General features: G+C 66.0%; 119 protein-coding genes (1 of these 119 running past the window's edge). 63 read left to right on the plus strand and 56 right to left on the minus strand.

The genetic code is table 11. The features are described from left to right. Positions 1-223, minus strand: partial view of an FAD binding domain-containing protein gene (locus SLQ30_RS09100; protein WP_319445926.1) — the 5' portion only. 602 nt of this gene lie to the left of the window's left edge; only the first 223 of its 825 coding nucleotides appear in the window; it begins with the start codon at positions 221-223; its stop codon lies beyond the left edge, outside the window. A 135-nt stretch (positions 224-358) separates the two neighbouring features. Between SLQ30_RS09100 and SLQ30_RS09105 the strand changes: the two genes are divergently transcribed. Next, positions 359-793 (plus strand): SRPBCC domain-containing protein, encoded by a 435-nt coding sequence (locus SLQ30_RS09105; protein WP_319445927.1) that lies wholly within the window; start codon positions 359-361, stop codon positions 791-793. After that, a complete protein-coding gene (locus SLQ30_RS09110) occupies positions 790-1,116 on the plus strand; it encodes a metalloregulator ArsR/SmtB family transcription factor (RefSeq protein WP_319445928.1) in 327 nt (108 codons plus the stop codon). The genes SLQ30_RS09105 and SLQ30_RS09110 overlap by 4 nt, the downstream gene beginning before the upstream one ends. 85 nt (positions 1,117-1,201) lie before the next feature. Here the strand turns inward: SLQ30_RS09110 and SLQ30_RS09115 are convergent, their stop codons facing one another. Continuing rightward, positions 1,202-1,444 (minus strand): CsbD family protein, encoded by a 243-nt coding sequence (locus SLQ30_RS09115; protein ID WP_319445929.1) that lies wholly within the window; start codon positions 1,442-1,444, stop codon positions 1,202-1,204. Positions 1,445-1,874: 430 nt separating this feature from the next. On the opposite strand from SLQ30_RS09115, the gene SLQ30_RS09120 reads away from it, so the two are divergent. Together SLQ30_RS09120 and SLQ30_RS09125 are read left to right on the plus strand one after the other, a co-directional pair. Then, positions 1,875-2,270 (plus strand): ATP-binding protein, encoded by a 396-nt coding sequence (locus SLQ30_RS09120; protein ID WP_319445930.1) that lies wholly within the window; start codon positions 1,875-1,877, stop codon positions 2,268-2,270. Between the two features lie 62 nt (positions 2,271-2,332). Beyond that, positions 2,333-3,055 (plus strand): RNA polymerase sigma factor SigF, encoded by a 723-nt coding sequence (locus SLQ30_RS09125; RefSeq protein ID WP_413467979.1) that lies wholly within the window; start codon positions 2,333-2,335, stop codon positions 3,053-3,055. Here SLQ30_RS09125 and SLQ30_RS09130 read toward each other — a convergent pair. The 5 genes from SLQ30_RS09130 to SLQ30_RS09150 all read right to left on the minus strand — a co-directional run bounded on the left by SLQ30_RS09130 (position 3,026) and on the right by SLQ30_RS09150 (position 7,296). After that, positions 3,026-3,469, minus strand: coding sequence for an STAS domain-containing protein (locus SLQ30_RS09130; RefSeq protein WP_319445932.1), 444 nt, complete (start codon positions 3,467-3,469; stop codon positions 3,026-3,028). The two genes, SLQ30_RS09125 and SLQ30_RS09130, sit on opposite strands and share 30 nt — an antisense overlap. Positions 3,470-3,644: 175 nt before the next feature. Further along, positions 3,645-4,544 (minus strand): factor-independent urate hydroxylase, encoded by a 900-nt coding sequence (gene pucL, locus SLQ30_RS09135; RefSeq protein WP_319445933.1) that lies wholly within the window; start codon positions 4,542-4,544, stop codon positions 3,645-3,647. Positions 4,545-4,547: 3 nt separating this feature from the next. Further along, positions 4,548-4,868 (minus strand): hydroxyisourate hydrolase, encoded by a 321-nt coding sequence (gene uraH / locus SLQ30_RS09140; RefSeq protein WP_319445934.1) that lies wholly within the window; start codon positions 4,866-4,868, stop codon positions 4,548-4,550. A 4-nt stretch (positions 4,869-4,872) separates the two neighbouring features. After that, a complete protein-coding gene (gene uraD, locus SLQ30_RS09145) occupies positions 4,873-5,388 on the minus strand; it encodes a 2-oxo-4-hydroxy-4-carboxy-5-ureidoimidazoline decarboxylase (RefSeq protein WP_319445935.1) in 516 nt (171 codons plus the stop codon). Further along, positions 5,389-7,296, minus strand: coding sequence for a solute carrier family 23 protein (locus tag SLQ30_RS09150; RefSeq protein WP_319445936.1), 1,908 nt, complete (start codon positions 7,294-7,296; stop codon positions 5,389-5,391). A 33-nt stretch (positions 7,297-7,329) separates the two neighbouring features. Here SLQ30_RS09150 and SLQ30_RS09155 point away from each other — a divergent pair, with 33 nt between their 5' ends. After that, positions 7,330-7,875 carry an NTP transferase domain-containing protein gene (locus SLQ30_RS09155; protein ID WP_319445937.1) on the plus strand — a complete coding sequence of 182 codons (546 nt, stop codon included), beginning with the start codon at positions 7,330-7,332 and terminating at the stop codon, positions 7,873-7,875. Here the strand turns inward: SLQ30_RS09155 and SLQ30_RS09160 are convergent. Together SLQ30_RS09160 and SLQ30_RS09165 are read right to left on the minus strand one after the other, a co-directional pair. Then, on the minus strand, positions 7,872-8,858 hold the full coding sequence (locus SLQ30_RS09160; protein ID WP_319445938.1) for a malate dehydrogenase: 987 nt from the start codon (positions 8,856-8,858) through the stop codon (positions 7,872-7,874). The genes SLQ30_RS09155 and SLQ30_RS09160 overlap by 4 nt on opposite strands. Further along, the gene (locus tag SLQ30_RS09165; RefSeq protein WP_319445939.1) at positions 8,855-9,187 is read right to left on the minus strand and encodes a hypothetical protein; all 333 of its coding nucleotides are present in this window, start codon (positions 9,185-9,187) and stop codon (positions 8,855-8,857) included. Before SLQ30_RS09165 ends, SLQ30_RS09160 begins: the two co-directional genes overlap by 4 nt. Before the next feature lie 29 nt (positions 9,188-9,216). Between SLQ30_RS09165 and SLQ30_RS09170 the strand changes: the two genes are divergently transcribed. Then, positions 9,217-9,900, plus strand: a complete 684-nt coding sequence (locus SLQ30_RS09170; protein ID WP_319445940.1) for an SDR family oxidoreductase — start codon at positions 9,217-9,219, stop codon at positions 9,898-9,900. A gap of 79 nt (positions 9,901-9,979) precedes the next feature. On the opposite strand, the gene SLQ30_RS09175 is transcribed toward SLQ30_RS09170, so the two are convergent. From SLQ30_RS09175 to SLQ30_RS09200, 6 genes are all read right to left on the minus strand, one after another. Continuing rightward, positions 9,980-11,776 (minus strand): acetyl/propionyl/methylcrotonyl-CoA carboxylase subunit alpha, encoded by a 1,797-nt coding sequence (locus tag SLQ30_RS09175; protein WP_319445941.1) that lies wholly within the window; start codon positions 11,774-11,776, stop codon positions 9,980-9,982. 159 nt (positions 11,777-11,935) lie between these two features. Then, on the minus strand, positions 11,936-12,352 hold the full coding sequence (locus tag SLQ30_RS09180) for a SufE family protein (protein WP_319445942.1): 417 nt from the start codon (positions 12,350-12,352) through the stop codon (positions 11,936-11,938). Then, a complete protein-coding gene (locus SLQ30_RS09185) occupies positions 12,349-13,236 on the minus strand; it encodes a sulfurtransferase (RefSeq protein ID WP_319445943.1) in 888 nt (295 codons plus the stop codon). The genes SLQ30_RS09180 and SLQ30_RS09185 overlap by 4 nt, the downstream gene beginning before the upstream one ends. A gap of 112 nt (positions 13,237-13,348) precedes the next feature. Then, positions 13,349-13,990 carry a nucleoside triphosphate pyrophosphatase gene (locus SLQ30_RS09190; RefSeq protein ID WP_319445944.1) on the minus strand — a complete coding sequence of 214 codons (642 nt, stop codon included), beginning with the start codon at positions 13,988-13,990 and terminating at the stop codon, positions 13,349-13,351. A 1-nt stretch (position 13,991) separates the two neighbouring features. Next, complete coding sequence (locus tag SLQ30_RS09195; protein ID WP_319445945.1) at positions 13,992-14,270, minus strand: acyl-CoA carboxylase subunit epsilon; 279 nt, start codon at positions 14,268-14,270, stop codon at positions 13,992-13,994. Between the two features lie 39 nt (positions 14,271-14,309). Continuing rightward, a complete protein-coding gene (locus tag SLQ30_RS09200) occupies positions 14,310-15,938 on the minus strand; it encodes an acyl-CoA carboxylase subunit beta (protein ID WP_319445946.1) in 1,629 nt (542 codons plus the stop codon). A 534-nt stretch (positions 15,939-16,472) separates the two neighbouring features. On the opposite strand from SLQ30_RS09200, the gene SLQ30_RS09205 reads away from it, so the two are divergent. From SLQ30_RS09205 to SLQ30_RS09225, 5 genes are read left to right on the plus strand one after another with little or no spacing between them, the layout of a single operon-like run. Beyond that, on the plus strand, positions 16,473-17,975 hold the full coding sequence (locus SLQ30_RS09205) for a sugar transferase (protein WP_413467967.1): 1,503 nt from the start codon (positions 16,473-16,475) through the stop codon (positions 17,973-17,975). A gap of 1 nt (position 17,976) precedes the next feature. Beyond that, positions 17,977-19,236, plus strand: a complete 1,260-nt coding sequence (locus SLQ30_RS09210) for a class I SAM-dependent methyltransferase (protein WP_319446090.1) — start codon at positions 17,977-17,979, stop codon at positions 19,234-19,236. Next, positions 19,233-20,048: a glucose-1-phosphate cytidylyltransferase gene (locus SLQ30_RS09215; protein ID WP_319445948.1), complete on the plus strand. Its 816-nt coding sequence runs from the start codon at positions 19,233-19,235 to the stop codon at positions 20,046-20,048. The genes SLQ30_RS09210 and SLQ30_RS09215 overlap by 4 nt, the downstream gene beginning before the upstream one ends. Beyond that, positions 20,045-20,695, plus strand: coding sequence for a PIG-L deacetylase family protein (locus SLQ30_RS09220; RefSeq protein WP_319445949.1), 651 nt, complete (start codon positions 20,045-20,047; stop codon positions 20,693-20,695). The genes SLQ30_RS09215 and SLQ30_RS09220 overlap by 4 nt, the downstream gene beginning before the upstream one ends. A 1-nt stretch (position 20,696) precedes the next feature. Continuing rightward, complete coding sequence (locus tag SLQ30_RS09225; protein WP_319445950.1) at positions 20,697-21,725, plus strand: SDR family oxidoreductase; 1,029 nt, start codon at positions 20,697-20,699, stop codon at positions 21,723-21,725. Here SLQ30_RS09225 and rfbC read toward each other — a convergent pair. Beyond that, positions 21,709-22,263 (minus strand): dTDP-4-dehydrorhamnose 3,5-epimerase, encoded by a 555-nt coding sequence (rfbC, locus tag SLQ30_RS09230; RefSeq protein ID WP_319445951.1) that lies wholly within the window; start codon positions 22,261-22,263, stop codon positions 21,709-21,711. The genes SLQ30_RS09225 and rfbC overlap by 17 nt on opposite strands. Before the next feature lie 14 nt (positions 22,264-22,277). Here rfbC and SLQ30_RS09235 point away from each other — a divergent pair, with 14 nt between their 5' ends. From SLQ30_RS09235 to SLQ30_RS09250, 4 genes are read left to right on the plus strand one after another with little or no spacing between them, the layout of a single operon-like run. Then, the gene (locus SLQ30_RS09235) at positions 22,278-23,447 is read left to right on the plus strand and encodes a methyltransferase domain-containing protein (protein WP_319445952.1); all 1,170 of its coding nucleotides are present in this window, start codon (positions 22,278-22,280) and stop codon (positions 23,445-23,447) included. Then, positions 23,444-24,871, plus strand: a complete 1,428-nt coding sequence (locus SLQ30_RS09240; protein WP_319445953.1) for a glutamate-1-semialdehyde 2,1-aminomutase — start codon at positions 23,444-23,446, stop codon at positions 24,869-24,871. The genes SLQ30_RS09235 and SLQ30_RS09240 overlap by 4 nt, the downstream gene beginning before the upstream one ends. Next, positions 24,868-25,986 carry a Gfo/Idh/MocA family oxidoreductase gene (locus SLQ30_RS09245; RefSeq protein ID WP_319445954.1) on the plus strand — a complete coding sequence of 373 codons (1,119 nt, stop codon included), beginning with the start codon at positions 24,868-24,870 and terminating at the stop codon, positions 25,984-25,986. The genes SLQ30_RS09240 and SLQ30_RS09245 overlap by 4 nt, the downstream gene beginning before the upstream one ends. Next, positions 25,986-26,876, plus strand: a complete 891-nt coding sequence (locus SLQ30_RS09250) for a hypothetical protein (protein ID WP_319445955.1) — start codon at positions 25,986-25,988, stop codon at positions 26,874-26,876. The genes SLQ30_RS09245 and SLQ30_RS09250 overlap by 1 nt, the downstream gene beginning before the upstream one ends. On the opposite strand, the gene SLQ30_RS09255 is transcribed toward SLQ30_RS09250, so the two are convergent. From SLQ30_RS09255 to SLQ30_RS09290, 8 genes are all read right to left on the minus strand, one after another. After that, on the minus strand, positions 26,873-27,370 hold the full coding sequence (locus SLQ30_RS09255) for a glycosyltransferase (protein WP_319445956.1): 498 nt from the start codon (positions 27,368-27,370) through the stop codon (positions 26,873-26,875). The two genes, SLQ30_RS09250 and SLQ30_RS09255, sit on opposite strands and share 4 nt — an antisense overlap. Then, positions 27,367-27,774 (minus strand): UDP-N-acetylglucosamine--LPS N-acetylglucosamine transferase, encoded by a 408-nt coding sequence (locus tag SLQ30_RS09260; RefSeq protein ID WP_319446091.1) that lies wholly within the window; start codon positions 27,772-27,774, stop codon positions 27,367-27,369. The genes SLQ30_RS09255 and SLQ30_RS09260 overlap by 4 nt, the downstream gene beginning before the upstream one ends. A 109-nt stretch (positions 27,775-27,883) precedes the next feature. Next, positions 27,884-29,500 carry a hypothetical protein gene (locus SLQ30_RS09265; protein ID WP_319445957.1) on the minus strand — a complete coding sequence of 539 codons (1,617 nt, stop codon included), beginning with the start codon at positions 29,498-29,500 and terminating at the stop codon, positions 27,884-27,886. Continuing rightward, entirely contained in the window at positions 29,470-30,858 is a 1,389-nt protein-coding gene (locus SLQ30_RS09270; RefSeq protein ID WP_319446092.1) for an O-antigen ligase family protein, read from the minus strand. Before SLQ30_RS09270 ends, SLQ30_RS09265 begins: the two co-directional genes overlap by 31 nt. Positions 30,859-30,863: 5 nt before the next feature. Next, a complete protein-coding gene (locus tag SLQ30_RS09275; RefSeq protein ID WP_319445958.1) occupies positions 30,864-31,625 on the minus strand; it encodes a hypothetical protein in 762 nt (253 codons plus the stop codon). A 124-nt stretch (positions 31,626-31,749) separates the two neighbouring features. After that, positions 31,750-32,793: a glycosyltransferase gene (locus SLQ30_RS09280; RefSeq protein WP_319446093.1), complete on the minus strand. Its 1,044-nt coding sequence runs from the start codon at positions 32,791-32,793 to the stop codon at positions 31,750-31,752. Between the two features lie 26 nt (positions 32,794-32,819). Then, positions 32,820-34,805, minus strand: coding sequence for a glycosyltransferase (locus SLQ30_RS09285; RefSeq protein ID WP_319445959.1), 1,986 nt, complete (start codon positions 34,803-34,805; stop codon positions 32,820-32,822). Next, positions 34,802-36,265, minus strand: coding sequence for a flippase (locus SLQ30_RS09290; RefSeq protein ID WP_319445960.1), 1,464 nt, complete (start codon positions 36,263-36,265; stop codon positions 34,802-34,804). The genes SLQ30_RS09285 and SLQ30_RS09290 overlap by 4 nt, the downstream gene beginning before the upstream one ends. Before the next feature lie 221 nt (positions 36,266-36,486). Here SLQ30_RS09290 and SLQ30_RS09295 point away from each other — a divergent pair, with 221 nt between their 5' ends. Further along, positions 36,487-37,422: a glycosyltransferase family 4 protein gene (locus tag SLQ30_RS09295; RefSeq protein WP_319445961.1), complete on the plus strand. Its 936-nt coding sequence runs from the start codon at positions 36,487-36,489 to the stop codon at positions 37,420-37,422. Positions 37,423-37,642: 220 nt separating this feature from the next. On the opposite strand, the gene SLQ30_RS09300 is transcribed toward SLQ30_RS09295, so the two are convergent. Both SLQ30_RS09300 and SLQ30_RS09305 read right to left on the minus strand, forming a co-directional pair. Beyond that, positions 37,643-39,310 (minus strand): DUF4832 domain-containing protein, encoded by a 1,668-nt coding sequence (locus tag SLQ30_RS09300; RefSeq protein ID WP_319445962.1) that lies wholly within the window; start codon positions 39,308-39,310, stop codon positions 37,643-37,645. Between the two features lie 122 nt (positions 39,311-39,432). Further along, positions 39,433-39,879 (minus strand): hypothetical protein, encoded by a 447-nt coding sequence (locus SLQ30_RS09305; protein WP_319445963.1) that lies wholly within the window; start codon positions 39,877-39,879, stop codon positions 39,433-39,435. A gap of 406 nt (positions 39,880-40,285) precedes the next feature. On the opposite strand from SLQ30_RS09305, the gene SLQ30_RS09310 reads away from it, so the two are divergent. After that, entirely contained in the window at positions 40,286-41,416 is a 1,131-nt protein-coding gene (locus tag SLQ30_RS09310) for a glycosyltransferase family 4 protein (protein ID WP_319445964.1), read from the plus strand. A 1-nt stretch (position 41,417) separates the two neighbouring features. On the opposite strand, the gene SLQ30_RS09315 is transcribed toward SLQ30_RS09310, so the two are convergent. After that, positions 41,418-42,038, minus strand: coding sequence for a GNAT family protein (locus tag SLQ30_RS09315; RefSeq protein ID WP_319445965.1), 621 nt, complete (start codon positions 42,036-42,038; stop codon positions 41,418-41,420). Between the two features lie 126 nt (positions 42,039-42,164). Between SLQ30_RS09315 and SLQ30_RS09320 the strand changes: the two genes are divergently transcribed. Then, entirely contained in the window at positions 42,165-42,686 is a 522-nt protein-coding gene (locus tag SLQ30_RS09320; protein WP_319445966.1) for a PH domain-containing protein, read from the plus strand. Here the strand turns inward: SLQ30_RS09320 and SLQ30_RS09325 are convergent. Beyond that, entirely contained in the window at positions 42,641-43,300 is a 660-nt protein-coding gene (locus SLQ30_RS09325; protein WP_319445967.1) for a GtrA family protein, read from the minus strand. The two genes, SLQ30_RS09320 and SLQ30_RS09325, sit on opposite strands and share 46 nt — an antisense overlap. A gap of 81 nt (positions 43,301-43,381) precedes the next feature. Here SLQ30_RS09325 and SLQ30_RS09330 point away from each other — a divergent pair, with 81 nt between their 5' ends. The 3 genes from SLQ30_RS09330 to SLQ30_RS09340 are packed head-to-tail and all read left to right on the plus strand — an operon-like array spanning position 43,382 to position 46,302. Next, positions 43,382-44,590, plus strand: coding sequence for a 5-(carboxyamino)imidazole ribonucleotide synthase (locus tag SLQ30_RS09330; protein WP_319445968.1), 1,209 nt, complete (start codon positions 43,382-43,384; stop codon positions 44,588-44,590). Continuing rightward, the gene (gene purE / locus SLQ30_RS09335) at positions 44,587-45,096 is read left to right on the plus strand and encodes a 5-(carboxyamino)imidazole ribonucleotide mutase (protein WP_319445969.1); all 510 of its coding nucleotides are present in this window, start codon (positions 44,587-44,589) and stop codon (positions 45,094-45,096) included. The genes SLQ30_RS09330 and purE overlap by 4 nt, the downstream gene beginning before the upstream one ends. Positions 45,097-45,138: 42 nt before the next feature. Continuing rightward, positions 45,139-46,302, plus strand: a complete 1,164-nt coding sequence (locus SLQ30_RS09340; protein WP_319445970.1) for an acyl-CoA dehydrogenase — start codon at positions 45,139-45,141, stop codon at positions 46,300-46,302. 12 nt (positions 46,303-46,314) lie between these two features. Here the strand turns inward: SLQ30_RS09340 and SLQ30_RS09345 are convergent, their stop codons facing one another. After that, complete coding sequence (locus SLQ30_RS09345; RefSeq protein WP_319445971.1) at positions 46,315-47,133, minus strand: biotin--[acetyl-CoA-carboxylase] ligase; 819 nt, start codon at positions 47,131-47,133, stop codon at positions 46,315-46,317. A 3-nt stretch (positions 47,134-47,136) separates the two neighbouring features. Then, a complete protein-coding gene (locus tag SLQ30_RS09350) occupies positions 47,137-48,600 on the minus strand; it encodes an LCP family protein (protein ID WP_319445972.1) in 1,464 nt (487 codons plus the stop codon). A 67-nt stretch (positions 48,601-48,667) separates the two neighbouring features. Here SLQ30_RS09350 and rfbD point away from each other — a divergent pair, with 67 nt between their 5' ends. From rfbD to SLQ30_RS09365, 3 genes are read left to right on the plus strand one after another with little or no spacing between them, the layout of a single operon-like run. Next, positions 48,668-49,534: a dTDP-4-dehydrorhamnose reductase gene (gene rfbD / locus SLQ30_RS09355; RefSeq protein ID WP_319445973.1), complete on the plus strand. Its 867-nt coding sequence runs from the start codon at positions 48,668-48,670 to the stop codon at positions 49,532-49,534. Beyond that, positions 49,531-50,415 (plus strand): glycosyltransferase family 2 protein, encoded by an 885-nt coding sequence (locus tag SLQ30_RS09360; RefSeq protein WP_319445974.1) that lies wholly within the window; start codon positions 49,531-49,533, stop codon positions 50,413-50,415. The genes rfbD and SLQ30_RS09360 overlap by 4 nt, the downstream gene beginning before the upstream one ends. 25 nt (positions 50,416-50,440) lie before the next feature. Then, a complete protein-coding gene (locus SLQ30_RS09365; protein ID WP_319446094.1) occupies positions 50,441-51,517 on the plus strand; it encodes an NDP-sugar synthase in 1,077 nt (358 codons plus the stop codon). Here the strand turns inward: SLQ30_RS09365 and SLQ30_RS09370 are convergent. Continuing rightward, entirely contained in the window at positions 51,499-52,038 is a 540-nt protein-coding gene (locus tag SLQ30_RS09370) for an NUDIX domain-containing protein (RefSeq protein ID WP_319445975.1), read from the minus strand. The two genes, SLQ30_RS09365 and SLQ30_RS09370, sit on opposite strands and share 19 nt — an antisense overlap. A 350-nt stretch (positions 52,039-52,388) precedes the next feature. Continuing rightward, on the minus strand, positions 52,389-53,162 hold the full coding sequence (modA, locus tag SLQ30_RS09375; RefSeq protein WP_319445976.1) for a molybdate ABC transporter substrate-binding protein: 774 nt from the start codon (positions 53,160-53,162) through the stop codon (positions 52,389-52,391). Positions 53,163-53,301: 139 nt separating this feature from the next. Here modA and SLQ30_RS09380 point away from each other — a divergent pair, with 139 nt between their 5' ends. Then, entirely contained in the window at positions 53,302-53,871 is a 570-nt protein-coding gene (locus tag SLQ30_RS09380) for a hypothetical protein (RefSeq protein ID WP_319445977.1), read from the plus strand. A 10-nt stretch (positions 53,872-53,881) separates the two neighbouring features. Here the strand turns inward: SLQ30_RS09380 and SLQ30_RS09385 are convergent, their stop codons facing one another. Further along, a complete protein-coding gene (locus tag SLQ30_RS09385) occupies positions 53,882-55,225 on the minus strand; it encodes a coenzyme F420-0:L-glutamate ligase (protein WP_319445978.1) in 1,344 nt (447 codons plus the stop codon). Beyond that, complete coding sequence (gene cofD, locus SLQ30_RS09390; RefSeq protein WP_319445979.1) at positions 55,222-56,229, minus strand: 2-phospho-L-lactate transferase; 1,008 nt, start codon at positions 56,227-56,229, stop codon at positions 55,222-55,224. The genes SLQ30_RS09385 and cofD overlap by 4 nt, the downstream gene beginning before the upstream one ends. A gap of 415 nt (positions 56,230-56,644) precedes the next feature. Between cofD and SLQ30_RS09395 the strand changes: the two genes are divergently transcribed. Further along, positions 56,645-56,911, plus strand: a complete 267-nt coding sequence (locus tag SLQ30_RS09395; RefSeq protein ID WP_319446095.1) for a WhiB family transcriptional regulator — start codon at positions 56,645-56,647, stop codon at positions 56,909-56,911. Positions 56,912-56,920: 9 nt separating this feature from the next. Here SLQ30_RS09395 and SLQ30_RS09400 read toward each other — a convergent pair whose 3' ends face one another. Next, positions 56,921-57,343: a metallopeptidase family protein gene (locus SLQ30_RS09400; protein WP_319446096.1), complete on the minus strand. Its 423-nt coding sequence runs from the start codon at positions 57,341-57,343 to the stop codon at positions 56,921-56,923. Positions 57,344-57,466: 123 nt separating this feature from the next. Here SLQ30_RS09400 and SLQ30_RS09405 point away from each other — a divergent pair, with 123 nt between their 5' ends. From SLQ30_RS09405 to SLQ30_RS09425, 5 genes are all read left to right on the plus strand, one after another. Continuing rightward, on the plus strand, positions 57,467-57,874 hold the full coding sequence (locus SLQ30_RS09405; protein WP_319445980.1) for a DUF3499 domain-containing protein: 408 nt from the start codon (positions 57,467-57,469) through the stop codon (positions 57,872-57,874). Between the two features lie 94 nt (positions 57,875-57,968). Continuing rightward, a complete protein-coding gene (locus tag SLQ30_RS09410) occupies positions 57,969-59,396 on the plus strand; it encodes a phosphomannomutase/phosphoglucomutase (RefSeq protein ID WP_319445981.1) in 1,428 nt (475 codons plus the stop codon). Next, positions 59,393-60,466, plus strand: a complete 1,074-nt coding sequence (locus SLQ30_RS09415) for a TobH protein (protein ID WP_319445982.1) — start codon at positions 59,393-59,395, stop codon at positions 60,464-60,466. The genes SLQ30_RS09410 and SLQ30_RS09415 overlap by 4 nt, the downstream gene beginning before the upstream one ends. Before the next feature lie 4 nt (positions 60,467-60,470). Then, entirely contained in the window at positions 60,471-61,697 is a 1,227-nt protein-coding gene (gene manA / locus SLQ30_RS09420; protein WP_319445983.1) for a mannose-6-phosphate isomerase, class I, read from the plus strand. Between the two features lie 12 nt (positions 61,698-61,709). Further along, the gene (locus SLQ30_RS09425; protein ID WP_319445984.1) at positions 61,710-62,636 is read left to right on the plus strand and encodes a cation diffusion facilitator family transporter; all 927 of its coding nucleotides are present in this window, start codon (positions 61,710-61,712) and stop codon (positions 62,634-62,636) included. Here the strand turns inward: SLQ30_RS09425 and SLQ30_RS09430 are convergent. Further along, the gene (locus tag SLQ30_RS09430; protein WP_319445985.1) at positions 62,587-63,969 is read right to left on the minus strand and encodes an FAD-dependent oxidoreductase; all 1,383 of its coding nucleotides are present in this window, start codon (positions 63,967-63,969) and stop codon (positions 62,587-62,589) included. The genes SLQ30_RS09425 and SLQ30_RS09430 overlap by 50 nt on opposite strands. 270 nt (positions 63,970-64,239) lie before the next feature. On the opposite strand from SLQ30_RS09430, the gene SLQ30_RS09435 reads away from it, so the two are divergent. From SLQ30_RS09435 to SLQ30_RS09475, 9 genes are all read left to right on the plus strand, one after another. Further along, a complete protein-coding gene (locus tag SLQ30_RS09435) occupies positions 64,240-65,448 on the plus strand; it encodes an alkane 1-monooxygenase (protein ID WP_319446097.1) in 1,209 nt (402 codons plus the stop codon). Positions 65,449-65,450: 2 nt separating this feature from the next. Continuing rightward, positions 65,451-65,624 carry a rubredoxin gene (locus tag SLQ30_RS09440; protein WP_319445986.1) on the plus strand — a complete coding sequence of 58 codons (174 nt, stop codon included), beginning with the start codon at positions 65,451-65,453 and terminating at the stop codon, positions 65,622-65,624. Beyond that, on the plus strand, positions 65,621-65,800 hold the full coding sequence (locus SLQ30_RS09445; protein ID WP_319445987.1) for a rubredoxin: 180 nt from the start codon (positions 65,621-65,623) through the stop codon (positions 65,798-65,800). The genes SLQ30_RS09440 and SLQ30_RS09445 overlap by 4 nt, the downstream gene beginning before the upstream one ends. A gap of 17 nt (positions 65,801-65,817) precedes the next feature. After that, complete coding sequence (locus SLQ30_RS09450; RefSeq protein ID WP_319446098.1) at positions 65,818-66,450, plus strand: TetR family transcriptional regulator; 633 nt, start codon at positions 65,818-65,820, stop codon at positions 66,448-66,450. 105 nt (positions 66,451-66,555) lie between these two features. Next, positions 66,556-68,022, plus strand: coding sequence for an adenosylhomocysteinase (gene ahcY / locus SLQ30_RS09455; RefSeq protein ID WP_319445988.1), 1,467 nt, complete (start codon positions 66,556-66,558; stop codon positions 68,020-68,022). A 160-nt stretch (positions 68,023-68,182) separates the two neighbouring features. Further along, positions 68,183-68,407 (plus strand): hypothetical protein, encoded by a 225-nt coding sequence (locus SLQ30_RS09460; protein WP_319445989.1) that lies wholly within the window; start codon positions 68,183-68,185, stop codon positions 68,405-68,407. A gap of 8 nt (positions 68,408-68,415) precedes the next feature. Further along, entirely contained in the window at positions 68,416-69,279 is an 864-nt protein-coding gene (locus SLQ30_RS09465; RefSeq protein WP_319445990.1) for an oxygenase MpaB family protein, read from the plus strand. Beyond that, positions 69,276-69,524, plus strand: a complete 249-nt coding sequence (locus SLQ30_RS09470; RefSeq protein ID WP_319445991.1) for a hypothetical protein — start codon at positions 69,276-69,278, stop codon at positions 69,522-69,524. Before SLQ30_RS09465 ends, SLQ30_RS09470 begins: the two co-directional genes overlap by 4 nt. A 63-nt stretch (positions 69,525-69,587) precedes the next feature. Then, positions 69,588-70,907, plus strand: a complete 1,320-nt coding sequence (locus SLQ30_RS09475; protein ID WP_319445992.1) for a lipase family protein — start codon at positions 69,588-69,590, stop codon at positions 70,905-70,907. An 88-nt stretch (positions 70,908-70,995) separates the two neighbouring features. Here SLQ30_RS09475 and SLQ30_RS09480 read toward each other — a convergent pair whose 3' ends face one another. Then, on the minus strand, positions 70,996-71,196 hold the full coding sequence (locus SLQ30_RS09480; RefSeq protein ID WP_319445993.1) for a hypothetical protein: 201 nt from the start codon (positions 71,194-71,196) through the stop codon (positions 70,996-70,998). 20 nt (positions 71,197-71,216) lie between these two features. Here SLQ30_RS09480 and SLQ30_RS09485 point away from each other — a divergent pair, with 20 nt between their 5' ends. Beyond that, complete coding sequence (locus tag SLQ30_RS09485) at positions 71,217-71,816, plus strand: hypothetical protein (protein ID WP_319445994.1); 600 nt, start codon at positions 71,217-71,219, stop codon at positions 71,814-71,816. A gap of 474 nt (positions 71,817-72,290) precedes the next feature. Here the strand turns inward: SLQ30_RS09485 and SLQ30_RS09490 are convergent, their stop codons facing one another. Together SLQ30_RS09490 and SLQ30_RS09495 are read right to left on the minus strand one after the other, a co-directional pair. Next, entirely contained in the window at positions 72,291-72,734 is a 444-nt protein-coding gene (locus SLQ30_RS09490) for a hypothetical protein (protein ID WP_319445995.1), read from the minus strand. Positions 72,735-72,796: 62 nt separating this feature from the next. Then, positions 72,797-73,246, minus strand: coding sequence for a WXG100 family type VII secretion target (locus tag SLQ30_RS09495; protein ID WP_319445996.1), 450 nt, complete (start codon positions 73,244-73,246; stop codon positions 72,797-72,799). Positions 73,247-73,328: 82 nt separating this feature from the next. On the opposite strand from SLQ30_RS09495, the gene SLQ30_RS09500 reads away from it, so the two are divergent. The 4 genes from SLQ30_RS09500 to lpqB are packed head-to-tail and all read left to right on the plus strand — an operon-like array spanning position 73,329 to position 78,110. Further along, positions 73,329-73,958 carry a dTMP kinase gene (locus tag SLQ30_RS09500; protein WP_319445997.1) on the plus strand — a complete coding sequence of 210 codons (630 nt, stop codon included), beginning with the start codon at positions 73,329-73,331 and terminating at the stop codon, positions 73,956-73,958. 56 nt (positions 73,959-74,014) lie between these two features. Continuing rightward, positions 74,015-74,701, plus strand: coding sequence for an MtrAB system response regulator MtrA (gene mtrA / locus SLQ30_RS09505; protein ID WP_319445998.1), 687 nt, complete (start codon positions 74,015-74,017; stop codon positions 74,699-74,701). Beyond that, positions 74,698-76,347: an MtrAB system histidine kinase MtrB gene (gene mtrB / locus SLQ30_RS09510; RefSeq protein WP_319445999.1), complete on the plus strand. Its 1,650-nt coding sequence runs from the start codon at positions 74,698-74,700 to the stop codon at positions 76,345-76,347. The genes mtrA and mtrB overlap by 4 nt, the downstream gene beginning before the upstream one ends. A gap of 8 nt (positions 76,348-76,355) precedes the next feature. Further along, entirely contained in the window at positions 76,356-78,110 is a 1,755-nt protein-coding gene (lpqB, locus tag SLQ30_RS09515) for an MtrAB system accessory lipoprotein LpqB (protein WP_319446099.1), read from the plus strand. Positions 78,111-78,124: 14 nt separating this feature from the next. Here lpqB and SLQ30_RS09520 read toward each other — a convergent pair whose 3' ends face one another. Continuing rightward, positions 78,125-78,982, minus strand: coding sequence for an SDR family oxidoreductase (locus SLQ30_RS09520; RefSeq protein ID WP_319446000.1), 858 nt, complete (start codon positions 78,980-78,982; stop codon positions 78,125-78,127). Further along, positions 78,979-79,749: an SDR family oxidoreductase gene (locus tag SLQ30_RS09525; protein WP_319446001.1), complete on the minus strand. Its 771-nt coding sequence runs from the start codon at positions 79,747-79,749 to the stop codon at positions 78,979-78,981. The genes SLQ30_RS09520 and SLQ30_RS09525 overlap by 4 nt, the downstream gene beginning before the upstream one ends. Before the next feature lie 146 nt (positions 79,750-79,895). Between SLQ30_RS09525 and SLQ30_RS09530 the strand changes: the two genes are divergently transcribed. The 3 genes from SLQ30_RS09530 to secA all read left to right on the plus strand — a co-directional run bounded on the left by SLQ30_RS09530 (position 79,896) and on the right by secA (position 84,516). Further along, the gene (locus SLQ30_RS09530) at positions 79,896-80,522 is read left to right on the plus strand and encodes a ComF family protein (RefSeq protein ID WP_319446002.1); all 627 of its coding nucleotides are present in this window, start codon (positions 79,896-79,898) and stop codon (positions 80,520-80,522) included. 339 nt (positions 80,523-80,861) lie between these two features. Beyond that, positions 80,862-81,494: a ribosome hibernation-promoting factor, HPF/YfiA family gene (gene hpf / locus SLQ30_RS09535; RefSeq protein ID WP_319446100.1), complete on the plus strand. Its 633-nt coding sequence runs from the start codon at positions 80,862-80,864 to the stop codon at positions 81,492-81,494. A gap of 175 nt (positions 81,495-81,669) precedes the next feature. Continuing rightward, entirely contained in the window at positions 81,670-84,516 is a 2,847-nt protein-coding gene (secA, locus tag SLQ30_RS09540) for a preprotein translocase subunit SecA (RefSeq protein WP_319446003.1), read from the plus strand. Between the two features lies 1 nt (position 84,517). Here the strand turns inward: secA and SLQ30_RS09545 are convergent, their stop codons facing one another. Beyond that, a complete protein-coding gene (locus SLQ30_RS09545; protein WP_319446004.1) occupies positions 84,518-85,012 on the minus strand; it encodes an Rv3235 family protein in 495 nt (164 codons plus the stop codon). Between the two features lie 178 nt (positions 85,013-85,190). Between SLQ30_RS09545 and SLQ30_RS09550 the strand changes: the two genes are divergently transcribed. The 5 genes from SLQ30_RS09550 (at position 85,191) to SLQ30_RS09570 (ending at position 90,562) form a co-directional block, all read left to right on the plus strand. Continuing rightward, on the plus strand, positions 85,191-86,600 hold the full coding sequence (locus SLQ30_RS09550) for a wax ester/triacylglycerol synthase family O-acyltransferase (RefSeq protein WP_319446005.1): 1,410 nt from the start codon (positions 85,191-85,193) through the stop codon (positions 86,598-86,600). A 24-nt stretch (positions 86,601-86,624) separates the two neighbouring features. Further along, entirely contained in the window at positions 86,625-87,470 is an 846-nt protein-coding gene (gene ppk2, locus SLQ30_RS09555; RefSeq protein WP_319446006.1) for a polyphosphate kinase 2, read from the plus strand. Then, complete coding sequence (locus tag SLQ30_RS09560; RefSeq protein ID WP_319446007.1) at positions 87,460-87,990, plus strand: DUF6912 family protein; 531 nt, start codon at positions 87,460-87,462, stop codon at positions 87,988-87,990. Before ppk2 ends, SLQ30_RS09560 begins: the two co-directional genes overlap by 11 nt. A 101-nt stretch (positions 87,991-88,091) precedes the next feature. Continuing rightward, entirely contained in the window at positions 88,092-89,228 is a 1,137-nt protein-coding gene (locus SLQ30_RS09565; protein ID WP_319446008.1) for a ferredoxin reductase, read from the plus strand. Between the two features lie 68 nt (positions 89,229-89,296). After that, the gene (locus SLQ30_RS09570) at positions 89,297-90,562 is read left to right on the plus strand and encodes a fatty acid desaturase (RefSeq protein ID WP_319446009.1); all 1,266 of its coding nucleotides are present in this window, start codon (positions 89,297-89,299) and stop codon (positions 90,560-90,562) included. A gap of 18 nt (positions 90,563-90,580) precedes the next feature. Here SLQ30_RS09570 and SLQ30_RS09575 read toward each other — a convergent pair whose 3' ends face one another. Genes SLQ30_RS09575 through aroA form a run of 4 tightly spaced genes read right to left on the minus strand, consistent with a single transcriptional unit; the run spans position 90,581 to position 94,394 of the window. Then, entirely contained in the window at positions 90,581-91,429 is an 849-nt protein-coding gene (locus SLQ30_RS09575; protein WP_319446010.1) for an aldo/keto reductase, read from the minus strand. After that, entirely contained in the window at positions 91,426-92,109 is a 684-nt protein-coding gene (locus tag SLQ30_RS09580) for a class I SAM-dependent methyltransferase (protein ID WP_319446011.1), read from the minus strand. Before SLQ30_RS09580 ends, SLQ30_RS09575 begins: the two co-directional genes overlap by 4 nt. 3 nt (positions 92,110-92,112) lie before the next feature. After that, positions 92,113-93,102, minus strand: a complete 990-nt coding sequence (gene rsgA / locus SLQ30_RS09585; protein ID WP_319446012.1) for a ribosome small subunit-dependent GTPase A — start codon at positions 93,100-93,102, stop codon at positions 92,113-92,115. Beyond that, positions 93,099-94,394 (minus strand): 3-phosphoshikimate 1-carboxyvinyltransferase, encoded by a 1,296-nt coding sequence (gene aroA / locus SLQ30_RS09590; protein ID WP_319446013.1) that lies wholly within the window; start codon positions 94,392-94,394, stop codon positions 93,099-93,101. Before aroA ends, rsgA begins: the two co-directional genes overlap by 4 nt. Before the next feature lie 36 nt (positions 94,395-94,430). On the opposite strand from aroA, the gene SLQ30_RS09595 reads away from it, so the two are divergent. From SLQ30_RS09595 to SLQ30_RS09605, 3 genes are all read left to right on the plus strand, one after another. Continuing rightward, on the plus strand, positions 94,431-95,186 hold the full coding sequence (locus tag SLQ30_RS09595) for an SOS response-associated peptidase (protein WP_319446014.1): 756 nt from the start codon (positions 94,431-94,433) through the stop codon (positions 95,184-95,186). A gap of 81 nt (positions 95,187-95,267) precedes the next feature. After that, positions 95,268-96,815: an aldehyde dehydrogenase family protein gene (locus SLQ30_RS09600; protein WP_319446015.1), complete on the plus strand. Its 1,548-nt coding sequence runs from the start codon at positions 95,268-95,270 to the stop codon at positions 96,813-96,815. Beyond that, on the plus strand, positions 96,812-97,984 hold the full coding sequence (locus SLQ30_RS09605; RefSeq protein ID WP_319446016.1) for an NDMA-dependent alcohol dehydrogenase: 1,173 nt from the start codon (positions 96,812-96,814) through the stop codon (positions 97,982-97,984). Before SLQ30_RS09600 ends, SLQ30_RS09605 begins: the two co-directional genes overlap by 4 nt. On the opposite strand, the gene SLQ30_RS09610 is transcribed toward SLQ30_RS09605, so the two are convergent. Continuing rightward, positions 97,981-98,829 carry an NAD(P)-dependent oxidoreductase gene (locus SLQ30_RS09610; RefSeq protein WP_319446017.1) on the minus strand — a complete coding sequence of 283 codons (849 nt, stop codon included), beginning with the start codon at positions 98,827-98,829 and terminating at the stop codon, positions 97,981-97,983. The two genes, SLQ30_RS09605 and SLQ30_RS09610, sit on opposite strands and share 4 nt — an antisense overlap. A gap of 18 nt (positions 98,830-98,847) precedes the next feature. Further along, positions 98,848-99,339 carry an aminoacyl-tRNA deacylase gene (locus SLQ30_RS09615; RefSeq protein WP_319446018.1) on the minus strand — a complete coding sequence of 164 codons (492 nt, stop codon included), beginning with the start codon at positions 99,337-99,339 and terminating at the stop codon, positions 98,848-98,850. 125 nt (positions 99,340-99,464) lie between these two features. On the opposite strand from SLQ30_RS09615, the gene SLQ30_RS09620 reads away from it, so the two are divergent. The 3 genes from SLQ30_RS09620 to rsrA all read left to right on the plus strand — a co-directional run bounded on the left by SLQ30_RS09620 (position 99,465) and on the right by rsrA (position 101,830). Beyond that, complete coding sequence (locus SLQ30_RS09620) at positions 99,465-100,676, plus strand: PE-PPE domain-containing protein (protein ID WP_319446019.1); 1,212 nt, start codon at positions 99,465-99,467, stop codon at positions 100,674-100,676. Between the two features lie 219 nt (positions 100,677-100,895). After that, positions 100,896-101,540, plus strand: coding sequence for a sigma-70 family RNA polymerase sigma factor (locus tag SLQ30_RS09625; RefSeq protein ID WP_319446101.1), 645 nt, complete (start codon positions 100,896-100,898; stop codon positions 101,538-101,540). Further along, positions 101,537-101,830 carry a mycothiol system anti-sigma-R factor gene (rsrA, locus tag SLQ30_RS09630; RefSeq protein WP_319446020.1) on the plus strand — a complete coding sequence of 98 codons (294 nt, stop codon included), beginning with the start codon at positions 101,537-101,539 and terminating at the stop codon, positions 101,828-101,830. Before SLQ30_RS09625 ends, rsrA begins: the two co-directional genes overlap by 4 nt. Before the next feature lie 10 nt (positions 101,831-101,840). Here rsrA and SLQ30_RS33105 read toward each other — a convergent pair whose 3' ends face one another. After that, complete coding sequence (locus tag SLQ30_RS33105) at positions 101,841-101,933, minus strand: 50S ribosomal protein bL37 (protein WP_140691305.1); 93 nt, start codon at positions 101,931-101,933, stop codon at positions 101,841-101,843. 172 nt (positions 101,934-102,105) lie between these two features. On the opposite strand from SLQ30_RS33105, the gene SLQ30_RS09640 reads away from it, so the two are divergent. Together SLQ30_RS09640 and SLQ30_RS09645 are read left to right on the plus strand one after the other, a co-directional pair. After that, positions 102,106-102,321, plus strand: a complete 216-nt coding sequence (locus SLQ30_RS09640; protein ID WP_319446021.1) for a biotin/lipoyl-binding carrier protein — start codon at positions 102,106-102,108, stop codon at positions 102,319-102,321. 38 nt (positions 102,322-102,359) lie between these two features. Continuing rightward, complete coding sequence (locus SLQ30_RS09645) at positions 102,360-103,859, plus strand: sensor histidine kinase (protein ID WP_319446022.1); 1,500 nt, start codon at positions 102,360-102,362, stop codon at positions 103,857-103,859. A gap of 82 nt (positions 103,860-103,941) precedes the next feature. On the opposite strand, the gene whiB1 is transcribed toward SLQ30_RS09645, so the two are convergent. After that, positions 103,942-104,196 carry a transcriptional regulator WhiB1 gene (gene whiB1, locus SLQ30_RS09650; protein ID WP_319446023.1) on the minus strand — a complete coding sequence of 85 codons (255 nt, stop codon included), beginning with the start codon at positions 104,194-104,196 and terminating at the stop codon, positions 103,942-103,944. Between the two features lie 249 nt (positions 104,197-104,445). Then, positions 104,446-105,414: a diacylglycerol kinase family lipid kinase gene (locus tag SLQ30_RS09655; protein WP_319446024.1), complete on the minus strand. Its 969-nt coding sequence runs from the start codon at positions 105,412-105,414 to the stop codon at positions 104,446-104,448. 50 nt (positions 105,415-105,464) lie between these two features. Here SLQ30_RS09655 and SLQ30_RS09660 point away from each other — a divergent pair, with 50 nt between their 5' ends. Continuing rightward, positions 105,465-105,896: a hypothetical protein gene (locus SLQ30_RS09660; RefSeq protein WP_319446025.1), complete on the plus strand. Its 432-nt coding sequence runs from the start codon at positions 105,465-105,467 to the stop codon at positions 105,894-105,896. Here the strand turns inward: SLQ30_RS09660 and SLQ30_RS09665 are convergent. Genes SLQ30_RS09665 through SLQ30_RS09675 form a run of 3 tightly spaced genes read right to left on the minus strand, consistent with a single transcriptional unit; the run spans position 105,842 to position 108,029 of the window. Next, entirely contained in the window at positions 105,842-106,330 is a 489-nt protein-coding gene (locus SLQ30_RS09665) for a GNAT family N-acetyltransferase (protein ID WP_319446026.1), read from the minus strand. The two genes, SLQ30_RS09660 and SLQ30_RS09665, sit on opposite strands and share 55 nt — an antisense overlap. After that, the gene (locus SLQ30_RS09670) at positions 106,327-107,421 is read right to left on the minus strand and encodes an isochorismate synthase (protein ID WP_319446027.1); all 1,095 of its coding nucleotides are present in this window, start codon (positions 107,419-107,421) and stop codon (positions 106,327-106,329) included. The genes SLQ30_RS09665 and SLQ30_RS09670 overlap by 4 nt, the downstream gene beginning before the upstream one ends. After that, positions 107,418-108,029 (minus strand): acid phosphatase, encoded by a 612-nt coding sequence (locus SLQ30_RS09675; protein ID WP_319446028.1) that lies wholly within the window; start codon positions 108,027-108,029, stop codon positions 107,418-107,420. The genes SLQ30_RS09670 and SLQ30_RS09675 overlap by 4 nt, the downstream gene beginning before the upstream one ends. Before the next feature lie 54 nt (positions 108,030-108,083). Here SLQ30_RS09675 and SLQ30_RS09680 point away from each other — a divergent pair, with 54 nt between their 5' ends. After that, positions 108,084-108,884: a ParA family protein gene (locus tag SLQ30_RS09680; protein ID WP_319446029.1), complete on the plus strand. Its 801-nt coding sequence runs from the start codon at positions 108,084-108,086 to the stop codon at positions 108,882-108,884. Here the strand turns inward: SLQ30_RS09680 and SLQ30_RS09685 are convergent. Together SLQ30_RS09685 and SLQ30_RS09690 are read right to left on the minus strand one after the other, a co-directional pair. Beyond that, the gene (locus SLQ30_RS09685; protein WP_319446030.1) at positions 108,881-110,137 is read right to left on the minus strand and encodes a PQQ-binding-like beta-propeller repeat protein; all 1,257 of its coding nucleotides are present in this window, start codon (positions 110,135-110,137) and stop codon (positions 108,881-108,883) included. The two genes, SLQ30_RS09680 and SLQ30_RS09685, sit on opposite strands and share 4 nt — an antisense overlap. An 18-nt stretch (positions 110,138-110,155) precedes the next feature. Beyond that, on the minus strand, positions 110,156-111,709 hold the full coding sequence (locus SLQ30_RS09690; RefSeq protein WP_319446031.1) for a DEAD/DEAH box helicase: 1,554 nt from the start codon (positions 111,707-111,709) through the stop codon (positions 110,156-110,158). Positions 111,710-111,835: the final 126 nt, after the last annotated feature.

Genomic DNA, 111,835 nt, shown 5'->3' on the forward strand with positions numbered 1-111,835 from the left:
AGACCGTGGCGAGCGTGCACGTTGCGGCGAGCTCAATGCCGGTGTCGCTCAGTGTGATCGGTGGCCAGTCCAGAGCGGACAGGTCGACAAGGCGACGCAGGTGAGGTTGCGGCTCGGAGAACAACCACGTACCGCCGGCCAGTACCGCATCGGTTGGCGCCAACGGCCACAGTTCGGCGCGGCTGCGAGGCGTGACGACCGCTTGCACCGTGTTGAGGTCCACCGATCGACGGTAGTCAAGCGCGGCGCTGCGCGCATGCCCGGTCAACCCAAGTGCAACTCAGGGGTTGCATTAGCGGGCGGTTATGTGCAATTGTCGAGTTGCACATAGACCCCCGACAGCACGCAAGGAGCCGACATGGCAACGCTCGACATCACCCGCACCATCGACATCAAGGCAGCTCCCGAGAAGGTATGGGCCGCCCTCACCGAATCCGACCTCATCGCCCAATGGTTCGGCGACGCTTGCGAGTTCGACGCGACACCGGGTGGCAAGGGATACTTCGGCTGGCCGCACCACGGTCGGCACCGCGTGGTCGTCGAACACGTCGAGGCGCCCAAGACCCTCGTCTACCGCTGGGCGCGCGAGGCGGACGTCGACCCGGTGTCGGGCAACTCGACCGTCGTAAGGTTCGACCTCGCCGAATTCGAGGGTGGCACCAGGCTGACGCTGCTCGAGACCGGGTTCGACGAGTTGCCCGAGCCGCAAGCGGCACATGACGACAACACCGGCGGTTGGGTGGCCGAGTTGGGCGAGCTCGTCGACTACCTGGAGAGCGCTACCGTGCTGTGACGGCCGATGAGTTGGACGTTCCGGCAGTGTGCGCCGTGCTGGCCGACGAGTCCCGCTGGCGCATCTTGTCCGAGCTAGGCCGCTCCGACCTGTCCGCCAGCGCGCTCGCCGGCCGGCTACCGATCAGCAGGCAGGCGATCGCGAAACATCTGGCCGTGCTGGCCGACGCGGGCCTCGTCGAATCGGTCCGAGCGGGCCGCGAGCTGCGCTACCGCGCGCTGGGTGCGCGACTGAGCGCGTTGGCCGACGCGCTCGATGCGATCGGGCGGCGCTGGGACCACCGACTCGAGGCCATCAAGCGGATCGCCGAACGACCCGATTGACCGTGAGCGCTCATGACGAAGGCCCGACCGGATGAAAATCCAGTCGGGCCTTCGGCTCTGGGCGTTGCGCTAGCGCGCCGCGACGCTAGGCGCGTCGAGCGGCCTCTTCACGCGTCTCCGCTGCGGCGGCTGCGGCGCGGGAGGCTTCGGCCTCCGCTTCCTTCTTGGCGACGTCGCGCTGCGCGTCGGCCTTGTCCTGCTGAGCCTGGCCCTCGTGCTTGAGGTCCTTGCGGTCGAAAACGGTGCCCGCGACTTCCTTCGCCTTGCCGGCGACATCCTCAACGATGCCCTTGACGGCTGCTTCCGGACCAGTGTCTTTGTCGGCCATTATTAACCCTTCGGTCGTTGATCTGTCGTACTTGAGCCCAGTGCTAGAGCTCGGACTCCCTTTCGGGTCGCGTACGGGTAATTCGCACGCAATCAGAGCCTTCCCGACGCGCGTGGGCACCAAACGTCGACGGCGCTGTGGCAGCCGTCACCTACTGCAAGTCGGGTCGGCACGGCGCTGGGCGTTTGAGCGCTTGCTGGATGGGCATCCTGTCGATGAATTTCCACGTGAGGAGGGCGTTTGTGCCGGTCTGGGTCTGCGTTGAGTGCTTCGTCGGTAGACGGTGCGGCCCGCTGGGGCCAGCAGAGCGATCGGGCCTGGTAACTGCACGTGGTTTCCGAGCACTTCGATTCGCTGGTAGATCGGAATGTCCGTGAACGACTCGAAAACGGCCGAGGGTAGCCTCGCGTGGACATCACCAGGAGGACGCATGGACAACGAGGTCGAGTTCCGTGTCGCAGCGAAGCTAGAGAATCTGGCCGTGTTGCGCACATTGGTCTCCGCCGTGGCCACCTTCGAGGATCTCGACATGGACACCGTCGCCGATCTCCGCCTCGCAGTCGACGAGGCTTGCACTCGACTGATCCGGTCGGCAGTGTCCGGTTCGACGCTCGTCGTCGTGGTGCATCCATCCGACGACGAAGTCAAGATCGACGTGTCGGCCACGTGCACGTCGCCAGACGTCATGGCGCCGGGGAGCTTCAGTTGGCACGTGCTGAGCTCGTTGACCGACGACCTGACCACGTTTCAGGACGGACAGGGCCCTGGTGACAGCGGCGTGTTCGGCATCTCCATGACGACGAGAAGAGTGAGCTCACTGCGGTGACGCCGTCGTCTTCCAAGGGTTCGTCGGCGCGTTCGAACTCTGAATACGCCGATGTCCTCGACATGTTTCGGCTGCTGCGCGAAATTCCCGAGGGCACACCGAAGTTCCAGCGCCAGCGGGACTCCATCGTGGAACGATGCCTGCCGCTTGCCGACCACATCGCCCGCCGGTTCGACGGCCGCGGCGAGGCTCGTGACGATCTCGTCCAGGTGGCCCGGGTTGGCCTGGTGAATGCCGTGATCCGGTTCGACGTCGACGCTGGCTCGGACTTCGTGTCGTTCGCCGTGCCGACCATCATGGGCGAAGTCCGTCGCCACTTCCGGGATAACAGCTGGTCGGTGAAGGTGCCGCGGCGGCTCAAGGAGTTGCACCTTCGGTTGGGCGCGGCCACCGCCGAGCTGTCGCAGCGGCTGGGTCGTGCGCCCACCCCATCGGAGTTGGCCGCCGATCTGGAGATGGACCGCGACGAGGTGGTCGAGGGTCTGATAGCGGGTAGCTCGTACAACACGCTGTCCATCGACGGAGGCGGAGGCGGCACCGAGGAGGCGCCGGCCATCGCCGACACCCTCGGCGACGTCGACCTCAGCCTCGAGCGAATCGAGAATCGAGAGGCGTTGCGCCCGTTACTCGCCAGCCTTCCCGAGCGAGAACGGACCGTGCTCGTGCTGAGGTTCTTCGAGTCGATGACTCAAACGCAGATCGCCGAGCGTGTGGGCATATCGCAGATGCACGTGTCCCGGCTGCTGGCGAAATCGCTAGCGCGACTCCGGGACCAGCTGGAGTAGCGGCGGCGAGTCACCGGACAGCGCGGACAGCGCGGCTTCGACGGTCGGCTTCACCGCAAGTACCGAATCCGCATCGCAGATGTCGAGCACTCGGCTGACGGCCCTACTGGGCACCATTACCCACTCGACTCCCTCGGCCGCGCAGTGCTCGTTGAACGCGAGTAAGGCGGAATGCCCTGCGGTACCGAAGAATTCGACGCCCGTGAGGTCGAGCAGCAGGCGGGTGACCCGTCCGGCGCGCCACGCATACTGCGCGAACTCCGTCGCGTTGGCGGCATCGAGTTCGCCGACCGCGGCGATGATCGCCGTCGAGGGAGGCATCCAGAAGGTCGTGAAATCGGCTGCGCCACAAGTGAAGGTGGTTTTGGGCGCGGCCGAACCGGAGCTCTTGGAGAAGGAAATATCAATGGACATTTGTGACTCCATCAGTCGAAACGGACTCGTACTGTGGTTCACGTCAAATTTAGATGGGCCCTGCGTCTCAAAGCCGTGATGACGCTTCCAGCGGCTGCAGACTCAACCTTTTCGAACCCTACGCTGCTTCGTGCGCAACGGCGAAGTCAAACCCTACGAATTGTATAAGGCCAGGTCATGGCAGCCAGCCTTGGTATGCGTCCCAGGCCGCACCTGCCGGCGGCGCGTCGTCGCGTGTCACCGTCGCCTGAATGAAGCCGTAGGGCCGGTCGTCGGCATTGAAGACTTCGTTGTCGTTCTCCAGGCCGAACGGCGACAAGTCGTAGACGAAGTGGTGCTTGTTGGGCGCGGCCAGTCGTACCTCGGTGATCAACGGGTACGCCTCGAGCACCGCCTTGCCCATTTCGTAGAGGGTCTGCTGCAGGGCCAAGGACTGCACCAGCGCAAACTGCCTCACCATGTGGGCCTTCACGCTCGCGTACGTCTGCTCCCAGTCGACGTCGGTGGTGGTGAATCGCCACTGCGCCGTCAACGACGTCGCCATCACCCGATCGTGGGTGGGCTCGAGCACGGTGTAGGGGTCGACAAGAAAGCCCGCGAACTCCGACCCCGTCGACTTCAGGATCACCAGTTCCTTGAACCCGCCGATCACCCACTCGCCGTCACCGTCCACGGTCACCGCCGCCGTTCGTACCTCCTGGCCCTTGCGAATCCACGTGTGGTTGTGCTCGGCTCCGTCGACAACCGCACGCTCCCAGGCATATTCGTCAATCTCGATGCGAGCTCCCGTCACCGGCTCGACGTCGTGTACGAAGTGCCGCGCCAGCGCCAGGCCGTAATCCTCGATCGAGGTCAGGCCCTTCTCCTTGGCATAGGCGTACGCGGTCTGCTTCTGAGTGTCGGTGGGCAACACCTCGGATTGGTCGCCCGCCAGGTGGGCTGCGCTGAAGTCGCCACGTAGGCAAGTGGATACATTGACGTCGTGGATCTCGTGGCGTGGGGTGTCGCGGTAGATCCGGACGACCCGATTCTCGGCCTTGCCGTACTGGTTCTTGCCCAGAATGATCTTCGACACCGCTCAACTCCCTCGGTAGGTGGAATAGGCATAGGGCGAAAGCAGCACGGGGACATGGTATTTCCCTGCGGGGTCGGTGATTTCGAACGCGATGACGATCTCGGGATAGAAGCCGGGGGTGTCCGTCGCAGCGAAGTAGGAGCCGGTGTCGAAGTGCAGGCGATACAGCCCGGCGGGCAGGTCGCCGCTAAGTTGCGCGACGCGGCCGTCGTCGTCGGTGAAAGCGGTGGTCAGCGTTGTCCCGGCCGCATCGCTCAACGTGACGACGATGCCCGTCGCCGGTCGACCGGAGACCGCATCGAGGACGTGTGTGGAAAGGCTCATGACGTCATCCTGCCTCGACCGGCTCGCTCAACAGCCGTTCCAGCCTCAGCCGGTTGATCTTGGCCAACTCGCTGCGCATCACGCGACGTTCGGTATCGGGATCGTTATCCAGCCGCTCGGTGAGGATCGCCAGTAGTTCCTCGGCGGACCGGCCACTGGCGCAGACCAGGTAGACGTAGCCGAACTCGTCGTCGTACTCGCGATTCCTTTCGGCCAGTTCAGCTTTGACGGAGTCGGCGGCCGTGGACACGGAGGCTTGTTCGCGTGCCGACGAGGCGTTGTCGACCTTCGCGCCGATCCGCGGGTGCCCGTCCAGTGCAGTGTCGAGCTCGCCGTCGGGCAGTTCGGCTAATACTCGGTCCGCGCGGTCGAGCAGCGCGTCCACATCGCGAAACGGTGCTCCTGCGAGTACCCGTCGCGCCCAGATCGGCGACGAGCAGACGCCGTACAACAGGTTCATCCGCTGCCGGTCGGTCAGCCCGTTGAACCCGTCCAGGCCAAGTGCTCCCTGGGTGGGCATCTACTGCATTTCGGTGAGCCGGCTGAACCGTGCCGCGGCAATGGGATTCGCGTCGGCCACCAGGTCGTCGAAGCGGTAGTTGGCGATCTTGGCGATCTCGATGAGCGCGAACGCCTTCTCCGCGGGAGTCGAATTGTCCATGCGTGACCAGCCGTTCTTGAGCACCCGGTCGAAGTGCTCGGTCTCACGGGCACAGATCACCAGCGGGAACCCGAAGTGTTCGCGATACGCGCTGGCCAGCTCGACGACGTCGTTGTGGTCTTCCTCGGGGAGGTTGGACAGCGCGACGTGGTCGACGGCCAGCGCGTGGCCGGTCTCGTCTTCGGCGCCCAAGTCGTGGAACGCGTCGATGAGCTCGAATTGCTGCTCGGAGGACCCGGTGAGCACCGCGTCCTGGAAGGCTTCGCGCAGTGCCCGCGTGTCGGCGTACGGACGCTGTTCGAAAGCCCGCTCGACCGCCCACGGCACGTCCTGCACTACGTGGCCGAAGACCTCCGTGAAGCGCTCCTTGGTCATCGAGTTCACCTCGGCGAGCGTAATGGTGCCGCCGCCTGCCACCCGCGGCCCCTTACTGATGCCGAGGTGAAAGAACACGATGTTGAGCAGTATCGCGGCGATGGCGCCGATGCTGATGCCGCTACCGAACAGCAGGTCGATGCCGGGGGGTAGCGCCTTCGCGACGTCGGGGTACGTGGTGACCCACAAGGCAAGCGCCAGGCTGGTCGTGACGATGATCAGGTTGCGGTGATCGGTGAAGTCGACCTTGCCCAGCGTCTGGATGCCGACGACGGCGACCGTGGCGAACAGCGTCAGGGCCGCGCCCCCGAGCACCGGGTTCGGGATCGACGACACGATGGCGGCGACCTTGGGTAGGAACCCGAGCACGATCATGATCACGCCTGCCGCGGCCACCACCCACCTGCTCTTCACACCGGTCAGGCGAACCAGGCCGACGTTCTCCGAGAACGCCGTGTAGGGGAACGAGTTGAAGATGCCGCCGATGACGGTGGCCAGGCCGTCCGCCCGCAGCACGTTGCCGATGTCGGACGCCTTGATCCGCTTGCCGACGATCTCGCCGGTGGCCATCGTGCTGCCGGTGGACTCGACCGCGGTGATCAACAGCACGATGATCATCGTGATGCAGGCGACGACGTCGAACTTGGGCAACCCGAACACGAACGGCTGGGTGAACCCGATCGCCGAGGCGGCGCCGACCTTGTCGAAGTTCATGTCACCAAACGCGAAGGCCACCGCGCAACCGATGACCAGCCCGAGCAACACCGCGATGGTGGCGAGGAAGCCGCGGAACACCCGCTGGATCCCGACGATGATCGCGATGGTGCCCAGCGCGTAGAGCAACCACTTGATGTTCGTCGGATCATGTTCTCCGGTATGGGGATTGGTGACGGCGTCACCCGCGCCGACGGGCACCAGACACAGTCCGATGATGGTGATGAGGGTGCCGGTCACCACCGGTGGAAAGAACCGCAGCAGCTTGATGAAGATGGGCGCGATGAGGAACGTGAAGATGCCCGCGACGATCACCGCGCCGTAGACGTAGAGCAGGCTCGAGGCGCCGCCGCCGTGCGCCAGCCCGATCGCGATGATCGGCGAGACGCCCGCAAAGGTCACACCCTGCAGCAACGGCAGCCGGACCCCGATCTTCCAGATTCCCACCGCCTGGATGATCGATGCGATGCCGCAGGTGAACAGATCCGCCGTGATCAGCCTGACCAGGTCTTCCTGAGGCAGCTTGATGGCGCCCGCGATGATGATGGGCACCAGCACCGCGCCCGCGTAGAAGGCGACTACGTGCTGGAAGCCGTAGAGCGCAAGCTTCGGGACCGGGAGCACCTCGTCGACAGGGTGCACACGCTTCTTCGGGGCTTTGATGACCGGGGCGGACATGGGTCAAGAATTGACCAGGTTGACAATGTTCGCATGTCGAAAACCCCGGCCGCCGTGGGTGTCTTGCTGGCGGCTGGTGCCGGAAATCGCTATGGAATGCCCAAAGTGCTAGCGCAGCAAGGAGAATGGTTGCAGTCGGCAGTATCTGCCCTGGCCGCCGGCGGATGTGACGACGTCGTCGTCGTGCTCGGCGCCGCGGTCGTCGAGGTGCCCCCGCCCGCCCGGGCTGTGGTGGCCAAGGACTGGGCGCGCGGCCTGAGCGCGTCGCTGCGCGTTGGGTTGGGTGCCGTCGGCGAGCCGGACCTGGTGGTGCTGCACCTCGTCGACACTCCCGATGTCGGCGCCGACGTCGTCGCCCGCGTGCTCGGCGCGGCCGCATCGTCTGCGTCGGGCCTGGCGCGTGCGGTCTACGACGGCAGGCCCGGGCATCCCGTCGTCATTGCGCGCGAACACGTGCCCGCGCTGGCGGCGACGTTGCACGGTGACGAGGGTGGCCGCGCGTTCCTGTCGGGACGCGACGACGTGCTCGCCGTCGAATGCGGTGACCTGGCCACCGGGGCCGACATCGACCGGGCTTAAAGCAGTCCCAGCGCGGCGACGGCGGCCCGCTCGGCTTCGAGTTCGGCCACGGATGCGTCGATCCGGGCCCGCGAGAATTCGTTGACCTCGAGGCCCTCGACGACTTGCCACGTCCCGTCGACCGCGCGCACCGGCAGTGACGTGAAGATCCCCGCTGGGATGCCGTAGGCGCCGGGGGAGCAGAGCGCGACCGACGTCCAGTCGTCGGAATCGGTTCCGTCCACCCAGTCACGCACGTGGTCGATCGCGGCGTTGGCCGCCGAGGCCGCCGACGACGTGCCGCGCGCTTCGATGATCGCCGTCCCGCGCTTGGCCACCGTCGGAATGAAATCCGTTGTCAGCCAGGCTTGGTCGGCCGCATACTCGGAGCCTGCTCGACCGGCGACGTCCGCGTGGAAGATGTCGGGATACATGGTTGGGGAGTGGTTGCCCCACACCGTCACCCGCGAGACCTCGCTGACGTGGACGGCTGCGTGAGCGGCGAGTGCGGCGACGGCCCGGTTGTGGTCGAGTCGGGTCAGGGCGGTGAACCGTTCCGGCGGGATGTCGGGCGCGTGCGCCGAGGCGACGAGCGCGTTCGTGTTGGCCGGGTTGCCGACGACGACGACCCTGACGTCGGCCGAGGCGCCCGCGTTCAGCGCGCGGCCCGCTTCGGCGAAGATCGCCGCGTTGGCGGCCAGCAGGTCGGCGCGCTCCATGCCCTTGCTCCGCGGCTTTGCGCCGACGAGCAGGGCGACGTCGACCCCGTCGAAGGCCCGCACGGGATCATCGTGAATCTCGACGTCGCACAGCAGGTCGAATGCGCTGTCGACCAGTTCCATCACCACGCCCTCGGCGGCCCGCACCGCCGATGGCAACTCCAGCAGCCGCAACGTCACCGGAACCCCTCGGCCGAGCAGGGCGCCCGCACCGATGCGGAACAGCGCCGCGTAGCCGATCTGTCCGGCCGCACCGGTGACGGTGACTATCTTCGGGCCCGTCACGTCTCCACCCGCAGCCCAAGCACTTCGGAGGCGTAGCGGCGCACGGTGTCCTCAGACATGGCCGCAGCGTCCTCATGGCCGGGCCGGGACCTGCTGGCCATGAACGACGACTTCGGGTCGAGCGTGATCTCGGCGAGCAGTTCACCGGTGGACGGCTCGCACACGGCCCACGTGTACAGCGTGTCGTCGGCCCAACCGTCCTCGGCGTCGTGGACGTAGTCGAGGTCCGTCTCGCCGAGGTCGGCGAGCGCAGGTCGGTCGTCGACGCGGTCGTCGCACCGCAGCCCGCGTAGGTACCAGGTGCCGTTATTGATCTCTACGGGTTGCACGGGTTCAGCGTTCCATAAGCTTGTGAGCCATGAAACTCACGATCATGGGAGCCAGCGGGCTCATCGGAAGCAAGGCCGTCGACCTGCTGACCGCAGCGGGCCATCAGGTGGTGGCGGCGTCGCGGGCGACGGGCGTCGACGTGCTCACGGGGGACGGCCTCGCCGACGCGCTGGATGGCGCCGAGGTGTTGGTCGACGTCACCAACTCACCGTCCTTCGAAGACGACCCGGTGCTGCAGTTCTTCACCACCTCGGCCACCAACCTGACCGCCGCGGCGAAGACCGCCGGGGTGGGCCACTACGTCGCACTGTCGATCGTCGGCGTCGACGAGCTGCCCGACAGCGGCTACATGCGGGCCAAGGTGGCGCAGGAGCAGCTGATCAGCGCTTCGGGGCTGCCCTACTCGATCGTGCGGGCCACGCAGTTCGAGGAATTCACCGGCGCCATCGTCTCAGGACTGACGGACGGGGATACCGTCTGGGTGCCCGATGCCCTCATCCAGCCGATCGCCGCGAATGACGTTGCGGCGGAGGTGGTTCGGGTGGCGCTCGGTAAGCCGCTCAACCGGTTCGAGGACATCGGTGGCCCTGAGCAACTGTCGTTCGCGGAGCTTGCGCGGCGCAAGGCGCCCGACAAGAGCGTCATCGTCGACCCGGCCGCAACCTACTTCGGCACGGCGTTGGCCGAGACCAGCCTGGTGGTCACCGACTGAACCACTTCGTTGAGGTAGCGCTGGCGGCGGAGAAATGCGAGTGGCCGCCGCCCGTAGCGCTATCTCAACGCCGAGAAACTTAGTCCTTGATCTCGGCGAGCACGGTGCCCTGAGTGACGGCGGCACCGGCCTCGACCGACAGCCCCGTGATGGTCCCGTCCTTGTGGGCCGTCACCGGGTTCTCCATCTTCATGGCTTCCAGCACCACGATCAGGTCGCCGGTGGCCACTTGCTGACCTTCTTCGACGGCCACCTTGACGACCGTGCCCTGCATGGGAGCGGTGACGGAATCGCCGGAGGCGGCAGCTCCGCCGCTGCCCCCGCGCTTGCGTGGCTTGGGCTTCTTGCGGATCACGCCCGGGCCGGCCGCAGCACCGCCGCCGATGGCGAGATCGCCTGGCAAGGACACCTCGACGCGGCGGCCACCGATCTCGACGACGACCTTCTGCCGCGGCGCGGCGGCGTCCTCGTCGAGCGGCTCACCACCGGTGAAGGGTTCGACGGTGTTGTCCCACTCGGTCTCGATCCAGCGCGTGTGGACGGTGAAGCCGTCGCCGTCGCCGATGAACGCCGGGTCGGACACCACGGCACGGTGGAACGGGATGACGGTGGCCAGGCCCTCGACGTTGAACTCGGCGAGCGCGCGGCGCGAGCGGGCCAGTGCCTCGTCACGGGTGGCGCCGGAGACGATCAGCTTCGCCAGCATCGAGTCGAACTGCCCACCGATGACCGAGCCCGACTCGACGCCGGAGTCGAGGCGCACGCCAGGACCGGTCGGCGGCTCGAACTTGGTGACCGGACCGGGAGCGGGCAGGAAGCCGCGGCCCGCGTCCTCGCCGTTGATGCGGAATTCGAAGGAATGGCCGCGCGGGGTCGGGTCTTCGGTGATGTCCAGCGCTTCGCCGTTGGCGATCTTGAACTGCTGCAACACCAGGTCGATGCCCGCGGTCTCCTCGGTCACCGGATGTTCGACCTGCAGCCGCGTGTTGACCTCGAGGAACGAGATCAGTCCGTCCTGGCCGACCAGGTACTCGACGGTGCCCGCGCCGTAGTAGCCGGCCTCCTTGCAGATGCGCTTGGCGGACTCGTGGATCTCCTTGCGCTGGGCGTCGGTCAGAAAAGGTGCAGGCGCTTCTTCGACCAGCTTCTGGAAACGGCGTTGCAGCGAGCAGTCGCGCGTACCCGCGACGACGACGTTGCCGTGGGTGTCGGCGATGACCTGAGCCTCGACGTGGCGCGGCTTGTCCAGGTAGCGCTCGACGAAGCACTCGCCGCGGCCGAAGGCCGACACTGCTTCGCGGGTGGCCGAGTCGAAGAGTTCGGGGATCTCCTCGATGGTGCGGGCGACCTTCATGCCACGGCCGCCGCCGCCGAACGCCGCCTTGATCGCGATCGGCACGCCGTATTCCTTGGCGAATGCGACGATCTCGTCGGCGTCCTTGACGGGCTCCGCCGTGCCTGGGACCAACGGGGCCTTCGCCTTTGCGGCGATGTGGCGCGCGGTGACCTTGTCGCCGAGGTCGCGGATCGACTGCGGGCTCGGGCCGATCCAGATCAGCCCGGCGTCGAGGACGGCTTGCGCGAAGTCTGCGTTCTCGGACAGGAAGCCGTAGCCGGGGTGGATCGCGTTGGCGCCCGACTTCTGCGCGGCGTCGAGAATCTTGTCGAAGACCAGGTAGGACTCGGCCGAAGTCTGGCCGCCAAGGGCGAAGGCCTCGTCGGCGAGCCGGACGTGGGGGGCGTCGGCGTCGGGATCGGCGTACACGGCCACACTGGCTAGCCCGGCGTCCTTGGCTGCCCGAATCACCCGGACCGCGATCTCCCCGCGGTTGGCGACGAGCACCTTGGAGATCTTCGAGCTGGCGTGACTGGGCACTGCGCCTCCTGGGTGGCATGTCTAAGAAACGTCTTTAAGAATGTATCCCGGGCAGTTTATGCGGCGCGACATCAGCCCCGGCGAGCCGGTGCGGGTTACCGGCGGGTAGGGCAAGCTGATCCTGCCCGCCGCGCCAGGCAACCGAGTGCCGCAGCGCGATTAAGCCCGCAGTCGACGCTTGATGCGCGTCAGCATCGCCGACATGCCGCGTAGCCGCAGCGGGCTGATCAACGCCGCCAACCCGAGTTCTGAATAGAAGTCGTCCGGCACGGCCAGGATCTCCTCGGCGGGGTGATCGTCGAGCCCAGCGGCCAGAATCGCGGCGAACCCACGGGTGGTGGGCGCTTCGGGAGGCGCGCTGAAGTACAACCGAACGTGCTCGGCATCGGAGGCGTCGACATGTAGGAACAGCGGCGACTGACACTCCGGGACCGGCTCCATCGCGGCCTCTTCGAGATCGGCTGGGAGCGGCGGTAATTCGTTCGCGAACTCAAGCAACAGTTGCAGCTTGTCCTGGCCTTGCATGTCGGCGAAGTCCGACACGACCTCGGCCAGCGCGGCCGGCATGGAACTCATGGCGCTTCGCCGGGCTCTTCCCCGACCGCGACGGGCACCCGTACCGCATTGCCCCACTCGGTCCACGAGCCGTCGTAGTTGCGCACGCCCGGCAGCCCGAGCAGGTGGGTGAGCACGAACCAGGTGTGGCTGGACCGCTCGCCGATACGGCAATAGACAACGGTCTTGTCGTCAGCGGTTAGGAAGCCGTACAAGTCGTCTAGCTCGGCGCGGCTGCGGAACTTGCCACTGTCCTCGGCCGCCTTGGCCCACGGAATCGACTTGGCGGTGGGGATGTGGCCGCCCCGCAAGGCGCCCTCTTCCGGGTAGTCGGGCATGTGAGTGCGCTCGCCCGTGTACTCCAACGGAGAACGCACGTCGATCAGCGGCTGCTTGCCGAGGATTCCGAGCACGTCGTCCTTGTAGGCCCGGATCTCGGCGTCGTTGCGCTCGACGACCGGGTAGCCGGTGGTCTGCTTGGACGGCACCTCGAGCGTGGTGTCTCGACTGTTGGAGACCCACAGGTCGCGACCGCCGTCGAGCAGTCGGACGTCGGGGTGGCCGAACAACGTGAACACCCACAGCGCGTAGGCAGCCCACCAGTTGCTCTTGTCGCCGTAGATGACGACGGTGTCGTCGCGGGAGATGCCCTTGCGGTTCATCAGGGCGGCGAACTGGGCGCCGTCGATGTAGTCGCGCACGTGCGGGTCGTTGAGGTCGATGTGCCAGTCGATCTTCACCGCGCCCGGGACGTGCCCGGTGTCGTACAGCAGCACGTCCTCGTCGGACTCGACGATGGACAGGCCCTTGCGGCCGATGTTGCCCGCCAGCCAGTCGGCGGTCACCAGCCGTTCCGGATGGGCGTAAGCGGCTAGGGAGGGATGCGGATCTGCAGGAAGCGCCACACCGGCCAGCCTACTGGCAAGCGAATCGAGCGCTAGCGCCGTAGTGAGCACAGGTTGGACCGGACCAGGACGCCGTCTCGACGATGCCGCCAGCGAGCGGCTGGGCTAGTGCTCAGGGCAGTGGGTTGGTGACCCACAGATCGGCGATCGACAAGCCGGCCCGTTCGAGCAGCGACCGGGTCAGCGGAAGGCCGATGCCGATGACCGCCGAAGGGTCACCGGTCACGCCGTCGACGAACCATCCGCCCAGTCCGTCGAGCGTGAACCCGCCAGCCACGGTGGTCGGCTCACCGCTACGGGCATATGCGGCGAGCTCGACGGGCGGTGGGTTGCCGAAATGCACTGTGGTACAGGAGGCCGCCGCCAGTTCACTTTCAATTGCGTTGTCGCGCAACCGGATCACGCAGTGTCCGGTATGAAGCTCGGCCGAGGTGCCCGCCATCGCCCGCCAACCCGCGATGGCAGCCGCTTCCGACTCCGGCTTGCCCCTCAAGCGTCCGTCGCGCAGGAGCATGGAATCGCAGCCGATCACCACGCAGTCGACGGCGACGTCGCTTGGCAGGGTGGCTACCACCGCTCTGGCCTTCGCCGTGGCCAATGCGGTGGTGACGTCATCGGGAGAAGAGCCGTCGGGCAATTCGGCGACGATCGCATCCTCGTCGACGCCCGACACGATGACCAACGGGTCGATGCCAGCCTGACGCAACACTCGTCGCCGGCCAGGGGAGGCCGAGGCGAGCACGACTCGCGTCACATCAACGCCGCATGTGGGTTCTCTCCACCAACGTCACGTGCTGCCAGCTGTGGACCGAGTAGCGAAGCTTGTCGATCGGCAGGCCCCACATGTTGAGTTCCTGCGGACCGGGCGCGGGAGTGCCGCCACCGCTTGCGAGCAATACCACCAGCGCAGCCACGTCTTGATCGGACGGATTGCCCTTGAGGATCCTGATTTCCGGCACGGTCGAGTCGACGGGTGCGTCGATGGTCAGATCTTGCGGGTCGGAGATCTCAGTGATGGCGACGTCTTGCGACACGGCTAGTCCGTTCGTCGGGGCGGGCGGGTGAGAGCGGGATTACAGCGGGATGTTGCCGTGCTTCTTTGGCGGGAGCTGCACGACCTTGCGTTCCAGCAGGCGTAGCGCCGACGAGATGTAACCGCGCGTGTGCGACGGCGGGATGACGGCGTCGACGTAGCCCCGCTCGGCGGCGACGTACGGATTGACCAACGTGTCCTCGTAGTCCTGCTGGAGCTCCAGGCGAAGCGCATCGACGTCGGCGCCATCCTTGGCCGCTTCCTTGAGCTGGCTGCGGTAGACGAAGCCGACGGCACCGGAGGCACCCATCACGGCGATCTGCGCGGTCGGCCAGGCGACGTTGACGTCGCAGCCCATGTCCTTGGACCCCATCACGCAGTACGCGCCGCCGTAGGCCTTGCGAGTGATGACCGTGATCTTGGCGACGGTCGCCTCGCCGTACGCGTACAGCAGCTTGGCGCCGCGCCGGATGATGCCGTTGTACTCCTGATCGGTGCCGGGCAGGAAGCCCGGCACGTCCACCAGCATGATGATCGGGATGTTGAAGCAGTCGCAGGTTCGCACGAACCGGGCGGCCTTCTCCGAGGCGTTGATGTCCAGGCAGCCCGCGAACTGGGTGGGCTGATTGGCGACGATGCCAACGGTGCGTCCGTCGACGCGGCCGAACCCGATGACGATGTTGCCTGCGTAGCCGGACTGCACCTCGAGGAACTCGTCGTCGTCGAGGATGCGGGTGATGACCTCGTGCATGTCGTACGGCTGGTTCGGCGAGTCTGGGATCAGGGTGTCGAGCTCGAGGTCCTCCTCGGTGAGGTTGTCCTCGATGGCGCCCGGATGCGGCGGCGCCGGGTAGCGCGGCGGCTCGGCTGCGCTGTTGGGCGGCAGGTAGCTCAGCAGGTCGCGGACGTATTCGAAGGCGTCCTGCTCGCCCGAGGCGACGTAGTGCGCGGTGCCCGACTTGGCCATGTGGGTGTGCGCGCCACCCAGTTCCTCCATGGTCACCTCTTCGCCGGTGACCGTCTTGATGACGTCCGGTCCGGTGATGAACATCTGACTGGTCTGGTCGACCATGATGACGAAGTCGGTGAGCGCGGGGGAGTAGACGTGTCCGCCCGCGGCGGCGCCCATGATCAGCGAGATCTGCGGGATGACGCCGGAGGCCAGGATGTTGTTGCGGAAGATCTTGCTGTACAGCCCGAGCGAGACCACACCCTCTTGGATGCGTGCGCCCGCTCCGTCGTTGATGCCGATCAACGGCCGACCGGTCTTGAGCGCCAGCTCCTGGACCTTGACGATCTTCTCGCCGTAAACCTCGCCGAGGCTGCCGCCGAAAACAGTGGCGTCCTGGCTGAAGATGCAGACGTCGCGACCGTCGATGGTGCCGTAGCCGGTCACGACGCCGTCGCCGACCGGGCGATTGGCCTCGAGGCCGAAGTTCGTGCTGCGGTGCTTGGCCAACGCGTCGAGCTCGACGAACGAGCCCTCGTCCAGCAGCGCGTAGATGCGCTCGCGGGCCGTCAGTTTGCCCTTGGCGTGGACCTTCTCGACGGCGGCCTCACCGACGGGATGCACCGTTTCTTCGGCGCGCTTGCGGAGGTCGGCCAGCTTTCCCGCGGTGGTGTGGATGTCGATCTCGTGCTCCGCCGCGGGTTCGGTAACGCTCGTCATGGGTGTCGATGCTAGCTAGGTGCCGCGGAATGCTCGCCACGGCCTAGTGCGACCGTGCCGTCGACGTGTCGTTGCGGCGTCTCGCGGAAAATCTTGCAACGTTGCTGACGACACTGCTGGAAGCGGCGGTCGGCGTGAGCGCCACCTGAGCCTTTGCGCCGAGATTCGTCGATGAGCCGGCGAGCCGTCGGAGATGCGGCGAGTTTGTGCAGGTAACTTCCAATATCTTTGCCAAAATTGCATGTCCGGGAGATTTAGGCCACTCGCAAGTCTGTGCCGGCGATGGCGAGCGAGTAAAAGTTTCCCCCTCGGTGCGGGAGCCGCAATGACGAGGGATCGAGAAAAAAAGCACGCTGCCTGGTAGTTTCCCGTGAACCATCGATCATCGGTAGCGCTGAGTGTCGACCCCGGCATTGCTGCTCGACATAAGAATGGTGATCTGTATCACACATCCTCGTTTCGAGATGGCTTAATCAGACCAAAGGTGTCATATTAGCTATCACAACATCTGGCGAAGAAAGTTGACTCTCGACGATGGTGACAGCTCAACCCTCCTGGGGAACGGTCGCCGCGCTGCCTGGAACCGGAGCCGCCAACGCCTCGGACTCCAAGTACTGGCGGAGTAGCTACGTTCAGCGGTTGCGCGTTTCGGACACGCTTGTCGTCATCTTGGTCATCGCGCTTGCGCAGATGCTGCGGTTCGGTGGGTTGACCAGCGTCAACCTCGCCGGACCCGCCGGGCCGGCATCCGTCGACTACCTCGTCGTGTCGGTATCCATCTCAGCCGTCTGGGTGGCCGCGCTTTCCGTCTATCGCACGCGGGCCCCGCAGGTCATCGGGACCGGGCTGGAGGAATACCGCAGGGTCTGGACGGCCACCCTGTCGCTCTTCGGCGTGATCGCCGTCGTCTCGACTATCTTCCGGCTCGATATCGCGCGAGGCTATCTCGCCATCGCGCTTCCGCTCGGCCTGATGGTGCTCACACTGAACCGCTGGCTGTGGCGCAGGTTCGTTGTCCGTCAGCGCAACAGCGGTGCCTACATGCACTCGGTGCTCGCGGTGGGCCGGATCGATTCGATCCGGGCGCTCGCACAATCACTGGTCCGCTCTCCCGATGACGGATACCAACTCGTCGGAGTCTGCGCGCCAGGGCCTCCGCGAGATCGGATGCTCATCCCCGTGATCGGCGACGTCGCGGCGTATCCCTACGACGGTGATATCGCATCGGCGGTCATGGCGTCGGGTGCCGACACTGTCGTGCTCACTTCGGGTCATCTCGACCCTGACGAGATACGTGCGCTCTCTTGGCAGTTGGAGACGATGGACGTCGAACTGGTGGTGTCACCGGGGATGGTCGACGTCGCGGGTCCGCGGCTCACCATGCGTCAGGTCGGCGGGCTGCCCCTGCTGCACGTCGACAAGCCGCAGTACGACGGTGCCAAACGCTTTCAGAAGCGCGCCTTCGATGTCTGCTTCGCACTGTTGGTGCTCCTGGTGACGTCGCCATTGCTACTCGCCGCCGCGGTCGCCGTGAAGGCAAGCAGTCGCGGTCCAGTCTTCTACCTGTCGGAACGAATTGGCCTGGACGGCAAGCCGTTTCAGATGATCAAGTTCCGCAGCATGGTCGTCGATGCAGACCAACGGTTGGCCGATGTCGAACACCTCAATGAGGGTGGCGGCGTGCTGTTCAAGATCAGGGTGGACCCGAGGGTCACCGCTGCCGGCCGAATACTGCGCCGCTACAGCATCGACGAACTGCCGCAGTTCATCAACGTGCTGCTCAAGGACATGAGCGTCGTCGGCCCTCGACCGCCGCTGGCGACCGAGGTAGAGGCCTATGACGACCTGGTCCGTCGTCGGCTTCTGGTGCGTCCGGGAATTACGGGCCTGTGGCAGGTCAGTGGCCGGTCCGACTTGTCGTGGGAGGACTCCGTTCGGCTCGATCTGTCGTACGTGGAGAACTGGTCAATGGTTGGTGATCTGGTCATCGCTGCCAAGACGGCCGGTGCGGTATTGCGAGGTTCCGGTGCCTACTGAGTTGCACTGCCGCCTTTGCGATTCGAACAGAATGCTGAGTGTTCTGGACCTGGGCGCCACCCCACCGTGCGAAAAGTTCCTCACCACAGAGGAACTCGACCTTCCCGAGCCGACGTACCCACTGCACCTCAGAGTGTGTGAAGACTGTTTGCTGTTGCAAATACCTGCGCTCATCACGCCGGAGGAGACCTTCACCGAGTACGCGTACTTCTCGTCGTTCTCCGACAGTTGGGTGCAGCACGCCAAGAACTTCGTCGAAGATGCCATCGAGCACCTTGCGCTCGACGCCGAGTCATTCGTGGTGGAAGTCGCTAGCAACGACGGCTACCTGTTGCAGCACGCCGTGGCCGCGGGGATCCCATGTCTTGGCATCGAGCCTTCGGTGAACGTTGGCGCGGCCGCGCGTGAACGCGGCGTGCCGACCGAAACTGCCTTCTTGGACGTAGATCTCGCACAGTCGGTGCGCGCCCAGCATGGGCCGGCGAACCTGATCGTCGCCAACAACGTGTATGCGCACATCCCCGATCTGATCGGATTCACGCGGTCGCTGCGGGCACTGCTCGCCGACGACGGTTGGCTGAGCATCGAAGTGCACCACGCGCTGAACCTCGTCAGTCTCGGACAGTTCGACACGATCTACCATGAGCATTTCCAGTACTACACCCTGCTCTCGGCGCAGCGCGCTCTCGCCACAGCAGGTTTGGTGGTTGTCGATGCCGAACTCATTCCGACGCATGGTGGTTCGATCAGGGTGTGGGCGCGCCCCGCCGAGGCCGGGGCGACACCAACTTGCCGGGTCCATGAGATCCTTCGCATCGAGGAGGAAGCCGGACTGCACCACGTCGACGGCTACCTACAACTCCGCCCCCGGACCGAGGCCATTCGCCATGACCTGTTGCGGTTTCTGCTCGATTGCCGCGCCGAGGGCAAGCGAGTGGTTGGCTACGGTGCCCCCGGCAAGGGAAATACGTTGCTCAACTACTGCGGCATCCGCAGCGATCTCATCGAGTACACGGTCGACCGAAACCCCTACAAACACGGCCGATTCACGCCAGGTACCCGCATACCGATTCACGATCCCGAGCTCATTGCAAAGGACCGACCAGACGTAGTCGTCGCACTGCCCTGGAATCTCGAAGCTGAGCTGACCAAGCAACTCGAGTACATCACCGGCTGGGGCGGCCAACTCGTCTTCCCTCTGCCGACACTGCACGCGGTGGCCATCGCGAATCCCAAAACCGTCGAGACGGAGAAATCATGAAGGTCGTGCTCTTCTGCGGCGGTTACGGCATGCGCATGCGCAACACCGACAACGACGTCATACCCAAGCCGATGCAGATGGTCGGCCCGCGCCCACTGATATGGCACGTAATGCGCTACTACGCGCACTTCGGTCACACCGAGTTCATCCTGTGCCTGGGATACGGTGCGGCCCATATCAAGAATTACTTCCTGAGCTACGACGAGACGACTTCCAACGACTTCGTGATGCGTGACGGCAGTGTCGAAATGCTCAATACGGATATAAGCGACTGGACGATCACGTTCGCCGACACTGGGCTGGAATCTCCGATCGGTGAGCGGCTGCGCCGGGTGCGCGACCACATTGGTAGCGACGAGTACTTCCTGGCCAACTACGCCGACGTGCTCACTGACGCGCCGCTGAACGCCATGATCGATAAGGTCCGCGCATCGGGTGCGGCCGCGTCGATGATGCTCGTTCCGCCGCAGCAGTCCTTTCACTGCGTCGACGTCAGCGAGGCCGGCCAGATCAAGGACATCATCCCGGTGTCGCAACTCCCCATTTGGGAGAATGGCGGCTACTTCGTGCTTTCCCAGGAAGTCTTCGACCACCTGCCCCCCGGCGGTGATCTAGTCGCGGACGCATGCGGGGCGCTCGCCGGACACGGTCGGCTCTACGGGTACAAGCACCACGGATTCTGGAAGCCCGCCGACACCTTCAAGGAGCGGGCCGAACTCGAGGCTGGATACCAGTTGGGTGAGCGTCCGTGGATGGTGTGGGACCAGGCTGGCGCCGGCAGTTCGCCGGCCCTGATCTCGGCCTCGCGGTGAGGCGGTTATTCACCGGCGTACAGGGCGAGATCGCGGTGCTCGGTGCGCATTGCGACGACATCGCGATCGGACTGGGCGGAACGCTCCTGACGCTGGCCTCGGCCGAGCCTGGGTTGCGCGTGCACGCCCTGGTGCTATCCGGCGGCGGCACGGAGCGGGAGACCGAGGAATCTGCCGCGCTGCGCGCATTCTGCCCCGGTGCGGATCTCGCGCTCACAGTGTGTGACATTCCCGACGGTTATGGTCCCGCGCGGTGGGAGCGCATCAAGGGCGTGCTGGGCGACTTTCGCCGATCCTGCGATCCCGCAATGGTTTTCGGTCCACAACGCGACGACGCCCACCAGGATCACCGGCTGCTCGGCGAACTCATACCGACCGAGTTCCGGGATCACCTGATCTTGGGGTACGAAATCCTCAAGTGGGAAGCGGATACGCCGCGGCCCAATGTATTCCACCCGCTGACGACCGAAGTGGCCGAGGACAAGGCGCGGCTCCTGTGCAAGAGCTACCCGTCTCAGGCCGCCCACGACTGGTTCGATGAGACCTCGTTTCTGGCCCTGTCCCGGTTGCGCGGCGTGCATTGCCGTAGCGCCCACGCCGAGGCATTCGTGCTCGAAAAAGCCACCTTGACGATTGGAGACCACTGAAATGCGTGTGCTGGTGACGGGCCATCAAGGCTACCTCGGGACGGTCATGGTTCCGGTGCTACAAAGCGCCGGACACGATGTCGCAGGCCTGGATTCGGGGCTTTTCGCGGACTGCGTGCTCGGGGAAGCGCCCACCGACCCGCCCGACGCACCGCTGGATCTGCGCGACGTGACCGCGCGGCACCTCGAGGGCTTCGATGCCGTCATTCATCTGGCCGCACTGTCCAACGATCCGCTCGGCGCCCTGGCGCCCGATGTCACGTTCGACATCAACTACCACGCATCGGTGCGCCTCGCGAGGCTCGCCAAGGAGGCCGGCGTTGCGCGCTTCCTGTACGCGTCGACGTGCTCGGTATATGGGGCGGCCGGCGCCGGCCTGGTCGATGAGGACGCCCCGCTGTGCCCACTGACGCCCTATGCGGAAAGCAAGGTCCGGGTCGAGTACGACGTCTCCGAACTGGCCGACTCCGGCTTCTCGCCGGTGTTCTTGCGCAACGCAACGGCTTTCGGCTTCTCGCCGCGACTGCGCGCCGATATCGTGCTCAACAATCTGGTCGGCCACGCGGTGCTCACCGGTGAGGTGCGGGTGCTCTCCGACGGCACACCATGGCGACCCCTGGTGCACGCCGAGGACATTGCCCGGGCCTTCGCGCTCTGCCTCTCGGTGCCGACCGCGGCCATCCACGGCATGTCCTACAACGTGGGCTCGGAGGCCAACAACCTGACGGTCGCCGACATCGCCCGTGCGGTAGCCGACGTGGTGCCGGACTCGCGGCTGGTCATCACGGGCGAAAGCGGGCCCGACCCCCGGTCGTACCGGGTGGATTTCTCCCGCGCCCGCAACCGGTTGGGTTATGAGGCGACCTGGTCGGTCGCCGAAGGTGCCGCCGAGTTGTACCGCGCCTACACTTCGGCCGGACTGCAGGCCGAGGACTTCGCGGGTCGGTTCACCCGGTTGGCACGCTTGAAAACACTTATGCAACAGGGCGTTCTGGACGCATCGATGTACCGGGTTAGGGCAAATGTCTGAGCAGGTCGCGCCAGCTGCCCGCCGCCGCGTCGCGCTCCGACACCATGGTGACCGGATTGGGCCACCGGATCGCAAGCTCCGGATCGTCGTGGGCCACCGCGAGGTCGGCAGCGGGATCGTGCGGCCGGTCGATGCGGTAGCAGACATCCGCCGTCGGGGTCAGGGCCTGGAAGCCGTGCAGGAATCCGGCAGGGATGTAGAGGTGGCGAAAGTCGTTGTCGTCCAGCAGAAACGACAGCTGCCTGCCGAAGGTCGGCGATTCTCTGCGGATGTCGACGATGACGTCGTGCACCGCGCCGTTCGCGCAGCGGACCAGTTTGGCCTCACCGGGCGCGGACCTGCCGTGCATGCCTCTGACGACGCCTTGGCGCGACCTGGACTGCGAATCCTGAACGAACCGGGCCGAAAAGCCGGGAACGCCCAGGTACGCGTCGAAGAGTTCACTGTCGAACGTCCTGGTGAACAGCCCGCGGTCATCGTGTGCAGGCTGCGGAGTCAGCAGTACGACACCTTCCAGTCCGGTCTGTTCAATCCGCACCGGGCCATGGTGTCATGACGGGTTGTCGTGCCTGCGGCCGCACCGAGCTGCGGCGGGTGCTCGACCTCGGCAGGGTGCCGGTGGCCGACCACTTCCCACTGCTGAGCCAGCCCGTCACTTCCGCCGAATCGGCGCATGCCCTCGCGATGGAGATGTGCGCGTTCTGTGGGCTGGCGCAGCTCGCCGACGACGACACGGTGGCTGACGAGCCGCGCGGCGTCGAGCCGCAGGCGTTGCGCGATCAGGCCGCTGACGCGGTGCGCCGCGTCGGCGAGGCTGGTTGGTTGCACGGCGCCACCGCACATGAGTTCCCCAGCCCGCATGGCGGATCGTGGTTGCCGTTGCTCGCCGAGCGCGGTTTCGTCACGGCCCAACCCGCGGATGTGGTGATCGACTGCTTCGGAATCATGCATGAGCCCGACCAGCGAACGGCTTTTCGGCAGCGCGCCGCCGCCGTGGCCGACGGGGGCGTGCTATTGATTCAGTACCATTCGCTGGCAGCCATCCTCGCTCAAGGGCAATGGAATGCGTTGCGACACGGGCATTTCGCGTATTACTCGACGACTTCGATGCTGCGGTTGCTCGATGCCGCGGGCCTGGGTGCGGTTGGCGCGTGGGAGTTCGACCTGTACGGCGGCACCGTTCTGCTGGCCGTTACGGCAGGCCGGCACTGGCCCGGGGCAACGCAATCCGAAGACATCCTCAGAATTCTCGATGGAGAGCTGGGGATCACCGCGGCAGACAACGTCGGACGGCTCCAGGAGGCGGCCGACCGGCACGCCGCCGCGTTGCGGGCGTGGTTGCTCGCCGAACGCGCTGCGGGTAGGCGGGTGTATGCCTACGGTGCGGCGTCGCGGGCGGTCGCGTTGTTCGGTCGCGCCGGGATCACCCGTGACTTGATCACTGCGGTCGCCGATGCCGCCGCGGCTAAACAGGGCCGCCGCATGCCGGGCACCGACGTGCCGATCGTCGCGCCTGACGAACTCGTGGCGGCTGACGCCGACCGGGTGCTCCTCTTGCTGACCGACCTGCTGCCGGAGGTGTCCCGGCGCTATCCGGCGCTGGCCGGGCGCTGGGTGCTAGCCGACGCGTTCGCCGACGCCGCCGGGAACGACGTCGCCGCGCAGATGACGTGCGCATCTGGCCGCGGATCCGATGGCCGGACCTTGAGGGAGAGCTCATGACGTCTTCACCCGCCGCGCGGTACCCGTCTGGAGGAGCGCTGCCAACTGTCGAGCCGGGCCGGGTATTCGAACGCTCCAACGCGCTGCAACAAAGACTGCACGAGGTGGTTCCCGGTGGGGCGCACACCTATGCGCGTGGGCCAGATCAGTACCCAGAATTCATGGCACCGGTACTCACCCGAGGCGCGGGTTGCCGGGTGTGGGACGCCGACGGCAATGAATATGTCGAGTACGGCATGGGGTTGCGCTCGGTGACGCTTGGACACGGGTTCGCGCCTGTCGTGGAGGCGGTCTCCGAAACGATCGCACGTGGCGTCAACTTCAGCCGACCGACCGAGCTCGAACTGGCTGCAGCCGAGGACTTCTTGGGCCTGGTGCCTGGCGCAGACATGGTCAAATTCGCCAAGAACGGTTCCGATGTCACGACGGCCGCAGTTCGGCTGGCGCGTGCCGTGACCGGCCGACGCAAGGTTGCCGCCTGCGAACAACCGTTCTTTTCGACCGACGATTGGTTCATTGGAACCAGCCCGATGGACGCGGGCATCCCGACCGACAGCGTGGCCACCACGGTCCGCTTCGCCTACAACGACCTGGACTCGCTGTCCGCCCTGCTGGCCGGGAGCGACATCGCCTGTGTGATCCTCGAGGCGGCCACCGCGACTGCGGAACCGCACCAGGGTTATCTCGAGGGCGTGCGCGAGTTATGCGACCGCCACGGCACCGTGCTGATCTTCGACGAGATGATCACCGGATTCCGATGGTCAGCACACGGTGCGCAGGGCCACTACGGAGTGCGTCCCGATCTGTCCTGCTGGGGCAAGGGCATGGCGAACGGCTTCCCGCTGTCCGCGTTGGCAGGCAAGCGTGAGTTCATGGAGCGCGGTGGTTTACGCACCAACGCGAAGCGAGTTTTCCTGCTTTCCACGACGTTTGGGGCGGAAACGGCGTCACTTGCGGCGTACCGCGCGGTGGCCAAGGTGTATCGCGAAGAGGATCCGATCGGACAGATGGAGCACGCTGGCCGGTTGCTGGCCGAAGGCGTCGGGGCCGCGGTGGCCGAGGCGGGCCTATCGGACTACGTGCAGGTGATCGGTCGGCCGTCGTGCCTCGTCTTCGTCACCCGTGATGCCGACGGCGACTCGTCGCAGTCCTATCGCACGCTGTTCATGCAGGAGTTGTTGCGCCGCGGCGTGCTTGGTCAATCGTTCGTGACGTCGGCGGCGCACACCGACGTCGATATCGCACACACCGTAGCCGCCGTGCACGGTGCGCTGCCCAGCTACCGGCGGGCCATCGATCAGCGCACGGTCGACGGGTTGCTACAGGGCCGCCCGGTGGCGCCGGCGATCCGTGCGTTCGCCGAACCTCGTCGGACGGATGCTCCGACGCCCGATACGACTACCTGCTGGAGAAGGAACCGATGATCCGAACTGCCATAGTCGGCCTGGGCAAAATGGGCTTGTCTCACCTCGCGACCCTCCGGGCGCACCCGGATGTCGAGGTTGTCGGCGGCTGCGATTCCGTCGCTTACTTCCGGGACGTTCTGACGAAGTACACCGGCCTGGTGTGTTACCAGGATTTCGATCGCATGCTGGCGGAGACAAAGCCGGATGCGCTCCTTGTCGCGACTCCGTCGAGGCTGCATGCGTCAATGGTTGAACAGGCGCTCACCCGTGGGATCCACGTCTTCTGCGAGAAGCCGTTCGTCCTCGACATCGGCGACGGTGAGCGATTGGTGGCGCTGGCCGAAGAGAGGGGGCTGGTCACTCAGGTCGGCTACCACTGCCGGTTCGTCGGCGCATACAAGGAAGCGGCGCGGATCGTCGAGTCCGGTGCGCTCGGTCGCGTACATCACGTGCGAGCTGAGGCGTACGGCCCGGTCGTGCTTCGTGAGAAGGGAAGCACCTGGCGTGGGATGAAGTCCGAAGGCGGTGGCGCCCTTTACGACTATGCCTGCCACGCTGTCGATTTGGTGAACTTCGTAGTGGGAGTGCCCGAGTCGGTCGACGGTGTGGTCCGCAATGGTGTGTTCTCCCGCGACGTCGACGACGAGATCTATTGCACGCTGCGTTACGCCAACGGCGCGGCCGGTCAGCTCAGCGTCAACTGGAGCGACGAGAGTTTGCGGAAGATGTCCACCAAGATTTCGGTGTGGGGCACGAACGGCCGGATCACCGCCGATCGCCAAGAGTGCCAGATCTATCTCAGGGAAACCCATCCCGGAGTTGACGCCGACAAGGGCTGGGCCATTCGCTACACCACCGACCTCACCGAGGAAGTCTGGTACAACTTGCGCGGCGAGGAGTACTCGGCTCAGCTCGACTACTTCGTCCGGAGCGTGGAGCAGAACCGAACCAACGGTGAGAACAACTTTCGTTCCGCGCTCGAGGCCGACCGCGTGGTCGAGATGATTGCCAACCCGACGGAGCGAACGCCTTCGACGCAACTGCCTGCATCAGCGGGTGCAGTTCCCAAGCGCGGGCCCCGGCGTCGCCGGATGCTCGCGCTGCTCAAGCCATCCGAAGGAGTGAGGACATAGTGACCATGGATCGGGTGCTGTTCGGGGACAACCAATTCTTTGGGGTCAACCACATGTCCGAGGAGAAGGCGCGGGCCCAGGCAATCCGCTTTCAACATCTCCCCGCGGTGCTCGAGACGCTCGATGACGCCTACCAGGAGGGTGTCCGAACGTTCATGTGTACGACGCATGATCGTGTCGCGGACATCTGTGCTCATTTCCGGGAGCACAAAGCCGAATATCCGGACTTCAAGTTCTATCCGTGCATGCCTTACGCCCACAAATATGCCAACGCAGTAACGGAATACGGGATGATGGACGCGCTTAGACGGTTCCTTCCTGACAACGGGCGAGTGATGTCCGTGTTCAAGGGCGGAAAAGCCGTCGCCAACAAGGACATCGAACCAATCATTCAGATGCTTGTCGACGCCGAGATGAAAATGTTCAACGGGCTGCCGACGCCGGTCATATTCGTCCAGAATGTCATTACTGACCTGTTGCTGGGGCTTGGCATGAACGAGGCCTTCAGCATATTCTCCGACCACGTGAAGCTGAAATACGATGCGGAGCCCGGCTTCATTACGATGAACGTTCCACTCCTGCTCGATGTGCTTGACGGGCAGGGCATAGAGAACCCGATAGTGTGCGCCAACATAAACAAGATCGGGTTCCGTATGTCTGGGGGGATCGAGCGCTACGAGGAGACCATCCGGGAGCGTCGATTCCGGCCTATCGCAATGTCGATTTTCGCCTCGGGTGCCATTCCGCCACGTGAGGCAGTCGACTACGTGTGCAGACAGCCGCAGATCGAGTCAGTGGTGTTCGGAGCTTCCAGTCGTGCTCACATTCGACAGACGATGTCGCTGATCCATGAGATGTCGGAGGCTCCGGCCCTGACGCTGACCAGCTAGGTCGCCGGCGGGGCCAGCCCGTTCCAGAATCCTTCGAGCCACTCTGTGAGCTCCGTTGGACTGCCGAGCGCAGTAACTTGAGCCGTCCGCCCCTGAACCGACCGAATGGTGGTCTCGAGTTCGCTCATATTCTGCACGGCAGCGGCATGTCCGATGCTGCGCATCTGCTCTGTGAACGGAAATTGGTGATCATCAATGTGTTCGTGGTCCTTGGCCCGTCGCGGCACCATTATGGGGAACTTTCCCTGCTGGATGCACGTCAACGTGGAGCCGGCACCGGCGTGGGTGATGACGGCGCTTGCCGCGCGGATCTTGGTGCAGAGGTCGCCGAATGAAAGGTAGCGTTCGAAATCGGCGTATTCGGGCTCATAGGTGCACGATCCCAGCTGAATGAAAAACGATTCGTCGAAGGTCTCTTTAGCGGCAAGTTCGTCGATGGCTCGAACCAGCCTGTCGAATGGGTGCACTTCCATGCCCGTGATGACCAGGATCATACGATTCTGCCGTGATATTCAACGCCGGGATATTGAGTTTCGAGTTCAGGCCACTGAACCAGCATCTTCGTGACGAATGGGCGAACCAGACGTGCGGTTAATGAGAGCTCGGTGATTCGTGTGATGGACTCGACGAATACGGTGGGTATCCTGAACAACTTCGCCCACCACAGGAACGGGGCCGCAACTCCGGAACCCGTCGTCAGAATCATGTCGGGGCGGTTGGTTACCAGCAGTCGCGACGCGAGCACGGCGTTTCGAACCAGGTTCGGTACGTTCCGGACAGTTGGGTGTGCCGCCCAGTGGACTTCTCGCTCGTCCTTGAGCAGGTACTGCGCATCCGGGGTGGGGAAACTGACCCAGTACCGTTCTTTGCCTTCCCAAAATGCGCGGAGACACAGCATTTCGTAGATGTGGCCGCCGGACGAGGCGATCAGAAGGATCTTCACTTCTCCTCAATCGAAGTCATTTGTCGACACGCGCTCGGAGCGTGCGTAGCTGCGCTGTGCAACGTTAGTCGACCGTGAAATCTGTTATCGGATAGCTGCCGTCGGGAGCACGGCCGGGCTGCGCGAGTTGCATTGGCGGGTAGTTCATCACGTGGCTGGCGTTCGGCTTGTGCTCGCGCCACACCACGCGGACCCGGACCGAATAGGTGCCTCGGGGCAACCCGTCCACCGTCAGGACTTCCGTCATCGACGTCGATGCGGGGAGGTCGCGCGGATCGTCGAACCGTTGGTCGGCGACCAAGCCGTGCAAGTCCTTACCGGGGAGTGTCTTGAGCACGGTGCCCGTTGCAGACACGATGTCGAACTCCGGCTGCCAGTTCTCGTATAGGGGTGCAGGCCCGAAATTCGTCCACCGCAGCGGAATACGAGCGGAAGCACCCAGCGGCACTGGCGCTGGTGAGCCGTCGCTCTCGACGGCATACCGGTACCCGCTGAACTCGTTCGCCCGTGCCCAGATCTTGAAGTCTTCGGGGGACATGGTCTGGCCGGACGTTTGGCCGGGGAAGCCCGTGCTCGCCGTCATCGACACATGATCGTTGACGACGTCGGTGAGGCCCTTGATGTAGTAATCGGTGGGGGTGACGTGCGGCGGCACTTGGGGCATCCATTCGGTGACAATCGGTGCGATTCGGTACCTGACCGCCACGGTGTGCACGATGGGGTCGCTGGTCTGTACGTAGCGTGAATACTTGTCCTCCGCCCAGGTGGGAATCGGTCGGTATACGCCGAGCCCGTCGGCGCGGATGCCGACGGGCTTTCGCCGGTAGCGCAGCAACGGGCTGTCGCGGAAGAGATGTCTGACGAGCTCCGGGTTGCCGAGTGTGGAGATGAGTTGCGTATTCGGAAACGCCGCCAGATTGGCGGTCACCAGGAGCGCAATCGACTGCTTCGTGATGGATTGGTCGCGGTATTGGCTGTAGTAGCCGAGCTCGGATTCGCTCTGCTCCGGGGCCGGTCCGGGGACGCCAAGGGTGTCCCGCAAGAACGTGACGTGGTTCTCGCTGAAGTCGCCGTATCCCGACACTTCGAAGAGTGCCACCCGTTCGTCGCGGTCATAGCGCCTACCGAGCGCCGCCAGCAGCTCGCTGAAGTACGAGAGGTACGCGGAATTGTTCCAGTCCGGAATCACGTAGGTGACTCCGTCATGGACGTATTGACGCGTCGCGTCGGTGACGGTCGACAGCCAATCCGGTACGGACACATCGACGTTGTTGGGGTAGGAGGTCTCGCAGCACGAGTTGAACGAGGTGATGCGGAAGCCGAACCTACGGCCGCTGCGTGCGGCCGTGTCGATCGCGTCGTCGAGCGCGGCGAAGTCGAATTTCTGCTCATCGGCGGCATTCGGCGGCAATGTGCGTGGATCGCGCGGTTGCAGGCTGCGCCATTCGATCCGGGCGCTGACGTCATTGGTGCCGGGCCACGAGGGGTACTTCTGGTGTGCCGAATCAGCCTGTGGGAAAAGCGGAGTCAGCAGATTCTCGTATTGCCCTCGCAGTGGGTTCACCAGGTCTGGCCCGGCGAACATGCCTGGATCGACGTCCGGGGCGGGCGGGCTCGCGGTCGAACAAGAGGCCAGCGCACATGCCAGGGCTACCGCGCTGATTTGGGCGCAGCGAGGCACTGCTCCGCTCCGTTTTCGATGCGCGTCGGCTCGCCGTGGCGGGCCAGGAACGCGGCCACCGCGATCAGCGCCAAGAGCAACCACGTCAGTGTGAGGACCTGGACGAATCCGTTGATGTCGAGAATCGAACCGGTGACGATCACGACCGCAATGGCACCGCTGAGGCCACCGCTGAGTTCCGCGAGGGCCGGCGACGCTGCTGCCGACGCGCGTACGGCCAGTATCAAGCCGACACCGAGCAGGAGCACGTAGCCGACGAGCGAGCAGAGTCCACCCTCGATCAGCAGAGAAAGGTACTGATTGTCCAGCACCGGCTGCTTGCCGGAGGCCGGGTACGTACCGACCCCCTCGCCGAACCACATGTGTTCGCGGTAGTGCGCGAAGATGTAATTCCATCCGGTGGAGCGGGACGCGATCGACGGGTCGTTGGAGAAGCCGGCGATCGAGCTGGCAAGCGCCGTCGCGACGTTCAGCTTCAGCAACCACCCGGTGACCACCGCCACGATCAGCCCGGCGAACGTGATGACCAACCGCTTGACGGGCCACCGCCAGGCCATGACGACGACTGCGGCGGCAAGGCCGACCAGGACGGACCTCGACACCGTCGCCAGTGCGCCGCAGGCCGCGATGCCGGTGCACAAGACCCACGGCCACGACCGTTCGCCCTTGGCGCGCACGCTGCCGATGACGCCGATTCCGATGGGCACCAGGATCGTCAATACGACCGCGAGTTCGAGCGGATGCCCGGCACTACCCTGAGGCCGCACGATGCCTTCTCGCATAAGGTCTTTCACCAGAATGAAATCGCTGGTCTTCATGCCTGGCAGACGGAACTGTGCGGCCAGATCTAGGCCCGTCGCGGACTGAAGGAGCGCGAATCCCGCACTGGCAGCGCCGCCTAGCAGTAGACCCTTGAGCACTGTCTGGAGTCCGTCGGCGGACGTGACGAGGGCGATTACCGCGAAGGCCATGGTGATCAGTCCGGCGTTGATGAAGATGTACTGATCGGCGTATACGTGCGCCAGCGGCGACAGCCCGCCCCGGGCCATCGCCGCGGCGTACGACAGTAATGCGCCGACGAGATAGATCACCAGCGCAAAGGACACCGCTCGATGCCGGATTCGCGAGCGTTGGCCATGCAGGCGGGTGAGGCACCACAGAAGTCCACAGCCGAAGAGCAGAACCTGCGCGAGGCTCAGTCCCAAAGTCAGCGGAACGGCCAGGTTCTGACGCATTCCGATGAGCAGAAACCCGGTGACCGCCAGATATATTGCGCCCCAATCCTTCTCGGGCACTTCGGCGCGCGTTCCTTCTTGCGCGCTGATTTCGGCCACTCCGACCGGCGAGCCATCCCCCATTGTGCTCACTGGGCGGTTGGGTGTAGTTCCGTCGCGGACGGAGGAAGCGGCGTGATCATTGTCGCCTCGTCGTCCGGCCACAGCCGCGACTCTTCGATCGGATGGCCGTTGGTGGCGCGAACGTGCTTGCTGCTGTTCGGCTTGGTACTCCGCAGGCGTCCCCGCACCACGTCGTAGAGGATGAGCGAGATCACACCGAGCAATAGGACGGCGAATGCGTACGCGGCCCCACTCCGAATGGGACTGGACGATACTGCGGCGCCAGGCTGGGGTGCCACCGATGCCACGATCACCGCATTGTTGTGGCTCGGAACCCAGGAGTCAGCCTGGAGTTTCTGCAGGGCGGTGCTGGCGAAATCTGTCAGTGCCTGCGTGGTGCGCTGTGCGGCCACCGCATTGGAAGCCTTCGCTTCGATCACCAGCTGCGATGTGAGCTGCGCGAACGTCGGAGAATCGCCGAAAGTGGTGTCCACGGTGAACTCGCCGGTGCCGCCCGCCGCGGTGGCAACGGCCCCGCCATCGGTGCGCATCTTCGTCGCGACGACTGCGGCCAACTGGGCCATGTTGGTAGTCAGATTGACCAGGGGGTTCATCATCGCGTCCGGATTGCCCGAACCCGGCGGGATGACCACGATGACCGCCGTTGATTGGTAGGTGTGCGGCGCGGACAACGTGCCTGCAACTCCCGCGGCGATGGCCAAGACCATGATCGCCGCGCAGGCGATCGGCCGGGACAGCAGCGACCGGACGAAGCTGGCGACGTTCATCGGAGAGCCCTTCTGACTGGCATATGTTCGATACTTTGCTGTGATGATGATAATGGAATGGTCGTGGCGACGTCAGTAGTGTGTGCTGGGTACTTGCTGCTAATAAGGCTACCCGATTGTCTCATTATGATTGCTGCGAGGTATTTGGGCGAACGTTGAGCGCCACCTCTTGGAGTACCTCGACGAGCGCTGCCGACGAAGCGGCCGCTGAATACCGTCGGACGTAGTGAGCGCGGGCAGCTGCGCCCCGCATAGTCGCCTGCTGCGGGTCGGCAAGTGCATCGAAGGCCCGGGCGAGCGCCTCCACGTCATCGACCGCGATCGGCGTCTCCCCGGGCGGTTGAAACTCCGGCAATGCACCTTCGCCGGAGACGATCGGAACGACGCCGAGTTGCATCGAGAGCACCTGAACGCCGCTCTGCGAGGCCCGGCGATAGTGCACGATCGAACCCTTCGCCCTGGCGAGCACGGGAAGCACGTCTGCGTATCGAAAGGGCGTGTGTCGCCACTGCACGTGGCGGGGCAGCGGCTGGCGCCACTCACTGGCTCGCTCGCCCAGCAACAACAGATCGTCGCCACGCCAGCCGTCTCCGCCGGTGTGGAGCTCCCAGGCCTGCAGGCATACGTCGATGTTCTTGTACTCGTTGAGTCGGCCGACCAGAACGAAGTTGCGCCGGTTTGCGGCCTCGACGACCGGAGGTACCGAGATGTCTTCGAGGTCGCTGGTGAGTGGCACCACCGCGCCGGCCCGCACACTCTGCGCGACGTACTCGCTGAACGCGACGGTGCGGGACGAGCGCGACGCCCACCAGCCGAACACCGAACGCTCCCATCGGGGCAGCGTTTCACCGTCGTCGTGCGGCCGGTCGTCGTGAATCAATTCGATCCTGGGCACCCCTGGCGCGAAGGCCATCCACCTTGGGTCCCGAACAATTTCGGAGACAACGACATTCGGGGCGAATTGGCGAACATGCGACGCGGCTCGAGCGGCCTCCGGCCAGGTGCGCGCCGTCTTCGGCCGCGGATCGACCACGAGTTCATAAGGGCGGGGCGCATCCGAGCTCGGATGCTGATCAGAGGTGACCAGCAAGACTTCGGCGCCCGCAGCACGCAAAGCCTCGACGTGGATCCGCGCCAGCGGGCGCATCCACGGCGAGAGCCACAACACCCGCAGATCCCGGCCTTCGCCGGCCATCACAGGACTGCATCGATCGCCGACTCGTAGGCATCGGCCATTGCCTCGATGGTGTACAGCTTGCGCATTCGTTCGAAACCCTGCTGGCCCAGCTCGTTCCAGGTTTCGCGTTGGTACAGCGCATGTTCGAGCGCGGCGCGCCAGCCGGCGACCGACACGTCGTCGACCAGGATGCCAACTCGTCCGTCGTCGAGCATGTCGCCGACTGCGCAGACTGCGGACGCGGCGACTGGAATGGCACGCGCCATTGCCTCGAGAATCACCAACGGGAATGCCTCCGAACCGCTTGGCACGCAAAGCAGATCGCAGTCGGCGAGCGCGGCCTCGGGCCCAGGTGACCAGCCGCGCCACGCCACCCGATCGGCCAGGTCGGCTGGGGTCAGGGCCTGGAGCCGCTCGCGGTCTGGGCCGTCGCCAAAAATCGAAACGCGCCATGGCAAATCCCGCAGTCCGTCGAGCGCTTCGACCAGCACGTGTGGGTTCTTGTGTTCAACGATCCGGGACAGCATGACCAAATGCGGCGTCGCTGCGGTCGATGGCCGGATGGGCGTGCTGTCCAGCGTGGCCGCGCGCGCCACTCCGTTGGGCGCCACGAAGTGACGGCCGCCGAGATTCTGGTGAGCCGTGGCCTCCGCCCAATGCGTCGGTGACAACGCGATCAGGCCGTCGGAACGCCGCATCGCCGCAGCCAGCGGTCGCGAGTAGGTCGGACCGTCGGGGTTCGGCGGGATGTGGGGAGCGACGAGCCAGCGCCGGCCGCGCCCGGCGGCCCGCCACAGCGTCGCGAATCCGGTCTCGGTGTTGGTGTCCCCGCTGATCACGACGGACCTGCCTGCGCCGACCTCGATCGCAGGCGCCCACCACGGCTGGCGCACCACGCGAATCGATGGGGCGATCTCGGCGACCAACGGGCCGAAGCGCTGCATGCACGCGATGACCACTTCGTAGCCGCGCCTGTTGAGCTCTCCTGCGAGCAAGGCGTGTTGACGTTCGGCGCCACCGAAGGCCAGTCGGTTGGTCGTGATGATGACCGACGGCCGTTGGCCGGCCGGTCGCCGGCGTGCCGCTCGCTCGCGGCGCGTCGAGCGTTGCACTCGAGCCAGCGCGGTGGTGCCGGCCAGAAACAGATCTGCCCGGGTGCTCCCCTTCTCGAGTTCCAGATTCAGAGCGATGTTGGCGCGCAACAGGTCCGATGATCTCAGCGCGGCGATCGGGTCGCCAGCCACCGTGCCGTGCCCGGTGTGCACGATCCCCGGTTCGTCGACGAGCTGCAGTGTCCAGCCGACCGAACCCGCGCGGCGCTGCCAGTCGGCCTCCTCGCCGTAGAGGAAGAACTCCTCGTCGAAGCAGCCAACGGCCTCCCACGCATCACGGCTGATCGCCAGGCAGGCGCCGGTGAGGTAACCGCTGACTGCGCCGGGCTTGCGGGCATACAGATGCGACCAGCGCGACCCGCGGGTCCGTTCGGCGTACCCCGACCACGCCACCAACGCGCGGCCCAGGCTCTGCTCGCGGTGCGCAACGTCCCACGGCCGGTAGGTCGCAGGATCGGCGTTGTGGTCGGCGATCAATGGGGCGGCGGCGGCGACCCCCGGCTTGTCAAGTGCCGCAATGGTTCCTGTCAACGGGCCCTGCAACACGGCGTCGGGGTTGAGCAACAGGACGTTGTGTTCGGGTACCTCGCGGGCCAGCGCATTGACCGCAGCCGCGAACCCGACGTTCGCCGAACCGAGGAACCATCGGACCTCTCGATGGTCTTCGACCACTTGGTCCAGTCCGGCAAAACCGGGACCCGAGTTGTCCCAGACCAGGATCGGCAAGCCTGGCAGCTGAGCTTGCACGGCGGCCAGGCAGTCGCAAAGCATGCCCGGGTTGCGATAGGCGACGATCAACACGGCGAGCTCGCGTGACTTCGGGGCCGCGGTTGGGGCTTGCGGACGGCGGAAGCGGTCGGGCAGGTAGGCCCGCTCGATTACACGGCTCACGGTGACGTCGCCTGTCTGATTTCGGGTTCGGGATCGCGGTCGAGCGCATCGGTATCGGTGCGCTTCGAGAACAACGTCTTGATCAATTTTGCGTCGGCGGGTCCGACCGCGAGATTGACCAGGAGGTACAGGACGACTGTGACGCCAAGGGTCAGGAGCACCGGAAGATGGCGCATCGACTCCGCGATGGCGGCGCACGCCGCCAGCGGCACCAATAGCCGCAACAAGAACACCCACGGTGTCCGATACGGCACCAGCCGGCTGAGTCGCCAGCTGGCGAACACCAATCCGCTGACCTCGGTGGCCACCAGTGCTATTCCAGAGCCGACGGCCCCGTACAACGGCACAAGCACGATGTTCAGCACGATGTTCAAAATCAGGTTCGCAAGGCTCAGGCGCACCAGAAAGGACTGATCGTGCGCGGCGAAGAGTGCCTGACTCAACACGCCCGTCAGGAACGTCAGCGCGACAGCGACGCTCAGCAGCGCCACGGTTGGTCCGCCGTGGCTGACGAACTCGTCGGAGCCAACCAGTTCGACGATCTGGTTCGCCAAGATCGCCCCGACCACCGCGATCGGCGCCCCGGCGAAAAGCATCGATTCAACCGATCTCGCAGTGAATCGGATGAACTCGTCGCGGTTCTGCGCGAACGCGTGCACCATCGCGGACAGGGTCGAGGACAGGAAGAACGCCGACAACGCGGTGAGCGTGAAGGTGACCGTGTAGGCGAGGCCGTAGACACCGACTTGGTCGGTGGTGCCGAGCAGGCTGAGGATCACGCCGTCGACCCGCCAGTACAGCACGCCGACGATGAGCATGGCGGTCAACGGAAGGCCTTCGCGGAGCAGCTCCCAGCTCTCGCCGAGGGCGAATACCGGACGCCAGTTGGTGATCCGCGCCGCCGCGACGCCCTGAATCAACAGCACTATCAACGGCGGCACCAGCATGACGATGGCAAACCACACGGTGCCCGCTCCGAAGTGGATCAGCACCAGCGTCGCGCCGAGCGAGCCAACCCTGCTGAGCAGATCCGAAAGGGCGACTGCGCCGAACCGCACCGTCACGAGAAATATCGGTCCGAAACAGCTGGTCATGGTGGTGATAATCAGGCCGACGGCGACGATCACCACCATTTCGACGATGTCGGAATCATTGCGGTATATCAGCGCCCCGGAAATCGCGGTCAACGCGAACAGCGGTAGGCAGTACATCGTCGACATGCCGACATTGACCCGGATCAACCGCTCCAGCTCGCCCTTGCCTGACATCACCCGTCGCACCACGACTTGCCCGATGCCCAACTCGGTCAGGCTGGTCCACAACGCGACGAACATGACCGCGGTGGTCAGTGCGCCGTACGACGACGGACCCATGTACCGAGTCGTGGCCGAGACCGTCAGCACCGAGGCGATCATGCCAATGGCGCGGAATAGCACCTGCTGGGTGAAGTTTCGCACCATTTGCCGGTTCGATACCCGCCCTGGTGGCGCGGACGGTGTTTCTGCCGCGGAGGGCCGCTCGGGCTCCTCCCCTGCACCGGTAAGGTCCGGTGACAATGCGTGTCTACATTCCTTTGCCGCACGGGCTGTCCGCGACGAGATGGAGAGCCCGATACGTCCTTGGCGAGGTTCCTGACGAGTCACCGTACGGGCTCCACAAATTGGGTGAGCACGATGTGGACGTGACATTCGGCGAAACTGAGTTCGGTCGCGCCGCCGAACGGGTGGCCAGTGCGGTGCGCCACCGTACGTCGGGGGTGGAACTGTTGGAGGGGCTTGCTGAATCCGGTGCCCGCCGTAGCCGCTGCACCGACGTGGTGCTCGCGTACGACGAGCGCACCGGGATCCCGGCCAGTCTGCTGCGCACCCCGCGGCACGCGCCGGTGGTGCTCGGCGTCGGATGGTTGACCGCCAAGGCGGCCGCGCCGCCCGTTCATGCTGTGCTCGCGGCGAGGGCATTGGGACGCGCGGCTGCGGTATGGACGCAGTGCGCACCCGTGCTGTCGACGTTGGGCCGCGAGTGGGGCGTTCCGCAATCCCGGTTGCACTTCGTCCCGGTCGGCATCGACACCGATTTCTATGGTCTGCAACCCGAGCCACGATCTCCGAATGTCGTTGTCAGCGCGGGGGAGGACCGTTACCGCGACCATGCGCTGCTGGTGTCCGCGGTGGCAAGCCTGCGCGGCAGACACCCCGACATCGGGTTTGAGCTGGCCACCGCTCTTACCGTCGACGTTCCCGCCGAGCTCGGCGTCGTGCATCGCGGGCGGCTGGATGGAAAGATGCGCGACCTGTACCGCAACGCGAGCGTCGTGGCGATCGCGCTCAAACCCACGCTGAGCGGCTCGGGGCTGACCGTGGCGCTGGAGGCGATGTCCAGCGGGCGGCCGGTCGTTATGACGGACAACCCAGGGATCTCCGATTATGTCGAGCACGGTGTCACCGGGCTCTTGGTGCCGCCGAACGACGTCGAGGCGTTCGCCGGGGCGATCGGCGAACTGCTCGCCGATCCGCAGCGGCGGGCCGAGATGGGCGCGGCCGGGGCGATCCGCGTCAGGGAACGGTTCACCTCCGGCGTCATGGCGAGTGACCTGGCTGCCCTGATGAAGACCATATGAGCGTTGCTGCTGGGATCTGCTGATTCGTCAGCGGACTTGATCAGGGCGGCGCGGCGATGCACGTCTTCCTCCCGGCGGGTGACAACCACTTTTCAGGGTTAATTGACACGGAGTTGCAATTACAGCAAACACGATGCTAACCCGAAATGCCGTTCAGCGGGCAGTCGACCCGGTCAGCCTTCCGAGTGTGCAGTGCCGGTGGACGTGTTGTCGTCGGAGCTCACCCGACACGAAAGCTGCCGATCGGGTAACCGCCGGCTGCGTTGCGACCCGCCTGGGCCAGGCTCATCGGCGCAAAGTTCACCGGGTTGGAACCACCTGACTTGTGCTCTTTCCAGATCACCTTCGCGATCAGCGTGTAGGTGCCGGTTGCCAAGTCAATAGTTGGCAGGGCGGTGCGGTCGTCTACTGATTGCGAGGCCGGCTCCGTTGCGGTGGTAGCGAAATCCTGTGCGGCAGCGAGGCTGGCCAAGGACAGGCCGGACGGCACCGATTTGACGACCTTGTTGGAGCGATCGATTACCTCGTAGGTGACTTGCCAGTTGTCGTAGCTCGGTGCGCTACCGAAGTTCGTCCACTGGACCGTGACGGGCAGCGACCTCCCCGCCGCGACGGTTGGAGGTAGGGTCGCGCGAGTCACCGCGTAGCGGTAGCCGGCGAATTTGTTCGTGCGGGACCATAAGTCGTAGATGTTCGCGGGCATCGTGGTCGTGCCCTGGTATGGGCTGACCGCGCTCGAGACCAGGGATACGTGGTAGTTAACGGTGTTTCTGATGGCCTGCTGGAAGTAGGGTAGGTCGCCGTTGGGCTGCCAGTTGCACCATTCGGTGATCACCGGGGCGGTCTTCCACCGACTCCGGATGGTCGCGACGAGCGGGTCGTTGTGCTGCACGTAGTAGGACCATTGATTCACGGCCCAGGTCTGGGGGGGCTCGTAGACCCCGAGGCAGTCGCCGCGGATGCCGACGGGTTTCAAGGGGCGTGCATTCAGTAGTTGGCGGGTGAGCTCGGGGTTGCCGGGATTGACGATGATTTGGGTATCCGGAAAGGCGGCCAGGGTGGCTTTCACCAGCCGGGTGATCGACGCCTTCGTGATCGACTGGTCCCGGTACTGGCTGTAGTAACCCAGTTTGGCGATACTCTGCTCCGGCGCGGGTCCGGGTGCCCCCAGCTTGTCGCGCATGAAGGCGATCTGGTTTTCGCTGAAATCTCCGTACCCGGAGAATTCGAACCATTCGACACGCTCATCTTTGTTGTACCGCCGTCCCAGTGCGGTGATGAGCCGTTCAGCGGCGCTGAGGTATTTGTCATTGTTCCAATCTGGGATCACATAAGTGATGCCGTCGTGGAGGTAATTTTTGGTCGCGCCCGGGAGCGCCCGCAGCCAGTCGGGGACCCCGATATCGATGTTGTTGGGATAGGACGTCAAGCAGCATGAGTTGAACGCCGCTACGCGAAAGTGGAAGCGCTTACCCGCGGCCGCGGCTTTGGCGATTTCGGTGTCGATGGGCGCGAAATCGAAGGTCGTCGGTGTGGGTTGCAGCGCGCGCCAGTCGAACCGGTCGCCCGCATCGAATGCCGCCGGCCATGGCGGATATTTCTTCTGCGCCGGATAGGACTGGGGGAACAGCCCTTCCATCAGGTTCTCGTACTGTCCGCGCTTCGGATTGTTTACGTCAAGTGCCGTAAAGGGCGTCAATGCACCAGGTTGGACCGTACTGATGGGCGGCGTTGGCGGCGGCGGTGGTGGTGGCGGCTTGGTCGGCACCGTGATCGGCGGCTTGGGCAGTGGTGGCGCTGTGGTCGGCGTGGCGGCAACGGGCGCAGCCTGAATGGTCATGAGCGCAACAAGCGCAACGCAAGCGACTGTGAAGCCACGGCGCTTCAAGAGTGCCTCCATCGTATTGTCTGGTGACGGACAGAACCGAGGCCGCTGCGGCGGCCTCACCATTCAGGTCGATAACGAGTCTTCCGGGTGGGACTCCATGAGCGCGTAAACCGTTGTCGCCCTTATCCGGCGGTCCAGAAGACGGGAATCCTACCCTCGGGCTTGTACTTCACCGTGGTGATCTGGACGCCGAATGCCACTGGGAACGCCACCCAGCCCCGGACACATTCGCCGACAGCCAATGGCTCGTTTGCAAATGGGAACTGCGGGGTGGGGAATTCGGGCAAACGGTCGGAGCTGGCTTGGTACTGGCCGTTGCCGGCATCGGACACCGACCAGTCGGCCCAGCTGACCGTGAAAGCGGTCCGGGAGTCCTTCAGGCAGGCCTGCACGTCGGCTCCCACCCAGTGGCCCCCACTCGGGGGCGCGGCGGCCTGCTGCGCCATGTTCTGGTCGACGGCGAATACCGTGACCTCGTCCGCGAATCCGGGATCGGTGATCGTGAAGGGGGAGCCCAGCGGCAGCGGACTACTCGGGCTTGGGAGCTGCGTCGGGGTTGGGTTGGTCACGTTGGCATCCGAGGTTGTCGCTGGCGCCGCCGGGCCACTTTTGTCCGAGCATCCGGTGAGTATCAGAGTCGGGATAACGCAGAGTGCTCCGAGTGCGCCGAATGTCCGTCTCATGGGCATTGCTTACCAGACGAACGTTGCCGACGTCTGTTCCGGGTCTGGTAGTGGGGTGTGCGCGGGCAAACGGACCGCAGCAAGCTGCGCGGAGGGAACGCCGCGGCTCCAGACCTGCGTGCAGGCCCGCTGACACCGCAGATGTCGTGTCACCTGGCCTGAGCGCGCGCGATCATTTGTTTGCTAAATGTGCAGCACATGCCAGTATGGTGGTCTGTCAGTAAGCCTGCTGAAGGTATTCGGCGGCGTTGCCAAGCGATCCAATCGTTGCGGGAGAAGGGGGCATGCTTCGGTGTCCGAATCGACGGTCGGCGCACATGAGTCGACGGCGTCGGCGACATCGGTGCGGTACCCGATTCGGGTGCTCACCATTGGCCCTGCGCCAACGTCGCCCAACAGCCGCGGCGGCATGGCGACGGTCGCGGAGCACATGGTCGGGGATCCGGACACTCGATTCCGGATCCGGGCTGTTCCCACCTACATGGACGGCTCGTCGGTAGTACGGCTCTCGATCGGTGTCTGGGGCATGGTCAAGGCGTCGGTGCTTGTGCTCTGCGGGCGGGTGGACGTATTGCATGCGCACGTCTCTTTGCGCGGCAGCATCGTCCGCAAGGCAGTTCCGCTGTTCGTTGCCCGACTGCGCGGTGTGGCCACGATCGTGCACTGCCACGGTGCGAACTTCTTCGAATGGATGGACGCACTGCCAGCTCCGGCCCGCCGGGCCGTGCGCGCAGCGTTGCGCGCCGACTATTGCCTGGTGCTCGGGCAGTCCCAGGTCGACGAGTGCCGCAGGAGCCTGGATCTCGATGACTCCAACATGCGCGTGTTGTACAACCCCGTCGTTGTACCCCTGAATCCGCCCGTGCGACATGGCCGGGGTGAGCTGAGAGCCGTATCGCTCGGCAGGCTGGGGGCCAGAAAGGGCACGTACGACCTGATCCGAGCGGCCGGACTCTTGCCAGAGGACGTTCGGGCAGGCCTGCCGATCACCCTGGCCGGCGACGGCGAGGTTGAGCAGGCGCGCGAGTTCGTGCACCGCAATGGCCTCGACGACGCCATCGACATCGTCGGCTGGGTCGGTCCGGAAGAGCGGGATCGGCTGCTGGCCGAATCGGCGATCATGGTGTTGCCCAGCTACCATGAGGGGTTGCCGATGGCGATTCTCGAGGCGATGGCTCACGGCGTTGTGCCGGTGACGACACCGGTCGGGGCCATCCCCGAGGTGATAACCGACGGGGTTGACGGCTTGCTCGTCGCCCCGGGTGACGCCGAGCAACTTGCAGCAGCCTTACGGTCGTTGGTTGTCGACGACGAACTGCGGAACCGGTTGTCGGCTGCCGCCCGTGCGCGAATGAGCGCTTTCGACATCACGCAGTGGCGGGAAGCTTTGCACGAGTTGTGGATTGCCGCGGCAAGGCGCTAGCTCACCGAGCGCCATCGTGCGCAATCCACTCCTCGCGGGTCTGGCTGTACAGGTCGTGGTCGCACCGTCCCTTGCCCACTTCCAAATAGCTCCGCATGAGGCCCTCGTGGGCGAAGCCCAACCGCTTCGTTAGTTGCACGATCGGAATATTGCCCAGTGCAATCGGCGCGGTGACGCGCTCGAGTCCGACTTCAGCGAACAGGTAGTCGACCAGCAGGCCGAGGGCAGTCGTACCCACGCGTTGGCCGGTCCATCGGGAGTCAATCCATACTCCGATCTCGCCCCGCTTGTGGTACCGCTCCAACCACGCATCGCACTGGCCCGCCAGCTCTCCGTCGACTTCGACCACGGTGTGCACGCAACTGCCTGCCCGCAACCGTTTCCGCGCGTCGATGCATTCGCGTATCCAGTCGCGGCGGCGGTGGCGATCTGGCCAGCTGAGGTCGGAGTATCCCCAAACCGGTTCTATCTCAGCCTGATTGAGCATTCGAACCCGTCGCCAGGAGTCCGCGTCACGAAACCGGGGCGTGCGCAGCACGACGTTGAGCCCGCCTGGGGTGGTGGCGCTCAGGGTGGGGGCGGAACCGAAACGGCTTTTGATACCCGAAACGAGCTCGGTCAACTGAGCGCACTCCCTCTCCGTCGTATTCATGGGATGTGGTGGCAAACTGGCGCGCTCCACTGTATGTGATCAGCCCTTGATTCGGATTCCCGCGCAACGGTGCACGGCCTAGGTAAAGTCGCCCCCGTGGGGTACCCGGAAAACGTGCTTGCCGCCGACGAGCGGGTAGTGCTGCATCGTCATCCGCACTGGAAGCGGCTGATCCTGCCGGTATTGGTGCTGCTCATCGCGACTGCGTTGGCGGCGTTCGGCGCCGCGGTGGTGAGCAAAGCCGGTTGGACGTCGACCGTCGCTACCAACGTCGTGATGGCGGTCATCGGCGTGGTGTGGTTGATCATCGTCGGGTGGCTGGTGCTGTGGCCGTTCCTGAACTGGCGCTCAACGCATTTCGTCATCACCGACCGCAGGGTGATGTTCCGGCACGGCGTACTGACCCGGTCGGGCATCGACATTCCGCTGGCCCGCATCAACAGCGTCGAGTTCCGCCATGGGCTGTTGGATCGGATGGTGCGCACCGGCACCCTGATCATCGAGTCCGCGAGCCAAGATCCCCTTGAGTTCCACGACATCCCGCGTGTGGAACAGGTTCACTCACTGCTGTATCACGAAGTCTTCGACACCCTGGGGTCGGAGGAATCGCCTAGCTGATCGTCGAGGTGGGCGCGCCGGTGCCGCAACGGCGTCACGCTGCCGTGGCCCTCTTGGATCTCGTCCTCGATGGCCTCCGCAAGGCCTCCGGCGGTGAACGATGCCTCGATTGCCCTGTCGGGATGGCGGGCGAGCTCGTCGGGGAACACCCAGCGCCGGAACGCCCAGAACCGGAACGCCATCTGGAGCAGGTTGCCGATGATGTACGCCGACACGAAGTCGGCGATGTTCTCCATGGTCAGGCTCACCATGGGGACGCGTAGTTCCAGCACGTAGCTGGACACCCACAGCGGAGCCATGCTGAGCACCACGCCGACGGCGCTGACTCCGAAGAACAGCAGGGCTTCGTGGTGACGCTCGCGGCCGCCTCGGTCGCGGAAGCTCCATTCCCGGTTCAGGATGTACGACGCGATGACCGCGACGACGCCCGCAATGATCTTGGCCGTGACCGGCTTGGGCTCGAGGATCGTCAGCTTGAGCGTGAAGAAGATGGCGGAGTCGATGATGAACGTCGTTCCGCCGACGATCGCGAACTTGATGAGCTCATGATGCCGCTCGGCAAAGGGCCGGATCGGGCGCGGGAGCCGCGCAATGGTGGCATCAGCGAAAGACACAAGAGGCGAGTGTACGGAAACAAGGCACGCGAGGCGTACCCGTGCAGGTAGGGGCCTCGACGGCCGTGACAACATAGCAGCGTGAGTGCACCCCCTGTCGTCGCCATGATCGGCGGCGGGCAACTGGCCAGGATGACCCATCAGGCCGCGATTGCCCTTGGTCAGACGCTGCGGGTGCTGGCCGCCGCACCGGATGACCCTGCGGCGCAGGTCACACCCGACGTGGTCATCGGGGCGCACACCGACCTCGATGCCCTGCGGCGGGCCGCGGCGGGAGCGGCCGCGCTGACGTTCGACCACGAGCACGTCCCGGGGCCGCTACTGGAGACGCTCGTCGCCGAGGGTGTGAATGTCGCGCCGCCACCTGAGGCGCTCATTCACGCGCAGGACAAGCTGGTGATGCGCCGCAAGCTCGAGGAGCTCGGAGCACCGGTGCCGCGCTACGCCGAGGTGCTCCAGCCGGCGGACGTGGACGCCTTCGCGGCGCGGATCGGTGGGCCGATCGTCGTCAAGACCACACGCGGGGGATACGACGGACGTGGGGTCACGTTGGCCCGCGACCTGGCCGAGGCTAGGGCCGTCACCGAGCGCTACCTGGCCGACGGAGCGGCGGTGCTCGTCGAGGAACGCGTCGGGCTTCGCCGTGAACTGGCCGCGCTGGTAGCCCGCTCGCCCTTCGGCCAGGGTGCGTGCTGGCCGATCGTTCACACCGTGCAGCGCGACGGCATCTGCGTCGAGGTCATCGCCCCTGCCGCTGGGCTGAGTCCCGAGCTCGCGGGCGACGCCGAGCACCTCGGGCTGCGGTTGGCCAACGAGCTCGGCGTGGTCGGGGTGCTGGCCGTGGAGCTCTTCGAGACCACGGCAGGGACGCTGTTGGTCAACGAACTCGCGATGCGGCCGCACAACTCCGGACACTGGACCATGGACGGCGCCAGGACCAGCCAGTTCGAGCAGCATCTGCGCGCGGTGCTGGACTATCCGCTCGGCTCCACCGAACCGATCGCGCCGGTGACGGTGATGGCCAATGTCCTTGGCGCACCACAGGTTCCCACGATGACCATGGACGAGCGGCTTCATCACCTGTTCGCGCGGATGCCCGATGCCAAGGTGCATCTGTACGGCAAGTCGGAGCGGCCCGGCAGAAAGCTCGGACACGTGAACGTGCTTGGCGCCCTTCGTGGTTCATTGGACGATGAGGCCTATGTCGCCGATGTTCGAGAACGCGCGGTGCGCGCCGCGCACTGGTTGTCACACGGTGAGTGGACGGACGGATGGGATGCACACGCATGACTGACATTAAGCCGCGGGTCGGGGTCATCATGGGCAGTGACAGCGACTGGACCGTCATGGAGGACGCCGCGACGGCGTTGGCGGAATTCGAGGTGCCGTTCGAGGTGGGGGTCGTCTCGGCCCATCGCACACCGGGACGCATGCTCGACTACGCACGGACCGCCGCAGGCAAGGGCATCGAGGTCATCATCGCCGGCGCAGGCGGCGCGGCCCATCTGCCCGGCATGGTTGCCTCCGCGACGCCGTTGCCGGTGATCGGCGTGCCGGTTCCGTTGGCGCGGCTCGACGGGTTGGATTCGTTGCTGTCGATCGTGCAGATGCCCGCGGGAGTGCCGGTGGCGACCGTGTCGATCGGTGGTGCGCGCAACGCGGGCCTGCTGGCGGTGCGCATCCTCGGCTCCTCCGACCCCGGATTGCGCGCGCGGATGGAGCAGTTCCAGTCCGACCTCGAGGACATGGTGTTGGAGAAGGACGCGGCATTGCGGCAGCGGCTGCTCGGGCCGTAACGCGCAGCAGGTAAAGTTACTGGCGAGTAGCAAGGAGTTCTCATGGCCATCGGTGACCCGTCCTTCAGCGTCTTCAAGCTCTCCGAAGAGCACGACGAGATGCGCGCGGTGCTGCGCGAGCTTTGTGACAAGGAGATCGCCCCGTACGCGGCGGACGTGGACGAGAAGGCGCGCTACACCTCTGAGGCTTTGGCGGCGCTAAACGCTTCCGGGTTCTCGGCCATCCACATTCCCGAGGCGTACGGCGGCCAAGGTGGCGACGCCGTCGCGACTGCCATCGTGATCGAAGAGGTCGCCAGGGTGTGCGCCTCGTCGTCGCTGATCCCGATCTGCAACAAGCTGGGCACCATGGGCATGCTCCTGAGCGGTTCCGAGGAGCTCAAGAAGCAGGTGCTGCCGTCGATCGGAGCGGGGGAGGCCACCGCGTCCTACGCACTGTCGGAACGAGAGGCCGGTAGCGACGCCGCGGCGATGCGCACGCGCGCCAAGGCCGACGGCGACGACTGGGTGCTCAACGGGTCCAAGTGTTGGATCTCCAACGGCGGGCACTCGCAGTGGTACACCGTCATGGCCGTCACCGATCCCGACAAGGGAGCCAACGGCATCTCGGCCTTCGTCGTACGCGAGGACGATCCGGGTTTCAGTGTGGGGCCCAAGGAAAAGAAGATGGGCATCAAGGGTTCGCCCACCACCGAGCTGTACTTCGAGGACTGCCGCATCCCCGGCGACCGCATCATCGGCGAGCCGGGAACGGGTTTCAAGACGGCGCTGGCCACGTTGGACCACACCCGCCCGACGATCGGCGCGCAAGCCGTCGGCATCGCCCAGGGCGCGTTGGAGGCGGCGATCGCCTACACGAAGGAACGCAAGCAGTTCAAGAAGTCGATCAGCGACTTCCAGGCCGTGCAGTTCATGCTCGCCGACATGGCGATGAAGATCGAGGCCGCGCGCCTGATGGTGTACAGCGCCGCGGCGCGGGCCGAGCGCGGCGAGCCGAACCTGGGCTTCATCTCCTCGGCGGCCAAGTGCTACGCGTCGGACGTGGCGATGCAGGTGACCACCGACGCGGTCCAGCTGTTCGGTGGCTACGGCTACACCGTGGACTTCCCCGTCGAGCGGTTCATGCGCGACGCCAAGATCACCCAGATCTACGAGGGCACCAACCAGATCCAGCGCGTCGTCATGAGCCGCGCGCTGCTGCGCTGAGCGGGTAGCGCGCTACGCGCCGGAAGCTGGTCGCAGATGCGTTATGTCGCCTGCGGCCACCACGTGCACGTCGGTGCCGTCGTCGATGAGCAGGCGTCCCGACTCGTCGATTCCCGTTGCGACACCGACGATGTCGCGATCGCCCGGCAGGATGGCCCGAACCGTCGTACCGATGGTGAGGCTGCACCGCAGGTAGTCGCTCCGCAGCTGATCGTCATGGCCCGCGGCGGAACGCCAGCGCTCGATCAGCTCGCCGAGGCGATCCAGAATTGCCGAAACCACGACGTTGCGATCGAGCGTGGTCGCCCCGAGCAGCTGCAGTGAGGTAGCCGTCGGGGTCGGCAACTCGTCGGGTGCCAACGAGACGTTGAGTCCAAACCCGATGACGATCATCGGACTGGGGGAGGCCACCTCGGCGAGCACCCCGGCCAGTTTGTCCGCGCCCGCGAGCACGTCGTTGGGCCACTTCAGGCCGACGCTGACGCCGGTCACTTGCGCTACCGAGTCGACAAGGGCGACACCGGTGAGAAGTGGTAGCCAGCCCCACTTTTCGGCCGCAATCCCGGTGACGTCGATGCCGACCGACATCGCGATCTGGGCTCGAGGCGGCGTGGCCCAGTTGCGGCCGTGGCGGCCGCGGCCCGCACTCTGAAACTCGGCGAGCAGCACGCTGCCCGCGACGTCGACACCCGCCTGAGCGCGGGACAACAGGTCGGCATTGGTCGAGCCGGTACTCGACACGACGTCGATCTGACGCCAGGCCTGCCCGGGGCGGAGCTTTGCCCGCAGCGCATCGACGTCGAGGGGCTGGCGGCTATCCGAATGGGCCATGAATCAGCTGACGCAGGCCGCATTGTCGGCGCCCGCAGTGAGCACCGGTGACGGCGGGGGTGGCGGCTCGGTTGACTCGACGGCCGCAGGATCGACCGTTCCGGTCGAGCTATCCGGGGTAAGTCCCGATCCCGGCCCGGTGTAGTCCCCGGCCAGCACCACGCGCACCGATCCGGGCGTCACCGACGCGTCGGCGACGACGGGTACGTTACCCAGCGCCTTGGAAACTGCTTGAGCGCCAAGGTCATCGGCCTTGGCCGCCTGAACCTGGCTACTCGGAACGTGGCCTCCGTTGTTGTTGCCGACTTCGCCAGGGGTGAAGCCCTGACCGCTCAGCGTGTCCAACACGGCGGCGGCGAGGCCGTTGATGTCCGTGTCGTTGACGACGGCCACCGTGGTCTTGTCCGGCGAGTAGGCCAGTTGTTCGGTCTTGCCCTCGTCCTGGTCCTTCAGCAGCCCCGCAACCCAGTCCTTGACCTGCGTGTGATCGATGCGGACCACGCTCTGCGTGCCGTCGTCGCTCCAGCCGTCCTCCTGCAGGATGGGAATGGTGGCGAACGCCACGTTGCCACCCGCCAGCTTCTGCATCTGCTGGACGAAGTCCATGACGTCCCAGCCCTCGGACAAGACCACCGAGCGCTGCACCGCATCTTGAAGGCGGTTGAGCGTGGCGGGGCTGGTCAGCGTCTTGCCCGAGATGACCTGGTGTGCGAGCGCGGCCATGACCGCCTGTTGGCGCGTCACCCGGTCGAGATCTCCGCGGGGCAGATCGTGCCGCTGCCGGACGAAGCTCAGCGCCTGCGGTCCGTCCAGCTTCTGCGGCCCAGCCGGGAAGTCGGCGCCCGAAAGTGGTTCGTCCACCGCATCTTTCAGACACACGTTGACACCGCCAAGAGCATCGGTGATCAGCGCGAAGCCGAGCAGGCCGATCTCCGCGTAGTGGTCGACGGTGACGCCGGTGAGGTTGGCGACGGTCTTGATCAGCGCCTCGCGGCCGGCCTCGGTCGCTTCTGGTTCGGCCACCGCAGGGTCGACACCCTGCTCCTCGACCAATTGCTTGAGCCGCTCCAGGTGTACCGAGCCGTAGACGCCGTTGATCTTCGTCTTCCCGATGCCGGGGGCGTCCACGTACGAGTCGCGGGGGATCGAGATGGCGGTCGCGGACGTCCCGTTGTTCGGGATGCGCACCAGGATGATCGTGTCCGTGTTGGTCGACACGTCGTCGCCGGCACGCAACATGGACAGTTCGTCGGCGGACAGCGGGTTGCCGTGTGCGTCGGTGCGGCTATCCATACCGACGAGCAGGATGTCGATGGCGCCGTCGTCGCCGCCGCCCCCGAGCGCGGCCGTGCTGATGTGATTGATGCCCGATTCGAACGACCGGATCTTGCCCCAGGCCACGCCTGTCCCGACGACGACGACCGACGCCGCAATGACGGCGACGATGCGGGTGACACGACCGGGCATCAACCCAGGCTACTGGCGAGTTGGCCGCATACCGGGTAGCGACGACCGGCGTGCCAGACTCGTCGGCATGTCTGATCGAATCGTCATCACCGGTGGAGGTGGGCTGCTCGGGCGCACGCTCACCGCCGTGGCGCGTGACCGCGACCTCGAGGTAATCGCGCTGACCTCGGCCGAATGCGACATCACCGACGCCGTTGCGGTCGAACGCTTCGTCGCCGCGGACGACGTCGTGGTCAACTGCGCGGCGTACACGAAGGTCGACGATGCCGAACGCGACGAGGCCCGCGCATACGCGGTGAATGCCACGGGCGCGGAGAACGTCGCGCAGGCCTGCGCCAGGGCCGGAGCTCGATTCATCCACGTCTCCACCGACTATGTGTTCAGCGGGCAGTTCCCCGACGGCACGCCGCGGCCCTATGAGCTCGACGACGAGACGGGCCCGCTCAGCGTGTACGGGCGCAGCAAACTGGCCGGTGAGTTCGCCGTGCTGGCCGCCATGCCGGACGCGCACGTGGTGCGGACGTCGTGGATCTTTGGGGGCGCGGCCGACTTCGTCGCGGCCATCGCAAAGAAGGCAGCAGGGGACGACGACGTCGACGTGGTCGCCGACCAGGTCGGAGGTCCCACCTTCGTCGTCGATCTCGCCGAGGCACTGCTCGAAGTGGCCTCCGGCGTGATCCGAGAACCCGTGCTGCATGCGGCGAACGCCGGGGCGGCGAGTCGGTACGAGCAAGCCAAGGCGGTGTTCGAGCTGGTCGGTGCCGATCCCGAGCGCGTGCGGCCGGTCGGCACCGACAAGCATCCGCGCCCTGCCCCGCGCCCCGCATACTCCGTGCTGGGCACCCGGCTGACGACCGATGCCGGGCTCACCCCACTGCGGCCGTGGCGCGAGGCGTTGGCCGCGGCGCTGGGGCCGCTAGCCTCTACGCCGTGAGCGACGACCGACTGATCGTGGTGACGGTGACGTATTCGCCGGGCACGCACCTCGACCGCTTCCTCGCCTCACTCGCTCACGCCACCGAGCGGCCGGTGACCGTCGTGATGGCCGACAACGGCTCCACCGACGGTGCACCCGAGGAAGCCCTCGAACGTCACCCCGATGCCCGGCTGATGCGCACCGGCGGAAACCTCGGTTACGGCACTGCGGTCAACCGGGCCGTCGCCGAGTACCTCGAAGGTTCGGACGCCGAGTTCTTCGTCGTGGCCAACCCCGACGTGCAGTGGGGCCCGCGCAGCATCGACGTGTTGCTGGAGGCCGCGGAGCGGTGGCAGCTGGCCGGTTCGCTCGGCCCGCTCGTTCGCGACCCCGACGGCTCGGTATATCCGTCGGCAAGGCACCAGCCGAGCATCGTCCGGGGTGGCATGCACGCGGTCGTGGGCCCGATGTGGAAGTCCAACCCGTGGACGGCGGCTTACCGCCAGGAGCGGTTCGAGCCCAGCGAACGCGCCGTGGGGTGGTTGTCGGGGTCGTGCCTGTTGGTGCGCAAGGCCGCCTTCGATGAGGTCGGCGGATTCGACGAGCGTTACTTCATGTACATGGAGGACGTGGACCTGGGGGATCGGATGGGCCGCGCCGGTTGGCAGAACGTCTACGTTCCGACCGCCGAGATCCTGCATGACAAGGGTCATGCCACCGGCCGCGACCCGGGCCGCAACTTGGCCGCCCATCACACCAGCACCTACACTTTCCTGGCTGATCGGCATCCGGGCTGGTGGCAGGCACCGCTGCGGTGGGCGTTCAAGTCCGCCTTGACGGTGCGGGCAGGCCTGGTCGTCGGCAACTCTCGGCGCAAGCTCGCGAAGGGACGGCAATGAAGGTGGGACGGACGTGGGGAGTCAGGTGAATCCAGCGGAAGTCGACGCCGTCATCCTCGTCGGTGGGCAGGGCACCAGGCTGCGTCCGCTGACGTTGTCCGCGCCCAAGCCGATGCTTCCGACGGCGGGCTTGCCGTTCCTCACCCACCTGCTGTCCCGGATCGCCGCGGCCGGCATCCAGCACGTCGTGCTAGGCACGTCCTACAAGGCCGAGGTCTTCGAAGCCGAGTTCGGCGACGGCTCCAAGCTCGGGCTGCAGATCGAGTACGTCTTCGAGGCCGAACCGCTGGGCACCGGCGGCGGCATCGCGAACGTGACGCCGAGGCTCCGTTACGACACCACGATGGTGTTCAACGGTGACGTGCTGTCGGGGGCCGACCTCGGCGCGATGCTGGCCAGTCACGCCGACCGCAAAGCCGATGTCACACTGCACCTAGTCCGCGTCGGCGACCCGCGCGCATTCGGTTGCGTGCCAACCAATTCCGACGGTGCAGTCACGGCGTTCCTGGAGAAGACGCAGGATCCGCCGACCGATCAGATCAACGCGGGCTGCTACATATTCCAGCGTGAGGTGCTCGACCGGATCCCGAGGGGCCGCGAAGTCTCGGTGGAGCGCGAGGTATTCCCCGGCTTGCTGACCGACGGGCTCAAGGTGTGCGGGTACGTCGACTCCAGCTACTGGCGCGACATGGGTACTCCCGAGGACTTCGTGCGCGGATCGGCCGACCTGGTGCGGGGTATCGCGCCGTCGCCGGCGCTCGGAGGGCACCGCGGCGAGGAGTTGGTGCACGACGGCGCGGCCGTGGCGCCGGGTGCGCTGCTCATCGGTGGGACGGTCGTCGGGCGCGGCGCCGAGATCGGGCCTGGCGTCCGGTTGGATGGCGCGGTGATCTTCGACGGCGCCCGCATCGAGGCGGGCACGGTCATCGAACGTTCCATCATCGGGTTCGGCGCCAGGATCGGGCCACGGGCGTTGATCCGCGACGCGGTCATCGGCGACGGCGCCCACATCGGCGCGAGATGCGAATTGTTGCGCGGCGCGCGGGTGTGGCCAGGGGTGGCTATCCCCGACGGTGGTATCCGCTACTCGACCGACGTCTGAGCCGTCGTCACCAATTGGGTGAGCCCAAAGTCCCCGTCCGGGACCCCATCCAACGGCCACCACCTCAGGTCCAGCGATTCGTCACTACAGACCAGCTCGGCGCCCGGCGGCGCGTGGGCGATGAACTGCATGTCCAGGTGGCGAGTGGGGACACCCAGCGAGCAGGTGACAGCGTGCACGTGCAGCGCGGCCAAACCCGAATCGATGCGCAGCCCGCTGATTCCGGACTCCTCCTCTGCCTCGCGGAGCGCGGCCGCGACGATGCTGGTGTCGGTCAATTCGCAGTGGCCACCCAACTGAACCCACCGGCCCAACCTCGGATGCAACGTCAGCACGGCCTGTTGGCCAGTGTGATCGAGCACCAGGGCCGATGCGGTGATGTGCCCGGGGACGCAGGCCCGCTCGCACGCATCGGGCCGGGCCAGCACGAATGCGAGCACGGCTTGGCGAAGGGCGTCGTCTGCGGGGCTGGCCGGCTGCCAGCACGTCAAAACCTCGATCACCGACTGATGCAGGCTCATCGCCCCCAGCCTCTCATTGCGCTGCGCGTTTGAAGCTTGATCAACGGGCTATACCACGACAGGAGAAATCCTTGTGTACGGTCAATGGCGCAGAAGCAGGGGGAAATGAATGAGCGCCGCAACAGCGTACGTGCTGGTGGAATGGCTGCTCAATGAGGCCGTGTGCACATGCGGGTGGACGGGACGGCGTCGCATATTTCGGGGTCATGCCGTGGTTGACGCCCTTCTCCACTGTGCTGACACTGGGCACACTCCGGCCGGTACGACGCGCGACAGCGTCCCCGTGATCAAGCGCGACCGGGTGGGTTCGCGCCCCGACGCCGACGGCGCACATTCACCGACGTGACTGCTTACCCGTCCGAGTTCTTCGGCGGGGAAATGAAACCGTTGTCCGCGAGAATCTGCTTGCCACTCGGTCCAGTGACCTCCTGGACGAAAAGCGCTGCCCCGCGTTCCTGATCCGTGCCCTTGACTACGGCGATCCAGGCCGTCACGGCGTCGGTGTCCGCCGGAAGCGGGAACGACGTGACGTTGTCGCCGGCGCCCAACGCGTCGGTCATGAAGACCACCCCGGCGTCGGCTCGGCCGCTCGTCACGTCTTGGACGACGCGGCTCGGCGTGGGCTCCGTGCTCTGGGGATGTAGTTGGATGCCGGCGCGCTGTTCGACGTGCTGGGTCGTCGCCCCGCACGCGCCTTGGGCAATGCACACCGAAACCCGGACGTCGGGCGCGGCGAGGTCGGCGAACGAGGTGAGGTGCTTGGGGTTGCCTGCCGGGGTGACGACGACGAGCCGGTTGGCCGCGAACGGCACCGGGGTGCCGGACACAGCGCCAGCGTCGGCCACCACCGACATGTTGGCGCGGTCACCCGAGGCGAAGACGTCCGCGTCGGCCCCGTCTGTGAGTTCATTCGACAGCTCAGACGAATTCGCGAATATGAAGGACACCGAGTATTCGGGATGTGCCGACTGGAAATTCTTGCCGATCTCAGTGAAACTCTTGACCAGCGACGACGCCGCGTAGACCGTGATCGGAGTCGTCGGAGCCGGGCGCGCGTCACAGGCGGTCGCCGCGAGCAACGCAAGGGCGCCCACGGCCATCATCCGCTTGAATCGCCTGTCCATCAGCCGTGACAATACCTAGTCGTACTCGTGAAGTTACGCTCGGTCGCCGCATGTCGCTGCCTGTGAGCAGTGCATACATCACCTGGCAATCACCTTGCGTAGCGTCCATCGTCCGCCCACCAGCGGCAGACTGGTGGGCGTGATCGGGCACAGGTATGCGGTACACGTGGCCGTACCGTCCGTGCCCGAACCGGCGCAGTTCGCCCCGACGTCGACGCGGCCGCACTCCGAGGTGGCGGCAGACGGTGAAACGGAGCGCCGCAAACATGTGACGTCGCGGTTCCGCATCGCGCACATTGCCCTCCTGGCGCAGGGGCTTGCGATCGGCGTGGTGGGCGGTTTCGCGCTGGCCTGGTCGATGGCGGCGAATCTGCGCTTCGGCCTCGAGGGCATTCCGGTGCTCGGCCTCGCAGTCACGCCACTCCACGGTGGGCTGCTCATGGCAGGGGGAGCGCTGGCGATTCTGGCCTGCCTTGGACGCTGGACGACCGTTGCGTTCATCGCGATCGCGGCAGGCGGCTGGGCGACCCTGACCATCGTCTGCGCCGTCGAGGCCGCCCACCATGCCCCCGGGCTGCTCGGATTCGACCCGCGCGACACCCTGCTCTACGGCGTCCTTGGCGCATACAACCTCGCGCTGTGCATCTGGCTGGCCCCGACGCTCCTGGCGGACTGGCGGTTGGCGCGGACTGGTTCGCCTCAGCACTAGCCGCCCGGGACTACCGCTCGATGAGTAGCTCGTCGGTCGAAACCGGGTCGCGCGGTCCCGACGGTTCGGCGGGATGGCCAATCGCGATGGCGCCGAGGGGCTCCCAGTCCGCGGGCAGCGAAAGCGCGTCGCGCACCAAGTCGGCGGCGAAGATCGTGGATCCGATCCAGCAGCTGCCCACGCCCCGCACGGCGAGTGCCACCAAGAGGGCTTGGACCGCGGCACCGACGGCCACGGTGAACATCGTGTGCTCGGCGGCGGTGCGCTCCGCGTCCGGATACGAGTGCGCCCCATCGGGAACCATGAACGGGATGACGAGTTCCGGAGCGTCGTAAAGCAACTGACCGCGGCCGAGGCGCCGCTCTACCGAATCCGCCGGACGTCCGTCGCCGGTCAGGTCGGCCCGCCATTGGGCCTTCATGCGGTCCAACAGGGCGAGCCTGGCCGCGCCGTCGCGCATCCAGACGAACCGCACCGGCCGGGTGTGGTGTGGGGCGGGAGCGGTCAGCGCCTCTGCGACGGCTGCCTCGACGACCGCGGGATCGACGGGATCGGGCGCGAAGTGGCGGACCGAACGTCGTAGCAACTGAGCCTGGCGTCGCCCGAGGTCGATGGCCTCCTCGGTGCCGAGCCAGAAGAGGTCCTCCTCGCCGGCGCGGACCAGGGTGCGGCCGTTGGTGCCGTCGTCGTGCAGCGTCAGGCCGCGCACCACGGCGACGGGGATACCGGACAACTTGCCCTTGACCAGATCGGCCGCGGCAGCGAGCTCGTCGGCGACGGCCACCTCGGTTACCAGTAGCTCGTTGCCGTGGATGTCCTCGGCGCCCGCGTAGCCGTGCAGCACCGTGAGGCCGGCCGCGCCGATGGCGGCATCGGTCTGCCCGTTGCGCCAGGCCCGTCCCATCGTGTCGGTGACCACCACTCCGACCGTGACGTTCAGCAGCTGCTGCAGTCGGGTCCGCAGTGTCGCGGCGCTCCCGTCGGGATCGACTGGTAGCAAGGCGAGTTCGGCAGAATCGACATTGGAACCGTCTACTCCGGCCGCCGCCTGGACCAGTCCGATGGCGTTCTCGGTGATCAACGTCCGGCCCTTGCGTGCCAGCACGCGCACGGCCTCCTCGTCGATCAGCTTGCGCCGCAGTGTGTCCCGCTCCTCGGGGTCCGTTGGCGCCGCGACTATCCTGCCTTCGCACTTGGACATCACCTTGCTGGTGACCACCACGACGTCATCAGTTCGCAGCCACGGCGCCGCATCGGCGATGGCCGCGGCCAGGTCGTCGCCCGGTCTGAACTCGGGAAGCCCCGTCACCGGCAGGATCTCGACGGCGGCAGCCGTCCCGTGGTCGACGCTCATCGCTGCCTTCTGCTTGAGCCATCCGCCAATTCGACACCTGCCCTGACCATTTCGGCGGTGGCTTTCGGGTCAGTCATGATCAGGGGTATCCCGCGTACCTCGACGCCGTCGATCACCGCGCTGTCCGCTTCGTCGATTAGCCAGCCGTCCAGAATGCCGACGGCCGAGCGGGCGCCGAAGTGGGCGCCGACGGCTTCGGAGCTGGTTTCCACGCCGATCACCGACAGACACTCGTCGGCCATGCCGCGCAACGCTTTACCCGCGACGATCGGTGAATAGCCGATGACCGGGGCCGTCGTCGAGCGCAGTGCGCCGCGGATCCCGGGCACGGCGAGGATGGCGCCGACGCTGACCACCGGGTTGGACGGCGCGAGGAACACGACGTCGGCGTCGCTGATGGCTTCTGCCACCCCTGGTCCTGTGGTCGCCTGCTCCGACCCGACGAAAGCGAAACCGTGGGTGGGTATTTGGGCGCGGTAGCGCACCCACCATTCCTGGAAGTGGATGGCGCGTCGCTCCCCATCGGTGGGATCGGTGACGACGACGTGTGTTTCGCAGCGCTCGTCGCTTGCCGGGAGTAGCCGCGCCCCTGGCTCCCATCGCGCGCACAGCGCTTCGGTGACCTGAGAAAGCGGATACCCGGCCCGCAGCATTTGGCTACGCACCAGGTGGGTGCCGAGATCGCGGTCGCCGAGTCCGAACCAGTCGGGCTGGACCCCGTAGGCGGCGAGTTCCTCCTTGGCGTGCCAGGTTTCGTTGCGATGGCCCCAGCCCCGCTCCGGATCTATACCTCCACCTAAGGTGTACATGCAGGTGTCGAGATCGGGGCAGATGCGCACGCCGTGCATCCAGGCGTCGTCGCCAACGTTCACGACCGCGGTCAGTTCATGATCGCCTGCGGGTCCGGTGGCTTGCCCGGCAAACTGTCCGAGGCCAAGGTATTGCTGCACGCCGAGTAGGAATCGGGCCCCGCCGACTCCGCCGACCAGAACGGTGACTCTCACATCGTCTGACACTAGGCCTTTGCTCATGATCAAGGTCGATGGCGGGGGCTGTGACCGACACGCCAGGTAACCGACGCGCCCGGAATTGGTAACGGGATGGTATGAAAAACCGCTCTAGAGCTTGACCGGTGCAGCTAACACGTGTCTAATCACATCAGTGTCATTTCGAGGTTGGCCGGCCGGTTCCGGTGTCGCAGACCGAGATTCGATCACTTGTTCGAATGGAAGAGCCCCACGGACGTGGAACGGTTCGACTTAGGGAAGCGCTAGAAAGGTGAGGAGGCGGCAAATGTCTTATGAGCACGTCGATTTCGACCATGTCATCCGATTCGACAGCCGGATGCTCGGCTCAGTAGGCAACACACCGCACACGAACACGGGACCGGCCCAGTTGACCCCAACTGGACGGCCGCAATTGAGTTTGGTTCCGGAGGCGGTCGACGACTACGCGACCGGTGACGACGACGACCAGTGGCAGGAACGCGCGCTGTGTGCGCAGACCGATCCCGAGGCGTTCTTCCCCGAGAAGGGCGGCTCCACCCGCGAGGCCAAGCGCATCTGCTTGGGCTGCGAGGTCAAGGACCGCTGCCTCGAGTCCGCGTTGGCCAACGACGAGCGCTTTGGGATCTGGGGTGGCCTCTCCGAACGTGAACGCCGCCGCCTCAAGCGCGGAATCATCTGACCGACCGACCTATTCGTCGTCGATCGTCGGGTCGATAACGGAGGGTTCTACGCCCAAATAGGTGGCCACCTGCGCCACCAAGACTTCGTGCAACAACTCGGCCAAGTCGGCGGTGTCCTTCGCCCGCCGTTCGATTGGCTTACGAAACAACAAGATTCGCGCCCTAGTTGCGTTCCCCCGCACGTCGACGCCTGCGGGGATGAGCAGGGCGAGCGCTATCGGACCGTCTGCGATCACTTCCGGCGGCCACTGCACGTTCTCGGGATCCTTCGGAGCGATCCGCGGAATCTCGTCGACGGCGACGTCCAACGTCGAGACGCGGTCGGCCCAACGCCGCTCGATGGGTTCGTACGCCTCGAGCACCGCCATGTCGAACCGCTCGGCCCGGCTTCGCCAGCCCGGCACCGTCGGGGGAAGCAGCGGACCTCTCATCTCACGACCTCGGCGGGAACGCGGGTCGGCCATGACCGTCGATCGTAACGGTTGGAGATCGGGCCGCCTGCGTCTGCGCGTGTCCGGCGGCACGCAGCGACGTTGCGCGATAGCCTCGTGTCCGTGAATGCTCCCCGTCGCTGCTGCAGGCCCGGGTGCCCGCACTACGCCGTGGCGACGCTGACCTTCGTGTATTCGGACTCGACTGCCGTCGTCGGCCCGCTGGCGACCGTCTCGGAGCCCCACTCTTGGGATCTGTGTGTCCTTCATGCCGGCCGGATCACCGCGCCGCGCGGGTGGGAGTTGGTACGACACGCGGGGCCCCTTCCGACATATGGCGACGACGACGACCTGGTGGCCCTTGCGGACGCCGTGCGTGAAGGTCGCGAGGTGCCCGGGCCCATCGGTGCAGTGGCCGCCGGCTTCTCCGATCCCACCGGGGGTGCCGTCATGGCGCCGCCCGCTCCGAGAGCCGAACACAACGGCCGCCGCCGCGGACATCTGCGCGTCTTGCCGGACCCGACCGACTGACCCCGCCCGGTCAGACTCGCTGACCGTCGGCGTGGCGATTCGCGAGCCGATAGGCTGGCGCCAAGCGTCCGCCGATCGAGGGGAACCCAAAGTCATGTCCCGGCCCGCAGCGGCTGTCAACCGCGTCATCAAGGCGTATGACGTACGGGGTCTGGTTGGCGAGGAGATCGACGAGCAGTTCGTCTTCGACGTCGGCGGGGCCTTTGCGCGGTTGATGCGCGCCGAAGGGGCGTCCGACCCGGAGATGAACCGGCGGGTGGCCATCGGCCACGACATGCGGGCCAGCTCGCCGTCCTTGGCGGCCGCCTTCGCCGATGGCGTTGCGGCGCAGGGGCTCGACGTGATCAGGATCGGGCTCGCCTCGACCGATCAGCTGTATTTCGCTTCGGGTTTGTTCGACTGTCCCGGCGCGATGTTCACCGCGAGCCACAACCCCGCCGCGTACAACGGCATCAAGCTGTGTCGTGCGGGCGCCAAGCCCGTCGGCAAGGACACCGGCCTGACCGACATCAGTGCAGAGGTCATCGACGGGGTGCCCACCTACGACGGTCCCACCGGCACGATCGAAGACCGCGACGTGCTCGTCGACTATGCCGAGTTCCTGCGTTCCCTCGTCGACATCTCGGACATCCGCCCGTTGCGGGTGGCCGTCGATGCGGGCAACGGGATGGGCGGACACACCACGCCTGCCGTGTTGGGCGCGATTCCGCCGATCACCCTGCTGCCGCTGTACTTCGAACTCGACGGCACGTTCCCCAATCACGAGGCCAATCCGCTCGACCCCGCCAACCTGGTCGACCTTCAGGCGTGGGTGGTCGAATCCGGCGCCGACATCGGGCTGGCCTTCGACGGGGACGCCGACCGCTGTTTCGTCGTCGACGAGCTCGGCCATCCGGTCTCGCCGTCGGCGGTGACGGCCCTGGTGGCCGCGCGTGAACTGGGTCGCGAGATCGGCGCCACCGTCATCCACAATCTGATCACTTCCCGCGCGGTGCCCGAGCTGATCGTCGAGCGCGGTGGCACGGCCTTGCGTTCGCGGGTCGGGCACTCCTACATCAAGGGTCTGATGGCGGAGACTGGCGCGATCTTCGGCGGCGAACACTCCGCCCATTACTACTTCCGGGACTTCTGGGGAGCCGACTCGGGCATGCTCGCCGGGCTGCACGTGTTGGCGGCCCTTGGCGAACAGGACCGGCCGCTCTCGGATCTGATGGCCGACTATCAACGCTACGAAGCCTCCGGCGAGCTCAACTTCACGGTCACCGACGCGCCCGCGTGCGTGGACGCCGTATTGAAGTCGTTCGATGGCCGCATCCGGTCCCTCGACCACCTCGACGGCGTCACCGTCGATCTGGGCGACGGCGCCTGGTTCAACTTGCGAACGTCGAACACCGAACCGCTGCTGCGGTTGAACGTCGAGGCGCGCACCACCGACGAGGTCGACGAGATCGTCGGACACGTGGCCGCGATCGTTTCTTCGGGCAGTGCGTCTGTCGCTTCTGGCAGTGGGGCTGCCACGTGAGCGCCCCCCACGCCACCATCGACCTCGACGACGTCGAGGGCTTGCTCGCCGCCGACCGCGAGGGGCTGCTGCGCGCGGCGTCGATGGCAGGCGCGCAGATGCGGGCGACCGCCTCCGCGCTGGACGAGGGCGTGCTCGACCCGCTGCGGTCGGACCTTCCGCCCCGCACGGTGAGTTGGGTCGCCACTGGGGGCACGGCCGCGACCGCGGGGAACCTGCTGGCCGCGGCGCTGGGCGGCTCGATGGCTGCGCCGTTCGTGGTCGAACGGGAGGTGCCCCCGTGGATCGGGGCCTTGGACGTGCTTGTCGTAGCCGGTGACGATCCGGCCGATCCGGCCCTAGTGGCTGCCGCGGCCTCCGGCATCAGGCGTGGCGCGCGGGTCGTCGTCGTCGCGCCCGAGGAAGGTCCGCTCCGCGAAGTCGCCGCGGGCCGGTCGGTCGTACTGGGTCAACGGCTCGTGGTGCCCGAGGACTTCCGGTTGATGCGCTACCTGGGCGCCGGGCTCGCGATCCTGCGCGTGATCGACCCGGGCATGCAGGTGGACCTGACCGCGCTCGCCGACGACCTCGACGCCGAGGCGCTGCGCAACAGTGCGGGCCGCGAATCGTTCACCAACCCTGCCAAGCGGCTGGCCGAACGCATGTCGGGCAGGCGACTGGTGCTCGCAGGCGACAACGCGGCGACTCTGGCTCTGGCTCGCCACGGCGGCACGATCATGCTCCGGGTGGGGCTTGAGGCAGTTGCGGCGGTCGAGCTTTCCGATGCTCTCGTCGCGGTGCGGGGCGGGCTGGCAGGGCAGACCAGCGACTACGGGTCCTCGTTGTTCCACGACGAGGAACTCGACGGCCCGCTGCCAGCGAGAGTGCGTACGGTCGTATTGACGACAGGTGACGAGCGCTCGGTGCTCGCCACCAGGTTGGCCGGGTTCGACGACATAGACGTCATCAGCGCCGAAGACGTACCCGACGTCACGACGCCGACCGTAGGTGGTAGACCAGAACAACAGTTGGCGCTGATGGCGGTGCGGCTGGAGATGACTGCGGTGTACTTGAGATTGGCGCGGGGTTAGCACGGTGGATCTGCTGCGCGGCGCGGTGCGAACCTATGCGTGGGGTTCGCATACCGCAATCGCCGAATTCACTGGAAGGCCCAGTCCCACAGCGCATCCCGAGGCCGAACTATGGCTCGGCGCACATCCTGGCGATCCGGCTCAGCTCGAAACCGATCATGGCGAGCAGTCGCTGCTCGATGCCATCAAGGCCGACCCGGAGGGCCAGCTCGGCCTGGCCACCCGCGAGCGGTTTGGCGATGCGCTGCCGTTCCTGGCCAAGGTGCTGGCCGCCGATGAGCCGCTGTCACTGCAGGCGCACCCGAGTACCCAGCAGGCGCGGGAGGGCTTTGCCCGCGAGGACAAACTCGGCATTCCGGTGTCGGCGCCGACGCGTAACTACCGCGACCGCAGCGACAAACCCGAGCTGATCGTCGCGCTTGGCCCCTTCGAGGCGCTCGCAGGTTTCCGCCCGGTCGACCGCAGCATCGCGTACCTGCGGGCACTCGCCGTCCCCGAGCTCGACCCGTTCGTCGGCCTGCTTTCCGGGCAGCCGGACGCGGGCGGGCTACGGGCGCTGTTCACCACGTGGATCACGGCCCCGCAGTCCACACTCGACACGCTGGTGCCCGCGGCACTCGACGGAGCGGTCAACTACCTTCGCTCGGGGGCAACGGAATTCGCCGCCGAGGCCAAGTCGGCCCTGGAGTTGGGGGAGCGCTACCCGAGCGATGCGGGGGTGCTCGCTGCGATGCTGCTGAACCGCATCACCCTGGCGCCAGGCGAGGGTATCTATCTTCCCGCCGGAAACCTGCACACCTACCTGCACGGGGTGGGCTTCGAAGTGATGGCGAACTCCGACAACGTCTTACGAGGCGGACTGACGCCCAAGCACGTCGACGTGCCGGAGCTACTTCGGGTGCTCGACTTCACGCCGACCGACGAATTGGTAATTCGCCCCGAGGTCACCGCGGATGGATTCGAACTCGCATACGACACGCCTGCACCGGAATTCGCGGTGTCGGTGCTGAGCCTTGAAGGCGAACTGCTTGGGCACGAAGTCGACGCCCCCGCACGTCACGACGGCCCTCAGGTGCTGCTGTGCACGGAGGGCTCGGCGCAGGTGCATGCCAAGTCCAGTGTGTTGACCCTCGAACGCGGCGCGGCGGCGTGGGTGGCGGCCGACGACGGGCCCATCCGCCTGATCTCCGACCAGCCGACCAAGCTGTTCCGTGCCACTGTTGGCATTTGAGGAAGGGACGCCATGTCATCGGGGGGCAGTAAGCGCGCGATCGTCGCGGCATTGTTGGCGAACGCAGGCATCGCGTTGGCCAAGTTCGTCGGGTACCTGATCACCGGTAGCTCGTCGATGCTCGCCGAGGCAGTGCACTCCGTCGCTGACACCTCCAATCAGGGCCTGTTGCTGTGGGGGCAACGACAGGCGGGCAAGGCGCCCGACGCACTGCACCAGTTCGGGTACGGCCGCAGCCGCTACTTCTACTCGTTCGTCGTCGCATTGGTGTTGTTCTCGCTCGGCGCGGCCTTCGCGCTGTACGAGGGTTACCAGAAGATCGTCCATCCCCATCCGTTGACTTCTCCGTACGTGGCAATCGCCATCCTGGTGGTGGCAATCGGCTTGGAGGGCTTCAGCTTTCGCACCGCAATGGTCGAGTCCAGACCGCTGAAGGGCTCCGGAAGCTGGTGGCGGTTCATCCGGGCGTCACGGAACCCGGAGCTGCCGGTGGTGCTGCTCGAGGACACCGGCGCGTTGATCGGACTGGTGTTCGCGCTCGCAGGCGTCGGCTTGACGATGGGGACGGGAAACCCGATCTGGGATGGCATCGGCACGCTCTGCATTGGCTTCCTTCTTGCAGTGATCGCCGTCATCTTGATGGTCGAGATGCACAGTGCGCTCATCGGTGAGGGCGCGACGCCCGCCGAGGGTGACGCCATCCGCGCCGCGCTCGAGCAGACCGAGCACGTGGACCGGGTGATTCACCTGCGCACGCAATACCTGAGCCCCGACGAACTTCTGGTGGGCGCGAAGATCGCCCTTGCGCCAGAGACCGAACTCGCCACGGTAGCGGCCGCGATCGACGCGGCAGAGCGTGCCGTCCGGGCCGCGGTGCCCGCGGCCACGGTCATCTACTTGGAACCGGATCTCGATCGCGCGCTGACTGTCGAGTCCTGAGCTTCTCGGCGATCAGCAGACCCATGTTGTGGTTGATGGCGCGTGTCAGCGTCTGCGCGTCCGGAACCATGTAGAGGCTGTCCAACAGGCTGAAGCGACGCAGAAACCATTCGGCCAGTTCGGCTTGCGTCTCCGCCGCGCCGAGGAATTGGTCGAAGAGCTTGCCGACCTTGAGGTACCACCACGGCACGTCATCTGCAGCCGCATTGTGCAGCGCGAGATCGCCGATGGCGTTCATGGTCCATACCGGCCAGGTGGTCTTCTTCGTCGCGCGCGACAGCTGGCTCGCGATGTCGGGGGCTCCGGACTGCAGCGCGGCGCGTAGGTTTCCGGCCTGGAGCGCCGTCATCGTCATGCCCTGGCCGTAGGTCGGGTTGAAGCTCACCACGGCGTCGCCGAACGGGATGATCCCCGACGGGAAGCGCTTCATCTCGTCGTAGCGGCGCCACCTGCTCATCGGATACTTGTGGAACGCCACGTCGCCTAGCGGTGTCCCGCTGCGCACTGCCGCGCTGAGGTGCGGTGGCAGCAGTTCGTCTGCGAGCGCACACATTTCGGCGAAGTTCTGTGGGGGAGCGACATCGCCGGTGCCGAAGGTCGTCAGGCCCCAGTTGCCGTCCTCGTAGAACAACATGCCAAGCCCGACCGGGTGTTCGCGGGACGCCCCGGCAACTACCACCTTTTCCTTGATGAGGCCGTCCGGGATGTGTAGTCGATGGGTCGCATAGTCGATGCCGACGTCGACGGTGAGCTCCTTCGGGCGCTCGTAGCCCCACTGCTCCAGCCAAGCGGGCAGCCGGGTGCCTCTGCCGGTCGCGTCGACGACCAGGTCGGCGGGCACCTCGCTCGAGTCGTCATTCGAGTCGAGCAGCACGCCCGTCACCCGCTCCTGGGCGGGTTCGAACACGGGCTCGGCCACCGAAGTGCGCACCAGTTCGACGTTCGGGATGGCCAGCGCGCGGCGTCGGATCTGCCACTCCAGGTGCGGGCGGCTCGGCACGTATGCGGTGAACTCCCGTTTCAGCGTGGTGTTGGTGCCGAGCACGTGACCGGCCGCGCCGAAGTGGATGCAGTCGGGCCGGTTCGCCAGCTTCGGGACACCTGCGGCCACCATGTCGTCGAGTAGTCCGGGGAAGAGCCCCTCGAATTCGGCGGCGCCGCGGGCCATCAAGAGGTGGACGTGCCTGCCCTGCGGTACCGCAGACCTGTTGGCCGGCCCTGCGGGGAGGTCGTCGCGCTCGAATACGGTCACCTTGTCGTAGTGGTCCGACAGCACCCGCGCAGCACACATGCCCGCGAGGCTGGCGCCGATGACGACCGCGTGGTTGCCCATGGCGGGAACTTACCCAGGGGTGTGCCCGCCCAACCCGTGTCGAACGCGGCCGTCACAGGCCCGTCATGAGCGGTTCCCCGAAGCATCGATTGTACAAAACATGCCTCTGTGTCTAGACGACAGACAAATCAGTCGCTATAGTCAAGTCAAGGCAGTGATGGCACTCACAGGAGGTGGCTAGTCGTGGCAACGGAGCTTTCGGAAGTCCCAGGCGGCGTCGGTGGTGGCAACGCCGAGCAGTGGCGAGACAAGAAGCGGTATCTCTGGCTGATGGGCTTGATCGTGCCCACCGCGGTGCTGGTGATGCTGCCGATTGTCTGGGCGCTCAACCAGTTCGGTTGGCATGCCGCCGCGCAAGCGCCGTTCTGGATCGGCCCGATCCTGGTGTACATCGTGTTGCCCCTACTGGACTGGCGATACGGGCCCGACGGCCAGAACCCGCCCGACGAGGCCATGGAGCGGTTGGAGCGTGACAAGTACTACCGCTACTGCACCTACAGCTTCATTCCGTTCCAGTACGCGACGGTCATCCTCGGCGCCTACCTGTTCACCGCCTCGGACCTCAGCTGGCTCGGATTCGACGGCTCACTCGCGTGGCCGGCGAAGATCGGGCTGGCGCTCTCGGTCGGCATGATGGGCGGCGTCGGCATCAACACCGCGCACGAGCTCGGCCACAAGAAGGACACGCTCGAGCGCTGGCTGAGCAAGATCACGTTGGCCCAGACGTGCTACGGCCACTTCTACATCGAGCACAACCGCGGTCACCACGTGCGCGTCGCCACCCCCGAGGACCCGGCCTCGGCCCGCTTCGGCGAGACGTTCTGGGAGTTCTTGCCCCGCAGCGTCTTTGGCAGCTTGAAGTCGTCGTGGGAATTGGAGGCGCAGCGGATGCGCCGGATGAACAAGAGCCCGTGGCATCCGTCCAACGACGTGCTGAATGCGTGGGCGATGTCGGTGGTGTTCTACGGCGCGCTCATCGCGATCTTCGGCCTCGCCCTGATCCCGTACGTGGTGATCTCGGCGGTGTTCGGATTCACGCTGCTGGAGACCGTCAACTATCTGGAGCACTACGGGCTGCTCCGGCAGAAGGTCGATGAGCCGCTTGCGCGAAGAGAAGGCAGGCCCGCCAATGGACGGTACGAACGCTGCGCACCCGAACACAGTTGGAACTCCGACCATTTGGTGACCAACCTGTTCCTGTACCACCTGCAGCGCCACAGCGACCATCACGCCAATCCGACGCGCCGATACCAGACGCTGCGCAGCATGCAGAGCGCGCCGAACCTGCCGAGCGGCTACGCCTCGATGATCGGGCTGACCTACTTCCCGCCGCTGTGGCGCCGGGTGATGGACCACCGCGTCATGGCGCACTACGAGGGGGACATCAGCCGGGTGAACATCCACCCCCGCATGCGGAACAAGGTGCTCGCCAAGTACGGAGCTGGCGATGAGCGCTCGCGCGAAGAGCAGGGGGCTTGATCATGGTGTCCTTCAAATGCCCGGGCTGCGACTACGTCTACGACGAGGCGACGGGCGTCCCACGCGAGGGGTTCCCGGCAGGCACCACGTGGGACCAGGTTCCCGACGAGTGGTGCTGCCCGGACTGTGCAGTCCGCGAGAAGGTCGATTTCGAAGAGTTGGGAGTGAGCAAGTGAACTGGAAACTGTTCGTGTGCGTGCAGTGCGGGTTCGAGTACGACGAGGAGAAGGGGTGGCCGGAGGACGGCATCGCTCCCGGCACTCGCTGGGACGACATCCCGGATGACTGGAGCTGCCCCGACTGCGGCGCGGCGAAGGTCGACTTCGAGATGGTCGAAGTAGCGCGTCCGTGAGCGTTACGCTCGCGCACATGGGCACTCCTGGCGACCGACGTACGGCACCGCGCGTGCCGTACGCCGAGGCGTCACGGGTGCTGCTGCGCGATGCGATCCTCGACGGCATGCGGGACATGTTGCTGGTCCGCGACTGGTCGTCGATAACTTTGTCCGACGTCGCCAAGGCGGCGGGCATCAGCCGGCAGACGATCTACAACGAATTCGGTTCGCGCCAGGGCCTTGCCGAGGGGTACGCGCTGCGGCTGGCGGACCGGCTGGTCGACGCGGTCGACAACGCCATCGTCGCGAACGTCGGCAACATCTACGCGGCGTTCCTCGAGGGGTTCCGGGCGTTCTTTCTCGAGTCGGCCTCCGATCCGCTCGTCATCTCACTGCTCACCGGCGCCGCCAAGCCCGACCTGCTCCAGATCATCACCACCGACAGTGCGCCGATCATCACGCGATGCTCGGAGCGGTTGACGGCGACGTTCATGCACAGCTGGGTGCGGGCCAGTGAAGAGGACTCGGGAGTTCTGGCCCGTGCCATCGTCCGATTGGCGATGAGCTACGTGTCGATGCCTCCGGAGGCCGACCACGATGTGGCCCGTGACCTGGCCCGTTTGATGACGCCGTTTGCCGAGCGATACGGTGTCATAGACACCACCTAGCTGGCAGAGCGCCGACGCGCCTGTCCCGCGAGCCCGCAGGCTACGGGTGTCGCCGGCGCACGTGTGTGCGCTCACAGGCAATGACCAACGAAGTAGGGGCTCTACATGACTGCACCGACACTGACCGCTGATGTCCGCAACGGCATCGACTACAAGGTGGCCGACCTCGGACTGGCCGAGTTCGGCCGCAAGGAAATTCGGCTGGCCGAGCACGAGATGCCTGGCCTGATGACGCTGCGTCGCGAGTACGCCGACGTGCTGCCGCTGAAGGGCGCCCGGGTGTCCGGTTCGCTGCACATGACCGTGCAGACGGCTGTGCTGATCGAGACGCTCGTCGCGCTCGGCGCCGAAGTCCGCTGGGCATCCTGCAACATCTTCTCCACGCAGGACCACGCCGCCGCCGCGACCGTCGTCGGCCCCCACGGAACTCCCGAGGAGCCCAAGGGCGTGCCCGTCTTCGCCTGGAAGGGCGAGTCGCTGGAGGAGTACTGGTGGGCAGCCGAGCAGATGCTGACCTGGCCGGGCGAGCCCGCCAACATGATCCTCGACGACGGCGGCGACGCCACGATGCTGGTGCTGCGCGGCGCGCAGTACGAAAAGGCCGGCGTCGTGCCCCCCACCGAGGATGACGACTCCGACGAGTGGAAGGTGTTCCTGGCGCTGGTCCGGGCGCGCTTCGAGACCGACAAGACCAAGTGGACCAAGATCGCCGAGTCCGTCCAGGGCGTCACCGAGGAGACCACCACCGGCGTGCTGCGGCTCTACCAGTTCGCTGCTGCCGGTGAGCTGGCGTTCCCGGCCATCAACGTCAACGACTCGGTCACCAAGTCCAAGTTCGACAACAAGTACGGCACCCGGCACTCGTTGATCGACGGCATCAACCGCGGCACCGACGTGCTCATCGGCGGCAAGGCCGCGCTGGTGTGCGGCTACGGCGACGTCGGCAAGGGCTGCGCGGAGGCGCTCAAGGCCCAGGGTGCCCGCGTCGCGGTCACCGAAATCGATCCGATCAACGCGCTGCAGGCGCTGATGGACGGCTTCGAGGTCAAGACCGTCGAAGAGGCCATCGGTTGGGCCGACATCGTCATCACCGCCACAGGTAACCAGGGCATCATCACCCTCGAGCACATGAAGGCGATGAAGCACCAGGCGATCCTGGGCAACATCGGTCACTTCGACGACGAGATCGAGATGGCCCGGCTGGAGCGCGATCCCAAGATCCGCCGGATCAACATCAAGCCGCAGGTCGACGAGTTCGTCTTCGAGGACGGGCACTCGATCATCGTGCTGTCCGAGGGCCGGTTGCTGAACCTGGGCAATGCGACGGGCCATCCGTCGTTCGTGATGAGCAACAGCTTCTCCAACCAGGTGATCGCGCAGATCGAACTGTGGACCAAGAACGACGAATACGACAACGAGGTCTACCGGCTCGCCAAGCACCTCGACGAGAAGGTCGCCAAGATCCACGTCGAGGCCCTCGGCGGTTCGCTGACCCGGCTCACCAAGGAGCAGGCCGAGTACATCAACGTCGACGTTGACGGCCCGTACAAGCCGGAGCACTACCGCTACTGAGTTTTCGCAGTGCGACGGCCCCCGACACGACGGCGACGTGTCGGGGGCCGTTCGCCGTTCTTGGGTCAAACGCGCCCCGCAATCCAGAATGGTCATTAACATATGCCCCGGGGGTCAGCAGCGTGTCACGGCACGCGGTCGGGGAGGGGTGCAACGGCATATGCTCGCAACGCTGCGAAAACTGCTGTCATCGCAGATGACCATCGCCGAATGGATAGGCACCGGACTGCTGCTCAGCCTGCCTCATGTCGCGTTGGGGATCGTCTGGTCAATTGCCAACGCGGAGCGGTTCGATGGCGTGCACGGGGTCGATCGCGCACTCGCGGTCGTGGGCTCGGTGCTCGCCTGGCCCGTACTCTGGCTGCCGAACGTGTGCGCCCAATGAGCTCGCCAATGACGTTGCAGGACTGTCGAATTACGGTGGGTAGGCGCACGTCGCGTTGGAGCGACGACGACGTGACCGCAGCCGAGGCCTTGGACTTCTGGTCGTTCGCCGCAGGAGCGGCCAACGTCGTCATGCAACTGTCCTGGCCGCAGGTCGGCCATGGCGTGGTGGAGAGCAAGGTTGACTCCGGCAACCTCCTGAAACATCCGTGGAAGCGGGCGCGGACGACGTTCCAGTACATCGCCGTGGCGATACTCGGCACCCCCGAGGACCGACTGGCCTTCCGCGCGGCGGTCGACGGCGCCCACCGGCAGGTCAAGTCCACCGCCGATAGTCCGGTGCGCTACAACGCCTTCGATCGTGACCTGCAGATGTGGGTGGCGGCCTGCCTGTTCGTCGGACTGGAGGACACCTATCAACTGCTGCGCGGCGCAATGACCGCCGAGCAGGCCGAGCAGTTCTACCGCTCCGCATGGACGCTGGGTACCACCCTGCAGGTCACCGAGGACCAGTGGCCGGCCACCCGCGCCGAGTTCGACGCCTACTGGACCGCCGCATGCGCCCGGGTCAGCATCGACGACACCGTGCGCCGGTATTTGTTCGACCTCGTTGGCTTGAAGATGGTCAATCCACTGCTGCGCATCCCATTTCGGCCGCTGCTTAAGTTCTTGACGGTCGGATTCCTTGCCCCGGTCTTCCGCCAGGCGCTCGGGGTGAAGTGGGGTCCGACGAGGCAGCGGTTGTTCGAATGGCTTTTCCTCGTCGTCGCCTTCGTGAACCGTTTCGTGCCGGTGTTCCTCCGGCAGGGCGGCAGCTACGTACTGCTGGCCGACGTGCGAAGGCGAGTTCGAAGCAAGGAGAAGCTGGTGTGACCGCGGTGCGACGATTGCTGAGCCGCAAGGTCAGTGTCGAGTCGATGCTCGAGTTCGCGCTGTGGGTCGGTCTGGTGCACGTCCTGATCGGACTCGTCTGGTCGTTCCTCCACTTCGAGACGGTCACTCGGTTGGAGGACGGACTGCGGCCGCTGCTCCCCGCTGGAGCCGAGGTGGCGGCCTTCGGCGTGACGACTTTGCTGTGGCCGATGATGCTGATCGCTTCGGCGTTGTGCGGATCGTGATTGCTCCGAGAAGCTAATTTCCATTTTGGAAGAACGTTGCTTCCCGTATGTTACTGTCGAGTAATGACCGGGGTGTTGAGGCTACTTGTCGTCGTATTAGCTTTGTTTTCAACGGGTTTCGCGCCAGTCGCGGCTCATGCGGACCCGGATCCCACGCACGACGCGCATGATCCGTACTTCAACGAGGACGAATACGCGGAGTTCTACACCCCGCCCGAGCCGTTGCCGCCTGGCCGACCCGGCGACCTGATCCGCACCGAGCCGTCGCGGCTGGTGCTCGAGCCGTCGGGTCAGCTCGGCGCCATCATGGCGACCGGAACGCGAATCATGTACCGCAGCACGGACGCTCGGGGAAATCCGATGGCGGTGACGGGCACATACTTCGAGCCGGAAAACGACTGGCCGGGCCAGGGCCCGCGTCCGCTGATCGTCTACGGACCCGGCACCCAGGGGCAAGGCGATCAGTGCGCGCCATCGCGGCAGTTCAACCAGGGCATCCATTGGTCGCCCTACCTGGACCTCGCATTCAACTACGAGGAACTGTTCGTCGCGACCATGGTGGCCCGTGGCTTCGCCATCGTCATGACCGACTACCAGGGACTCGGCACGCCAGGCCTGCACACTTACGTCAACCGCGTCGCCGAGGGTGACGCCATGATCGACGCGGGCAGGGCGGCGATGAAACTGCCCGACACGTCGTTGGATCCGCATGGGCCGCTGGCCTTTTGGGGTTACTCACAGGGTGGGGGGGCCGCCGCGAGCGCCGCCGAGCTGGCGTCGACGTACGCGCCGGACCTGCACGTGGTCGGTTCCTACGCGGGAGCGCCGCCTGCCGACTTGAAGGAATTGTTCCCGTACGCCGACGGCAGTGCGCTGGTAGGAGTCGTCGGCTACGCGCTGAACTCCGTCATCACCTCCTATCCGGAGTTCGCGGACCTCATCCACTCGAAGCTCACGCCGCGCGGCGAGGACATGCTCGACAAGGTCCAGGACCAATGCATCGCGGAGACCATCGCCAAGTTCATGTTCCGGCACCTGCAGCCCTACTTCACCGAGGACATCAACCAGCTGGTGAACGAGGAGCCGTTCAAGTCGCTGTTCGACATGCAGCGCATCGGCAGGCTGAAACCGAACGCGCCGGTGCTGATCAACAGCAACCGGTATGACCCGCTGGTGCCATGGACCGCGGCCAACCAGTTGGGCCGGGACTGGTGTGCCCAAAGTGCCGACGTGGAGTTCCGCACCAACGAGGAGCCGCCGTTCCTCAACAAGTTGGTGATCAACCATGCGCTGCCGATGCTCGTCGACGGCGAGGCCGCGATGCAGTGGATTGCCGACCGGTTCAACGGTTTACCGACGACGCCGAACTGTGGGGAGTTCTAGGGGCGAGCCGAAATGGTGTGTGGTCCAGTCATCCGGCTGAAATATGCTGAATTCGATGGGCCACGATGCTGACGTGGAACGTAGCCAGCTAAACGCCAAGGCTCGCCGACGAGGAGCGACTCAAAAGTGACAGTGCCACCGGGAGGTCCGCCGCCACCATCTGGACCGCCGGGACAATGGCCGCCACCGCAAGGTCCGCCACCGTATTGGCCGCCGCCGCAAGGCCATTGGCCACCGCCTCAGGGACGGCCGCCGCAATGGCCGCGGCCTGTTGGGTCCAAGTCCTCAAATCGCGGAATACTCATCGGAGTGGTTACTTCGATTGCGGCTATCGCCGTGCTCGTCACAGTGACGATCGTCGGATTCACGGTCCTGAAGCCCACGTCGAGCGACGGCGACAACGTCACTGCGCGGGAGCGCTTGGCGAACGCCAGCACCGCCGAGTCCAACTCCGACTTCAAAGTCGTGTGCGGAAGAGGCTCGGTGAGCAATGCTGCGGCCTATCGCAAGCCGTACAAGATCGTCGTGTTCAATCGCGGGTCGCGAGCCGATGATTGGAGCGAGTTCACACTCGACTACAAGGCCAAATACCGTGCGGACCCCGGTGACACGTCGTCGATCAACGTCGTCGCCTGCATGTCGATGATGACCGGTAGCGAGGTCAAGTCGCGCAGCTGTGATTACGACTCCAGCCGCGGCCCGGTCACGATCGATCACTATGCGGTCGAGTACGACGTCGAGCTACGCGAAGCGAAAACCGGTGAGAGCATCAAAAAGCTCGGCACCGTGAGCGGTCGGACGGACGGCTGTCCGGTCGTCACGACGATCGATCCCAACTCTCCAAAGGTGTACGGTTCGCCTGACATTGGCGCCCTTGAGGCGAAGCTGGCAGATTTCGTCGCTGAGTAGGGAGCGACTCAGGCGCGGAGTGCGATCGATCCGTGGGGCGGTGGGAACCTGGCGCGGCACGAATCGATCACAGGGATAGCGGATCCACGAATTCGTATATGCCATCAACCTCGGAAAGCTCGAGGCGGCCATGTGTCTCCAGCTTGCCGGTCCGGACCATTCCGGGCTGTTGAACGGCCCATTCACCCCGGGAGCCGACGTAGAAGACATTGATGAATTGACCGGCTACTCCCACGATGGCGAAGGGCTCCCCTTGCCAATTGCACACGGTCCTCACGAAAGACAGCTGTTCTAGCTCGGACCGCTGCACGACTCGAAGCCCTTGAATCCCAGGAACGCGTGAGGGCGCCAACCCGTCCGCGGCTGGCTCGCCCTCGTACGATCGTAGAATTACGTTGGCGCCGTTGGTCGTTGAGTGATACTCGCGACCGCGGAAGACGGCATAATATCCTGTAGCTCGAGGTCGCTTGATGGTCACGCGGGCTGCCTAACCGCGGACCACTCGTTTTTGTCCGTCAGCACGGCCGACAAGACCTCCTCGCCTTGCACGGGTACGTGCCACAACTCTCCACCATCGAGGACGCCCGCGACGATCCAGTACTCCGGAATTGCGTAACCGGGGGCGGTGAATCCGTTGCCGGTGTATGGCATCGGGTATCCCAGATCGGCCCCGTCGCTCTTGCCGATTGAGCGAGCAAGGGGGCCATCAGTCGCTTGGATGCTCGCGGCGTACGACAGCTTGAACCTGAACGAGAAGAGTGCCCTGTCGGGTGCGAATAGCGTGCCGGCATAGTTCAATCCGAGCGCCTCGTAATACGACGACGAACCATGAAGACGGGCAATATAGGCCGCAGGTGTGACTGACCCGTTGATGACATCGGGGAGGCCGCCGAGACGTGCATCCACGTCGTTGCTCATGAGCCGTTGCCCTTCGTACTCGGACAGAGGCCTGTGCCAAATCGTGGATGAAAGGTCCGACGTCATGCTTGATCTCCGCTTTGTGTCTCGGTGTTGGGCCGGTCCGTCAACGGCTGCGCCAGGTCATTGGAAGTGCCGCCGGCACTCTGGCCGGCGCCCGGGGCACCCGTACCGCCACCCGATCCGCCACCGCCGGAACCACCCGAACCCTGCATCGACGAACCGAGCGCCCCGGCGGCCTGCTCGTCGGTCTTCGCGTACTCCTTGCCTGCAATCGTCAACAACTCCGACATCCGCTGCAGGCTTTTGACGACCTGCTCCGCACCGTTGTGCCACTGCTCCCACGCAGGCCCGTACGCCGATGCGGCCTGGCCCTTCCACCCGGAGCCGAGCAACTGCGTGGTCTCGGCATCCACGCTCGACAGCCCGTCCTGCATCCGCTGCCCTGCGTCTGCCAGCCGTGCTGCGGCGGTGTGCAACTCCGAAACGACGACGTCGACCGACTGTCCCATGCGAGACCTCCACTCAATTCGGCCAGCCGATCCACCCTATCGACAGCAAAAGGGGCTGCAGCGCACCAGTTACGCTCGCCGGGTGCTCATCGCGATCGAAGGCGTCGACGGCGCGGGCAAGCGCACGCTCACCGAAGGTCTGCGGTCGTCGTTCGAAGCGGCCGGTCGCTCCGTCGCCCAGCTGGCCTTCCCCCGATACCACCAGTCCGTGCACGCCGACCTCGCCGCGGAGGCACTGCACGGCGAACACGGCGACCTCGCCGAATCCGTCTACGCGATGGCGGTGTTGTTCGCCCTCGACCGGGCCGTAGCCCGAGCCGACATCGAAGGGCTGATTGCCGCCAACGACGTCGTCATCCTCGACCGCTACGTGGCGTCCAACGCCGCCTACAGCGCGGCCCGGCTCCATCAGGACGTCGACGGCGAAGTGGTCGGCTGGGTACGGGAACTCGAGTTCGACCGCTTCGCCATGCCTGCCCCGGACTGGCAGGTGCTGCTGGCGGTCCCCACCGAATTGGCCGCGCAACGGGCAGAGCACCGCGCGGCGACGGAAGTCGACCGGGCCCGCGATGCCTACGAACGCGACGACGGACTGCAACGTCGTACCAATGCGGCCTACGCCGCGCTCGCCGCAGCAGACTGGGGCGGACGGTGGCTGGTAGCAGGACCCGACATCGTGGCGCACGACCTCGCGCAGGCCCTGACGGGCTGATTTACAGGCAAAACGCCCGGTGTGGTAACCGGGCTTTATCGCGATCTGGTGACACGATGGTCACCATGAGGCAAAGGATTCTGGTCATCGACGACGACCCATCGCTGGCCGAGATGCTGACGATCGTGCTGCGCGGTGAGGGGTTCGACACCGCGGTCGTCGGCGACGGCAGTCAGGCGTTGACGGCTGTGCGCGAGCTGCGGCCCGATCTGGTGCTGCTCGACCTCATGCTGCCCGGCATGAACGGCATCGACGTGTGCCGCGTTTTGCGTGCCGACTCGGGTGTGCCGATCGTCATGCTGACCGCCAAGACCGACACCGTCGACGTGGTGCTCGGGCTGGAGTCGGGCGCCGACGACTACGTGATGAAGCCGTTCAAGCAGAAGGAACTGGTGGCGCGCGTGCGGGCCCGGTTGCGTCGTAACGACGACGGCCCGGCCGAGCTGATCTCGATCCACGACATCGAGATCGACGTGCCGGCCCACAAGGTCACCCGCATGGGAGAGCAGATCTCGCTCACCCCGCTGGAGTTCGACCTCTTGGTGGCGTTGGCGCGTAAACCGCGGCAGGTGTTTACTCGGGATGTGCTGCTCGAACAGGTCTGGGGCTACCGGCATCCCGCCGATACACGCTTGGTGAACGTGCACGTCCAGCGGTTGCGTGCCAAGGTCGAGAAGGATCCGGAGAACCCGCAGGTGGTGCTCACCGTTCGAGGAGTGGGATACAAGGCCGGACCTCCGTGATCTGGAGCTCGAGGCGGCGCATCCGCAGTCGCTCGGCGCCGATGTTGCGCGGGCTCGGAGCGCTAGGTCGAGCGCTGGGCTTCGCGTGGCGTCGATCGCTACAGCTTCGGGTCGTGACGCTGACTCTCGGGCTGTCCCTGGCCGTCATCCTCGTCCTTGGTTTCGTGCTGACGAGCCAGATCACCGACCGCATCCTCGAGGTGAAGGTGCGCGCGGCGACCGAGGAGATCGAACGGGCCCGCAACACCGTCAGCGGCATCGTCGGCGGCGAGGAGTCACGCTCGCTCGACAGCAGCCTGCAGTTGGCCCGCAACACGTTGATCGACCGCAAGGCCGACACCGGGGCTGGGCTGGCCGGCGCGTTCGACGCAGTGCTGATGGTGCCGGGCGACGGCCCACGCGCAGCCACCGCGGCCGGGCCTTCCTCCGAGGTGCCCAATGCGTTGCGCGATTTCATCAAGGCCGGCCAGGTCAGCTATCAGTACGCGACCGTGCACACCGATGCCTTCGACGGACCCGCCCTGATCGTGGGCAGCCCTACGTCCTCGCCAGTGACCAATCTCGAGCTCTACCTGATCTTCCCGCTGAACAACGAGGAGAGCACCATCTCGCTGGTGCGCGGCACGATGGCCACCGGCGGCATCGTGCTGCTCGGACTGCTCGCCGCCATCGCGCTGCTGGTGGCCCGTCAGATCGTGCTTCCGGTGCGCTCGGCCTCCCGAATCGCCGAGCGGTTCGCCGAGGGGCACCTGACCGAGCGGATGCCGGTCCGCGGCGAAGACGACATGGCCCGCCTCGCAGTGTCGTTCAACGACATGGCCGAGAGTCTCTCGCGTCAGATCACCCAGCTCGAGGAATTCGGAAACCTGCAGCGCCGCTTCACTTCTGACGTCAGCCACGAACTGCGCACCCCGCTCACCACCGTCCGCATGGCGGCGGACCTGATCTACGACCACAGCGAGCAACTCGAGCCCGCGCTCCGCAGGTCCACCGAATTGATGATCAACGAATTGGACAGGTTCGAGACGCTGCTGGCCGACTTGCTCGAGATTTCCCGTCACGACGCGGGCGTCGCCGAGTTGTCGGTCGAGTCCGAGGACCTGCGTTCGGTGGTGGAAAGTGCGCTGGACAACGTCGGGCACCTGGCCAAGGACGCCGGCAGCGACCTCATCGTCGAGATGCCCGCGGAGCCGGTGATCGCCGAGGTCGACCAGCGCCGCGTCGAGCGAATTCTGCGCAACCTCATCGCCAACGCCATCGACCACGCCGAGCACAAACCCGTGCGCATCAAGATGGCTGCCGACGTGGATACCGTCGCGGTGACGGTGCGCGACTACGGCGTCGGCCTTCGTCCCGGCGAAGAGAAGCTCGTCTTCAGCCGCTTTTGGCGATCCGATCCGTCCCGGGTACGGCGCTCGGGCGGTACCGGCCTCGGCCTGGCGATCAGCATCGAAGACGCTCGGCTGCACCAAGGCCGACTCGAGGCCTGGGGCGAACCGGGCAAGGGGGCCTGTTTCCGGCTCACCCTTCCGCTGGTGCGCGGCCACAAGGTGACGACGAGTCCGCTTCCGCTCAAGCCGCCGGGAAACGACCGCGCGCCGCGCAAGTCGACTCGGCCACGTGAACCCGCGGGGGAGCGCGCGTGAGACGCGCACTGATCCTGACGTGGCTGTTCGTGATCGTCGCGGCACTGGCCGGATGCGCAGGTGTGCCGAGTTCGTCTGCGCCCCAGGCGATCGGCACCGTCGACCGGCCGGCACCGCCGAGCCTGCCGACGCCTACCCCTGCGATGGACCCCGACGTCTTGCTCCGCGAATTCCTCAAGGCGACGGCGGACCCCGCGAACCGGCACCTCGCCGCCCGGCAGTTCCTGACCGAGTCGGCGTCACGGTCCTGGGACGATGCGGGCAGCGCGCTGCTCATCGACCGCGTCGTCTTCGTCGAAACGCGTGGCCCCGACCGGGTTTCGGTGACCATGAAGGCCGACATCCTCGGCTCGCTGTCCGACATCGGCGTGTTCGAGACGGGCGAGGGCGCGCTTCCCGACCCGGGCACCATCGACCTGGTGAAGACGCCGGGCGGTTGGCGCATCGATCGGCTGCCCAACGGGGTGTTTCTGGATTGGCAGCAGTTCCAGTCGACCTACAAGCGCAACACCCTGTACTTCGTGGACCCCACCGGCAAGACCGTGGTGCCCGACCCTCGGTATGTCGCGGTGTCCGACTCCGACCAGTTGGCGACCGAACTGGTGACCAAACTGGTTTCGGGCCCTCGGCCGGAGATGGCCAACACCGTGCGCAACCTGCTCAGTTCGCCCCTTCGATTGCGAGGTCCCGTCACGCGCGCCGACGGCGGCAAGACTGGCGTCGGGCGCGGCTACGGCGGAGCGCGCATCGAGCTCGACAGCCTCACTACCACCGACCCGCACAGTAGGCAATTGCTTGCGGCCCAGATCATTTGGACACTGAACCGGGCAGGAATCAACGGTCCGTACATCATCAACGCGGATGGAGCGGCGCTCGATGACCGGTTCGCCGAGGGCTGGAACACCTCCGACGTGGCGGCCACCGACCCTGGCACCGACGCCGGGGCCGCCGCCGGCCTGCACGCGTTGATCGGTGGATCGTTGGTGTCGTTGGACGGACTGAAGGCGCCCCGCGTCACGGGCGCGTTCGGCCAGATGCCGGGCCAGACGTCTGCGACCCTGTCGCGTAGCGGGCAGGAGGCCGCTTCGGTGGTGACGCTGCGGCCGGGTGCGCCCGACATGGCGTCGTCCCTGTGGGTTGGCCCGCTTGGCGGGGACGCGGCCCAGGCGCTTGATGGACGCACACTCTCGCGCCCGAGTTGGTCGCTCGAAGACGCGATCTGGATCGTGGTCGACGGAAACAACGTCGTTCGGGTCATCCAGGAGGCCGCGTCGGGACAGCCTGCCCGGATTCCCATCGACTCGACCGCGGTTCAGACGCGGTTTCCCGGTCCGATCGACGAGCTCCAGTTGTCGCGGGACGGCACGCGGGCAGCGATGGTCATCGGGGGCCAGGTCATCCTGACCAGCGTCGAGCAGGTGGCAGGCGGCCAGTACGCGCTGACCTACCCACGCAGGCTGGGCTTCGGGCTCGGCAACACCGCCGTTTCATTGTCCTGGCGCACCGGTGACGACATCGTGGTAAGTCGGACCGACTCGCAGCATCCGGTGTCGTACGTCAACCTCGACGGCGTGAACTCGGATGGGCCCAGCCGTAATCTGCTCGCGCCGGTGTCGACGGTGGCCGCCAACCCGTCAACGGTCTACGTCGCCGATCAGCGTGGGGTACTTCAACTTTCGGGCTCCGCGGCCGAGGACGACCTGACGTGGGTCGAGGTTCGGCCGCTGATGGTGCCCGGTGCAATACCCGTGCTGTCGGGCTAACCCACGTTCGGCGGTCAGGGCCTGGGCGAGTGGGCAGCCTGAGCCGCGCGTTGCTGGGCGACGAACCGGATCGACATTCGCTGGAGCAAACCCGGGGCGAGGCGGGCGAACAGCCACGCGGTGCGGGCCTGCCGCGGCCACACCAGCAGCGCCTTGTTGCGCTCGATGGCCCGCAGCGTGTCCTTCGCCAACGCGTCGGCCGACGAGAACTCCGGGCTGCGCTGGCCCATCCGGTAGAAGTCACGGCCGACGAACCCGCCGATCGCCCCCTTGTCGAGGATCGGGGTTTCGACGGCGGTCGGACATATCGCGAGCACGCCGACGCCGCGTCCGGCCGCCTCCGAACGCAACGCCAACGACAGCCCGACGATGGCGTGCTTGCTCATGACGTAGCTGGTGATCTGCCCCGCCGCCGCAAGGCCTGCCATCGAGGCGGTGTTGACGATGTGCCCGTGGCCCTGCCTGACCATCAGCGGATAGGCCGCCGCCACGCCGTGTACGACGCCGCGGACGTTGACGTCGATGATCGCGTTCCACTGATCCAGCGTGAGCAGTTCGGTGTCGCCGCCCCAGGTGATGCCTGCGTTGTTGAACATCAGGTCCAGCCGCCCGGTCCGGTCGACGACCTCGTCGACGCAGCCCTGCACCGCGGCGGCATCGGTCACGTCGAGGCGCGCGGAGCGTGCGCCGAGTGGTTCGGCGGTGCGTGCCGCGGCGTCGCCGTCGACGTCGGTGCACACCACGTCGGCACCTTCGGCTGCGAGCGCCCGGCAGAGTGCCGCGCCGATGCCTGAGCCTGCGCCGGTGACGATGGCTTTCTTGGCGTGCCAGAACCCCCGGTCGCTTCGCTCCTGCCCGCCGGCGAACCTCACGCAGTTCCCATCAACTTGTGCAGATGACCCATGACGTCGGGGTAGCGCTTCATGTGCGCGCCGCCGTTGAGGTCCATCACCTCGCCGGTCAGCCACGGCGCCTTCGTCATGAACAGCACCGCTTCTGCGATGTCCTCGGGGGTGCCGAGCCGGCCGAGCGCAGTGTTCTCGGCGTACTCCTCGACGGTGCCGGGGATCATGGCCGCGCCTTCGGTCAACGGGGTGTGGACGAAGCCGGGTGCGACGGCGTTGACGCGGATGCCGCGCGAGGCGAACTCCATCGCCGCCACCTGGGTGAGCATCGACAGCCCGGCCTTGGCTGCGCAGTAGGCACTCATGCCCGCCGCGGGCTGACGGCCGTTGAGCGATGAAATCCACACCAGCGCACCACCGTCGCACAGCTGCTTGCCCGCGTACTTGGCGACGATGAGCGACCCGGTGAGGCACACGTCGATGACCGAGCGGAACTGATCGACCGGCATGTCGACGATGTAGGAGATGTTGCTGAAGCCGGCCGTCGTCACCACGACATCGAGGGTCCCGGCCTGCTCGAACAGGGTGGCCACCGAGGCCTCGTCGGTGACGTTCACCTCGGCACTCGTGTGCGGCGTACCGAGCTCGGCGGCCCGGGCGGCGGCACCCTCGCCGTTGAGGTCGGCCACGATGACGCGATAGCCGTCGCCGACGAGCGCCTTCGCCGTCGCCCAACCGATGCCCGATGCGCCGCCGATGACGAGCGCCGAGCGACCGCTTCCGTTCTCCGCCACTGAAGCCTCCACGATGAGTTCTTTACAACTTACGACGCAACTGTAAGCGACTCGGCATACCCAGAACGGCCGAGTGTCGAGTTTTGTCACGCGAATTGGCGCCGCGCTCGGAGTCGATTGTCGGAGGGCGTCACCACAGTGGTCCCATGCCGCTCGACCTCGTCCTGCCGCTCGAGTGCGGCGGCTGCGGAGCACCGTCGACCAGGTGGTGCGACGCGTGCGCGCAGGCGTTGGCGGTCCGGGCCGACTATCCCGTGCTGATCACGCCGCGCCTCGACCCCGGCGTACCGGTCTTCTCGCTGGGCCGACATGCCGGCGTGCGTCGGGCCGCGATCATCGCGGTGAAGGAACACGGGCGCAGCGAACTCGCTCGCCCACTGGGGGCGGCCCTCGGCGTCGGGCTGCGCCACCTCGTCGCGTGGGGCATCGTCGAGACCCCGGTGACGCTCGTCCCTGGGCCAACCCGACGTTCGGCCGCCCGCCGACGCGGCGGCGATCCGGTGACCCGGATGGCGCAGAGCGCGCCGCCCGCGGGCGCCGTCGTCGTCCAGGCCTTGCGGATGCGCGCGTTCACCCGCGATTCCGTCGGGCTCTCAGCTGGGGCGCGCCAGGCCAACATCGCGGGACGGGTACGCGTGCGCAAGCCCGTCTCCGGTGAGGTGGTGCTCATCGACGACGTCGTGACTACGGGCGCGACCGCCTGCGAATCGGTCCGGGTCCTGCAAACTGCAGGCGCCCGGGTGGCCGCGGTCTTGGCGGTGGCGCACGCGTGAACGTGCGTGTCCACGCGAGTGGCGATTACCGCTATATCAAACCGAAATGAAGAACTCGAATCAGGTCTGCGGAATATGTGGCACAGGTGGGTGAACACGGACTACCTTGGGGCCAACCACCCGTGAACGACTCACGGCGGCGCCCAAGCACCAATGGCGCCACATCGCCTGAACAGCGGTAGGAGGTGAGTGCTCGACACCTTGCGCCGCTGGCCGACGAGATTTCGGGCCCTCGGCGCGTTTCTGATCCAAGCCGGGCACGCTGCGCGCGTGCGACGCCGAAGAGGAAGCGAGTTGCCAAGTATGTCAATACAATCCGTGGACACCAATCGTTCGACGATGGTGGACGTCGAGGATGAGCCTGAAACGACATCGCGTGCCGAGGTCGTCGTGAAGGGTCGCAATGTCGAGATTCCCGACCACTTCCGTATCTACGTCGCAGAGAAGCTGGCGCGCACCGAGCGCTTTGATCGCTCCATCTACCTGTTCGACGTCGAACTCGACCACGAACGCAACCGCCGCCAGCGGAAGAACTGTCAGCATGTGGAGATCACCGCCCGCGGTCGCGGCCCGGTCGTTCGTGGGGAGGGCTGCGCGGACAGCTTCTACGCCGCGCTGGAGTCTGCGATAAGCAAACTCGAAAGCAGGCTTCGCCGCAGCAAGGACCGGCGCAAGATCCACTACGGCGACAAGACGCCGGTATCCCTGCACGAGGCCACCGCGATCGCGCTCCCGCCTGAGGTGCCTGCCGCCGTCGACACCAGTGCGGCCGTCGACGGCAACGAGCACGAACCCGGACGGATCGTGCGCACGAAGGAACATCCGGCCCTTCCGATGACGGTCGACGATGCGCTCTACGAGATGGAGCTCGTCGGTCACGACTTCTTCCTGTTTCACGACAAGGAATCAGACAGGCCCAGCGTGGTCTACCGGCGCCACGCGTACGACTACGGGCTGATCCGGCTCGCCTGAGCATCCCACCTGCACGACCCTGAAGAGCACATCGCCTGGCGCGCCTACTACGGCGTGTCAGGCGGTGCCATGACCTCGGCGACCTGTGGCTTCGACCGGCTCAACCGACCCGTCACCTAGGATGGGGGCACTTCACGACGTCATACACATCTTCGTATAAATAGAGGTAATCAACGTGCTGTCCAAAGTGCTCCGCATCGGCGAAGGCCGCATGGTCAAGCGGCTCAAGAAGGTCGCCGACTATGTCAACAGCTTGGCCGATGACGTCGAGGCGCTGTCCGACGCCGAGCTCCGGGCCAAGACCGACGAGTTCAAGCAGCGCATCGCCGATGGCGCAACGCTCGACGACATAATGCCTGAGGCGTACGCGGTAGCCCGCGAGGCCGCCTGGCGGGTGCTGGACCAGCGCCCCTTCGACGTCCAGGTGATGGGCGCCGCCGCCCTGCACTTCGGCAACGTCGCCGAGATGAAGACCGGTGAAGGCAAGACGCTTACGTGCGTGTTGCCCGCCTACCTCAACGCGTTGAGCGGCAACGGCGTCCACGTGGTCACGGTCAACGACTACCTGGCCAAACGCGACAGCGAGTGGATGGGCCGTGTGCACCGGTTCCTCGGGCTCGAGGTCGGAGTCATCCTTGCGCAGATGACGCCAGACGAGCGGCGAGTGGCTTACGCCGCCGACATCACCTACGGCACCAATAACGAGTTCGGCTTCGACTATCTGCGCGACAACATGGCGCACTCGGAAACCGAAATGGTGCAGCGCGGGCACAACTTCGGCGTCGTGGACGAGGTCGACTCGATCCTCATCGACGAGGCCCGCACGCCACTCATCATCTCGGGTCCGGCCGACGGTGCGTCGAACTGGTACGTGGAATTCGCGCGACTCGCTCCGCTCATGGAGAAGGACGTCCACTACGAGGTCGACATCAAGAAGCGCACCATCGGTGTGCATGAGGTCGGCGTGGAGTTCGTCGAAGATCAACTCGGTGTCGACAACCTGTACGAGGCGGCCAACTCGCCCCTGGTCGGCTACCTCAACAACTCGCTGAAGGCCAAGGAACTGTTCGCCCGGGACAAGGACTACATCGTTCGCGACGGCGAAGTGCTGATCGTCGACGAGTTCACCGGTCGCGTGCTGTTGGGCCGCCGCTACAACGAAGGCATGCACCAGGCCATCGAGGCCAAGGAGCAGGTCGAGATCAAGGCCGAGAACCAGACCCTGGCCACCATCACGCTGCAGAACTACTTCCGGCTCTACGACAAGCTCTCGGGCATGACGGGCACGGCCCAGACCGAGGCCGCCGAACTTCACGAGATCTACAAGCTCGGCGTCGTCAGCATCCCGACCAACCGGGAGATGGTCCGCGCCGACCAGTCCGACCTCATCTACAAGACCGAGGAAGCCAAGTACATCGCCGTCGTCGACGACGTGTCCGAGCGGTACGAAAAGGGGCAGCCCGTCCTGATCGGTACCACCAGCGTCGAGCGCTCGGAGTACCTGTCCAAGCAGTTCACCAAGCGCCGCATCCCGCACAACGTGCTGAACGCCAAGTTCCACGAGCAGGAGGCGAACATCATCGCCGAAGCGGGCCGGCGGGGCGCGATCACGGTCGCCACCAACATGGCAGGCCGCGGTACCGACATCGTGCTCGGCGGCAACGTCGACTTCATCGCGGACGTCCGGCTGCGGGATCGCGGCCTCGATCCCGTCGAGACCCCCGAGGACTACGAGGCGGCCTGGGACCAGGTGCTGCCGGTGGTCAAGGCCGAGGTGGAGGCCGAGGCCGAGGAAGTTCGCGACCTCGGCGGGCTGTACGTGCTCGGCACCGAGCGGCACGAATCACGGCGCATCGACAACCAGTTGCGCGGCCGCTCCGGCCGCCAGGGTGATCCCGGCGAGTCACGCTTCTACCTGTCGCTGGCCGACGACTTGATGAAGCGGTTCAACGGCGCGACCCTGGAGTCGCTGCTGACCCGGCTGAATCTGCCCGACGACGTGCCGATCGAAGCCAAGATGGTGACCCGCGCGATCAAGAGCGCGCAGACCCAGGTCGAGCAGCAGAACTTCGAGATCCGCAAGTACGTGCTCAAGTACGACGAGGTGATGAACCAGCAGCGCAAGGTCGTCTACGCGGAGCGCAAACGCATTCTGGAGGGGGAGGACCTCGCCGATCAGGCACACGCCATGCTCGTCGACGTCATCACCGCCTATGTCGACGGCGCCACTGCGGACGGCTACGCCGAGGACTGGGATCTGGAGTCGCTGTGGTCGGCGCTCAAGCTGCTCTATCCCGTCGGCATCGACCACCACGACCTCGTCGACACCGACGCGGTCGGCGAGCCGGGCGAACTGACCCGCGAGGAACTGCTCGCCGCGCTGGTCGCCGACGCCGAAAAGGCGTACGCGGTGCGCGAAGCCGAATTGACCGAGCTTGGCGGCGACACCGCGATGCGTCAGTTGGAGCGCACGGTGCTGCTTACGACCGTCGACCGCAAGTGGCGTGAGCACCTCTATGAGATGGACTACCTCAGAGAGGGCATCAACCTGCGTGCGCACGCGCAGCGGGATCCCGTGGTCGAGTATCAGCGCGAAGGCTTCGACATGTTCGTCGGCATGATGGACGCGGTGAAGGAGGAGTCGGTCGGGCTGCTGTTCAACGCGCAGGTCCAGGGGGCTCCGCAGCCGACGGTAGCGCCGATCGCCGCACCGCCGAACCTGGCCCAGTTCGCGGCGGACGCCGCGGCCAAGGCGCAGCAGGTCGACTCGGGTGGCTCGGTGGCCACGCAGGACCGCCAGCCACAGGCTCCGGCGGCGTTGCGCGTCAAGGGCATCGGGGACCTCGAAGACGGACCGCAGCTCACCTACAGCGGGCCATCGGAGGATGGCTCGGCTCAGGTGCAGCGGCAGGGTCAAGGGCAGGCGCAAGGCGCGGGCAGGCACGCCGCCCCGTCCCGGAGAGAGCGTCGCGAGGCCGCTCGCAAGCAGCCGCGCGGTGGTCCGAAGGCGCGTCGCGGATAACTCAACCGAGCTGCAGCGCCACCACACGCCAGCGCCCGTCGTTCAGCTCGATGCGGGCGGCCAGTGCATGTACCCGGTTGCCACGCGTGTAGGTGCCGAACACCTCCGCAGCCGTGGCCTCCCCGTCGACGACCTCGGCGGTGCGGGCACGTACCCGGCGCAGCACGGCCGTACCTTCCTTCGACGGCGTCCGGCCCAGGGCGACGACGGCATCGATCAATGGGGCCGTCAGCAAGGTCCGCAGCGCGGCGATCGGCCTGCGCCGGTCCGAGACCTCGAGCACGCAGCGCAACGCGGCGTCGGCGAACACCGCTGCGGCCCTCGGCGGTGGCAACTCGCGCACCACGAGACCCGGCCGAAGGTGACGGGAAACCCGGCGACGCAGCGCAGCGGGCGACGGCTGCGGGCACGGTGGCGGCACCGGGCCGAGCGGGGGTGGTTCGTAGTCGACGATCGGCGAGATGAGATTGGACGACGTGAGGTGTGCTGAGGTCACAGCTACTCCAGCGGGCTCGATACGGACGGGACGGCATCTGCTGGAGAGGGTCAGACGTTTTTATGATCGCACGCTCCAAGGACACTCCAACGCACCCGTGATGCGGGGGGTACGAATCTGCGGTTACCGTGACGGGGTCCGGTGAAGGGGAATTCGGGTAGGGGAGGGCGACGCCGTCATGGTGACCAGGTTGTCGGCGTCGGATGCGTCGTTCTATCACCTGGAGAACTCGTCGACGCCCATGTACGTCGGGTCATTGTCGATCTTGCGAAAGCCGCGCAACGGGCTGAGCTATGAGACGCTGCTGGCCACCGTCGAGCAGCGGATAGCGCAGATTCCGCGCTACCGGCAGAAGGTGCGGGAGCTCGCGTGGAGCCTCGCGCGACCGGTGTGGGTCGACGATCGCGACTTCGACATCACCTATCACATCCGGCGGTCCGCGCTGCCCTCGCCGGGTAGTGACGCTCAGCTGCACGACTTGGTCGCGCGGCTCGGGTCCCGGCCGCTGGACAAGTCCAGGCCGCTGTGGGAGATGTACCTCGTCGAGGGCTTGGCCAAGAACCGCATCGCCATCTACACCAAGACGCACCAGGCCCTGGTCAACGGCATGTCGGCGGTGGAGATCGGGCACGTCATCGCCGATCGCACGCAGAAGGCCCCCGACTTCGGCGAAGACATCTGGATCCCGGGGCGCGAGCCGAGCGACGCCGGGCTGCTGTTGGGTGCCGTCGGAGAGTGGATCGCACGTCCGACCGTGCAGCTGGCTGCCGTCCGCTCGGCAGTCACCGAGGTCGCCACCAATTCCGACCAGCTGGTCGAGGCCGGGCGCAGATTCGCCGACGTCGCGCGCACGTTCGCGCGTGGCACCGCGCCCAACAGTCCGCTCAACGCCACCGTGTCGCGCAATCGCCGATTCACGGTGGCGGGCCACAAGCTCGAGGACTACCGGTCGTTACGCGCGCGCTACGACTGCGACGTCAACGACGTCGTGCTCGCGGTGGTGGCAGGCGCGTTGCGAAACTGGCTGCTGTCGCGCGGTGAGCCGGTGACCTCGACGACGACGGTGCGCGCGATGGCGCCGACGTCGGTGTATCCCGATTCGGAGCCGGATGCGAGTTTTCCGGGACAGGCGATCAATGAGGTGGCGCCGTTCCTGGTCGACCTGCCGGTTGGGGAGGGCAACGCCGTCGTGCGGCTGTCTCAGATCGCCCATGCCACGGAGTCGCACTCGACCGCGGCCAGCCTGGTCGACGCCAGGACCATCGTCACGCTGTCTGGATTTGCGCCACCGACGTTGCACGCCATGGGAATTCGGGTGGCGACGAGCTTCTCGGCGCGACAGTTCAACCTGCTGATCACCAACGTGCCGGGGGCGCAGAAGCAGATGTACGTCGCGGGCACCAAACTGCTCGAGACGTACTCGGTTCCGCCGCTGCTGAACAAGCAGGTGCTCGCGATCGGCGTGACGTCCTACAACGGGATGCTGTACTTCGGCATCAACGCCGACCGTGATGCGATGAGCGACGTCGACATGTTCCCGTTGCTGCTGCGCGAGTCGCTCGACGAGTTGCTCGAGTCAGCGCAGTAAGTCGGATCGCACTAGGATTCGCCGATGAGCAAGAGCAAGTCGGCCAAAGGCTCCAAGAAGCCGAAGAACAAGCTGCCCAAGGACGTCTACGAGGCTGAACTGTTCCGGCTCCAAACGGAATTCGTGAAGTTACAAGAGTGGGCCCGTCATACCGGCGCGCGCATCGCGGTGATCTTCGAGGGCCGCGACGCCGCTGGCAAGGGCGGCACCATCAAACGCATCACGGAGTACCTCAGCCCTCGCGTGGCCAGGATCGCCGCGCTGCCCGCGCCGACCGAGCGGGAGCGGGGCCAGTGGTACTACCAGCGCTACATCGCGCACCTGCCCGCGAAGGGCGAACTCGTGCTGTTCGACCGGTCCTGGTACAACCGGGCCGGCGTCGAGCAGGTCATGGGATTCTGTACGCCGCAGGAACATACGCAGTTTCTGAGGCAGACACCGGTGTTCGAGCAAATGCTGCTGGAGGACGGGATCCTCTTGCGCAAGTACTGGTTCTCGGTGTCCGACGACGAGCAGTTGCGCAGGTTCAAGTCGAGGATGAACGATCCGGTGCGGCAGTGGAAACTGAGTCCGATGGACTTGGAGTCGGTGTACCGCTGGGAGGACTATTCGCGGGCCAAGGATCAGATGATGGTGCACACCGACATCCCGCAGAGTCCCTGGTACGTCGTCGAGTCCGACATAAAGAAGTACGCCCGGCTGAACATGATGTCGCACTTGCTATCCACCATCGACTATCACGACGTCGAGCATCCGAAGGTGGAGTTGCCGGAGCGACCGATCCTGAGCCACTCCTATGAGCGACCTTCGCGCACGCTGTCGACCTACGTCGACGACCACGTCGCCACGTTGATCGGTGATGTTGAGTAGGGCCGCTACGCTCGGCCTTGTGCGTGTCTACATCCCGGCGACCTTGGCCATGTTGCAGCGGTTCGTCGCCGACGCGTCGATGCACGCGTTGAGCGGAACCGCGTTCGCGGTGACACCGACGCTGCGGGAGTCCTACGCAGAAGGCGACGAGGACGAACTCTCCGAGGTGGCACTTCGCGAGGCGGCGCTGGCGTCACTGCGGTTACTGGGGGCTGAAGGCCCAGATCCGGACTTGCCCCCGCGCCGGGTGGTGCTGGTGGCCGAAGTGGCCGAAGCGAAGCCGAGGCCCGATCTCGACGATGCGGTGGTGCGGCTGGCGGGGCCGTTAACGCTCGCCGACGTCATCGCTGCGTACGTCGACAACGGGTCGGCGGAGCAGGCGGTACTGGCTGCGGTCGACGTCGTCGACGCCGCGGACATGGGTGACGAGGACGCCGAACTCACGGTCGGCGACGCTCAAGATCACGACCTGGCCTGGTATGCCACCCAGGAGCTGCCGTTTCTACTCGAATTGCTCTGAGCGCTGGAAACGCCACCGTAAGTTACGGTACCGTAGGTTTGATCCAGTGGGCCCCAGACTCCGGTCCGTGGACAATCGCGACAGCTGATCAGGAGCCGTTCATGGCGAAGCACGAAATCAAGATCGCCGCCAACGTCGTCGATACCCAGCGACCTGCGATAGCAGGCGCGAAGGATCATCCTGCCTGGCACGCCTTGCGCACCGTCGTCGGCCGCGTCACCACACCGCTGCTGCCCGACGACTACCTGAAACTGGCCAATCCGTTGTGGTCGGCGCGCGAACTCCGTGGCCGGGTGCTGGACGTGCGGCGGGAGACCGTCGACTCCGCGACGCTGGTGATCAAGCCGGGGTGGGGCTTCTCCTTCGACTACGACCCAGGCCAGTACGTCGGCATCGGGGTGCTCATCGACGGGCGCTGGCGGTGGAGGTCGTACTCGCTGACCTCTAGCCCGGTAAGGGGCGCGCGAACCATCACCATCACCGTGAAGGCCATGCCGGAGGGCTTCCTGTCCACGCACCTGGTCGGCGGAGTCGCGCCAGGAACCATCGTTCGGTTGGCCGCGCCGCAAGGCAACTTCGTCATGTCGGATCCGGCGCCTGCATCGGTGCTGTTCCTCACGGCCGGATCGGGGATCACGCCGGTGATGTCGATGTTGCGCACCTTGGAGCGGCGCGACCAGGTCGGTGATGTCGTCCACTTGCATTCGGCCCCAACGGAATCCGATGTGCTATTCGCGAGTGAACTCGCGGGGCTGGCCGCCGCGCACGACGGCTACCGGCTGCGGGTGCGGGCCACCAGGACCGACGGCAGGCTGGACCTGTCGCAGTTGGCCGACGAAGTGCCGGACTGGCGGATGCGTCAAACGTGGGCGTGCGGGCCAGAGGGCATGCTCACCGACGCTGATCGACTGTGGTCGGCGGCCGGAATCGGCGAACGCTTGCACCTGGAGCGGTTCGCCGCATCGCGCGGGGCCGTGCACGGCGCAGGTGGCACCGTCACGTTCGAACGCAGCGGCAAGACGGCTACCGCCGACGCCGCGACCTCGCTTATGGATGCGGGGGAGCAGGTGGGTGTGCGGATGCCGTTTGGCTGTCGGATGGGGATCTGCCAGTCGTGTGTGGTGCCGCTCGTCGAAGGTCACGTACGCGATTTGCGGACCGGTGTCGAACACGAACCGGGAAGTCGGATACAGACGTGTATTTCCGCAGCTTCCGGCGATTGCGTGCTGGACGTCTGACCTTTACTGACCGGTAACCTACGTAGTCGTAGGTTACGCTAACGTAGGTGACGAAAGGAGGGTGACCGATGGCGATTACCGACGTACCGGAGTTCACGCATCTGACCGACTCCGACATTGACGCTCTGGCGATCGAACTCGACGCGATCCGCCAAGACATCGAGGACTCCCGCGGTGACCGCGACGCGCGCTACATCCGCCGCGCCATCGCCACCCAACGTGCGCTCGAAGTGGCCGGCCGGCTGATGCTCGCCGCTAGTTCGCGCCGTTCTGCCTGGTGGGCAGGCACGACGACGCTCGGCGTGGCCAAGATCATCGAGAACATGGAGATCGGCCACAACGTCATGCACGGCCAGTGGGACTGGATGAACGATCCCGAGATTCACTCCTCGACATGGGAGTGGGACATGAGCGGGTCGTCCAAGCACTGGCGCTTCACCCACAACTTCATGCACCACAAGTACACCAACATCCTCGGGATGGACGACGACGTCGGCTACGGCGTCATTCGCGTCACCCGCGACCAGCGCTGGAAGCCGTTCAACGTCGTTGGCAACCTGCTCTTCAACACGCTGCTCGCCATCGGGTTCGAGTGGGGAGTCGGGTTGCAGCACCTGGAGCTCGGCAAGATCTCCAAGGGCCGCGACGACCGCGCCGCCACGCTGGTGCGCGTGCGCGAGTTCGGGATCAAGGCCGCCCACCAGGTGGTCAAGGACTACGTCGCCTACCCGGCGCTCACGTCACTGTCGCCAGGAGCGACGTTCACGTCGACACTCAAGGCCAACGCGGTGGCCAACGTCATCCGCAACGTCTGGGCCAACGCCGTGATCTTCTGCGGGCACTTCCCCGATGGCGCAGAGAAGTTCACCAAGACCGACATGGTGGGCGAGACCAAGGGACAGTGGTACCTGCGGCAGATGCTTGGCAGCGCGAACTTCGAGGGTGGCTGGCTGCTGCGATTCATGAGCGGCAACCTCTGCCACCAGATCGAGCATCACCTGTACCCGGACCTGCCAAGCAGCCGGCTGCACGAGATCTCGTTCCGGGTTCGGGAGTTGTGCGACAAGTACGACTTGCCTTACACCACTGGCTCTTTCCTGCTTCAGTACGGAAAGACGTGGCGGACCATCGCAAAGCTGTCCCTGCCCAACACCTGGCTGCGCGACACGTCCGACGATGCCCCTGAGACTCGCAGCGAGCGGATGTTCCTCGAGTTGGAATCGGGCGTTGGTTCCACTGAGTCCGGCCAGCGGCGTGGGCTGAAGTCGTCGATCGCCGCGGTACGCGCACGCCGCCGTGGCAAGCGCGCCGAGCGCAAGGCGTTGGCCGCCTAAGCGCTATCTCAACGGGGCCTACTTCGGGATGTAGTCGAACTTGTCGGGGTTCGGGCCGGTGCGACCGGCCTCACCCTTGTCGAGTTCGTTGATGGCGTTGACGTCGACCGAGCTCAGTTCGAAGTCGAAGAGTTCGAAGTTCTCCTTGACCCGTTGCAAGGTAACGGATTTCGGGAACACGATGTCACCGCGCTGGAGGTGCCAGCGCAACACCACCTGGGCGGGAGAGCGCCCGACCGATTCGGCGATCCGGGTGATCACGGGGTCGCCGAGCACCTTGCCCTGGGCGATCGGTGACCAGGCTTCGGTCGCAATGCCCTTCCTGGCGTCGAAGCCGCGGACGTCCTCGTTGCCGAAGTACGGGTGCACCTCGATCTGATTGACCGCAGGCACGGTGTCGGTCTCCTCCGCCAACCGCTCGAGGTGGGCGACCTGAAAGTTCGACACCCCGATGCTGCGGGCGCGGCCGTCGGCCTTGAACTCTTCCAGGGCGCGCCAGGTCGAGACGAAGTCGCCGCCGTACAGCGTGGGCAGCGGCCAGTGGATCAGGAAGAGGTCCACGTAGTCGAAGCCGAGCGCCGCCAACGTCTTGTCGAACGCGCGGCGCGCATCGTCCGGTTCGTGAAGCCCGTTGTTGAGCTTGCTCGTGACGAACACGTCGCCGCGGTCCACACCAGCTTCCTGGATGCCCTGGCCGACACCCTTCTCGTTCTGGTACATCTCCGCGGTGTCGATGTGCCGGTAGCCGACGCCCAGCGCGGCCTTCACCGCGTCTGCGGTCTCGTCAGGCTTGATCTGGAAGACGCCGAACCCCAACTGAGGGATGGTGTTGCCGTCGTTCAATTCGATGTTGGGTACGTTGCTCACGAATACAGCGTGCCCCTTGGCGCCGGGACGCTCAAGGCGGACCCCTTGCGTGCGAGCAGGAAGGCCTGAGGCGTGGACTCAAGCCCGTCGTCGTCGGCGTCGCGCACGGTGCGTACGTAAGGGAGCAGTCCCGCTGCGCTCAGCATGGCCTCGACCGACTCCGGCCGTCGCCGGTGGTACTCCACGTCGACGGACACCCCGAACGCCTCGGTCAAATGAAGCGGATGGTCGCCGACCTGAAACGCGAGCAGTGCGATGCCACCGGGTATCAGCACCCGGCCGAACTCGGCGAAGACCTGTGCCAGGTCGTCGTCCGGTACGTGAATCGTGGAGTACCACGCGCATACGCCACCGACGCTGCCTTCGGCGAGGTCGAGCCCCGTCATCGTGCCAACGTGGAACGGCAACTGCGGGTTCAGTCGACGAGCCTCGGCGATCATGTTGGAGGACAAGTCGATTCCCGTTGGCGACGTGCCGAGCTGATGGAGTATCGCCGTCGTCGCACCGGTGCCACATCCGACGTCGGCGACCGCGGGCCGGCCCGTCGCCTTCACCAGCCCTGCGAACGCCGACAGCATCGCAAGCTCGACCGGCTTGTCGTCGAGGTGGCGGTGGAAGCGTCGCGCGTACTCGACGGCGGTGGCGTCATAGCCGTCGCGGGTGCGCTCGAGGTAGTCCATGGGCTAGTACGCGGCGCCTTCGGCAAGCGCGGCGAGCAGTCGGCGCGCGGCGATTACCCGGTCGGCAGCCGCACCGGTAAGCCCGTCGAGCGCGCATTCCGGATCGGCGGGCGGACCGAGGTGGCCGCAGCCGCGGGGACAATCCTCGATGGCCACGGCCAGATCCGAGAACGCGAGCATGACGTCGTTGGCCTTGACGTGAGCCAACCCGAACGACCGGATGCCCGGTGTGTCGATCACCCAGCCCGACCCCGGCAGCGGCAGCGCCACCGATTGCGTCGACGTGTGCCTGCCCTTTCCGACCCCCGACACGACCCCGACGGCCCTGTCGGCGTCTGGAACCAGGCGGTTCACCAGCGTCGACTTGCCGACGCCGGAATGGCCGAGGAACACCGTGACCTTGCCGGTGACCAAACCCTTGATCGTCTCCAGCGGATCGGTGCGCCCGGCAGTCACGACCGTGAGCTCGAGGCCGGCGAACTGCGCGGCGAACGACTCTGGGGCGGCCAGGTCCGACTTCGTCAGGCACAGGATCGGGTCCAATCCGCCGACGTAGGCGGCGATTAGGGACCGTTCGACGAATCCGGTGCGTGGGGGTGGATCGGCAAGCGCCACCACGATCAGGAGCTGGTCGGCGTTGGCGACGACGACGCGTTCCGTCGGATCGGTGTCATCGGCGGTGCGGCGCAACACCGTTCGCCGCTCACCCCGGCGCACGATGCGCGCAAGTGTGTCGGGTCGGCCCGACACGTCGCCCACGATGCCCACGTCGTCGCCGACGACGATCGGCGTCCGGCCGAGCTCGCGTGCGCGCATGGCAGTGACAACCTGCGCCGGGTCGCCGCCGAGCGCACAACCCCACCGTCCGCGGTCGACCGTCACGACCATCGCATCGGAAGCATCGGCGTGTTCGGGGCGCGTCTTGGTTCGCGGCCGCGAGCCGCGCCCGGAGCGCACCCGGACGTCGGACTCGTCATAGTCGTTCGCGTTCAAGGGCTTTCGTGGACCCCGCTCAGCATGTCGGCCCACATTTGCGGAAAGTCGGGCAGCGTCTTGGCGGTGGTTCCGATGTCCTCGACCTCGACGCCGGGTACTTGCAACCCGACGATGGCACCCGCGGTCGCCATCCGGTGGTCGGCGTACGAGCGCCACACCCCGGCATGCAGCGGCCGAGCCGTGATGACCAGCCCGTCGGAGGTCTCCTCGCACTGGCCGCCCAATCCATTGAGCTCGGTGGACAATGCGGCCAGCCGGTCGGTTTCGTGTCCGCGCAGGTGTGCGATGCCGGTGAGCTTCGAGACCGTGCCCGGTTCGGCCAACGCCGCGAGCGCGGCGACCGACGGTGCGAGTTCACCCACGTCGCGTAACTCGGCATCGAACCCCGAATACCTCGGCGGGCCCGTCACCTCTAGGTACGAATCCTCATGCCGGACAACGGCACCCACCTGCTCCAGCAACGCGGTGATGGTGTCGGCGGGTTGCACGCTGTCCCGTGGCCAGCCCGTCACCCGCACCCGCCCGCCGGTGACGAGCGCGGCGGCCAGGAACGGCACCGCGTTGGAAAGGTCGGGTTCGATGTCCCAGTGGCGCGCCGCGATTGGCCCGGGTTCCACGCGCCAGCGGTTGGCCTTCGAGTCGTCGACGGCCACCCCTGCGTCGCGGAGCATGGCGACCGTCATGGCGACGTGCGGCGCCGAAGGTACGGCGGTGCCCGTGTGGACGACGGTCAAGCCGTCGGCGAACGTGGCTCCGGACAGCAGCAGTCCCGAGACGAACTGCGACGACGCCGACGCGTCGATTTCCACCGTGCCGCCCGCCACCGAACCGGTGCCGCGCACCTGGAACGGCAATGTGTCGCCTTCGAGTGCCACGCCGAGTCCACGCAACGCGTCGAGCAGGGGAGCGATGGGTCTGATGCGGGCCTGCTCGTCGCCGTCGAAGGTGACGACCTCGGCGCCGAGCGCGGCGACCGGCGGCACGAATCTCAGCACCGTGCCCGCCAACCCGCAGTCGATGCGCGCGTCGGCCCGTGGGGCCACGGTCCCGCTGATCGATAGCTCGGTGTCGGACCCCTCGACCTCCAGGCCGAGGGTGCGCAACGCGCCGATCATCAAGTCGGTGTCGCGGCTGCGCAGCGCCCCGCGAAGCGTCGACGTGCCCTGCGGCGCGGCCAAGGCGCCTAGCACCATGGCGCGGTTGGTCTGCGACTTCGAGCCAGGCACCGTGACCGTCGCGCGCACGGGAGCAGCGGTGGACGGAGCGGGCCACAGGTTCACGGAGCCCATCCTGCCTTGTCGGGTGCATCTGGAACCATGGACTGCATGTGTGGGCGATTCGCGGTGACCACCGACCCGGCGCTGCTGGCCGAGAAGATCAAGGCCATCGATGAAGCGACGCCTGCCGAAAAGGACCCGCCGCAGCCGAACTACAACGTCGCCCCGACCACCACTGTCACCACTGTCGTGAAGCGCCACAGCGAGCCCGACGACGAGTCCACGCGCCGCGTGCGGCTGATGCGTTGGGGCCTCGTCCCGCCGTGGGTGAAGACGGCCGATGACGGTGGACCGGACACCAAGAAGGGGCCGTTGTTGATCAACGCCCGCGCCGAGACCGTCACCACCTCGAATGCCTTCCGCACGTCCGCGAAGGGCAAACGCTGCCTGGTACCGATGGACGGCTGGTACGAGTGGCGCGGGCAGAAGGGCGCCAAGACGCCGTTCTACATGTACGGCGGGGACGGCGAACTGCTGTTCATGGCGGGTCTGTGGTCGACGTGGCGGCCCAAGGAGTCCCCCAAGGACACGCCGCCGCTGCTCAGTTGCACCATCATCACCACCGACTCGGCGGGTCCCTTGGCCGAGATCCACGACCGGATGCCGTTGACCATCAGCAAGGGCGACTGGGACCGCTGGCTGGATCCCGACGCCCCCATCGACGAGGGACTGCTGCGCGGCCACGGCGACCTCGACCGCATCGAGATCCGGGAGGTATCCCGGCTGGTCAACAGCGTTCGCAACAACGGCCCTGAGCTCATCGAGCCGGCGGAGCCGGAGCCGGAGCAGGCGACGCTGCTGTAGCGGGCCGCGGACCGGGAACTTCGCCGACCTGAGTAGTCGAATACTCAGTGTGCGGTGTGCTTGGAAGCGCACCATTTCTCCATGACGGATCTGCATGCCCAACCACGATTGACCAGTATCGAAGTGCGCAATCCGGCCGACGGCACCGTCGTCGGCGAAGTACCCATCGACACCGCCGAGACCGTTGCCGCGAAAGCCCGCGAGCTACGGCTGTTCCAGCCCGAGTGGGAGGCGATGGGCGCCAACGGCCGCAAGCCATGGCTGCTCAAGTTCCAGGACTGGGTGTTCGACAACGCCGAACGCATCACCGACGTGTTGCAGTCGGAGACCGGCAAGCCGAGGGCCGAAGCCTCCATGGAGGCGCCGATGTCCGCAGACCTGCTGAACTACTGGGCGGGCAATGCCGAGACCTTCCTTGCGGATCGCCATCCGAAGGCGCACAGCCCGCTGGGCAAGACCAAGCGATTGACCACCGTCCATCGGCCGTATCCCGTTGTCGGCCTGATCATTCCATGGAACTTCCCGTTCATGAATGCGACGCTTGACGGCGTAGCCCCGCTAGCGGCGGGCGCCGCGCTGTTGCTGAAGCCGTCGGAGGTCACGCCGCTCAGCGCCGTTGAGTTCGCCCGCGGGTGGGCCGAGATTGGGGCGCCGCCGGTACTCGCGCTGACGACGGGGTACGCGGAAACCGGGGCGGCCGTGATCGCCAACTCCGACTACGTGCACTTCACGGGTTCGACGGCGACCGGTCGCAAGGTGGCGATGGCCTGCGCGGAGCGCTTGATCCCGTACAGCCTCGAACTCGGGGGCAAGGATCCCGCGCTGGTGCTCGCCGACGCCGACCTCGAGCGGGCCGCGAATGGCATCGCGTGGGGCGGGATGTTCAACTCGGGCCAGGTGTGCATCTCCATCGAGCGCGTCTACGTGGAGGCACCGGTGTACGACGAGTTCGTCGCCAAGCTCACCGAGAAGGTGGGCCGGCTGCGACAGGGTCAGGACGACCACGGCTACCGGTTCGACGTCGGGGCGATGGCCACTGCGGCGCAACGCGACATCGTGACCCGCCACGTCGACCAGGCCGTCGACGCCGGGGCCCGCGTCACCGTCGGCGGAAAGCCGACCGGCATCGGCACCTTCTTCCAGCCCACCGTGCTGGCCGACGTCGAGCAGTCGATGTCCTGCATGACCGAGGAAACGTTCGGCCCGACGCTGCCGGTGGTCAAGGTCGCCGACGAGGACGAGGCCATCCGGTTGGCCAACGACTCGAAATACGGTTTGTCCGCAACGGTATGGACCCGCGACCTCGAGCGCGGTCAGCGGGTGGCGCGTCGCCTCGAGGCAGGCGCCGTCAACGTCAACGACGCCTTGGTCAATGGGTTCAGCTTCGCGCTGCCGATGCCAGGGTGGAAGCACTCCGGCATCGGGTCGCGCAACGGTGGCGCCGACGGGTTGCTGAAATATTGTCGGCAGCAAGCGATTACGGTGCCGCGGGTACCCACCCAGGAAAAGGAAGTGCTCTGGTATCCGTACTCGCGGCGCAAGTTCCGGGTCGCGCTTGGCGTCGTGCGCGCGGGGGCTGCCCACGGCTTGCGCCGCATCGGCATTACGCCGCGAGGAGACCGGCGGTGAAGTGTCAGGGGGCCGTCCTGCGAGGGGTCGGCCAGGACTGGGCGGTCGAGGAGATCACGCTGGATCCGCCGCGCGAGGGCGAGGTGCTCGTCAAGATGGCCGTGGCCGGCGTGTGCCACTCGGACGATCACTTCACCACCGGCGACATGGTTCCCACACCGGACCTTGCGGCGGTCATGGAAGCCAGCGGTGTGCCACCAGTGGACTACTTCCCCCTGCTCGGCGGGCACGAAGGCGCTGGCGTCGTTGCGGAGGTCGGTCCCGGCGTGCGGTCGGTGCAGCCGGGCGATCACGTCGCGATGTCGTTCATCGCGGCGTGCGGTTCGTGTCGGTGGTGCGTTTCGGGCAAGACCTACCTGTGCGACAACGGCGCCATGATCTTGTCCAAGGAGATGGTGTCCGACGGCACCCGACGGCGTCACCTCGGCGACGAGGATCTGATGGCGATGACGAACACGGGCACGTTCGCCGAATACGCCGTCGTGGCCGAAGAGTCGGTGGTCAAGATCGACGAGTCGATACCGTTCGAGGCAGCGTCTCTTGTGTCGTGCGGCGTGACGACCGGCTGGGGCTCGGGAACCGTCGGCGTGGGGACGCAAGTCGGTGACACGGTGGTGGTGATCGGCACCGGCGGGGTGGGCATCAACGCGGTCCAGGGTGCACGCGCCGCGGGTGCCAACAACGTCATCGCGGTGGATCCCGTTGAATTCAAACGGGATACGGCCAAGTTCTTCGGTGCAACGGATACCAGTCCGTCGATCGAGGCAGCGTTTCCGCTGGTGCACGAACTCACCAGGGGAGTGATGGCCGACCGGGTGGTGTTGACGCCAGGCGTGCTTCGCCCCGAAATGCTGTTACCCGCACTGATGCTGACCAGCAAGGGGGGCACGTGCCTGATCACCGCGGCCTCGAAGCTGGAGGTGGGCATGGTCCCGCTCGTGCTCGCCGAGATGCTGCAGTCCTGCAAGACGCTCAAGGGACTGCTGTACGGCGGCATGAATCCGCGCGCAAGCACGCCGATGCTGTTGTCGATGTACCGCAACGGCCACCTCAAACTCGATGAGTTGGTGACGCGGCGTTACCACCTCGACCAGCTCAACGACGCGATCATCGACATGCGCGAGGGCCGAAACATCCGGGGCATCATCGAGTTCGGCGGGAGAGGTTAGGGGCCTGTGTAGCCGGGCGGGTTCGGTGTCTCGACCCACAGGTCGACGCCGAGTTCAGAACCGGGCACGCAGTCGTACACCGACAGGTCGGTCACCCCGGAGTCGACCAGCACGTCCTCGCACAGCACCGCATTGCCGGTGTATTCGGTCGCGGGCTTGTTGAAGATCACGTAGGCGGCGTCCGAGTACACCTCTGGCTTGCGGGCCCGCGCCATCGCCTCGGGGCCGCCGAGTAAGTTCTGCACCGCTGCGGTGGCCACCATGGTCCTGGGCCACAACGTGTTCGACGCGATCCCGTCGGCCCGCAACTCCTCGGCAATGCCTAGCCCGCACAGCGTCATGCCGTACTTGGCCATCATGTACGCCGTCGGCTTGAGCCATTTCGACTCGAGCAGCAGCGGCGGCGACAACGTGAGGATGTGCGGGTTGGCCCGGCCCTTCATGTGCGGAATACAGGCTTGGGACACCGCGTAGGTGCCGCGGACGTTGATGCCGTTCATCAGGTCGAACCGCTTCAGTGGCACCTCGGTGATGGATCCGAGGTTGATCGCCGAGGCGTTGTTCACACAGATGTCGATGCCACCGAACTGCGCAACCGCCTGTGCCACTGCGGATTCCACTGATTCGCCGTCGCGGACGTCGCCGAGGATCGGCAGTGCTTGGCCGCCGGCGTCCTCGATCTCCTTGGCCGCCGTGTAGATGGTGCCGTCGAGTTTGGGGTGCGGCTCGGCGGTCTTGGCGACCAGCGCGACGTTGGCGCCGTCGGCGGCGACCCGCTTGGCGATCGCCAGCCCGATACCGCGGCTGGCGCCGGAGATGAACATGGTCTTCCCAGAGAGCGACATGACCTCACCATAGAACTGTCAGCCCGCCAGGATGTCGGCGGTCACCGCCTTGGTGAGTCGGACCAGATCGTCCGGCGCCAGGGCTACCTGTAGGCCTCGTTTCCCGGCGCTGCACAGCACTCGGTCCCATGCGAGCACCGAGTCGTCGACGACGGTCCGCAACGGCTTGCGCTGGCCAAGGGGCGAGATACCGCCGATGACGTAGCCGGTCGACCGCTCGGCGGCCGCTCGGTCGGCCATTTCGGCCTTCGGAACGCCTAGTGCTGCGGCCGCGGCCTTAAATGACAGCTTGTACGGCACCGGCAGCACCGCGACGGCGAGCCCCTTTGGCACGGCGACGATCAGCGTCTTGAAGACCTGTTCGGCCGACACGTCCATGGTGGCGGCCAATGCGGTGACGGCCTCGTCCCCGAACGACTCGTTGCGCGGATCGTGGTGGTAGGCCAGCACCTCGTGGGGCACGCCCGCAGCGACGAGCGCCGCGATCGCAGGCGTTGCTGCACGTGCCACCGGTTCACCCTACGGGGAGCTCGCTGGCACCTGTACCTCCACACCGGTGGCCGATCCGCGATTGGTCGGATACATTGCTGCTAACGCACACGTCAATAAGTTTTTGTCCCAACGGGAGTCGGGCAATGGGGGGAAATTCGTGCAGCGGCAAGCGCGCCGTACACGTCGTTGGCGGACTGGCGACGGCGGCAACCGCGTCTGTCGTGGCGGTGACGGTAATCGCGGCAACTGCTCATGCAACCACTACCTTCTACGTGCCGGGCACTGCACAAACGCCGCAGAAATCGGGACCCGTCGACCTGTCGTCGCTCGATCCGGGGTTGACCCGGTTCGCGACCGAAGCCCAGCAGATCGGATACCCGGCCTCGTTCGCTCCATTCGCGGGCACCATCGCGCTGGATAAGTCTGTCGCACAGGGTGTTTCGGCGTTAGATGCGGCGATTCGCGCCGTTCCCGCCGGGGAGCCGATCCAACTCGTCGGAGTGTCACAGGGCGACGTCGTGCTCAGCGTCGAGCTGCGCGCGCTGATGGCCAATCTGCCCGCCAACACAGACATCACCGTCGTTCGGGTTGCGGATCCGACCTCCCCGACCGGCATCATGGGGCGCAACGCCGGCCTGCGCCTGCCAGGACTGACGTTCGTCAGCGCCCCAGAGACACCTTTCGACACCGTCTACATCACCCGGCAGTACGACGGCATCGCCGACTGGCCTGCACGGCAACTCAACGTCCTGGCGGACGTCAATGCGGTGCTCGGTGCGTTCTACCTGCACGACCAGCCCAACTATGCCGGGGATTTGGCCAGTCTTCCCGCCGGCAACGTGACGACGACGACCAACTCGTTGGGCGCGACGACGACCACGTACCTGATTCCCAACACGGGGCTGCTTCCGATCCTGCGGCCATTCCAGGATCTCGGCGTCGACGAGCGTCTGCTCGACGCCGTCCAAGTCCCGTTGCAGCGCGTCATCGACTCGGCGTACACGGCCGCAGGGCAGAAGGCGCTCCAGGCCGTGGTGAACACTGCTTCTCGCGTCGCGTCGGTCACCGGCGCGGCCATCCATCGAGTGGCTCCCCGGCACAGAATCGGCATCCATGCCACGGCGAATCTGACCGACCTCGAGCGTTTCACCGTCCCGTCGCGCCATGCCGCCGCCGGGCCTCGTCACAGCAGGTCGGTGCACCAACCGCGCTTGCATGGAAGTCGGTCCAACGGCGCCACGCCGCGGCATTCGGCTGTCGCGCCGTCGACCCGTGGCGTCGCCAAGCCAACCAACTCCGACACCGGTCGGCACGGCGGCCGCCGATCGTCTGACACCAGCAAAGGGCCTGCATAGCCGTCGACCGGGGGCGTTGGGCGCCGTGGGAGCACGGATGGGAACAAGGCGCCCCACGCACGCTGTTATTCGGTGCAGTCAGTGCGGTCAGGCAAGTTGTCGGTCGCTACCTCTAGGATTGGGAAGGGGACTGTGGTGCCCACGGCCTGCTTGGAACACCCGGTGATGTTTCCGGTGCTGTTCGACGGAGCCGCTACCGAAGGGACGGTGTCGAGTCAGATGACCGACGTCGATGGACCAGCGCTCGCCGAGGCTACGGACGAGGCCAGGGAAAGCGACGCGGAACTCACGGCGCGATTCGAACGTGACGCGATTCCGCTCATCGACCAGCTCTACGGTGGCGCACTGCGCATGACCCGCAATCCCGCGGATGCCGAGGACCTGGTCCAGGAGACCATGGTCAAGGCCTACTCCGGCTTCCGGTCGTTCCGGGCGGGCACCAATCTCAAAGCCTGGCTGTACCGCATCCTGACCAACACCTACATCAACAGCTACCGCAAGAAGCAGCGCCAGCCAGCCGAGTACCCCACTGAGGAGATCACCGACTGGCAGCTCGCGGCCAACGCCCAGCACACGTCGACCGGGTTGCGGTCGGCCGAGGTGGAGGCATTGGAAGCGTTGCCCGACACCGAGATCAAGGCGGCGCTGCAGGCACTGCCAGAAGACTTCCGGATGGCGGTCTACTACGCCGACGTCGAAGGCTTCCCGTACAAGGAGATCGCCGAGATCATGGAAACACCCATCGGAACGGTGATGTCCCGGCTGCATCGAGGCCGCAAGCAACTGCGCGAGCTGTTGGGCGACGTCGCACGCGAGCGCGGGTTCAATCGAAGCGCAGCGACCCCCGAGGAGGTGTCCTCATGAGCGACGACGAATTCCGCCCGCCGGTCGGCCCAGTAGATCCCGAGCATCCCGAGTGTGCCGCCGTCATCGCCGAGGTATGGACGTTGCTCGACGGTGAATGCTCGTCGGAGTCCAGGGACAAGCTCAAGCATCACCTCGAGGAATGCCCGGCCTGCCTACGGCACTACGGCGTCGAGGAGCGGGTGAAGCGCCTGATCGCCACCAAGTGCAGTGGGGAGAAGGCGCCGGACACGCTGAGGGCGCGGCTGCGCATCGAGATCAGCCGCACCACCATCATTAGAGGCGGCTAGCGCAGGGCGCTTACTTCACTGCCTTCGAGCCGCAGTTGGGGCGCTTGCCGTGGTTTGCCTTGGTGTGCTTGCGGTCACGCTTCTTGCGGCCACGCTTGGCCATGAGGTCCTCCAGTACGTCCGAAATGATCCGAATGGATCCGAAATGATTGAGTAGCTTGTCCACCAGTATCTCATGGCCGCGGCGGTGCATCACCAACGCGGTGGTGTGGTTCGATGTACCGGGCAGGCAGGTGTGCGCCGGCCGCGAGTACCTAGTGACGAGTGGAGTGAGTATGCCCGAGGACGTTCGCGCCGAGATCGTGGCCAGTGTGCTCGAGGTCGTGGTCAGCGAGGGCGATCAGATCGGCGAGGGTGACACCGTCGTTCTGTTGGAGTCCATGAAGATGGAGATTCCCGTGCTCGCCGAAGTGGGAGGCACCGTGACCACCGTCAGTGTCGCCGTCGGCGACGTGATCCAGGCCGGCGATCTCATCGCCGTCATCAGCTAGGCATCTGCCGCTCCCTTTGAAGGCCTGGCGGAGCAACCATGTCGACGCTCGGTGACCTGCTCGCCGAGCACACAGTGCTGCCCGGCACTGCCGTAGACCACCTCCATGCCGTGGTGGGGGAATGGCAACTGCTGGCCGACCTTTCGTTCGCCGACTATCTGATGTGGGTGCGCCGCGACGACGGTGAACTCGTCTGTGTCGCGCAGGTGCGACCCAATACCGCGCCAACCGTGCTCTTGGCCGACGCCGTCGGCACGCTCAACACCGCCGACGACATGCCGGTTGTGACCTCTGCGTTCACGTCCGGCCACATCGGCCGGGAAAGCGATGTCGGACAAGGTGATTCGCGCGATGGTAGCTGGCTCAACGTAGAGGCCGTACCGGTGCGGCACGGCAGTCAGGTGGTGGCGGTACTCACGCATCAGACGGCCTTGGCCGACCGGCGTAAGGCCAGTCCGCTGGAACGCGCCTATCTGGACTGTGCGCGCAATCTGCTGCACATGCTGTCGGAGGGCACTTTTCCCAACGTTGGCGATTTGGCGATGTCGCGGTCGAGCCCCCGGGTGGGTGACGGATTCATTCGGCTGGCCGTAGACGGGTCTGTCGTCTTCGCCAGCCCTAACGCCATCTCGGCCTATCACCGCATGGGACTCGCCGCCGAACTCGAGGGCCATGACCTGGTCGCCATCACGCGGCCACTGATTTCGGACCCATTCGAGGCGCAGGAACTCGCCAACCACGTCAGGGATTCCCTGGCCGGAGGCTCGAGCATGCGCATGGAGGTCGACGCGGGCGGCGCAGCGGTGTTGCTTCGGACGCTGCCGCTGGTGGTGCACGGCAGCGCGGCGGGTGCAGGCGTGCTGATCCGCGACGTGACCGAGGTGAAGCGGCGGGACCGGGCGCTGTTGTCGAAGGATGCGACCATCCGTGAGATTCACCACAGGGTGAAGAACAACCTGCAGACGGTGGCGGCACTGCTGCGGCTGCAGGCCCGTCGCACCAACAACGCCGAGGGCCGGGAGGCGCTCATCGAGTCGGTGCGCCGGGTGTCGTCGATCGCGCTCGTCCACGACGCGCTGTCGATGTCGGTCGACGAAGAGGTCAACCTCGACCAGGTGGTGGACCGGATCCTGCCGATCATGAACGACGTGGCGTCGGTCGACCATCCCATCAGGATCGTGCGGGAGGGCGACCTCGGCGTGCTCGACGCCGACCGAGCCACCGCGCTGATCATGGTGATCACCGAACTGGTTCAGAACGCCCTCGAACACGCCTACGACCCCGTCGCCGATCAGGGTTGTGTGTCCATCAGGGCCGAGCGTTCGGCGCGCTGGCTCGACGTCGTGGTCCACGACGACGGCCGCGGGCTACCGGAGGGCTTCAGTCTGGAGAAGTCGGACCGGCTCGGCCTGCAGATCGTGCGCACCCTGGTGGCGGCCGAATTGGACGGCTCGCTGGGCATGCACGACGTAGCGGGCGGGGGCACGGACGTGGTCCTGCGCGTTCCGCTGGGTCGCAAGACGCGGTTGCCCCAGTAACGCCGTCGTTAATTGCTTGAATGCGCACAGACTTACGGCCCCGGATTTCTCCGAGGCCGTCAATCTGCTAATTGTCTGCGAGCTAGACGCCGGTGCGTGCTTTCGTGCGCGCATTGCGTCGCTTGAGCGCACGGCGCTCGTCTTCGCTCATCCCGCCCCAGACGCCGGCGTCCTGGCCGGAGTCCAATGCCCAGGTCAAGCACTCGGTGGTGACCGGGCAGCGGTTGCACACCAGTCTTGCGTCAGCAATCTGCGCAAGTGCCGGTCCGCTGTTCCCTACCGGGAAGAACAGTTCCGGATCTTCGTCACGACAGACCGCCTTGTGCCGCCAATCCATGGTCCCAACTCCTCACTATGTGCGCAGCAACGCGCACGAGCTTTTCTTCGGCTGTTAACGCGTGCACACGAAATGTTTCTGCACTGTTGCATCTAAGGTTTCCACAGGCTGAACAGATGTCAATAGCGGCGCGTTAACACGTGTGCAATCTCACTTCGTCTTTAGCTGGTACCGCGTTGGCAGCACCCTCAACCGTTTGTACTACACTCAGACCACTTGCGCCCTAAATCTGACAGAGTGATAGCCGAATCACAGGTCAAGGGAGTTTGCGGGCGGTGCAACCACGCCCAGCGCATCCGGTACTGACGTGAACGTCATGGTTTCGCGCAATCCGACGTAATCTCCGTCGATCTGGCAGGCCACGGGGTTGTCACTGGTTACACGCAGCCAGCGCAGATCGTCGTCGCGTACGAGGTGGCGCGCTTCGATCTTCGGTTTGCGAGCGTTCATCCGTCGCACCAGCTTCAGGTTCGCCCACACGTTCATGCTCGTGGTGGCAAACAACCCCAGTCCCGTCTCGAACGTCGTCGTGGGGTTCGTCCACACTGGCCTGGCGTTCGCGTAGGTCCACGGGCTCGAGTTCGACACGAAGGCGAAGTGCACGCCACCGATCGGCTCCCGGTCGGGCAGGTGCAACGTCAGCATCGGATCCCTTCGGGCGCTGGCCAGCATCTCGCGGATGGCGACCCTGATGTAGCGCGCCGCGGTCACCTTGCGGCCCTTCTCCCGCTGGGCCTCCACGGCAGCCACCACGGCTCCGTCGACGCCCATTCCGGCGGTGAATACGCCCCACCGCTCGCCGCAGTCCATCAGGCCAATGCGTCGCCACGGGGTGCCACTGCGGTAGGCGGTCAGCAGGTCGATGAGTTGGTTGGTCGCCTCGATGGGGTCGGGACTGATGCCGAGCGCCCGCGCGAACACGTTTGCCGACCCTCCTGGCACCACGCCGACGGCCGGTGCCGGTCCGGCCGGAAGGCCTGCTCCGCACTCGCCGAGGATGCCGTTGACCACCTCGTTGACCGTGCCGTCTCCGCCGTGCACGATCACGACGTCGATGCCGTCACGCTTGGCGTCCCTGCCGATCTCGATGGCGTGGCCGCGGTGGTCGGTGTGCACCACGTTCAACTCGACCCTGCTCTCCAGGGCGTGGGCGAGCAGGTCGCGACCGGCCGCAGTCGTCGACGTGGCATTGGGATTCACGATCAGCACGGCTCGCACGGGACTCGAGCCTAGCCAAAGCCTGCGGGCCAACCTCTACGCTGGCCGTCGTGATCGTTCCATCACCGGCGACCGTGCGTCAGGCTGGTGCCGTCGTGGCCCTCGAGGGGGCGGCGGCCGTGCTGGTCGCCGTCGTGCTGGTGGTGCGGCATCTGGCAGGCACCGAAGATCCGCCGTGGCTCAGCGGGTTCGGCACGGCCGCCTGGTTCGCGATCATGGGCACCGCGGTGCTCGCTGCGGGGTGGGCGTTGTGGACCGGCCGACGCTGGGGCCGCGGGTTGGCGGTATTCGCGCAGCTGCTGCTGTTACCCGTGGCCTGGTACATGGCAGTCGGCTCGGCGCAGTGGGGATACGGGGTACCGGTCGCCATCGTGGCCGTGGCGGTGCTGGTCCTGCTGTTCAGCCCGTCCGCGCTGCAATGGGCCGCTCAGGCGTCCGGCGGGGCTGCGAGTTCGGATAGCTCGGGGCCCGACACTCGATAGGTGATCCACTCGCTCTGAGGTCGGCCGCCGACGGCGTCGTACAGGGCGATCGCGTTGACGTTCCAGTCGAGCACTGCCCATTCGAGGCGCGTATAGCCGGAGGCCGTGCACACGCCCGCGAGCGTGGACAGCAGCCTGCGGGCCAACCCGTGACGGCGAAACTCCGGCCGTACGAACAGATCTTCCAGGTACAGGCCCGCGACGCCATCCCACGTGGAGAAGGTGCGGTACCACAGCGCACAGCCTGCGGGCTTGCCATCCACCTCGGCGACGTGCGCCCACGCGGTAGGTGAGGGCCCGAACAGCGCTGTGGTCAACAGCTCCGGGGTGAGCGTGCACTGGTCGGCGGCGTGCTCGAATTCGGCGAGTTCGCGCACCATAGCGGTCAATTCGGCTTCGTCGCCCTGGCGGGCGGGACGGATGTCGACGGTCACTCTGCTACCCCCAATGTGGAAAGTACGGTTTTGAACTTGGTCGTGGTCTCGGCCACTTCTTCATCGGGATCCGATTCGGCGACGATGCCGCCACCCGATCGTGCGACGGCGCTGCGCCGGTCCGCCGAGAGCACGGCGCACCGGATGGATACCACCCACGTTCCGTCGCCGGTCGCATCGCACCAGCCGACCGCGCCCGCGTAGAAGCCGCGGTCCCCTTCGAGTGCGTTGATGAGTTCTCCTGCTGGCCCGCGGGGCACGCCGCCGACGGCGGGGGTGGGGTGCAGTGCTACCGCGAGATCAAGTGCAGTGGTGGATGATTGGCGCACGTATCCCGATATCGGCGTGCTGAGATGCCACACCGTCGACGTGCTGCTCAGTTCGGGTTCCGGCGCGATCTGCAGGTCGACGCACAGCGGCTCGAGTGCCTTGCGCACCTCGTCGACGACCAATTGATGTTCGTGTCGGTTCTTCGCCGACTCCGCCAAGGCCAATCCGTTCGCCCGGTCGACTGCCGGATCTGCGGACCTGGGGGCCGACCCGGCGAACGGGCGGCAGGTGACCAGTTCGCCGCGGCGCGCGACGAGCAGTTCGGGACTGGCCCCGACGAGCGCCGTCCCGGTGTGTTCGCCGTCCGCGGCGCTGAGGTCGACGAAATACGTTCTGGCGGCGGTATCTTCGGTAAGTCGTCGGATGATGGTCGCGTCGTCGAGTGTGCCGTCGACGACCAGGTGGAGCGCGCGCGCAAGCACTACCTTGTGCAGTCCGCTGTGCGGATCGTTGAGGGCCGCAAGCGCAGTCGCGATGCGGGCCCGGTGCACGTCCGGCGGGGGCAGCATCCCGTCGATTCGCACGGTCGGCAGGGTGCGCACTGGCCAGTCTGGCAGCGCGTCGTAGTGGCGCATGACCTCCGGCTGCATCAGTGCGGTCGCACCGGAGACGTCGAACGGCAAGGCGCCCACGATGATCGGCGCAGTCCCGTCGGCCAGTGCGGCCCGGGCGTCCGCCAATCGGGAGTACGCGGTCGTGATGCCCTCCGCGACGATCACGCCGTCGGGCCCGGTGAGTACGAACGACGGAGCGCCCGTCATTGAGGCAGACAGGGGTTCGTGTGACCGGTGAGGCCCAATGCGGCGAGCTGGCGCACACCGTGCTCGAATCCACACACCGAGATGGAGGCCGCCGCCATCGACACCCGGATGCCCTCGGACAGCGGCAGTTCGACCCAGCGCGACATCACCGCCCGCGAGAAGTGTCCGTGGCCGACGAACACCACGTCGCGCGATTCCATGTGGGACAGGGCCAGGCTGACGGCGCGGTCGGCGCGCACGGTCACGGCGTCGACGCTCTCGCCGTTCGGACACCCGTAGGCCCACACCGTCCAGTCGGGCACCGTCTCGCGGATCTCGGGTGTGGTGAGCCCCTCGTAGTCCCCGTAGTCCCACTCCGCCAGGATCGGTGACACCTCGTCGACGGAAAGGCCGGCGAGTTCGGCGGTGACCAATGCCCGGTGGCGGGGGCTGCTCACCACGAACGGGTCGCGTAGGGCGAGGTCGGCCAGCGCCTCGGCGGCCAATGTGGCCTGCTCGCGACCCTCCGCGGTGAGTTCGAGGTCGGTGCGGCCGGTGTGCTTGCCGCTCTTCGACCACTCGGTCTCGCCGTGCCGCAGCAACAGCAGCCGATACCGTTCGACACTCACACTCGAGATTGTGCCGCACGCCCGTTTAACAGTTGCGCGTGCCAGGATGAACACGTGACGCGGGTACTTGCGGTCGCCAATCAAAAGGGTGGGGTCGCCAAAACGACGACGGTCGCGTCCCTGGGCGCGGCTATGACGGAGAAGGGCAAGCGAGTACTGCTGGTCGACCTCGATCCGCAGGGCTGTCTGACGTTCTCGCTTGGGCAGGATCCAGACAAGCTGGGGGTGTCGATACACGAAGTGCTCCTCGGCGACGTCGAACCCGACGCGGCGCTGGTGTCGACGGCGGAGGGCATGACGCTGCTGCCCGCCAACATCGACCTGGCCGGGGCTGAGGCGATGCTGTTGATGCGTGCGGGGCGGGAGTACGCGCTGAAGCGGGCGCTCGCCAAAATTGCAAATACCGACCCTTTCGATGTCGTGATCATCGACTGCCCGCCCTCGCTGGGGGTTTTGACGCTCAACGGGTTGACCGCGGCCAACGACGTGATGGTGCCGCTGCAGTGCGAGACGCTCGCCCACCGCGGTGTCGGACAGTTCCTGCGCACCGTCACCGACGTCCAGCAGATCACGAACGCCGACCTGACGATGCTTGGCGCACTGCCCACGCTCTACGACTCGCGCACCACGCACAGCCGGGACGTGCTGCTGGACGTCGCCGACCGGTACGACTTGGCGGTCTTGTCGCCGCCGATCCCGCGAACCGTGCGCTTCGCCGAGGCCAGTGCGTCAGGTGCATCGGTGCTTGCGGGCCGAAAGAACAAGGGCGCCAACGCTTATCGTGAGCTGGCGAATTCGCTGCTCAGGTACTGGAAGGCCGGCAAGGCGCTGCCGACGTTCGCCCCCGAGGCCTAGCCCAGCGCGACCAGCGTGTCGCCACGCTGTTCGAGCACGGTGCTGCCGGCGACCGCGGGCACGACGGCCGCCGCACTCGGCGGGCGGGTGACCGGCAGGTGGCCTACCCCTGCTCCGGTCTCGGGATCGAACACGTCGTAACCGGTGGAGACGGGGACCAGCAACTTCCCGGCCATGATCGTCGCCGGGCCCACCGGTGCCTGCCCTCCGGTCGGGCTGACCGTGTACTTGTAGCGCAGCCCGTTGGCCTCGAACACCATGACGCTGTCGCCGGTCCACCAGGTGACCAGGTCGTCGTCCGGATGCGACGGGACCGCAAGTGGGGACGCGGGTTTGGGCATCAGCGTGCTGACGGTGAGCGTGCCGGATTCGTCGATGACATTGACGACCGGTTGAGGCTTCGGCACGTAGATGGCCGTGGTGGTGCCGTTGACGGCGATCACGCGCGCACTGTCGTCGTTGGGCACTCCGGGTAGCTGCACGTACTTGACCAGCGGCTCGTCTTCGTCCTTGCCGGCGCGCAGCAGCGTCAGCCGCGGCGCGGTCTGTCCGGGGCAGGATTCCAGCACCGACACCGCCGACGGGCTTGCCTTCGCCGAGACCAGCCGGCACAGCGGCTGGACGGGCACCTTGGGTTTGATGCGGGCATCCAGCGCGCCCCAACTCAACATGCGGACCATGTCGGAGCGCCACTGTTCGAGTCGGGTGGCTCCGTAGGACAGCACGGTGGTGCCGTCAGTCGACAGGTGCACCGCGGCGTCGGAGTAGGACGTCCGGGTGGCGTCGCGGCGGCCCGTCTTCGCATCGATGGTGCTGACCTGACCGCAGCCCCTCGCGTCGGGGTAGACCGCGACGGCGTCCTCGTAGACGGAGGTCAACCCGCACAGGTCGGCGTCACGGGCGTAGCTCCACAGCACCGCTCCCGTGCCGGGGTCGCGGCCGTAGACCTGGTGCCCGTCGCCCGTCACGACGCTGCCCGCCACGACCACCGGTCGGGTCGTCTTGGGGCTTGGCGCGGTCCAGAGCTGCTTGAGCGAGGTCGGTACGGCCTTGGCCAGCTTGAGTGCAGGCACCGGTGAGGCGGCCGGGCGGCTGACCGTGGCACGCGCATCGCTGGTCCACCAGATCAACGTGGCAGCGACGGCGATGACGGCGACGATCGCAACCGCCGCGAGCACGTCACCCTTGGTACGGCGCTCCGGAGGAGTTGAGCTCCAGGGCTTGAACCCGGACATGGGCCAGCGCTTGACCATTGGCTAGTGGTCGGCCCGCTAGCCGGCGTTGGTCGCAGCGGTGCTCGGACGACGACGCCGACGGCGCTTGCGGGCCGGGCTGGCCGAATCGCCACCCTCGGAGGACTCGCTACCGGTTGCGTTGGATTCGGCGGCCTCCACGTGGCCGCTCGCAGAGCTGCCGCCGCGGGTCCGCTGACGGGACCGGTTGCGGGTGCGGGCTGGACGCTCGGTGTCGCGGTCGCGCGACTCGCGCTTCTCGCCGTCGCGGCCCTCGCGCTTCGGCCTGTCGGCGGTGCGGGTGGCCTTGCCGATCGATCCGCCTGCCTCGGCCGGGATGGCCATCTCGGCGTAGAGGTGCGGTGAGCTCGAGTACGTCTCGACGGGATTGGGGTTGTTCAGCCCGAGGGCCTTGTCGATCATCGTCCAGCGGGGCAGTTCGTCCCAGTCGACGAGGGTGACCGCGATGCCCGTCTTGCCCGCGCGGCCGGTGCGGCCGATGCGGTGCACGTAGGCCTGCTCGTCCTCGGGGATCTGGTAGTTGATGACGTGGGTGATGTCGTCGATGTCGATACCGCGGGCTGCGACGTCGGTGGCGACCAGTACGTCGACCTCACCGGTGCGGAAAGCCTTGAGTGCCTTCTCGCGCGCGCCCTGGCCCAGGTCGCCGTGGACGGCGCCGACCTTGAAGCCGCGCTCGGCGAGCTCGTCGGCGACCTTCTGGGCGGTGCGCTTGGTGCGGGTGAAGATCATGGTCGCGCCGCGCCCGTCGGCCTGCAGGATGCGGGCCACCATCTCGACCTTGTCGAGCGCGTGCGCGCGATACGCGTGCTGCGTGGTGTTCTCGTGGGTGGCGGAGGATTGCGGCGCCTCGGCACGGATGTGCGTCGGCTGGTTCATGAACGTGCGGGCCAGCGTGATGATCGGATCCGGCATGGTCGCCGAGAACAGCATCGCCTGACGGTCGGTGGGGATCTGCTTGAGGATGCGCTCGATGTCGGGCAGGAAGCCCAGGTCGAGCATCTCGTCGGCCTCGTCCAGCACCAGCACGGACAGTCCGCCGAGCTGCAGGTGGCCCTGCTGGGCCAGGTCGAGCAGGCGACCGGGCGTGCCGACGACGACGTCGACGCCGTTCTGCAGGGCTTCGATCTGCGCCTCGTATGGGCGGCCGCCGTAGATGGAGGTCACGGTCAACTTACGGTCGCCTGCGGCGAGGTGCTTGGACGCAGCCGCAAGATCCCCGAAGACCTGCAGGCACAGTTCGCGCGTGGGGACCACGATGAGTGCGCGGGGGATACCGCTCAGCGGCCGTTCGGTGTCGGTGGTGATCCGCTGCAGCAGTGGCACGCCGAAGGCGAAGGTCTTGCCCATTCCGGTACGGGCCTGGCCGATCAGATCGTCGCCGGCCAGGGCGAGCGGGAGCGTTAGCTCCTGAATGGCGAAGGTGTGTTCGATGCCGTTGTCGGCGAGTGCGCGGACGATCTCTTCGCGCACGCCGAGCTCGGCAAAGGTTGCGGTGGGTTCGATGACGGGTGCGGATACGGGCTCGTCGGCCGAAGCCTCGGTGGTTGGTTCAGTAATGGGTGAAGTCATGCGTTGCCAAATGGCCTTTCGATGTCATTCCTCGGTGGCGTCACGCGCGCACGAGTTTCGCGAAAGAGCACATCGGCCCCGGCCTACGGATTGAGGTCTGCGGGAGGCGGGCCAACACGTGCACGC

The sequence above is a fragment of the Mycobacterium sp. RTGN4 genome (assembly GCF_033804635.1).
Lineage (GTDB): Bacteria > Actinomycetota > Actinomycetes > Mycobacteriales > Mycobacteriaceae > Mycobacterium.

Coding starts and splice junctions, on each gene's coding strand:
- SLQ30_RS09105 (WP_319445927.1), top strand. CDS start 359: ATGGCAACGCTCGACATCACCCGCACCATCGACATCAAGGCAGCTCCC.
- SLQ30_RS09115 (WP_319445929.1), bottom strand. CDS start 1,444: ATGGCCGACAAAGACACTGGTCCGGAAGCAGCCGTCAAGGGCATCGTT.
- SLQ30_RS09120 (WP_319445930.1), top strand. CDS start 1,875: ATGGACAACGAGGTCGAGTTCCGTGTCGCAGCGAAGCTAGAGAATCTG.
- SLQ30_RS09125 (WP_413467979.1), top strand. CDS start 2,333: ATGTTTCGGCTGCTGCGCGAAATTCCCGAGGGCACACCGAAGTTCCAG.
- SLQ30_RS09130 (WP_319445932.1), bottom strand. CDS start 3,469: ATGTCCATTGATATTTCCTTCTCCAAGAGCTCCGGTTCGGCCGCGCCC.
- uraH (WP_319445934.1), bottom strand. CDS start 4,868: ATGAGCCTTTCCACACACGTCCTCGATGCGGTCTCCGGTCGACCGGCG.
- uraD (WP_319445935.1), bottom strand. CDS start 5,388: ATGCCCACCCAGGGAGCACTTGGCCTGGACGGGTTCAACGGGCTGACC.
- SLQ30_RS09150 (WP_319445936.1), bottom strand. CDS start 7,296: ATGTCCGCCCCGGTCATCAAAGCCCCGAAGAAGCGTGTGCACCCTGTC.
- SLQ30_RS09155 (WP_319445937.1), top strand. CDS start 7,330: ATGTCGAAAACCCCGGCCGCCGTGGGTGTCTTGCTGGCGGCTGGTGCC.
- SLQ30_RS09170 (WP_319445940.1), top strand. CDS start 9,217: ATGAAACTCACGATCATGGGAGCCAGCGGGCTCATCGGAAGCAAGGCC.
- SLQ30_RS09180 (WP_319445942.1), bottom strand. CDS start 12,352: ATGAGTTCCATGCCGGCCGCGCTGGCCGAGGTCGTGTCGGACTTCGCC.
- SLQ30_RS09200 (WP_319445946.1), bottom strand. CDS start 15,938: ATGACGAGCGTTACCGAACCCGCGGCGGAGCACGAGATCGACATCCAC.
- SLQ30_RS09205 (WP_413467967.1), top strand. CDS start 16,473: ATGGTGACAGCTCAACCCTCCTGGGGAACGGTCGCCGCGCTGCCTGGA.
- SLQ30_RS09215 (WP_319445948.1), top strand. CDS start 19,233: ATGAAGGTCGTGCTCTTCTGCGGCGGTTACGGCATGCGCATGCGCAAC.
- SLQ30_RS09225 (WP_319445950.1), top strand. CDS start 20,697: ATGCGTGTGCTGGTGACGGGCCATCAAGGCTACCTCGGGACGGTCATG.
- SLQ30_RS09235 (WP_319445952.1), top strand. CDS start 22,278: ATGACGGGTTGTCGTGCCTGCGGCCGCACCGAGCTGCGGCGGGTGCTC.
- SLQ30_RS09240 (WP_319445953.1), top strand. CDS start 23,444: ATGACGTCTTCACCCGCCGCGCGGTACCCGTCTGGAGGAGCGCTGCCA.
- SLQ30_RS09245 (WP_319445954.1), top strand. CDS start 24,868: ATGATCCGAACTGCCATAGTCGGCCTGGGCAAAATGGGCTTGTCTCAC.
- SLQ30_RS09255 (WP_319445956.1), bottom strand. CDS start 27,370: ATGATCCTGGTCATCACGGGCATGGAAGTGCACCCATTCGACAGGCTG.
- SLQ30_RS09260 (WP_319446091.1), bottom strand. CDS start 27,774: ATGCTGTGTCTCCGCGCATTTTGGGAAGGCAAAGAACGGTACTGGGTC.
- SLQ30_RS09270 (WP_319446092.1), bottom strand. CDS start 30,858: ATGGGGGATGGCTCGCCGGTCGGAGTGGCCGAAATCAGCGCGCAAGAA.
- SLQ30_RS09275 (WP_319445958.1), bottom strand. CDS start 31,625: ATGAACGTCGCCAGCTTCGTCCGGTCGCTGCTGTCCCGGCCGATCGCC.
- SLQ30_RS09290 (WP_319445960.1), bottom strand. CDS start 36,265: ATGGTGCGAAACTTCACCCAGCAGGTGCTATTCCGCGCCATTGGCATG.
- purE (WP_319445969.1), top strand. CDS start 44,587: ATGACTGACATTAAGCCGCGGGTCGGGGTCATCATGGGCAGTGACAGC.
- SLQ30_RS09340 (WP_319445970.1), top strand. CDS start 45,139: ATGGCCATCGGTGACCCGTCCTTCAGCGTCTTCAAGCTCTCCGAAGAG.
- SLQ30_RS09345 (WP_319445971.1), bottom strand. CDS start 47,133: ATGGCCCATTCGGATAGCCGCCAGCCCCTCGACGTCGATGCGCTGCGG.
- SLQ30_RS09350 (WP_319445972.1), bottom strand. CDS start 48,600: ATGCCCGGTCGTGTCACCCGCATCGTCGCCGTCATTGCGGCGTCGGTC.
- rfbD (WP_319445973.1), top strand. CDS start 48,668: ATGTCTGATCGAATCGTCATCACCGGTGGAGGTGGGCTGCTCGGGCGC.
- SLQ30_RS09370 (WP_319445975.1), bottom strand. CDS start 52,038: ATGAGCCTGCATCAGTCGGTGATCGAGGTTTTGACGTGCTGGCAGCCG.
- modA (WP_319445976.1), bottom strand. CDS start 53,162: ATGGACAGGCGATTCAAGCGGATGATGGCCGTGGGCGCCCTTGCGTTG.
- SLQ30_RS09385 (WP_319445978.1), bottom strand. CDS start 55,225: ATGAGCGTCGACCACGGGACGGCTGCCGCCGTCGAGATCCTGCCGGTG.
- SLQ30_RS09400 (WP_319446096.1), bottom strand. CDS start 57,343: ATGAGAGGTCCGCTGCTTCCCCCGACGGTGCCGGGCTGGCGAAGCCGG.
- SLQ30_RS09410 (WP_319445981.1), top strand. CDS start 57,969: ATGTCCCGGCCCGCAGCGGCTGTCAACCGCGTCATCAAGGCGTATGAC.
- SLQ30_RS09425 (WP_319445984.1), top strand. CDS start 61,710: ATGTCATCGGGGGGCAGTAAGCGCGCGATCGTCGCGGCATTGTTGGCG.
- SLQ30_RS09430 (WP_319445985.1), bottom strand. CDS start 63,969: ATGGGCAACCACGCGGTCGTCATCGGCGCCAGCCTCGCGGGCATGTGT.
- SLQ30_RS09435 (WP_319446097.1), top strand. CDS start 64,240: ATGGGCTTGATCGTGCCCACCGCGGTGCTGGTGATGCTGCCGATTGTC.
- SLQ30_RS09440 (WP_319445986.1), top strand. CDS start 65,451: ATGGTGTCCTTCAAATGCCCGGGCTGCGACTACGTCTACGACGAGGCG.
- SLQ30_RS09450 (WP_319446098.1), top strand. CDS start 65,818: ATGGGCACTCCTGGCGACCGACGTACGGCACCGCGCGTGCCGTACGCC.
- ahcY (WP_319445988.1), top strand. CDS start 66,556: ATGACTGCACCGACACTGACCGCTGATGTCCGCAACGGCATCGACTAC.
- SLQ30_RS09460 (WP_319445989.1), top strand. CDS start 68,183: ATGCTCGCAACGCTGCGAAAACTGCTGTCATCGCAGATGACCATCGCC.
- SLQ30_RS09465 (WP_319445990.1), top strand. CDS start 68,416: ATGACGTTGCAGGACTGTCGAATTACGGTGGGTAGGCGCACGTCGCGT.
- SLQ30_RS09475 (WP_319445992.1), top strand. CDS start 69,588: ATGACCGGGGTGTTGAGGCTACTTGTCGTCGTATTAGCTTTGTTTTCA.
- SLQ30_RS09490 (WP_319445995.1), bottom strand. CDS start 72,734: ATGAGCAACGACGTGGATGCACGTCTCGGCGGCCTCCCCGATGTCATC.
- SLQ30_RS09495 (WP_319445996.1), bottom strand. CDS start 73,246: ATGGGACAGTCGGTCGACGTCGTCGTTTCGGAGTTGCACACCGCCGCA.
- mtrA (WP_319445998.1), top strand. CDS start 74,015: ATGGTCACCATGAGGCAAAGGATTCTGGTCATCGACGACGACCCATCG.
- SLQ30_RS09530 (WP_319446002.1), top strand. CDS start 79,896: ATGCCGCTCGACCTCGTCCTGCCGCTCGAGTGCGGCGGCTGCGGAGCA.
- hpf (WP_319446100.1), top strand. CDS start 80,862: ATGGTGGACGTCGAGGATGAGCCTGAAACGACATCGCGTGCCGAGGTC.
- SLQ30_RS09550 (WP_319446005.1), top strand. CDS start 85,191: ATGGTGACCAGGTTGTCGGCGTCGGATGCGTCGTTCTATCACCTGGAG.
- ppk2 (WP_319446006.1), top strand. CDS start 86,625: ATGAGCAAGAGCAAGTCGGCCAAAGGCTCCAAGAAGCCGAAGAACAAG.
- SLQ30_RS09560 (WP_319446007.1), top strand. CDS start 87,460: ATGTTGAGTAGGGCCGCTACGCTCGGCCTTGTGCGTGTCTACATCCCG.
- SLQ30_RS09565 (WP_319446008.1), top strand. CDS start 88,092: ATGGCGAAGCACGAAATCAAGATCGCCGCCAACGTCGTCGATACCCAG.
- SLQ30_RS09570 (WP_319446009.1), top strand. CDS start 89,297: ATGGCGATTACCGACGTACCGGAGTTCACGCATCTGACCGACTCCGAC.
- SLQ30_RS09580 (WP_319446011.1), bottom strand. CDS start 92,109: ATGGACTACCTCGAGCGCACCCGCGACGGCTATGACGCCACCGCCGTC.
- aroA (WP_319446013.1), bottom strand. CDS start 94,394: ATGGGCTCCGTGAACCTGTGGCCCGCTCCGTCCACCGCTGCTCCCGTG.
- SLQ30_RS09595 (WP_319446014.1), top strand. CDS start 94,431: ATGTGTGGGCGATTCGCGGTGACCACCGACCCGGCGCTGCTGGCCGAG.
- SLQ30_RS09600 (WP_319446015.1), top strand. CDS start 95,268: ATGACGGATCTGCATGCCCAACCACGATTGACCAGTATCGAAGTGCGC.
- SLQ30_RS09610 (WP_319446017.1), bottom strand. CDS start 98,829: ATGTCGCTCTCTGGGAAGACCATGTTCATCTCCGGCGCCAGCCGCGGT.
- SLQ30_RS09620 (WP_319446019.1), top strand. CDS start 99,465: ATGGGGGGAAATTCGTGCAGCGGCAAGCGCGCCGTACACGTCGTTGGC.
- SLQ30_RS09625 (WP_319446101.1), top strand. CDS start 100,896: ATGACCGACGTCGATGGACCAGCGCTCGCCGAGGCTACGGACGAGGCC.
- rsrA (WP_319446020.1), top strand. CDS start 101,537: ATGAGCGACGACGAATTCCGCCCGCCGGTCGGCCCAGTAGATCCCGAG.
- SLQ30_RS33105 (WP_140691305.1), bottom strand. CDS start 101,933: ATGGCCAAGCGTGGCCGCAAGAAGCGTGACCGCAAGCACACCAAGGCA.
- SLQ30_RS09640 (WP_319446021.1), top strand. CDS start 102,106: ATGCCCGAGGACGTTCGCGCCGAGATCGTGGCCAGTGTGCTCGAGGTC.
- SLQ30_RS09645 (WP_319446022.1), top strand. CDS start 102,360: ATGTCGACGCTCGGTGACCTGCTCGCCGAGCACACAGTGCTGCCCGGC.
- whiB1 (WP_319446023.1), bottom strand. CDS start 104,196: ATGGATTGGCGGCACAAGGCGGTCTGTCGTGACGAAGATCCGGAACTG.
- SLQ30_RS09670 (WP_319446027.1), bottom strand. CDS start 107,421: ATGACGGGCGCTCCGTCGTTCGTACTCACCGGGCCCGACGGCGTGATC.
- SLQ30_RS09685 (WP_319446030.1), bottom strand. CDS start 110,137: ATGGTCAAGCGCTGGCCCATGTCCGGGTTCAAGCCCTGGAGCTCAACT.
- SLQ30_RS09690 (WP_319446031.1), bottom strand. CDS start 111,709: ATGACTTCACCCATTACTGAACCAACCACCGAGGCTTCGGCCGACGAG.